This is a genomic window from Streptomyces sp. NPDC044704, from assembly GCF_056433525.1.
In genome coordinates this window covers 111,441-224,999 of the sequence record NZ_JBWKGY010000002.1, presented here as the reverse complement: position 1 = coordinate 224,999, position 113,559 = coordinate 111,441, and the positions used below count along the sequence as shown (strand labels likewise).

Sequence of the window (113,559 nt, the reverse complement as noted above, 5' to 3'; positions counted from 1 at the left end):
GCGGGCCGGGACGGCCGGGGGCGTCGGGGGCGAAGACGGTGAGGGTGGGCCTGACCCGGCCCCGGTTGGTCGCCTCGCGCAGGTGCTCGAAGCACTCCTCGGCTATCTCCTTGGAGTCCGTCAGCCCGCGCCGGTCGCGCACCCGCAGGGAGTTCCAGTAGAGCCTGCCTATGCACCGGTTGCTGTTGCGCCAGGCCACGCGGGCCCCGTGGACCAGCTCCTGCGGGGTGTGCCGGTAGGTGCCGGTCTCCGCGAGCTCGGCCCGTACGGCGGCGAGCCGGACCCGCGGATCACCGGCCTCGGGGTTCTCCCGGTGGAAGAGCCGGATGAACTCCTCGGCTTCCTCCCACACCTGAGCGGCGCTCGACTGCTGTTGCAGTATTTCCATTGCGGGCGGTTACCCCCTGTCCGACCAGATCCACCCTGTACGTGCCGGATGAATGTGCAATCAACAATCACCGTTTGTACATGCCGCAGGTCAGCACCGTGCCCCGGGAACACCCGGAACACTCCTCCGAGTGATCTTCGCGCATCGGCCTGCGGAGGTGGGTGCTACCGGCGTACCATCCGCCGCAGTCCGGGAGTTGAGGCCTCCCGGGGTGCGTCAGCCGCAGGGGCGGCTCATGAACAGCGCCCGCTCACCGGCGGCCGGAGTGCCGTCGTAGAGCGCCGTGTCCAGACCGCAGAGGCTGAACCCCATGCGCCGGTAGGCGTGCACGGCCGGAGCGTTGACGGAACTGACCTCCAGCCACAGGTGCGCGGCGCCGCGGGCGCGGGCGAAGGCGGCCGCGTGCTCCATCAGCGTCCGGCCGATGCCGCGGCCCCGGTGGCCGGGCGCGACCTCGATGTCCTCGACGGTGAGCCGCCGGTTCCACGCCGCGTACGTGACGGCGGCGAAACCGCACAGGACCCCGCCGTCCACGGCGACGAAGGTGCGGGCGTCCTCCGAGCCGCCCTCCGCCTCGCCGGGGCCGTCCTCGTCCGGCGGGAACACCTTGTGCAGCGGCGGGTCCACCGGGATCTCCGCGAGGGCGAACCCGGTCTCGGAGACGGTCACGTCGAAGACGGTGGCCGTGTGGAAGGAGCCGTCGAGGGCCTCGATGGCCGCCCGGTCGGCGGGCCGGGCGGTGCGGTACTCGACGGAAGGGGTGCCGGTGCTCGTCATGCCCCCGACCGTAACGCCGGGGTGGGGCCGCCGGAGGGCGGATGCCCGGTGTCCGGCCGGTTCCGGCCCGGTTTGAGGATCGGTTTCAGGCCCGGGTTCAGGCCCGGGTTCAGGCCCGGGTTCAGGCCGGAGCGCTGCCGTCGGCTGCCCGGGAGGCCTGGCGGTGCAGGGCCCGCGTGAGCGCGCCGCCGCCGACGATCAGGGCCACGCCCAGCCACCACAGGTCCCCGTCGAAGACCAGCACCGCGATGCCGGCCGGTACGAGCACTCCGGCGACCGGAGTCAGCAGGGCGGCCGGGGACAGCGGGCCGCCCTCGTGGCCCTGCGCCCGGGCGCGCACCACCTCCGGGTACCAGACCGTGAAGCGCACCGCCGCGACGATGGCGGCGATCTGGATGATCCAGCCCGTCCAGAGGTTGTTCGGATTGTGCAGCACCAGGTCGCCGTAGGCGCCGGCGAGGGCGGAGACCAGGAAGGCCAGCCCCCACACTCCGGTGATCACGTAGTTGGCGCGCAGGAACTCCGGGGAGTTCCAGTGCGCCCGGTCGACCTGTTCGCGTGCGTACTGGAGGGTGAACGGCGTCCGCAGCGCCATCGAGCCGAAGGCGATCACGACGAGCGCGATGTTGGACAGCTCTCCGGCGTACGTCTCCAGCCAGCGCAGGGTGCCGCTGTCCGCCAGCAGTCCCACCAGCGAGAGGGCCGCGAAGAAGATCAGGTCGGCGAGTTCCAGGAGTTTCCACGAGGTGCCGGGACGGGCGATCCGGCCGCCCACGACGAGCACGAGGGACACGCCGAGGGCGAGCGCCACCGCGACCTCGAACCGGCCGGGGCCCACCAGCAGGGAGAAGACGATCCACGGGGCCATGCCGACGACCGGGTTGTCCAGGAATCCGGCGAACGCGCCCCGCGCCGTGGACGCGCCCTGTCCCGCGGCCGCAGACCGGCCCTCTTCCTCGGCCACTGCCGGGCCCCCTTCCGCGTCGAGGCGTCCTCCTCCCAGCCTGACTCCGGCGCGCCGGGTCCGCGAGACGGGCGGGCCCGTCGGAGCGGGGCCCGCCGTGATCTTGGCGTGCGAGACTTCTGCGGTACCTGGGGAGGGAATGGCACGTGAGGGTGAGGGTGGCGGCGGTCGCCGCGGTGCTGGCGGTGACGCTGAGCGGGTGCGTGACCCTGGGCCGGCCGGAGGCGCCGTACGGGGGACCGCCGGTCCCCGTGGAGACGGTGGTGGGCGACATGACCTCCGCCTTCGCCGAGGCGGGCGTGGCGCTGACGCGGATGCCGCAGGAGTACCTCTCCATCGAGTGCCACGAGTACCTGTACGCCGAGCACGACGCGGCCACGGCCGACGCCGTGCTGAAGGACGCCTTCAAGAGGGCGGAGGGCCGCGGCTGGAAGGTCCTGCCCCCGTACGCGGAGGGCGGTCACAGCCTCCGCAAGGCGAACTGGACCGCGCACGCGCGGCCCCTCATCCGGACCGCCGGCGAACCCACGACGGCGGTCAGCTTCATCCTCCAGTGCGACGGGGGCATGTCGAAGAAGCAGCCGGGCTCCGCGTCGACCGCCCCGGCACCGTCCTCCCCCGCCCCCTGAGGGACGGCCTACGCGGTGACGACGAGCGGGGCCCGCGGGTCCGTGCGCAGCGGGGTGGCCAGGGCCGTCAGGGCCAGTTCCAGCCCGTGCAGGTGGGCCAGGGCCGGTTCGGCGGCTGCGGGCCGGGGCAGCTCGGCCGGGGCGGCGGGCCGGCCCGGGCCGGCCGGGGCGGTGAGCGCCTCCACGGCCGCCTCCACCCGCCAGCAGGCGGCGGCCAGCCGGGCGTCGTGCGAGGCCTGCGGGTCGGCGGCGACCGCCACGAGGCCGCGCACCTCGCGGGCGCAGTCGTCGAGCAGCGCGAGGACCTGGCGGGCGCGGGCCTTGCGGGCGCGCAGCGGGCTCAGCGGGTGGACGAGGGGCGCGAGGGCCATCCGGACGCGGGCGAGCAGCAGTTCCAGTTCGGCGGCGTGCGGGCCGGGGTCGGCGGCCGGGTCGCCGGCGAGTCGGTCCAGGGTGGCCGCGGTGGAGGCCCGTACGCAGTGCAGGGCGCGCTGGATCCAGGCGTCGTTGGCGGCGTGGGTGGTCACCGGCAGCACCAGGACGACGGCGAGGGCCGCGCCGAGGGCGCCGACGGCGGTCTCCTCGAAGCGCAGGAGCAGCAGACCGGGGTGCAGCACGCCGAGCAGGCCGTAGAGGAGTCCGGCCATGACGGTGACGAAGAACATCATCCAGGAGTACGAGGGGGCCGCCGTGTAGAAGATGCCGAAGACGCAGACGGCGACGAGGGCGGCGGTGGGCGTGGGCGCGCCGTGCAGCGGTACGGCGATCAGCAGTCCGGCGGCGATGCCGATGACGGTGCCGAGCACCCGGCGGAAGCCGCGGACCAGGGTCTCCCCGCGCGAGGCGGTGTTGACGAAGATCCACCAGGCGGTGCCGACGGCCCAGTACCAGCGGTCCTCGGACAGCAGCTGGCCGATGGCGAGGGCGAACCCGCAGGCGACGGTGGCCTGGAAGGCCTGCCGGGTGGTGGGCCTGGCCAGTCCGGTGCCCGGGAGGCCGGGCGGGGCGGCGGCGGGCGGGGTGCGGCGTTCGATGGGCCACAGCAGGAACCGCGCGGCGCCGGCGGAGAGCAGGGCGAGCGTGACGGCGGCGAACAGTTCGGGCAGTTGCGCGGGGACGGCGTGCAGGAACTGGGTGACGAAGAACATCATGAAGCCGAAGATGCCGAGGGCGTGGCCGCGCGGCCCCCAGCGGCGGGCGTAGACCCCGGCGAAGACGACGGCCAGGAAGGCGGCGTCGCGGGCGGGCGGCGTCCCGTGGAGGGTGGTGGCCAGCGCCAGGACGGGGAAGCCGGCCACGGGCAGCAGGGCGGTGGTGACGCGCTGGGCGGGCACGGTCGCGTCGAGGACGGTGAACAGGGCCAGCAGGGCCGCGAGCCCGCCGGTGATGGAGGCGGTCAGGGAGAGTCCCGCCAGTTCGGCGACGGCGACGGCGAGCCCCACGCCGATGACCGCGCGCAGCGAGTTCCTGAGTCTCATACGCCCCGGATCCGGAGCCACGAACATCCTCTTCACGGCGGTGTGCCGCCCCCCTTGCGATGGAGCACGCCGGGCCGCCCGCTGCCCGGGGGTGGTGGGCTGCGTGGAGGCACGGCGAAGGCGCCACGGTCCGGACCGGCCTCGTTGCCGTCCGGCGCTGCGTGGCGCCGTAAGTACTTGGATACGCCACAGATAACCACCTGGAGGTGCAATGGCTCAAGTGAGGCCTCGAACGGTGGGCCAACGGCCCAGTCAGAGCCGGTGATCTTCGGCCGGGTGAGGGCCAACGGACCTCTTCCCGCCCGGTCGCCCGTCCGGTGGCCGGACCGCCCCGGGCCGCGAATCATGGAAGCGTGAACGGCTACGCGACGGACGTCCTGATCGTGGGCGCGGGCCCGGTGGGGCTGACGGCCGCCGTCGAACTGCGCCGGCGCGGGGTGGCCTGCCGGATCGTGGACCGGTTGCCGGCCCGGCTGCCGTACGCGAAGGCGGTCGGGATCCAGCCGCGCACCCTGGAGGTCTGGGACCGGATGGGGCTGGTGCGGGCCGCGCTCGACGTGGCCGTCCCCCTGCGCGGGCAGCTGGTCTACGTCAACGGCGAGGAGCGGGGCCGGCTGGAGCTGTCGCTGCCGCCCGAGGTGCCCTACGGGTTCGCCTCGCTGCCGCAGTACGAGACCGAGCGGCTCCTGGAGGAGCACCTGGCGCGGTTCGGGACCCGGATCGAGCGCGGTACCGAGCTGGTGTCGTTCGACCGGGACGCCGACGGGGTCACGGGCCGGCTGACCGGCCCGGACGGCGAGGAGGAGCTGCGCACCCGGTTCCTGGTGGGCTGCGACGGGGCGCACAGCGCGGTCCGTAAGGGGCTCGGGCTCGCCTTCGAGGGCGGGGCCTTCCCGGAGGAGTACATGCTGGCCGACGTGCGGATCGGCTGGGACCTGCCGTACGGGTACGCGGTGCGGTCCATGCACCGGGACGCGGAGGGCCGGGTCGACGGCACCCTGGTGTGCATCCCGCTGCCCGGACCGGGCCGGTACCGCGTGTCGATGAACGTGCCGCCCGGACTGGCCGCGGCCGCGCCGCGGGACGGGGAGGGGGACGGGGACGGGGTGGCGCACGGGTTGCAGGCCGGGCGGGGCCCGGAGCTCACGCAGGTCCAGGGGGTCCTGGACCGGCTGTCCCCGCAGCCGGTGACCGCCACGGACATGCGCTGGTCGTCGGTCTTCCGGATCAGCCACCGGATCGTGGACCGGTACGGCGACGGGCGGGTCTTCGTCGCCGGGGACGCGGCGCACATCCACCCGCCGACCGGCGCGCAGGGCATGAACACCGGCATCCAGGACGCCTGGAACCTGGCGTGGAAGCTCGCCGTGGCCGTCGGGGGGCGGGCGCAGCCGGGGCTCGCCGCCAGCTACGACGCCGAGCGGCGGCCCGTCGGCGAGGAGGTCGTCGGGCGCACCGTGCGTCACGCCGCCGAGGGCGTCCAGGCCGACCCGGAGGATCCGGCGACGCTGATGATGCGGGAGGCGCAGCTGCTCGTCGGCTACCGCGACAGTCCGATCGTCAGGACGTCCCCGCCGGACGGCGCCGGGCCGCGGCCCGGTGACCGGGCCCCCGACTGCGGCGGGCTGCTCGGGGACGTCCCGTCCTATCCCCTGCGGCTGTACGACCTGCTGCGGGAGCGCGAGCACGTGCTCCTGCTGTACGCCGACGGCGCGCAGGACCCGTGCGTCCCCGCGCTCGCCGAGCTGATCGGCGGGCTGCCCGGGGGACGGCTTGCGGCGTACGCGGTCCTCACCGAGGGCGGGACCGCGCCCGCCGGGGCCGCCGCCCTGCCGGTGTACCGCGACGGGCGGGGCGAGTTCCGCCGGCTCTACGGGGCCGCGGCGCCGACGGCGTTCGTGGTGCGGCCCGACGGCCATGTCGGGGCGCGGATCAGCCCGCCGACGGCCGAGGGGGTGGCCGCGTACCTCGCGGGGATCTTCCGGGACTGAGGTACCGCCGGGGGCGGGCCCGCAGGCGTACTGCACAATCGGGCCAGCACACGATCACGGGGGGCGGCAGCGGCATGCGCGGAACTTGGAACGGCCGGAGAGTACGGAGCGTACGGACGGCGGCGGCCTGCGCGGCCGGGGCGGCGCTGCTGGCGGCGACGGCCGCGTGCGGGGGCGGCGGCCCGGCGGCAGCGGGGAAGGCCGCGTCCGGGGCGCCCTCGCCGACGGGGAGCACGAGCCCGAACCCGAGCGCCACCCCCGCCGGAACGCCCGCGGGAACGCCCGCCGGAACGCCCGCGGGAACGCCCGGGCCGGACGCCGGGCGGCTGAAGGCCCTCGTCCTCGCGGCCGGGGAGAAGGCGGGCCCGTACGAGGTGGGCGAGCCGGTGCTCGACGAGCCGTTCAGCGAGATGTACGAGGCCGACCCGGCGGTGTGCGGACCGCTGACCACCCTCGGCGGGGCGGGCCACACGGCCCAGGCCTTCGCGGTGGTGCGCGTACCCGGCAAACCCCTCGAAGTCGGCACCGAGGTCCTGCTGCGCTCCTACCGGGACGCCGCCGCGGCCGGATCGGCGATGAGGTCCCTCGCCGAGGCGGGCGAGCGGTGCGGGGGCGGCTACACGGAGGAACGCGCGGTGACCGACGCGAAGGTCCTGCGCGTGGAGCCGGTCGAGGCTCCCGCGCTCGGTGACGAGGCGCGGTCCTACCGGATCGTGACGCAGGACGTGAAGGAGAAGGACGTCTCCCTGTACCAGTACCTCACCCTGGTGCGCTCCGGTCCGGTGACGCTGTCCTTCTCCTCGGACATCATCGACACGAAGGACTTCGGCGGGGTGCCGCGGGAGATCGTCACAGCACAGTGGGAGAAGTTCTCCCGGGGCCCGCGCTAGGCGGCCCGGGCGGGCGCGGGTTGCGGCGCACGACGACGGCCATCGCGGCGGCGCCCAGCACCGCGAGGAGGGCGGCCGCGCGCAGGATCGATTCGATGGCGGGGCCGTCGGAGGCGGCGCGGGCGGCGGAGCCGCTGAGGGCCTCCAACACCGTGGAGGCCACGGCGACCGCGACGGCCCCGAGCAGGACCAGGGAGGTCAGGACGAGGCCGGACGCCGCCGCGAGCCGGCCGGCCTCGACGTAGGACTGGGTGGCCACGTTCGTCAGGGCCCAGCTGAGGCCCACACCGATGCCGACGACGGCGAAGACCGCGGTGTAGACGGCGAGCGAGGTGACCTGGGTCAGCGCGAACAGGCTGATCCCGCTGAGCAGCATTCCGGCGGCCATGAGGGTCTCGGCGCGCACCCGCAGGGCCAGGTGGCCCGACCAGTAGCTGGCGGCGCCGACGCCGACGGACAGGGCCAGGAAGATCAGCCCGGAGTCGAGCGGGGAGAGCCCGCGGGCCTGCTGGAGGTAGAGCGCGGAGAAGACGGCGACCAGGCAGTAGACGATGTTGGACAGGGATCCGGCGAGCGTGACGGCGACGAACGGCCCGTTGCGCAGCAGGGCCAGGTCCAGCAGGGGTTCGCGGGAGCGGCGTTCGACGGCGACGAAGGCGGCCAGCAGCGCGGCCCCGGCGGCGAGGCAGCCGAGGGTCTGGGGGGACGCCCAGCCCCAGTGCCCGCCCTGGTCGACGCCGATCATGAGCGCGCTGAGTCCGCCCGCGAGGGTCAGTACGCCCGGGACGTCCAACCCGTGGCGGGACCCCTCGTCCCGCGTCTCGGGGACGTGGCGCAGCAGGAGCAGGGCGGCGGCCAGGCAGAACGGCACGTTCAGCAGGAACACCGCGCGCCAGCTGACGTGTTCGGCGAAGGCCCCGCCGATGAAGGGGCCGAGGGCCGTGCCGACGGCGCTGAAGGCCAGGACGGTGCCGACGGCGCGGCCTTGGCGGTCGTCGCGGAAGTAGGCGGTGACCACCGCGACGGAGACGGGCAGGACGAGCGCGGCGGTGCAGCCCTGGACCGCTCGGCCGGCGGTGAGCCAGGCGGTGTTCTGGGCGGCGGCGCACACGACGGAGACGACGCCGAATCCGATGAGGCCCGCGACGAGGACGCGTCTGCGGCCCAGCAGGTCGGCGGCCCGCCCGCCGGTGATCATCAGGGCGCCCAGGGTGAGCATGTAGCCGCTGACCAGCCACTGGAGGTCGGTGGTCGGGGTGTGGAAGTCCCGGCCGATGGCGGGGAGCATGAGGTTCAGGGCGAACCAGTCCATCTGCACCAGGAGCATGGAGATGGCGGCCGCCGCGATCACCGCGCGGTCCCGGGGCGAGAAGAGGCCGCGCCCCGGACGGGCTGCGGCGCGGGTGCTCATCAGGGGCCGTTCCCCGTGGGGACGCACAGCACCGGGACCGGCGAGAGGTGCAGGAGCTTGTGCGGGGTGGAGCCGAGGAGGGCGCCGCGCATCGGGCTGTCGCCCCAGCTGCCGACGATGATGACCCGCGCCCGGTGGCGTTCGGCGGCGGCGAGCAGGGCCTGGGCCGGTCTGTCGTCGACGATCTCCACGGTCGAGGGGACGCCCGCCTCGTCCGCGGCCGTGACGGCCCGGGCCAGCGCGCTGCGGCCGGCCTGCCGCACGGCCTCCCGGTGGGCGCGGTACTCCTCTCCCGTGGCGCCGGGGGCGTTCGCGCCGTAGACGAGGACCAGGGGCTCGCCGAAGGCGGTGGCGACCTCCAGGGCCACTTCCAGGGCGCGCTCCGCACCGGGCGACTCGTCGTATCCGAGGACCACGGACATCGGGGGACCCTCCTGCTTCGGTGCGTGGCTACTTCCGGGCGTGGACGAGTTCGGGGTCGGCCACCCCGCGCCGTTCCTGCCAGAACGTGCCGTCGCGCAGCCGCCAGAAGCACATGACGAGGACGCCGACGACGGCGATGGCGATCCCGATGACCAGGGGTGGGCCGAGACCGAACCAGGACACGCCGCCGGCGGAGTTCTCCGGGTCCGACATGTCCCCGATGGACTCCACCAGCAGCCAGGTGAGCAGTCCGGCGCCGACGACGGGGCCCAGACCGATGAGCACGAAGTTGTGCAGGTTCTCCAGCAGGTGCCGGCGGTAGTAGATGGCGCAGGCCAGGCCGGTGAGCGCGTAGTAGAAGGCGATGAGCAGGGAGAGCGCGGTCAGGGAGTCGAGGAGCGCGTTCTCGCTGATCCGGTTGACGACGAGGTACCAGCCGATGGCGATGCCCGCCACCCACCAGGTGCTCACGTCCGGGGTGCGGAAGCGGTGGTGGATGTGCGAGAGGCGCGGCGGCAGGGCGTGCCGGCGGGCCATGGACAGCGCGGTGCGGGAGGCGGGGATGATCGTGGTCTGGGTCGAGGCGAGCGCGGAGGTGCAGACGGCGAGGAGCACCAGCCAGTCCCAGCCGCCCAGCACCTCGTGGGCGAGGACGGCGAAGACGGCCTCCTCCTCCGTCGCGTTCTCCGCGAGGAACCGCGTGCCCGCGTAGGCGACGACGGCGAAGCCGACGGACAGGTAGGTGACCAGGAGCACCACGGTCGACCAGATGCCGGCCTTGCCGGGGGCGGTCGCGGAGTCCTCGACCTCCTCCGTCAGGTTGACGGCGGATTCCCAGCCCCAGTAGATGAAGACGCCGAGCAGCAGTCCGCCGGTCAGGGCGGCGCCGCCGGCTCCGAAGGGGTTGAGCCAGGCGAGGGAGGGCCGCATGCCGTCGAGGCTGCTGGTCCCGGCGTAGACGCGGTAGAGGGCGACGACGGCGAAGACGAGGAGGAAGAAGACCTGGGCGAGGATCAGGACGTTCTGGAGCTTGGCGGACATCTCGGTGCCGATGACGCAGATGGCGGTCATCACCAGGATCACCAGGACGGCGAGGGACTGGCGGACGAGCTCGTTCGCCGCCCAGCCGTCGAGGCCGGCGGCGAGCAGGCCGAAGTGGACGGCCACGTCGGCGAGGGAGCCGATGACGAGGACGCCGGTCATGGCGATGGCCCAGCCGCCGAGCCAGCCGGCCCAGGGGCCCATGGCCCGGGTCACCCAGGAGAAGGTGGTCCCGCAGTCCTGGTCGACCTTGTTGAGGTAGTAGAAGGCGGCGGCGATCAGCAGCATCGGGACGAACGACGCCAGCATCACGCCGGGCGCGTAGATCCCGGCCAGCGCCACGATCGGGCCGATGACGGCGGCCAGCGAGTAGGCGGGCGAGGTGGAGTTCAGGCCGATGACGAGCGCGTCGAGGAACCCGATCGCATTGGCCTTGAGTGTGTCTTCCTCGGGTACGGCGTCCCGGATCGCCCCGCCGCCCGGCCCGCCGCCGTCACCGTCGCCCATACACGCATGGTCACGCACGCGGCCCCGCCGCGCGAGGCGGGGCGGGGCCGGGCGGGCTACTCGGTGCCGGGGGTCTTGCGGGTGGTGACGTTCATCCGGTTCCAGACGTTCACGGTGAAGATCAGCGCGATCAGCTGGGCCAGCCGCTCCTCGCCGAAGTGGCGGGCGGCCTCGTCGTAGACGGCGTCGGAGACGCCCCCGGGCAGCAGGGTGACCTCCTCGGTCAGGGCGAGGGCCGCGCGCTCGGCGACGGTGAACAGGCTCGACTCCCGCCAGGCGCTGAGCTGGTAGATCCGCTCCTCGGACTCGCCGCCCTTGCGGGCGTCGGTGGCGTGGTAGTCGATGCAGTAGGCGCAGCGGTTGATCTGGGAGGCGCGGATCTGGACGAGCTCCAGCAGGACCGGGTCCAGCCCGCGCCGGGCGGCGCCGTCGAGGGCCAGGACGGCCTTGAAGACCTTGGGGGCGACGGCGGAGAAGTTCATGCGCTCGGGAACCTGAAAAGTGGTCATGTGAAGAACCTAGAAGGGGAATCGGCCCGCAGGAGGGTTCATTTCCCTGCGGGGATCCCGGGTCAATTCCGTGGCGGAGCCGGGTTTCAGGGGCGGGTGTTCCAGCCCGCGATGACCGGCAGTCCGTGTTCCGTCGACAGGGTGCTGACCGTGCCGGTGCGCAGCAGGAAGAGGCGGCCCTCCGTGGGGGGCAGGCCGAGGTAGCGGGCGGTCAGGACGCGCAGGAAGTGTCCGTGGGCGACCAGGACGACGTCGCCCCGGTTCTCGTTCAGGGCCTTGGCGGCCCGGGCCAGGACCCGGTCCGCGCGGACGCCGACCTGGGCCGCGTCCTCGCCCGGATGGTGGACGTCGCCCGCCGGAACCCCGTCGGTCCACAGCGACCAGTCGGGCCGGGTCCGCCGGATCTCGGCGGTGGTGATGCCCTCGTAGCCGCCGTAGTCCCATTCGTGGAGGTCCGGCTCGGGGACGCCGTCGCTCAGCCCGGCGAGCTGCGCGGTGGCCACGGCCCGGCTCAGCGGGCTGGTCAGGACGAGGGCCGGCTGCCGGCCGAGGAAGAAGGGGGCCAGGGAGATGGCCTCCTCGACCCCGCGGGCCGTCAGCGGCACGTCCGTCAGTCCGGCGTGCCGTCCGTCGGCGCTCCAGGCCGTCTCCCCGTGTCTCACCAGCAGCAGATCACTCATGTGCCGGACCTTACGGCCGCATGTCGGTGCCGGTCGCCCCGGGGTCGGCGTGTCACGCTCGGACGTCATGAACATGGGTGCGCGACCGGTCCGGCCCGCGCCGCTGACCGTGATGCTGGTGGTCCTGACCTGGGTGACGGGGCTGGTCGAGGCGGTCAGTCTGCTGGCCCTGGGTCCGGTGTTCACGGCGATGCAGACCGGCAACGTGCTGTTCCTCGCCTTCGGGCTGGCGCACGAGGGGAACCTGCCCGCGCTGGCCCCGGCGCTCTCGCTGGTCTCCTTCGCCGCGGGCACGGTGGCCGGGGCCCGGCTGGAGGCGGCGATGGAGGTCCGGGGGCAGCACTGGTTCGTGACCGGGCTGGCCGTCGAGGGGACGCTGATCCTGGGCGCCGCGTGCATCGGATGGGGCCTGGAACCGCGGTACGGGGATCCCGCCGCCCGGCACCTGCTCGCGACCTGCGTCCTGGCGGTGGCGATGGGGCTGCGCACGGTCACGAGCATGCGGGTCAACGTGCCGGGCGTGCCGACGACCCTGGTCACCCGGTCGATGGCCGCCTTCCTCGGCGGCTCCGCCCTCGGCCACGACATGGCCCTCGGGTACGGCACGGGCTCGTGGGGGCGGCGGGCCTGGGCGGTGACGGCGATGTTCACCGGCGGGCTGACGGGTGCCCTGCTCCTGCGGGCGGGCTGGACGGTGAACTGGCTGCTCCTGCCGGCGGCCGCGGTGGTCTTCGCCGTGGCGCTGGTGTACCTGGCGCGGCCCTCGCTGCACACCGGCGGGCGCTGAGTCCCCCCGCCGGCCCTCCCTTGCGGGAGGCCCTCGGGAATTCGATGCGGAAACGCTGCAAGTTGGCCCGGGGGGCCGCGCCGGAGACGCTCGGGCCATGGACGACCACGACCCGAAGGAACCCGGGAGGCGGGACGCCCCCCGGACCGCCCCCCGGACCGCCCGCCGCGCCGGCGCGGTTGCCACCGCCGACGCGGGTGACACCGGCGCCCGCGGCCCCGGCGCCCCGGTCAGGCCGGCCGACGGGTCGCCGCCCGGTCTCGCGGCGGGGTTCGTGTCCGGGGACGAGCGCTGCGTGGAGGAGGTGTACCGGCGCTGGCGGCCCCTGGTGCACTCCCTGGCCCGGCGTTCGCTGGGGGACGACCGCGAGGCCGAGGACGTGACCCAGCAGGTGTTCCTCGCCGCCTGGCGCGGCCGGGCCGGCTACCGCCCCGGGCCCGGCGGACTCGGGGCCTGGCTCACCGGCATCACCCGCCACAAGATCGCCGACGCCCTGGAGGCGCGGACCCGGCGGGCCCGGGCGGTGGCGGCCGCCGCGGGCACCGTCCACGAGCTCGCCCCGTACCCCGGTGACCCGGGGCGGCCGGAGCCCGAACGGGCCCTGGACCGGGTCCTGGTCCTCGGGGAGCTGGCCCGGCTGCCGTCGGCGCAACGGCGCGTGCTGTGTCTCGCGTTCTACGCCGACCTGAGCCAGACCCAGATCGCCGCCCGCACGGGGCTTCCGCTGGGCACCGTCAAGAGCCACATGCGGCGGGCGCTGCACCTGCTGCGCCGGTCGCTGGAGCCGGGCCGGCTGCCAGCGCCGAGATGACCTCCAGTCCCGAACGCAGCCCGAACAGCCGTTCGGTGCGCGGGGCCTGGGTGCCGCCGCCCCAGCCGGGTCCGGCGAGGAGGAGCGCCGAACGGCCCCGGGCTCCGCGCAGTCCCCATTCGATGCCGGCCACCGAGCGGGCCAGGGCCCGGTCGGCGGTGGTCCGGGACTGCGACCAGAGCACGGCCGCGCGGGGGCCGGTGCGCCGCACCGCGTCGAACAGCGCCTCGGCGGGCAGTGCGGCGCCGAACATCCGTACCGGCAGACCCCGTTCGCCGAGGGCGGCGGCCAGTGCCTCGATCGGCAGGCTGTGCAGTTCGCCGGGGGTGCAGGCGAGCAGCACCGGGGCCGTTCCCGGCCGGGGAGGTGCCGGGCGGACGCGGTGCATGGCGGCGGAGACGTGCCAGGAGAGCAGGTGCTCGACCTCGATGTAACGCTCCCCCGCCGAGGCCCACTTGCGGCCGACCGCGTGCAGGGTCGGGGCGATGATCTCCTCCCAGGCGGTGACGAGGCCGTGCTCCGCCAGGGCAGCGTCGAGCAGTTCGGCCACGGCCGGCGCGTCCAGGCGTACGGCGGCCCGCGCGAGCCCCCGGCCCTCCGGCCGCGCCTCCCCGAGGGGGAGGGCACCGCGCCCGCCCGGCGTCGCCGCGGCCGGCCCCCTCGCGGCGGAGGTGCCGGGGGCTCCGCCGAGCGCGGCCCGGGCCGCCTCGGACGGGGGTACGCCCCGCGCGGTGAGCCGGCACATCAGGTCGAGGCGGGCGATGTCCTCGGGGGTCCAGCGGCGGTGCCGGCCGTCTTCGCGCCGGGCGGGGCCGATGGCGTAGCGGCGCTCCCATGAGCGGAGCGTGGTCGGGGAGACCCCGAGGCGGCGGGCGACGGCGCCGGTGCTCAGGGCGGCGTCGGGGAGGTCCTGCGGGGGTCCGGGGGGCGGCGGCTCGGGGTCCACCGGTTCACGGTACGCCGTGGGACCGGCGCGGGGCGTCACGTACCGTCCCGTCCCCGCCGGAAGCGGTCGAGGCCGTCGGCGAGGTCCACCACCGGGTCCGGGTAGTCGTAGCGTGCCCGTTCCGGGGCCGGGAGCCGCCACGGCTCGTGGACGCGGGGAGCGGGCAGGCCGGCGAGTTCGGGCACCCAGCGGTGGACGTAGCTGCCGTCGGGGTCGTACCGCAGGCCCTGGCGGACGGGGTTGAGGACCCGGTTGGGCCGGGTGTCGGTGCCGGTGCCCGCCACCCACTGCCAGTTGAGCTGGTTGTTGGCGAGGTCCCCGTCGACGAGCAGTTCCAGGAAGTGCCGGGCGCCGGTGCGCCAGTCCACGTACAGGGTCTTGGCGAGGAAGCTCGCGGCCAGCAGCCGGCCCCGGTTGTGCATCCAGCCCTCGTGGCGCAGCTGGCGCATGGCGGCGTCGACGACGGGGTAGCCGGTGCGGCCCTCCTTCCAGGCCCGGACCTCTTCCTCGGCGTCGGCTCCGGTGCGCCAGCGGTCCTGGCGGGGCCGGTAGTCCTCGGTGGCGGCGGCGGGGCGGGCGGCGAGGACCTGGTGGTGGAAGTCGCGCCAGCACAGCTGCCGGACGAAGGCCTCGGCACCGGGGCCGCCGGCCGCGCGGGCGCGGTGGACGGCCTCGGCGGGCGAGAGCGTGCCGAAGTGCAGGTGCGGGGAGAGGCGGGAGGTGGCGTCGCCCGCGAGGTCGTCGTGGACGTCCTCGTAGCGGGTGATGCCGTCGCGCAGCCAGTGCGTCAGGAGGCGGCGGGCCTCGCGTTCGCCGCCGCGGGCGAGGCCCGGGGAGGTGCCGGTGACGGCGCCGCGGGCGGGCAGGGGGTCGGAGCCGATGTCCGGGGGGACGGGGACGGTGCGCGGGGCGGGGGCGGGGGTCCGCGCGGGCAGTTCGGACCAGCGGCGCAGGTACGGGGTGAAGACGGCGAAGTGGTCGGAGCCTGCCGGGAGGACGGCGCCGGGCGCGACCGCGGTGACCACGGTGTCGTGGACGTAGAGGCGGCGGCCGCGGGCTTCGAGCGCGGCGCGCAGCCGTTCCTCGCGGGCGTGGGCGTAGGCGCTGACCCCGGCCGCCATGTGCACCTCGTCGGCGTCGGTCTCCTGGACGAGGGCGCAGACCTCGGCCACGGCGTCCCCGGAGCGGATCACGAGGCGGCCGCCGCGTTCGCGCAGGCCGGCGTCGAGGTCGGCGAGGCAGTCGGCGAGGAACGCCAGCCGGTTGGGGGCGGCGAAGCCCGCGGCTTCGATGGCGCGGTCGCGGACGAAGAGGGGGACGACGCGGTCGCAGGAGGAGAGGGCGGCGCGCAGCGGCGGGTGGTCGTGCAGGCGCAGGTCGGAGGTGTACAGGACCACCGCGATGTTCATGGCTGTCGGCTCCGCGTCAGGGCTGGGGACGGCTGTCGTGGGGTTCTTCGGCGGCGGGGGCCCGGACGGATGCGGGGGCCGGTGCCCCGTCGAGGCGTTCGGCGGCGCGGGCGATGTTGCGGGCCATGCCGCCGAAGACGACGGCGTGGAAGGGGGACACGCTCCACCAGTACAGGTGGCCGAGGAGGCCGTGCGGGTGGAACAGGGCCCGCTGGCGGTACAGCGTCCGCCGTCCCGGGCCGGTTCCGGCGTCCGTCTTCGGGTCGGTGTCCGCGTCGGGGGCCGGGTCGGCGTACATCTCCAGCCAGGCCAGGCCCGGCAGCCGCATCTCCGCGCGCAGGCGGAGCAGGCGGCCCGGCTCGATCTCCTCCACGCGCCAGAAGTCGAGGGAGTCACCGACCCGCAGCCGGGCGGCGTCGCGGCGGCCGCGCCGGATGCCGACGCCACCGACGAGCCGGTCCAGCCAGCCCCGTACGGCCCAGGCCAGGGGGAAGGAGTACCAGCCGTTGTCGCCGCCGATGCCCTCGACCACCCGCCACAGGGCTTCGGGGGAGGCGTCGACGGCCCGCTCGCGCCGGTCGGCGTAGAGGCTGCCGCCCGCCCAGTCGGGGTCGGTGGGCAGCGGGTCGCTGGGGGCGCCGGGCAGGGAGGCGGAGGACCAGCGGGTGGTCACGTCCGCTTCCCGGACCCTCTGGAGGGCCAGGTCGAGGGCCCGGTCGAAGCCGATGGGGGTGCCCGGCGGGTCGGGGACGTAGGAGGCGATGTCGTGCTCGTCGCAGACCACCTCGTGGCGCAGCGATTCGGCGAGCGGGCGGGCCAGCGCCCGCGGGACGGGGGTGACGAGGCCGATCCAGTGGCTGGACAGGCGCGGGGTCAGCATCGGGACGCGCAGGATGAGCCGTCGGGGCAGTTCCGCCACGACGGCGTAGCGGCGCATCATCTCCTCGTACGTCACCACGTCCGGGCCGCCGATGTCGAAGGCGCGGCTGACCGCGGGCGGCATGCCGGCGCTGCCGACGAGGTAGCGCAGGACGTCGCGGACGGCAATGGGCTGGATGCGGGTGCCGACCCAGCTGGGGGTCACCATGACGGGCAGCCGTTCGGTGAGGTAGCGCAGCATCTCGAAGGAGGCGGAGCCGGAGCCGATGATGACGGCGGCGCGCAGCACGGTGGTGGGCACTCCGGAGGCGAGCAGGATCTGTCCGACCTCGGCGCGGGAGCGCAGGTGCGGGGACAGGTCGTGGGGCGGGATGCCGGCCGGGGTGAGCCCGCCGAGGTAGACGATGCGGCGGACCCCGGCCGCGCGGGCCTGCTCGGCGAAGATCCGGGCGGCCGTGCGGTCCCGGTCCTCGAAGTCGTGGCCGGTGCCGAGGGCGTGGACGAGGTAGTAGGCGACGTCGACGCCGCGCAGGGCGGACGCGACGGATTCGGCGTCGGTGACGTCCCCGCGCACCACTTCGGCGCGGCCCGCCCAGGGGTGGTCGCGCAGCCGTTCGGGTGAGCGGGCCAGACAGCGGACGCGGTGTCCGGCGTCGAGGAGTTCGGGCACCAGTCGGCCGCCGATGTAGCCGGTGGCGCCGGTGACCAGGCAGAGCGGTCCGGTCGTGGGTGTCGTGCCGGTCGTGGCGGTGTCCCCGGTCATGGGTGTCTCCCTCGTCGTGGCCGGTTCATCGTCGCCGGTCCGGGAGCCGGGCGCCCGTCGTACCCGGCCGTCTGCCGCGGGCGGCCGGCGCTCGTGGCCCCCGTCGGCGGTCGTACCCCGGGCGGCCGGCCTGCCCGGCGCGGCGGCCGTCGTACGGGATTCGCCCGGACCGCGCCGACCGGATGCGCGGATCCGCCCCGGGACACATCCGGAACCCCCTCCGGCTCCGAAGCAACGGTGAAGGAGGGAGCGAGATGACCGAACGAGGACGACCGCGCACCGCCGTGATCGGCGGGGGCGTGTCCGGGCTGACGGCGGCGTACGTGCTGGCCCGCAGCCATGAGGTGACCCTCTACGAGGCCGACGACCGGCTGGGCGGGCACGCCCACACTCACGAGGTGAAGGGCCCCGACGGCCGGGTCCGGGCCGTCGACTCCGGCTTCATCGTGCACAACGACCGGACGTACCCTCACCTGCTGCGGCTCTTCCGCGAGCTGGGCGTGGCCAGCCGCCCGACGACGATGAGCCTGTCGGTGCACTGCGAGGGCTGCGGGCTGGAGTACGCGGGGGCGCGGGGCCCGCGGGGGCTGTTCGCCCGCCCGGGGGGTGCGCTGCGGCCGGCGTACCTGCGGATGCTGGCGCAGGTCCCGGTGTTCCACCGGCAGGCCCGGCGGCTGCTGACGCTGCCCGAGGGGGCCCGTGAGCCGACCCTGGGCGAGTTCCTGGAGCGGGGCGGCTTCGGCGCGTACTTCACGGGGCACTTCGCGATCCCGCTGGTGGCCTCGGTGTGGTCCTGTCCCCCGGGCACCGCGCTGCGCTACCCGGCCCGCTACCTGTTCCGCTTCCTCGCCCACCACGGGCTGCTGTCGGTGGGCGGCTCGCCGAGCTGGCGCACGGTCGAGGGCGGTTCGGCGCGCTACGTCGAGCGGGTCCGGGAGGAACTGGGCGCGGGCGCGGTACGGGTCGCCTCCGCGGTGCGGGAGCTGGCCCGCACCCCGGACGGGGTGCTGGTCACGACCGCCGACGGGTCCCGGGCCCGGTACGACGGGGTGGTCGTCGCCGTCCACGCCGACCAGGCGCTGCGGATGCTGGCCGATCCGACGGACGCCGAGCGCGCGGTGCTCGGCGCCTTCCGCTACTCCCGCAACCGGACCGTCCTGCACACCGACGCCTCGGTGCTGCCGCGCGCGGCCGGGGCCCGGGGCTGCTGGAACTACCGGCTGTCCGGGTGCCTGCCGGACGAGGAGGTTCCGGTGCAGGTCAGCTACGACATGAACCGGCTCCAGGGGCTGGACGCGCCGGAGCCGTACGTGGTCACGCTGGGCGCCGACGAGCGGGTGCGGCCGGACCTGGTGCTGGCGGAGATGGTCTACGAGCATCCGGTGTACACGCCGGAGTCGGTCGCGGCGCAGCGCCTGCTGCCCGGGCTGTCGGGGCCGGTGACGGCGTTCGCCGGGGCCTACCACGGGTGGGGGTTCCACGAGGACGGCTGCCGGTCGGGCGTGGCCGCGGCGGCCGCGCTGGGGGTGGGGTGGTGAGGGCCGCGCTGTACGAGGCGGACATCCGGCACGTGCGGGCCGGCGTCCCGGCGTACCGGCTGCGGCACCGGACGTACCTGTGGCTGGTGGACCTCGCCGAGCCGCCGCGGCTGCCGTGGCCGGTGCGCGTCCTCGCCCGCTTCGACGCCCGCGACCACTTCGGCGGCGGGGAGCCCGGCATCCGCGCTGGCCTGGACCGTTTCCTGGCGTCGCGCGGGGTCGTGCTGCCGGCGGGGGCGCGGGTGTCGATGCTGGCGCACGCCCGGGTGTTCGGCTTCGTCTTCAACCCGCTCTCGGTGTACTGGTGCCGCGCCCCGGACGGCGCCCTGCTGCACGTGGTCGCGGAAGTGCACAACACGTACGGCGGCCGGCACTGCTACCTGCTGGGCCCGGAGGCCGCCGGGGGAACGGCCACGGTTCCCAAGGAGTTCCACGTCTCCCCCCTCCTCGGGGCCGACGGCGCCTACGCGATGCGGATGCCGGAGCCGGGGGCGGAGCTCGCGCTGAGCGTGCGCCTGGCGGGCGGTGCGGACGGGGTCCGCCTCACGGCGACCGTGCGCGGCAGGCGCCGGCCCGCGGGCGTACGGGGAGTGCTGCGCGCGGCGCTGCGGCACCCCTGGTCGACCGCGGCCGTGGCGGTGGGCATCCGCTTCCACGGGGTCCGGCTGTGGCTGCGCGGGGCCCCCGTCCGCCCCCGACCGCCCCGGGTGCCCCCGGCGGGTGTGCCGGCGGCCGGCGCGACGAGGGGGACGCGGTGAACTGGGGCGGCTTCGGGGTCAACCTGGCGGTGGCCGCCGGTACCGCGCTCACCGTCATGCTCGCCGCCTTCGCGGTGGGGGTCCGCACGGGCCTGCACCGGGTGGTCGACGTGGCGTGGGGCGCGGCCTTCGCGGCCGTCGCGCTGGCCACGTACGGGGTCTCGGGCGGCATCTCGGGCGCGGGCGGCGGCCGGGCCCTGCTGCTGACGGTGCTCACGGTGGTGTGGGGGCTGCGCCTGGCGGGGCACATCGCGTGGCGGGGCCGGGGACACGGGGAGGACCCGCGGTACGAGCGGATGCTGGCCCGGGCCCCCGGGAGCCGGAACCTGTACGCCCTGCGCACGGTCTACCTGCTCCAGGCGGCGCTGGTCTGGCTGGTCTCGCTGCCGGTGCAGGCGGGCGCGTACGCGGACGGCGCCCCGGGCGGGCTCGCGGTCGCGGGGACGGCGCTGTGGCTGGGCGGTCTGCTCTTCGAGGCGGTCGGGGACCGGCAGCTGGCCCGGTTCCGGGCGGATGCCGCGAACCGGGGGAAGATCATGGACCGGGGCCTGTGGGCGTGGACCCGGCATCCGAACTACTTCGGTGACTTCTGCGTGTGGTGGGGGATCTTCCTGGTCGCCGCCGGGTCCGCGCAGGCGGCCGCGGTCTCCGTGGTGTCACCGCTGGTGATGTCGTACCTGCTGATCGGCGGCAGCGGGAAGCGGCTGCTGGAGCGGCACATGGCGGACCGTCCGGGATACGCGGAGTACCGGGCGCGGACCAGTGGATTCCTGCCGTGGCCGCCGGCCCGGGGCGGCCGGACCCGATCCGGATGAACCGGGCCATTGGTACAGTCGCGGCATGGCCGTGGACGAGCTCGACACCCGGATCCTGCGCCTGCTGATCGAGCAGCCGCGCACCAGCGTCCGCGAGTACGCCCGGATCCTCGGGGTGGCGCGGGGCACGCTCCAGGCCCGGCTGGACCGGCTGGAGCGGACCGGGGTGATCACCGGGACGGGTCCGGCGCTGTCCCCCGCCGCGCTCGGGCATCCCGTACTGGCCTTCGTGCACATCGAGGTGACCCAGGGGCACCTGGACGAGGTCGGCGACGCCCTCGCCGCGGTGCCCGAGATCATCGAGGCCTTCTCCATCACCGGCGGCGGGGACCTGCTGACGCGGGTCGCGGCCCGGGACAACGCGCACCTGGAGGACGTGATCCAGCAGCTGATCCGGCTGCCGGGAGTGGTCCGGACGCGGACCGAGGTGGCGCTGCGCGAGCGGGTCGCGCACCGGCTGCTGCCGCTGGTCGAGGCGGTGGGCAGGGCGGCGGGGACCAGGGCGGCGGGGGACAGGGCGGCGGGGGACAGGGCAGCCGCGGACAGGGCAGCGGGCAAACCCTGACAGGATGGTGGAGACAGGCACACGACCGGCAGGACGGGCACAGCGGATGATTTCCGTCATATTCGATCTCGACGGCACCCTCGTGGACAGCGAGCCGAACTACTACGAGTCGGGCCGCCTCACCCTGGAGCGGCACGGCGTCCCCGACTTCACGTGGGAGCAGCACTCCCGCTTCATCGGGATCGGCACCCTGGAAACGCTGGAGGTCCTCAAGGAGCGGTACGGCCTGCGGGCGCCGGTCGAGCAGCTCCTCGCGGAGCAGAACGCCGCCTACCTGGAGCTGGCCCGCACCCGGACCGAGGCCTTCCCCGAGATGCGCGCCTTCGTGGAGCGGCTGCACGCGCGGGGCGTGCCGATGGCGGTGGCCTCGGGCTCCTCGCGCGAGGCGATCGACGCCGTGCTCGTGGGCACCGGACTGGACGCCCTGCTGACGACGGTGGTCTCCGCCGAGGAGGTCGCCCACGGCAAGCCCGCGCCGGACGTGTTCCTGGAGGCGGCCCGCCGGCCCGCCGGCTCGGCGCCGCGCCGGCCGACTGCGTGGTGATCGAGGACGCGGCGCCCGGAGCCGAGGCCGCCCGGGCCGCCGGGATGGCCTGCGTGGCGGTCCCGTACGTGGCGGCCACCGCGGACGACCCGGCCTTCGCGGGCGCGGGCCTGCTCTTCCCGGGCGGTCAGGCGCAGTTCAGCGCGGACGCGGCCCACGACTGGCTGACCGCGCACGGGGCGGGCCGCGGCGCGGCCTGACCTTCACCGCGGAGTCTGCCGGGCCGCCGGGCGCAGGCGTCCCGCCGGTGCGGGTTCCGGCAGCCGCCGTCCGGACCCTGGCGCCCTTCCGCAGGCGCTGGCACCATGCCCCGGTGACCGCCCCACCGCTGTCCCGGGGAGCCGAGCGCGGACCGCGCCGGTGGCCCCTCGTCGGGAACCTGCCGGCCTTCGCCCGCGATCCGCTGGCCTTCTTCGAGTCCCTGCGCGACGAGTACGGCGACTGGGTGCCGTGGGCCCTCGGACCCCGCCGCAACGTGCTGGTCTCCCGGCCCGAGCACGCCGGCGAACTGCTCGGCGCCGTCGAGGACACCTTCCGGCCGACCGAACTGGGCTGGGCGTTCCGCAGCCTCCTCGGGAACGGGGTGGTCGTCGCCACCGGGGACGACTGGCGGCGCAAGCGGGCGCTGGTCCAGCCCGCGGTGCGGCCGCGGCAGGTGCGCGCGTACGCCGCCACGATGGTGGAGTGCGCGGACGCCCTCGCCTCCGGCTGGGCTCCGGGCGCCCGGATCGACGTCCACCGGGAGATGGCCGGACTCACCCAACGGATCGCGGTGCGCACCCTGTTCGGGGGCGACGCGGCCGGCCGGGAGGCTCCGATCAGCGCCGCCATGGCCACGGCGCAGCGGGAGCTGGGGGCGGAGTTCCGGGGGCTGACGCTGTTCCTGCCTCCGTGGGTGCGCACGCCGGGGCGGCGCCGGATGCGCGCGGCGGTAGCGGTCCTCGACCGGGAGATCGAGCACGTCGTACGGGAGCACGAGGCGGCCGCCGCGGCCGGTGAGGAACGCGACGACCTGCTGAGCCGGCTGCTCGCGGCCCGCGGCGCACACGGGGAGCCGCTGTCGCGCAGGGAACTGCGGGACGAGGCCGTGACCCTGTACATCGGCGGCCACGAGACCACCTCCACGACCCTGACGTGGGCCTGGCAGCTCCTGTCGGGGGCACCGGAGGCCAGGGCCCGGCTGTCGGAGGAGCTGGACCGGGTGCTCGGCGGGCGGCTGCCCGGGTACGAGGACTACGCCCGGCTGCCCTGGACGCGGCAGGTGGTCAAGGAGGCCCTGCGGATCTACCCGCCGATCTGGCTGATCTCGGCGGTGGCCGGCGAGGGCGCGCGGCTCGGCGGACGGCCGGTTCCGGCGGGGACCTCGGTGTGGACCAGCCCGTGGTCGGTGCACCGTGACGCCCGCTGGTTCCCCGAGCCGCTGGCCTTCCGGCCCGAGCGGTGGGACGCGGACGCCCCGCGGCCGGTGCCCGAGCACGCCTGGTTCCCCTTCGGCGGGGGACCCCGGGCTTGTCTGGGGGCCCGGTTCGCGCTGGTCGAGGCGGCTCTGGTGCTGGCGGTGCTGGGGCAGCGCTTCCACCTCGACACCGGGCCGGTGCCGGCGAAGGTGTTCCCCGGCCTGACCCTCCAGCCGGTGGGGCCGGTCCCGGCGACGCTGCGGCCGCGCTGACCTCACGTCCGGCCGCGCCGCGCTGAGCTGCGGCGGGGCCAACTGCCCCTGGAAACTGCCCCTTTGGGCCGAATTCCGCTCCTAGTCTCGGGCCTCGGCGGCGGCGGGAAGCACGCCGCCCCGGACCAGGAGAGGGCTCGATGGAGATGAAGAAGAACAAACTGGCGGCCGGCGGCGCCGCGGTCGTGATGGCCGCGGGGATCGCGATCACCGCGGTCGGCGCGGCGAACGCGGCCGACCGCACGTCGTCCGGCGCGCGGATCACGTCCGTGGAGCAGCTGCACGAGAACCTCGCGCAGGCGGTGGCGCACGAGCAGGCCCTCGGGCTCCAGGGCACCATAGGCGGCCCCGTGGGCCGTGAGGTGCTCGAGTCGTACGACGCGATCGAAGGCTGACGGGACGGTGAGCACCGTGGGAAGCGAGCAGAGCGCGGCCGCGGCGCCGACCTGGTGTCCGAGCGGCGAGGCCCGGGCTCCCGAGTCCGTCGTCCTCGGTGTCCGTTCGGCGGCCGACGGCCGGGTGGTGTACCTCGCCGATCCCGTCCCGGCGCCGGAGGTCCTGTCCACCCTGCCGGACGGGATCGAGCCGACGCGGGTCCTGCGCTTCGCCTCGCACTGCGTCTCGGCCTGCGTCAACCGGCGGGGCGACGACTGCGCGCTGGTGGAACGGGTCCTGGCCCTGCCCGCGGCCGACGCGGACACCCGCGCGGTCCCACGGTGCCACCTCCGCGCCCGGTGCCAGTGGTGGCAGCAGACGGGTGTGGACGCCTGCCACCGCTGCCCGGCCGTCACCACGGCCACCTTCCGGGAGGACGAACTCGCCACGCTGGTGGCGGACCCTTCGACCACCCCGGAGCAACTGGCGGCCTGGATCAGGGATTCGGCCTGACCGGTGCCCCCTCGACGGGCCGCCCGCCGCGGCGGCCGTCGGACGTTCACCCCCGCCGCGGGCGGGGCGGGCCGCGCGCCCGCCCCGCCCGCGGCTCGTCGCGTACGCGGCCGGCCGCCCGCGTGGCCGCACCCTGCGGACGAGGTCCGTTCCGCGGGTGTTCGCCCCGTTCAGACGGACCCGGCGTCCCGATATCGGAGACGCGGTGTCCAGTGGTCGAGACGGCATTGACCCCCCGGCGCCCGGGTGGCTACGTTCTGCCGCATGTTGCGTTCAGCCCTCCTCACCACGCGCGGTCACATCGACCTGCTGCGGGTGGCCTCCGCCGCGTGTCGCCGCGGCTGCTGACGCCCTTTTCCCGTTCGTGTCACGAGCGCTCCGCGCTCGGCTTCCGCACGCCCTGAACTCCCCGGCCGTACCGGTCCCGTAGCCCTGCGCTGCGGCGTACCGGTGCGGCGCCGGTGCGGGTGCGTGCGCCTCCTCGCCTCTCCCCTTCCGTGGAGCCTCCATGAGCATCGGCCACGCGCCGCCCGACATATCCCCCAAAACGGGATCCGGGGCGGCCGCTCAGCCCGCCGGTACCGCCACCGCCTCCGAACCCGACTCCGCTCCCGCCCTCGTACCCGTGGTGCCGTCCTCCGCGCGGCGCACACCGGTACCGCGCTGGGTGCGCCGGGCCACCGGACCGCTGCTCCTGCTCGCACTGTGGCAACTGGCCAGCACCTTCGGGGTGTTGCCCGTGGACACGCTCGCGCCGCCGTCGACGATCGCCGACGCGGCCATCGGCCTGATCGGGGACGGAACCCTGCCCGCGGCCATGGGCATCTCCCTCCAGCGCGTGGCGGTCGGCCTGGTCATCGGCGGCACCGCGGGCACCGTGCTCGCCCTGCTGTCGGGGCTGTCACGGCTCGGCGAGGACCTGATCGACGCCAGCGTGCAGATGCTGCGCACGGTGCCCTGGGTCGGTCTGATCCCGCTGTTCATCATCTGGATGGGCATCGGGGAGGCGCCGAAGGTGGCGCTGATCGCCCTCGGCACGGCCTTCCACCTCTACCTGAACGTGTACGCCGGCATCCGCGGCGTGGACGAGCAGCTCATCGAGGCCGGCGGCGCCCTCGGGCTCGGCCGGTGGGGTCTGGTACGGCACGTGGTGCTGCCCGGGGCGCTGCCCGGGTTCATGACCGGGCTGCGCTACTCGCTGGCGACGGCCTGGCTGGCCCTGGTGTTCGGGGAGTCCATCAACGCGGACGCCGGGATCGGGTTCCTGATGAACCAGGCGCGGGAGTTCTTCCGTACCGACGTGATCGTCGTCTGCCTGGTCGTCTACGCCTTCCTCGGCCTCTCCGCCGACCTCGTCGTCCGTACTCTCGAAAGGCTGCTGCTGCAATGGCGACCGACGTTCAAGGGGCAGTGATCCCCCGGGCCGCCGTACGGGTGGAGGGCCTCACCCGGGCCTTCGACGGGCGGGCCGTCATCGACGGACTCGATCTGGCGCTGCGCGCCGGGGAGTTCACCGTGCTCCTGGGACGCAGCGGCTGCGGGAAGTCCACCCTGCTGCGGATCCTGGCCGGTCTGGACCGCGAGATCGAGGGCCTGGTGCTCGTCCCCGAGCGGCGGGCGGTGGCCTTCCAGGCGCCCCGGCTGATGCCCTGGAAGCGGGTGTGGCGCAACGTCCTCCTCGGGCTGCCCGGGCGTCCCGAACGCGAGCGGGCCGAGCGGGCGTTGGCCGAGGTGGGCCTGGAACACCGCACCGACGCCTGGCCGAAGACGCTGTCCGGCGGCGAGGCGCAGCGGGCGTCGCTGGCCCGGGCGCTGGTGCGCGAACCCGATCTGCTGCTGCTGGACGAGCCGTTCGGGGCGCTCGACGCGCTGACCCGGATCAAGGCGCAGCAGCTGGTGGCCGAGCTGTGGCAGCGGCGCGGCTGCGCGGTGCTGCTCGTCACCCACGACGTGGACGAGGCCCTGCTGCTCGCCGACCGGGTGCTCGTGATGGACGAGGGCCGGATCGCCTACGACGCCCAGGTGCCACTGGAGCGGCCGCGCTCGGTCGGCGACCCGGGGTTCGCGGAACTGCGGACCCGGCTCCTCGGTGAACTCGGCGTCGGCTGAACCCGGCTCCCCCTCCCCCACCCCCGCTTTCCTTCCGCCCGTGCACGAGAGACCGAAGAGAACCGACATGAGACGCAACTCCCTGCCCCTGCTCGCCTCCCTGATCCCGTTGTCCCTGGTCCTGACGGCGTGCGCCGGAGCCTCCGCCGACAGCGGCTCGGCGCCCTCCTCCTCGGACGGGGCCAAGGGCGGGGCCAAGGTCACGCTCAGCGTCGGTGACCAGAAGGGCGGCTACGAGTCCCTGCTGCGCGCGGCCGGTGAGCTGGACGGCCTCGACTACACGATCAAGTGGTCCACGTTCACCTCCGGTCCGCCGCTGCTGGAAGCGGTCAACGCCAAGGCCGTGGACATCGGCGGCGTGGGCAACACCCCGCCCGTCTTCGCGGCGGCCGCCAAGTCGAAGATCGCCGTCGTGGGCGCCACGCACGGCTCCTCGGCGGGCGAGGCGATCCTCGTGCCCAAGGACTCCGCGCTGCGGTCGGCCGGCGATCTGCGCGGCAAGAAGGTCGCGGTGGCCCAGGGCAGTTCGGCGCACTTCCAGCTGATCGCGAGCCTCCAGCAGGCCGGCATGGCCCCGTCCGACGTGCAGATCACCCTGCTCCAGCCGGCGGACGCGCTGGCCGCGTTCAACAGCGGCAAGGTCGACGCCTGGGCGGTCTGGGATCCGTACACCTCCCAGGTGCTGCGCGGCGGCGCGCGCGTGCTCACCTCCGGCGAGGGGCTCGTCAACGGCCTCGGTTTCCAGGTCGCCGCGCCGTCCGCGCTGGAGGACGGCGCGAAGAGCAAGGCCATCGCCGACTACCTCCAGCGGGTCCAGCGCGCCCAGGACTGGGTGTTCAAGCACCCGGAGGAGTGGGCCAAGGTGTGGTCGAAGGAGACCGGACTGCCGTACGAGGTGGCCTTCGACGCGGTCAAGCGCAGCAACGGCACCCGCGTCACCGTCGCCGTGGACGACGCGGCCGTGGCCTCCGAGCAGAAGATCGCCGACACCTTCACCGAGCTGAAGCTGATCCCCGGCAAGGTCGTCTTCAAGGACTTCGTGGACACCCGCTTCAACCGTGACCTGCCGCCCTCCGACACCGCCCCCCGCTCGTACGGGAAGGACTCCTGATGACCGTCCGCCTGCACTGGTTCCTGCCGACCGGGGGTGACGGCCGCACCCTCGTCGACCGGCACGCCTACGCCGCCAACCGGGCGGCCGCCGGGGTGCGGGAGCCCGACATCGAGTACCTCGCCCAGATCGCCAAGGCGGCCGAACGGCTCGGTTTCGAGGCGGTGCTGACGCCGACCGGGACCTGGTGCGAGGACGCCTGGCTGACGACGGTGGCGCTGGCGCAGCACACCGAGCGGCTGAAGTTCCTCGTGGCCTTCCGGCCGGGGGTGATCTCGCCGACCCTGGCCGCGCAGATGGCGGCCACCTACCAGCGCATCACCCGCGGCAGGCTGCTGCTGAACGTGGTGACGGGCGGGGACTCGGCGGAGCAGCGGCGTTTCGGGGACCACCTCGACCACGACCGCCGGTACGAGCGGACCGCCGAGTTCCTCTCCGTCGTACGGGGCGTCTGGGGCGGGAAGCCGTACGACTTCCGGGGTGAGCACTACCGGATCGACGGCGGGCTGACGGCGCTGCCGCCCGACCCGCTGCCGGAGATCTTCTTCGGCGGGTCCTCGGCGGCGGCCGGTCCGGTCGCGGCCGAGCACGCCGACGTGTACCTGACGTGGGGGGAGCCTCCGCGGCAGGTGAAGGAGAAGATCGACTGGATCCGCTCGCTGGCCGAGGAGCGGGGACGGACGGTCCGCTTCGGCATCCGGCTGCACACCATCTCACGGGACTCGGCGAAGGAGGCGTGGGGCGCGGCGGACCGGCTGCTGGGGGACCTGTCCGACGCGGACATCGCCACCGCCCAGTCGTTGCTCGGGGTGAGCGAGTCGGTCGGGCAGCAGCGGATGCTGGCCCTGCACGGCGGCTCCCGGGACGAGCTGGAGATCTCCCCGAACCTGTGGGCGGGCGTCGGGCTGGTGCGGGGCGGGGCCGGGACGGCCCTGGTCGGCAGCCACGCCGACGTCGCGGACCGGATCGAGGAGTACCACGCGCTGGGCATCGAGCACTTCGTGCTGTCGGGCTACCCGCACCTGGAGGAGGCCTACTGGTTCGGCGAGGGCGTGACCCCGGAACTGGCGGCGCGCGGCCTCCTCGCCGGACGGGAAGACCGGGTGACCGTCCCGGGTTAGTAGAACCGTGAACGAAACGGCGCGGTACGCGGAAGCACCGGCAGAGGTGGACGTCGTGGTCGTCGGCGCCGGGCAGGCGGGCCTGTCCGGCGCCTACCACCTGGCCCGGGCCGGCATCGGCCACGTGGTGCTCGACCACGCGCCGCGCCCCGGCGGGGCCTGGCAGTTCCGCTGGCCGTCGCTGACCTACGGCAAGGTGCACGGCATGCACGCGCTGCCCGGCATGGAACTGACCGGAGCTGATCCGCTGCGGCCCTCCTCCGAGGTGATCGGGGAGTACTTCGCCGCGTACGAGGAGCGCTTCGGCCTGCGCGTACCCCGCCCCGTGGACGTCACGGCCGTGCGCGAGGGGGTCGCGGGCCGGCTCCTGGTGGAGTCCTCGGCCGGGACCTGGTCCGCGCGGGCCCTGATCAACGCCACCGGCACCTGGGACCGGCCGTTCTGGCCGCGCTACCCGGGCCAGGAGCTGTTCCGGGGGCGGCAGCTGCACACCGCCGGCTATCCGGGGCCGCAGGAGTTCGCCGGGGCCCGGGTCGTGGTCGTGGGCGGCGGCACCTCGGCGGTCCAGCACCTGCTGGAGATCTCCGAGGTGGCCGCGGAGACCACCTGGGTGACGCGGCGGCCGCCGGTGTTCCGCGACGGCCCCTTCGGCGAGGCCGAGGGCCGGGAGGCGGTGGCCCGGGTGGCGGAGCGGGTCCGCCGGGGGCTGCCGCCGCGGAGCGTGGTGAGCGTGACCGGCCTGGCGCTGACCGGGGCCGTCCGGGCCGGACTGGACTCGGGGGTGCTGGAGCGGCTCCCGGTGTTCGACCGGATCACCCCGTCCGGCGTCGAGTGGGCGGACGGCCGGCGCGTGGACGCCGACGTGATCCTGTGGGCCACCGGCTTCCGGGCCGCCGTCGACCACCTGGCGCCGCTGCGGCTGCGCGAGCCCGGTGGCGGCATCCGCGTCGAGGGCACCAGGGCGGTGCGCGACGAGCGGATCCACCTCAGCGGCTACGGACCCTCCGCCTCGACGGTCGGCGCCAACCGCGCGGGCGGCGCCGCGGTCCGCGAGATCCGCCGCCTGCTGGCGGACCGGACCCCGGCGCCCTCGCTCGCCCGGTAACGGCCCGGCCGGGTCTCAGGTCCCGCGGGCGGGGGACGGTTCCGCCGCGGCACGCAGCCGGTTGAACTCCGCGACGTGCTTCTTGTGCTCGTCGTAGGTGGCCGAGAAGCGGGTGTCCCCCGGCTTCACCGTGACGAAGAACAGCCAGTCCCCGGGGGTGGGCGCGACCGCCGCCGCCATGGCGCGCAGGCCGGGGCTGTCGATCGGCGTGGGGGGCAGGCCCTGGCGCTCGTAGGTGTTGAAGGGGTGGTCGATGCGGGTGTCGCTGAGCTTGGTGTCCACCGTGCTGCGGTTCAGCGCGTAGTTGACGGTGGAGTCCATCTGGAGCGGCATCGACTTCGCGAGCCGGTTGTGCACGACCCGGGCGACCTTCCCCATGTCCGCCGGGGTGTCGGCCTCCGCTTCGATGATGCTGGCGAGGGTGGCCGTCTGGTAGGGGGTCATGCCGTGCGCCTTGCCGCCGTCGGCGACGGCGGGGGTGGCGAGCTTCTGGTGGGCGGTCCGCACCATGTACGCGAGGAGCGCGCCCGGGGTGGTCTCGGAGGTCACCGGGTACGTCGCGGGGAAGAGGTAGCCCTCGGGGTTGCCCTTCGCCTCCGGGGGCAGGTCCAGCCCGGCCGTGGCGACGGCCGCCTTGGCGGAGCCCGCCGGGAGCTTCAGCTCGCGGTCGATCGCGGCGTACACCTGCTGCGCGCGCCATCCCTCGGGGATCGCGAGCTGGCGCGGCTTCTCGGGCGCCTGCGCGCGCTGGAACAGCGGTATCAGGACCGCGGCCCCGAGCGCGATCAGCGTGCCGAGGAAGAGCGCCAGACGGCCCCGGCGGGTGAGCCGGGGGCGGCGCTGCGGCTGCCGGTACTCATGACGCATACGGGCACGCTAACCGGCGAAGTGTGGCATTTCCGGCATGGCACCCTGCGCCGGTCAGATGATCACACGTTCACCGGAGTCGGTACGGGCTCTTCGGCGGAGCCCCGTCCGGCGTCCCCGGCCGCCGTGCGGACCGCTCCGGGCGTCAGCGCGGCGTCCCGGTCGCGCCGGACCAGCGCGGCGTAGCGGCCCCCGGCCCCGAGCAGTTCCTCGTGCGTCCCGCGCTCGGCGATGCGGCCCCCGTCCAGCACCACGATCTGGTCGGCGTCCCTGACGGTGGAGAGGCGGTGCGCGATGGTGATGGTGGTGCGGCCGCGGGACAGGTGGTCGATGGCCCGCTGCACCGCGTGCTCCGTACGGGTGTCGAGGGCGCTGGTGGCCTCGTCGAGGATGAGCACCGGCGGATCGCGCAGGATGGTGCGGGCTATGGCCAGGCGCTGCTTCTCGCCTCCGGAGAACCGGTAGCCGCGCTCGCCGACCAGGGTGTCGTAGCCGTCGGGCAGGGACTGGATGTGGTCGTGGATCTGGGCCGCGCGGGCGGCCTCGACGATCTCCTCCTCGGTGGCGTCCGGTTTGGCGAAGCGCAGGTTGTCGGCGACCGAGGCGTGGAAGAGGTACGTCTCCTGCGAGACCACGCCGATGGAACGGGCGAGGGAGTCGAAGTCGAGGTCGCGCACGTCCACCCCGTCGAGGGCGACCCGCCCTCCGGTCACGTCGTACAGCCTCGGCACCAGGTAGCTCAGGGTGCTCTTGCCGGACCCGGTCGGGCCGACCACGGCGAGGGAGCCGCCCGCCGGAACCGTGATGTCGATGCCCGTGAGCGTGGGGCCGTTCTTGGCCTCGTACGCGAAGTGCACGTCCTCCAGCCGGATCTCGCCCTTCGCCCGCTCCAGCCGGACCGGCTCGGCCTTCTCGGTGATGTCCACCGGCAGGTCGAGGTACTCGAAGATCCGGGCGAACAGGGCGAGGGAGGTCTGGATCTGCACACCGGTCGACAGCAGGCTCACGGCGGGCCGGAACAGGCCCTGCTGGAGGGTGACGAAGGCGACCAGGGTGCCGACGGAGAGCGAGGGGGCGCCCGTCTGGAGCGCGATGCCGGCCGCCCAGTAGATGAGCGCGGGCATCGCGGCCATGACGATGCCGATGGTGGACATCCGCCAGCGCCCGGCCATGCTGGAGCGCACTTCGAGCCCGACCAGCTTCTCGGACTCGTCGGAGAAGGCCGCGGTGAGGGACTCCGAGCGGCCCATGGTGCGGCCGAGCAGGATCCCGCTGACCGAGAGGGACTCGGTGACCGTGGCCGCCATCGCGGCCATCTGCTTCTGCCGCTGCGTGGTGATCCGCTTGCGCTCGTGGCCGACCCGGCGGCTGATCCACACGAAGACGGGCAACAGGAGCAGGGAAACCACGGTGAGCCGCCAGTCGAGGGCGAGCATCGCGACGACGGAGGCGATCACGGCGGTCAGGTTCGACACCAGGGAGGTGGCCGTCGAGGTGACGGTGGCCTGCATGCCGCCGATGTCGTTGGCGATGCGCGACTGCACCTCGCCGGTGCGGGTGCGGGTGAAGAAGGCCAGCGGCATCCGCTGGAGCTGGGCGTAGACGGCGGTGCGCAGGTCGTGCATCACGCGCTGGCCGACGGTGGTGGACATGTACGTCTGGATCACGCCGAACACGCTGGTGACCACGGCGGTGAGGATCATGCCCAGGGCGAGCAGGCTCAGCAGGCCGGTGCGGCCCTCGGGTATCGCGACGTCCAGGATCTCCTTGAGCAGGAACGGCGAGGCGACGCCGACCAGCGAGGAGGCGGCGACCAGCGCGCCCACGACGGCGAGCCGGCCGCGGTAGGGCCGGAAGAGCCCCACGATCCGGCGCAGCTCGCGCGGGCGCTCCGCGGGGCCGGGCAGGGAGGGGTCGAGGGCTTCGTTCGATGGTGTCCACTTCGGTTCTTCGGGGCGCATGGGCCTCCTTCTGGCGAGACTCCGATGAGCTTAGCTCATTGTTACCTATGCTCACAATGAATCGGGTCCTGGTACTGTTCCCAGTATGAGCACCGGGTCCGAGAGCGACACCACAGACGGCGTCCTCGCCGAGCAGCTGCTGCGTCTGACGCGGCGGCTCCACCGCATACAGAAGCGCCACATGGAGCCGCTCGGGATCACCCCGGCGCAGGGCCGGCTGCTGCGGCTCGTCGCGCACCACGGCGGCGACCGGCCGCCCCGGATGGCCGATCTCGCCGCGCGTCTGGAGGTCGTGCCGCGGGCCGTGACCACCCTGGTGGACGGCCTGGAGGCCGCCGACTGCGTCCGCCGGGCACCCGACCCGGCGAACCGGCGCGTCATCCGGATCGAGCTCACCGAAACCGGCCGCGCCACGCTGCGCCGTCTGCGCAGCGCGCGAACCGACGCGGCAGAGGAGATCCTGGCTCCGTTGACCGCCGGACAGCGCGAGGTGCTCGGCGGCCTGCTGAACACGCTGACGGACGTACCGGCGGCGGAGCGCCCCTGCTGATCCGCGCTCCGGCGCCGTCACCGGGAGCGGTGCCGGCCGGGCACCGCCGGGACGGATCGGGGATCGCCCATGCCGCTGCTGGAACCGGACCCCGGCGCGCTGCGCCCGCGCGGCCCCGGGGTCCCCGCCCCCGACCGGGTGCCGGACCGGCTGGCCGCCGGCACCCCCCACGCCCTGCGCACGGAGCTGACCGAACTGCTCGGCGCCGAGAAGGTGCTGTGGAAGGTCTCCGACCTGGTCCGCTATTCCACGGACGCCTCGCCGTACCGGTTCGTACCGCAGGTCGTGGTGGTCGCCCAGGACGTCGACGACGTCTCCGCCGTCCTGTCCTACGCCCACGGCAGGCAGCGCGACGTGGTCTTCCGCGCCGCGGGGACCTCCCTCAACGGGCAGGCCCAGGGCGAGGACATCCTGGTCGACGTACGCCGCCACTGGACGGGCGTCGAGGTCCTCGACGGCGGCCGCCGCGCCCGCGTCCGGCCGGGCACGACCGTGCTGCGGGCCAACGCCGCCCTCGCCCGGCACGGCCGGATCCTGGGGCCCGACCCGGCCAGTGCCATCGCCTGCACCGTCGGCGGAGTCGTGGCGAACAACGCCTCCGGCATGACGGCGGGGACCACGAGGAACTCGTACCGGACCGTCTCCTCCCTCACCCTCGTCCTGCCGACCGGCACCGTCGTGGACACCGCCGACCCGCTCGCGGACGAGGAGCTCGCCCGCGCCGAACCGGCCCTGTGCCGCGCCCTGATGGCGGTCAAGGCGGAGATCGAGGCCGATCCGGTGCTCACCGCCCGGATCCGCGCCAAGTACGAGATCAAGAACACCACCGGCTACCGGCTGGACGCCTACCTCGACGGCACCACGCCCGTGGAGATCCTGCGCGGCCTGATGGTCGGCTCCGAGGGCACGCTCGGCTTCATCTCCGAGGTCGTCTTCGACACCGTCCCGCTCGACCGCGAGCTCACGAGCGCCCTGCTCTTCTTCCCCTCGCTGCCCGCCGCGGCGGCCGCCGTCCCGCTGTTCAACGAGGCCGGCGCGCTCGCCGTCGAGCTGATGGACGGCAACACGCTGCGCGCCTCCGTCAGCGTCGCGGGCGTGCCCGCCGACTGGGCGGACCTCCCCAAGGACACGGCCGCCCTGCTCGTCGAGTTCCGGGCTCCGGACGCGGCGGGCCGCGCGGAGTGCGAACGCCGCGCGGCCGGGGTGCTGCCCGCCCTGGAGCTCGTCGCGCCCGTCGCCTCCGTGACCAACGCCTTCACCCGCGACCCGGGGACGATCTCCGGCTACTGGAAGGCCCGCAAGGCCTTCGTCACCGCCGTGGGCGGCGCCCGGCCGCCCGGAACCACCCTGATCACCGAGGACTTCGCCGTGCCCCCGGCGCGGCTGGCCGAAGCCTGCGAGGCACTCCTCGCGCTCCAGGAGGAGCACGGGTTCGACGCGGCCGTCGCCGGTCACGCGGCCCACGGCAACCTGCACTTCCTGCTCGCCTTCGACGCCGCGAAGCCCGAGGACGTCGCCCGGTACGCGGCGTTCATGGACGCCTTCTGCCGGCTGACCGTGGAGCGGTTCGACGGCTCCCTGAAGGCCGAGCACTCCACCGGCCGCAACATGGCCCCCTTCCTGGAGCTGGAGTGGGGCCCCAAGGCCACCGCGCTGATGTGGCGCACCAAGCGCATCGTCGACCCCGACGGGATCCTCGCCCCGCGCGTCCTCCTCGACCGGGATCCGCGGGCCCACCTGCGCGGCCTGAAGACGATCCCGCGGGTGGAGGCGGTCGCCGACCCCTGCATCGAGTGCGGGTTCTGCGAACCCACCTGCCCCAGCGAGGACCTGACGACCACCCCGCGCCAGCGGATCGCGCTGCGCCGCGAGATGACGCGGCAGCAGCCCGGTTCCCGCGTGCTCGACGAACTGCTCGGCTCCTACGGCTACGACGCCGTCGACACCTGCGCCGGTGACTCCACCTGCAAGCTCGCCTGCCCCGTCGGCATCGACACCGGGGCGCTGATGCGGGACTTCCGCCACCGCCGGCACGGCCCGCACGAGGAGCGGGCCGCAGCCCTGGCCGCCCGGCGGTTCCGCACCGTGGAGGCCGCCGCCCGGCTGGCCGTGGCCGCCGCCGGCGCGGTTCCCGACGCGATCGCGGACCGGCTGCTGGGGGCCGCGACGGCGCTCGCGCGCAAGGCCGTCCGTCCGGACCTGGTGCCCGCGTGGCTGCCGCAGATCCCGGGAGCCGCCGCCCGCCGGCTCCCGCCCACCCGGCGGGCCGGCGCCGCCGCCGTCTACTACCCCGCCTGCGTCAACCGGATCTTCGGCAACCCCGACGGGCATCCCGGGCCCTCCCTCCCGGAGGCGGTGGTGGCCGTGTCGGAGCGGGCCGGGAAGCCCGTGTGGATCCCGGAGGACGTCGCGGGCACCTGCTGCGCGACGATCTGGCACTCCAAGGGCTACGCGGACGGCAACCGGATCATGGCCAACCGGACCGTCGAGGCCGCCTGGGGCTGGACGGCCGGGGGCCGGCTCCCGCTGGTGGTCGACGCCTCCTCCTGCACCCTCGGCCTCGCCCACGAGGTCGTCCCGTACCTGACCGACGACAACCGCGCGCTCCACGCCGGGCTGCGGATCGTCGACTCGGTCGTCTGGGCGGCCGAGGAACTGCTGCCGCGTCTGGAGGTGCTGCGCACCGTGGGATCGGCCGTCCTGCACCCCACCTGCTCCATGCGGCACCTGGACGACGAGGCGCAGCTGCGGACGGTGGCCGAGGCCTGCGCCGAGGAGGTGGTCGTCCCGGACGACGCGGGCTGCTGCGCCTTCGCCGGCGACCGGGGCATGCTCCACCCGGAGCTGACGGCGTCGGCGACGGCCCCGGAGGCGCGGGAGGTGACGGCGCGGCGGTTCGACGCGCACCTGTCGGCGAACCGGATGTGCGAGGTGGGCATGGACCGGGCCACCGGGCGCGGCTACCACTCGGTGCTCCTCGCCCTGGAACGGGCCACCCGGCCCTGAGGTCCTCCGGATCCACACCCGTCCCGTACGCCGTCCACGCGCTCCGGAGCGCGCGCCCCGGCGCGGCAGGGACCCCGGCCGGACCCCGGCCCGGGCCGGAAAATCGATTGCCCGGGCCGGGTCCGGAAGGCGAACCTTGCGTGGTTTGGACTACTCGACCAGTCATGGGGCGTCATGCAGATCAGCGATCTTCCGTATCCGGACCCCGGGGTACCCGACGCCCGCTCCGGCCCCCGCTTCCTCCTGTGGCTGGGGAGGGGACAACTCGGCGGACAGGCCAAGAGCCTGGGCTGGGGACTGCTGCACCACTGCGGCATCGCCGGCCTGCCCTTCGCCGTCGGGTTCGGCGTCGAAGCCGTCGTCGACGGCGACGGCCGGCGGCTCCTGCTCGTCGGGGCGGCGATCGTGCTCCTCGGCATCGCCATCTCCGTCGGCGACGCGATGCTGCACCGCACGGCCGTCACCAACTGGATCACGGCCGCCGCCCGGGTACAGCAGCTGCTGGCCCGCAAGACGGCCGACCTCGGCGCGGCCCTGACCCGGCGGGTCGCCGCCGGTGAGGTCGTCGCCGTCTCCACGGGTGACGTGGAGAAGATCGGCTGGTTCGTGGAGGCCGTCTCCCGCTTCCTGGCGGCCGTCCTCGCCATCGTGATCGTCTGCGTGGGCCTGGTCTTCTACGCCCCGACCCTCGGCGTCGTCGTGGCCGTGGGCATGCCGGTGCTGGCGCTCGCCGCCCTGCCGCTCCTCCCCCGGGCCACCCGGCGCGCCGACTTCCAGCGCGAGAAGGCCGGCAAGGCCACCGAGCTCGCCTCCGACACCGTCGCGGGGCTGCGGGTGCTGCGGGGCATCGGCGGCGAGGAGCTGTTCCTCGGCCGGTACCGCGAGGCCTCCCAGCAGGTCCGGGCCGCCGCCGTGCGCAGTGCCCGGATGTGGGCGCTGATCTCGGCCATCCAGGTGTTCCTGCCGGGCCTGCTGCTCATCTCGGTCGTCTGGTACGGCTCCTCGCTCGTGCTGGACGGCCGGCTGGACGTCGGCGAACTCGTCGCCGTGTTCAGCGCCGTGTCCCTGATGCTCTACCCGCTCAGGAACGTGGAGGAGATCGCCATGGCCTACTCCTTCTCGCGTCCCTCCGCCCAGCGCGCCGCCCGGGTGCTGTCGCTGACCCGTACCGACGCCGACGCCGACGCCGCCACCGGCCCGGACGCCGCCGTGCCGGACGCGCCCGCGCCGGGCGGGGACCTGTACGACCCCGAGACCGGGCTGCTGGCTCCGGCCGGGCGGTTCACGGCCGTCGTGTGCGGGGATCCGGACGTGGCGGGCCGGCTCGCGGAGCGCCTCGGCGGGCAGCCCGTACCGGCCGGCGACACCGCGGCCGAGGGGCCCTCGGTGCTGCTCGGCGGGGTGGCGCTGGACGAGCTCGCGCTGGACACGGCGCGCACGCTGGTCCTCGTACAGGACAAGGATCCGGTGCTGCTGTCCGGGACGCTGCGCGAGCTCTTCGACGTACCTGCCTCCGGTGCGGTGGAGCCCGCGGCGGCACTGGCCGCGGCGCAGTGCGCTGACGTGCTGGACGCCCTGCTCCAGTCGGCGCCCGACGGGGTCACCGATCCGATGGACGCCCGGATCACCGAACGCGGCCGGTCCCTGTCCGGCGGGCAGCGCCAGCGCCTCGCGCTGGCCAGGTCGCTGGTCACCGACCCGGAGGTACTGGTGCTCGACGAACCGACCTCGGCCGTCGACTCGCACACCGAGGCACGCATCGCCGACGGGATCACGGCCCTGCGCAAGGGGCGGACCACGGTGGTGCTGGCGTCCTCGCCGCTGCTCCTGGACCGGGCCGACCGGGTCGTCCTCGTCCACGAGGGCCGGGCCCTCAAGGCCGGCACGCACCGCGAGCTGCTGCGCGACGATCCGCGCTACCGCGCGGTCGTCACCCGCGAACCCGACGGGCCCGACAGGACCGGCGGGACGGACGGGACCGGCGGGACCGACCGGACCGGCGCCGCACTGGTCCGGCTGGAAGAAGCACTCACAGAGATCGAGGGATCCGCATGATCGGCGTGGCGCCACCGGAATACGATCCGGCGGCCCCCGAGACGGCCGCGACGCTGCCCGTGGGCTCGTCGGAGACCGTACGGGGCTACGTGCGCGGCCTGTTCCTCCGCCATCGGCGGGCCTTCGTGGTCCTGGTGACGGTCAACGCGGTCGCCGTGGTCGCCTCCATGACCGGCCCGTACCTGCTGGGCCGGGTCGTGGACGACCTCGCGGAGGGGGCGCGCGAACTCCATCTGGGGCGCGTGGCACTGCTGTTCGCGCTGGCCCTGGTCGTCCAGACCTGCTTCGTGCGGCTGGTTCGGCTGCGCGGGGCGATGCTCGGCGAGGAGATGCTGGCCGACCTGCGCGAGGACTTCCTGGTGCGCTCGGTCGGCCTGCCGCCGGGCGTCCTGGAGCGGGCCGGCACCGGTGACCTGCTGTCCCGCATCACCACCGACATCGACCGGCTGGCCAACGCGATGCGTGAGGCCGTGCCCCAGCTCGCCATCGGCGTGGTGTGGGCCGGGCTGCTCTTCGGCGCGCTCGCGGTGACCGCGCCGCCGCTGGCCCTGGCCGCGCTGGTGGCGCTGCCGGTGCTGGTGATCGGCTGCCGCTGGTACTTCCGGCGGGCTCCGTCGGCGTACCGCTCGGAGGCGGCCGGGTACGCGGCGGTCGCGGCGGTGCTCACCGAGACGGTGGACGCGGGCCGCACCGTCGAGGCGCACCGCCTGGGGCGGCGCCGGATCGCCCTGTCGGAGCAGCGGATCAAGGAATGGACGGCCTGGGAGCGGTACACGCTGTACCTGCGGACGGTCCTCTTCCCCGTCATCAACGTCACCTACGTGACGATCCTGGGTTCGGTGCTGATGATCGGCGGCTACTGCGTCCTCCAGGGCTGGATGTCGGTGGGACAGCTGACCACGGGCGCCCTGCTGGCGCAGATGATGGTCGATCCGATCGGCCTGATCCTGCGCTGGTACGACGAACTGCAGATCGCCCAGGTGTCGCTGGCCCGGCTGGTCGGCGTCCACGAGATCGAACCGGCGGCCGGCGACGGCGCGCTCTCCCCGGAGGGACGCGAGGTGCGGGCCGACGAGGTCCGCTTCGGTTACCGGGAGGGCGTCGACGTCCTGCACGAGGTGTCGATGGCCGTGCCGCCGGGCACCCGGATGGCGCTGGTCGGCCCCTCGGGCGCGGGCAAGTCCACGCTGGGCCGGCTGCTGGCGGGCATCTACGCCCCGCGGACGGGCGAGGTGACCCTGGGTGGTGCGCGGCTGTCGGGGATGCCGGCGGAGCGGGTCCGCGAGCACGTGGCCCTGGTCAACCAGGAGCACCACGTGTTCGTGGGGTCCCTGCGGGACAACCTGCGCCTCGCCCGTACGGACGCCGGGGACGCCGAACTGTGGGCGGCGCTGGGCGCGGTGGACGCGGACGGCTGGGCGCGGGCCCTGGAGTCCGGGCTGGACACCGACGTCGGCTCGGGCGGCAGCGCACTGACCCCGGCGCAGGCACAGCAGGTGGCGCTGGCCCGGCTGGTGCTGGCCGACCCGCACACGCTGGTGCTGGACGAGGCGACCTCGCTGCTGGACCCGCGGGCCGCCCGGCACCTGGAGCGTTCGCTGGCCCGGGTGCTGGACGGCCGTACGGTCATCGCGATCGCCCACCGCCTGCACACCGCGCACGACGCGGACGTGATCGCGGTGGTCGAGGCGGGCCGGATCAGCGAGCTCGGCTCGCACGACGAGCTGGTGGCGGCCGACGGGGCGTACGCGGCCCTGTGGCGCTCCTGGCACGGCTGACCGGCCGCCGGCCCGGCGGGGTCTACGGGCTCTACGGGGCCTTCGCCGGGCCGGCGGGGCCTACGGGGCTGCCGCCGGGCCGGCGGGCCGGCGCGACGGGCTCGTACGCCTGACGGCCCGCGCAGGTCCACACGACAGGGTGCGCCACGTGCGCGGCGTCCAGCGCGACCCCGCCGACGCGGTCGTCGTCGCCGACGGCGTAGGCGGCGGAGTAGCCGGTGGGCGTGAGTCCGGGGAGGACGCGCATCGGGCCGCCGCCGGACCGGTACTGGGCCCGGACGACGGTGTCCTCGGGCGGGTCGTAGGTGGTGGCGGCGCCGACCGAGACCCCGGTGCGGGGGCTGATGTCCTCGAAGGTGCCGCTGGTGCTCCCGGCCGGCGGGGGCACGTAGGAGGGCTCCGTGTACGGGGCCGTCCACAGGAGCGGGGTCTCCTGCATGGCCCGGGTGTACCAGTGGTGGCCGACGATCCGGCCGCTCTCGTCGATGGCCTGCGGCCTGTAGTACTCGTAGTTGCCGCCGACCGGCTGGAGCAGGGTGGGGGCGGCCATGGTGTCGGCGGACCAGAGCAGGCCCGGGTTCATGTCGTAGGGCTCGTCGTCGTTGCCGGTGGGGCCCGAGCCGTGTCCGGTGATCTGCCCGGCGTTGTTGATCCCGGTGACCTCGTCGAGCCGGAAGCCGGGCGGGACGGGCAGTTCCCTGCGCAGGGCCGGGCCGGACCATTCGAGGCCGGTGCTCGCGCCGGTCGAGGCGTCGTGGCGGCGGCCGACGACGTGGCCCCGGTCGTTGACGGCGGTGGCGTACTGGCCGCCGGGCAGCAGCGTGACCGCCTTCGCGCCGGGCCGGTAGCTGAAGGCCTTGCGGCCGCCGGGTCCGGTGAGCGTGCCGACCATGAGTCCGAGCCGGTTGACGGCCTCCACGCTGCCCCCGGTGGCTCCCGCCGGCAGCGGCACGGCGTGCACGGCGGTGCCGAGCCAGTAGGCGGGCCTGTCGTGGGACACCCCGACGGACAGGCCGAGCGGGCCGATGCCGTTCACCTGGTCGGTGTGCAGCCACGGATTGCCGCCGTCGGGCCCCGGCAGCGACTTCAGTACGCGCAGCGCCGGTGCGCAGGCGGCCCCGGTGTCCGGCGCCGCGGCGGTGTCCCCGGAGTCCGCGCGTGCCGGTGCGGCGAGCGCGAGCGAGGCGAGGACCGCCCCCGCCACGCCCGCGCCGACGGCTCTGCTGGTGTTGCCCATGGGTCCCCCCGGACGTCATGCGGGCCGACGGCTCCGACGGCTCGTCGGCACACATGATGTCCGTCCGGGTCGGCTGTGAACAGACGGCCCGGGAACTCCCCGGAGCGCCCCGGGACGCGCAGGGCCCGGGGCGCTCAGAAGAAGCCGAGGGCGGAGGCGCCGCCCACTCCGCCGAGCAGCATGAACGCGGGCATGAGGACCTTCAGCTCCACCCAGCTGCCCGCGCGGAAGCGCATCATCTTGGGCGGGCCGATCGGGTACCAGCGCTTCCCGGCGATCGGAATGGGCCACAGGATCGGGCAGCCCGAGACGGTCAGGGCGTCGCCGATGTCGTGGACCAGGGCGCCGAGCAGGATGGGCAGGCCCAGCCACAGGTACTCCTGGCCCGGTGCGGTGAACAGCCAGCCCGCGCCGTTGCCCGGCTGGTCGAGGACCCCGGCCAGGATCCAGGCGCTGGTCGCCCCGAGCAGCCAGACCAGGACGTCGCTGGACATCCGGGCCGCCCGCCACAGCAGGCCTTCGACGGCGAGCACGAGGTGGACGAAGAGCAGCGCGAGGACGCCCCAGCGGTCGGCGGTGACCGCGACGGCGGAGGAGCCCCCGCCGATGAGGACGGCCCAGAGCCAGGTGTGGGTCAGGGTGCGGTGGCCGCCGGTGCGGCGGGCGTCGCGGGGTGAGCGGGTCGCCTTGTAGACGGCGTAGGAGATCTTGTCGACGACCTCGCACAGGCCCCGGGACAGCGGGCCGAAGGCGCGGGAGATCGTCGCCGACTTGTGGTCGAGGTCGGGGGCGAGGGCGGCGCCCGCGCAGATGAGCGCGCCGACGACGAGGACGGGCCACGGCATCGGGTGCCCGGCGGCCGCCGCGGCGGCGCCCACCCCCAGCCAGGCCGCTGCCCCCGACAGTGAGTGCGCCGGACCCATCATGCTCGTTCCCGCCCCAGTGCCGTGGTGGTGGGGCCCTGTTGAGGGAGTCGATCGGGCCGCCCGGACGGCTCAGCGTACCGTCGGTGATCTTCCTCCCGTCTGCCGGTTCCCTCATCCGGGGTGAAGCCAGGCAAGATGGGGGGTGTGACCCTCATTGATCAGCTCCCGCCGAACGCCGACCCCGACGCCCTCTTCGAGGCTTTCTCCTCGTGGGCGGAGGGCCAGGGCATCACCCTGTACCCGGCGCAGGAGGAGGCACTGATCGAGGTCGTCTCCGGGGCGAACGTGGTCCTTTCCACCCCGACCGGCTCCGGCAAGAGCCTCGTCGCGGCGGGCGCCCACTTCACGGCGCTGGCCCAGGACAAGGTCACCTTCTACACCGCTCCGATCAAGGCGCTGGTGTCGGAGAAGTTCTTCGACCTGTGCAAGCTGTTCGGCACCGAGAACGTCGGCATGCTGACCGGTGACGCCTCCGTGAACGCCGACGCCCCGGTGATCTGCTGCACCGCCGAGGTCCTCGCCTCCATCGCCCTGCGCGACGGCAAGTACGCCGACATCGGCCAGGTCGTCATGGACGAGTTCCACTTCTATGCGGAGCCGGACCGCGGCTGGGCCTGGCAGATCCCGCTGCTGGAGCTGCCGCAGGCGCAGTTCGTCCTGATGTCGGCCACGCTCGGCGACGTCAAGCGGTTCGAGGAGGACCTGACCCGGCGCACCGGCCGTCCCACCTCGGTGGTCCGCTCGGCGACCCGGCCCGTCCCGCTGTCGTACGAGTACGTGACGACGCCGATCACCGACACCATCACCGAGCTGCTGGAGACCCGACAGTCCCCGGTGTACATCGTGCACTTCACGCAGGCCCAGGCGGTCGAGCGGGCCCAGTCGCTCATGAGCATCAACATGTGCACCCGCGAGGAGAAGGACAAGATCGCGGAGCTGATCGGCAACTTCCGGTTCACCACGAAGTTCGGTCAGAACCTCTCCCGCTACGTCCGGCACGGCATCGGCGTCCACCACGCCGGCATGCTGCCCAAGTACCGGCGCCTGGTCGAGAAGCTGGCGCAGGCCGGCCTGCTGAAGGTCATCTGCGGTACCGACACCCTCGGCGTGGGCGTGAACGTCCCGATCCGCACGGTCCTGTTCACCGCGCTCACCAAGTACGACGGCAGCCGCGTCCGCACGCTGCGCGCCCGCGAGTTCCACCAGATCGCCGGCCGCGCCGGCCGGGCCGGCTTCGACACGGCCGGGTTCGTGGTCGCGCAGGCGCCCGAGCACGTCATCGAGAACGAGAAGGCCCTGGCGAAGGCGGGCGACGACCCGAAGAAGCGCCGCAAGGTGGTCCGCAAGAAGGCCCCCGAGGGCTTCGTGGCCTGGTCGGACACCACCTTCGAGAAGCTGATCGCCGCCGACCCGGAGCCGCTGACCTCGCGCTTCAAGGTCACCAACATCATGCTGCTGTCGGTCATCGCCCGGCCGGGCGACGCCTTCAAGGCCATGCGCCACCTGCTGGAGGACAACCACGAGCCGCGCAAGGCTCAGCTGCGGCACATCCGCCGGGCCATCGCGATCTACCGTTCGCTGCTCGACGGCGGCGTCGTGGAGAAGCTCGACACCCCGGACGCCGAGGGCCGCACCATCCGGCTCACGGTCGACCTCCAGCAGGACTTCGCGCTGAACCAGCCGCTGTCGACCTTCGCCCTGGCCTCCTTCGACCTGCTGGACCCGGAGTCCCCCTCCTACGCGCTGGACATGGTCTCGGTCGTGGAGTCGACCCTGGACGACCCGCGCCAGATCCTCGCCGCGCAGCAGAACAAGGAACGCGGCATGGCGGTCGGTGCGATGAAGGCCGACGGGATCGAGTACGAGGAGCGGATGGAGCGGCTCCAGGAGGTCACCTATCCCAAGCCCCTCGAAGAGCTGCTGCTCCACGCCTACGACGTGTACAGCAAGAGCCACCCGTGGGTCCGGGACCACCCCGTCTCCCCGAAGTCGATCATCCGCGACATGTACGAGCGGGCGATGACCTTCACCGAGTTCACGTCCTACTACGAGCTGGCCCGCACCGAGGGCATCGTGCTGCGCTACCTGGCCGGCGCGTACAAGGCGCTGGACCACACCATCCCGGACGACCTGAAGTCCGAGGACCTCCAGGACCTCATCGCCTGGCTGGGCGAGCTGGTCCGTCAGGTCGACTCCAGCTTGCTGGACGAGTGGGAGCAGTTGGCGAACCCGGAGGTGGAGACGGCGGAGCAGGCCCAGGAGAAGGCCGATCAGGTCAAGCCGGTCACGGCGAACTCCCGCGCCTTCCGCGTGCTGGTCCGCAACGCCATGTTCCGCAGGGTCGAACTGGCGGCCCTGGACCACGTCAACGTGCTGGGCGAGCTGGACGCCGAATCCGGCTGGGACGCCGACGCCTGGGGCGACGCCATGGACGGGTACTGGGACGAGTACGACGACCTGGGTACCGGCCCCGATGCGCGCGGCCCCAAGCTCCTGCAGATCGAGGAGGACCCGGCGCACGGTCTGTGGCGCGTCCGCCAGACCTTCGCCGACCCGAACGGGGACCATGGCTGGGGCATCAGCGCCGAGGTCGACCTCGCGGCGTCCGACGAGGAGGGCCGGGCCGTCATCCGGGTCACCTCGGTCGGTGAGCTCGGCCAGCTCTGACCCGGCCCGGCGCGACGTACCCGCAGCACCCGACGGACCCGACGGACCCGACAGTGGAGAACCCCTGATGACGAACCCCGCCGAGAGACTCGTCGATCTGCTCGACCTGGAGCAGATCGAGGTCAACATCTTCCGGGGCGCGAGCCCGCAGGAATCCCTCCAGCGCGTCTTCGGCGGGCAGGTGGCCGGGCAGGCGCTGGTGGCGGCCGGCCGCACCACCGAGAGCGACCGCCCGGTCCACTCGCTCCACGCGTACTTCCTGCGCCCGGGCATCCCCGGCGTGCCCATCGTGTACCAGGTGGAGCGGGTGCGCGACGGGCGTTCGTTCACCACGCGTCGCGTCACCGCGGTCCAGCAGGGCAAGACCATCTTCAATCTGACCGCTTCCTTCCATCATCCGGAGGAGGGCAGCATCGAGCACCAGCTGCCCCCTCGCCTCGACTTCCCGCACCCGGACACCCTCCCGAAGGTCGCGGACGAGATCCGCGAGCACCTGGGGGCGCTGCCCGAGGCGCTGGAGCGGATGGCCCGCCGGCAGCCCTTCGACATCCGGTACGTGGACCGGCTCCGCTGGACCCCGGAGGAGCTCAAGGACGCCGACCCGCGCAGCGCGGTGTGGATGCGGGCGGTCGGCCCGCTGGGCGACGACCCGCTCGTGCACACCTGCGCCCTCACCTACGCCAGTGACATGACCCTCCTCGACGCGGTGCGCATCCCCGTGGAACCCCTGTGGGGCATGCGCGGTTTCGACATGGCCTCCCTGGACCACGCCATGTGGTTCCACCGGCCCTTCCGGGCGGACGAGTGGTTCCTGTACGACCAGGAGTCGCCCATCGCCCACGGCGGCCGGGGTCTGGCCCGCGGCAGGATCTACGACGTGGAGGGCAGGCTGCTGGTCTCCGTCGTCCAGGAAGGCCTGTTCCGCCCGTACGCACCCGACGCCGGCAAGCCGGCCGTGTCACCGCAGTAGTTCCCGTCCGCCCTCCCGAACCGAAGAGCTGAGCACGCGCATGCCCACCCCGGCCCTCCCCTGTCCCTGCGGGCTGCCCGCCGCCTACCCGGCGTGCTGCGGCCGCTTCCACGCGGGTACCCAGCAGGCACCCACCGCCGAGCTGCTGATGCGCTCGCGCTTCAGCGCCTTCTCGGTCGGCGACACCGCCTACCTGCTGCGCTCCTGGCACTCCTCGACCCGTCCGGGCCGGCTCGACCTGGATCCCGGGCAGCGCTGGGAACGGCTGGAGATCCTCGCCACCGAGCGGGGCGGCATGTTCGAGACGGAGGGCTCCGTGGAGTTCCGCGCGCACTACCGCGAGGGCGGGCACACGGGCTCGCTGCACGAGCACAGCGCCTTCTCCCGCGAGGCCGGCGCCTGGGTCTACGTAGGCCCCCTCTCCCCCGTCGAGTTCGACTGACCGCGGGCTCCGGCCAGGGCGAGGTCCAGGCCGGCGCGGTACCGCTCCACCTCGTCCGGCGGCTGCGCCCGCAGGAGGGGCCGCGCCACCGCCGCGGCCGCCGGGGCCTGCGGGTGGCCGTAGGGCGGGGGCGGCGCGAGCGCGGCCAGCACGATCCGCTCGGCCGGGTCCGGTACCGCGGTCCGCACCTCCTCCTCGGGGAGCACGGAGGCCAGTACGGCCGCCCGCTCCCACGGGTCGGAAGTCCGTCTCAGCAGCAGGCCCACGTGCCGGCCGCGCCAGACGCTGGGCCTCAGGTCTCCCCCGGCCGCGATCAGTTCCCGGTCCCGCGCGGGCGCGGCCCCGCGCAGCAGCCCCGGCTCCGCGGCGGCGAACTCCCGTAGTTCCGCACCCAGGTAGAGCCATACGACGACTCGGTAGCGGTTGATCCGGTAGCCGACGGGGGTGAGGTGCCCGCAGCGCGCGAGGCGGGTGAACCGGCTCGGCCCGGTGCCCAGCACCCTCGCCCCGGCGTCGGCGCCGGCCACCGTTTCGACACGGGCGCGCAGCGCCTCCGGGAAACCCCCGCCCGCCTTGACCCGTTCCAGCTCGGACCGGGTGAAGCGGGCCGCTCCGCCCGGGGCCCGCGGACCCGCCCGGACCAGGCCCAGTTGCACGGCGCGGGCGAACTCGGCCCGGCCCAGACCCAGTTCCCCGGCGGCCCGGGGCGCGGCGAGCAGGTCATCCTGCCGCGGGTCCCCCGGTAGCGCCTGCACGGCCGTCGTCTCCGGTCGCGCGCACACCTTCACAGCCTTCTTCATCACGGTCCTCCCCCACGAGTGGCGATCACTCTGTGCAAAGACCGTAACTCAGCGCGACGAAACCGGCCGAGGCCTGTGGATAACTTCCGGACGGACCCGCGAAGTGCCCCGGAACGGATGGGGACCAGCCCCGCCCTCAGACCCGGGGGATCAGCCCCCGGTGATCCGCCGCTCGGCGACGCCCAGGTGCTCGCCCACCCGGTTGACCAGCAGCGTCATCTCGTAGGCGACCTGCACGATGTCGGCCTCGGCGGCGCTGAGCGCGCACAGGCAGCTGCCCGATCCCGCCGCCACCACGAAGAGGAAGCCCTCGTCGTACTCCACCATCGTCTGGCGCACCTCACCCGCCCGGAAGTGCCGCCCCGAGCCCTTCGCCAGGCTCTGCAACCCGGCCGCGACGGCCGCCAGGTGCTCCGCGTCCTCCCGAGCGAGTCCCGCGGTGGCCGCCGTCACCAGTCCGTCGTTCGACAGCACCACCGCGTGCCGGACCTGCTGGACCCTGCGCGTCAGATCGTCCAGCAACCAGTCCAGCTGCTTGTCCAGTGCCATTTCCAGCCCCTCCCCGTCGCCGCGGCCGACATGGCCGCGCCCCGCCCCGCGTAGTCGTTCCGCCAGCCTTCCCCACCAGGGGCTTTCCGGCAAGGAGGATGGGCCCATGGCACAGAAGATGACTCAAGAGGAATGGCGGGCGTTCGTCTCCCACGGCACCCGTACCGGGAAGCTGGCCACGGTCCGCGAGGACGGAAGCCCGCACATCGCTCCCATCTGGTTCGTACTCGACGGCGATTCCTTCGTGTTCAACACCGGCAAGGACACCGTCAAGGGGCGGAATCTGGCCCGTGACGGCCGGGTGTCCCTGTGCGTGGACGACGACCGTCCGCCCTTCTCCTACGTGGTCCTCCAGGGGCGCGCCACGCTCAGCGAGTACGCCGACGACGCGCAGGAAATGCTGCGCTGGGCCACCCGGATCGGCGGCCGCTACATGGGCGAGGAACGGGGCGAGGCCTTCGGCCGGCGCAACGCCGTGCCCGGCGAACTCCTCGTCCGCGTCCCCATCGAGAAGGTCATCGCGACGGCCGGTGTCGCGGACTGACGCTCACGCGGGGCCGGGCTGCGGCCCCACCGAGTCCAGCAGCCGGGCGGTGTGCATCCGCCCGGCGTACTCGACGAGCCGGATGAGCACCTCCTTCCCCGAGTCCTTGTCCCGCGCGTCGCACAGCACCACCGGCGTCCCCTGGTCCAGGTCCAGCGCCCGCGCCACCTCGTTCGACCCGTAACGCCGGGCGGTCGAGAAGCAGTTGACGGCGACGACGAAGGGGATCCGCCGGTGCTCGAAGTAGTCCACCGCCGGGAAGCAGTCCTCCAGGCGCCGGGTGTCGGCGAGGACGACCGCGCCCAGCGCGCCCTGCGACAGCTCGTCCCACAGGAACCAGAAGCGGTCCTGTCCCGGGGTCCCGAACAGGTACAGCGACAGTCCCGACCGGATGGTGATCCGGCCGAAGTCCATGGCCACGGTCGTCGTGGTCTTCTGGTCGACCCCGCCGGTGTCGTCGACGAGTTCGCCCGCCTCGCTCAGCAGTTCCTCGGTCCGCAGGGGCCTGATCTCGCTGACCGCGCCGACGAGCGTGGTCTTGCCGACGCCGAAGCCGCCGGCCACGAGGATCTTCAGCGCGAGCGCGGTCAGTTCCCCGTCCGTCCCCGAACCGTCGGCCCGCGCGGGCCCGTTGTCGTGCAGTCCCATCACAGCGCTCGCAATCCTTCGATGACTTCACGCAGAATCCGCTCGTCCGGCAGCTGGGCGGGGGGCACCGGCCGGCTCACCTTGACGTGTCCCGCCTCCAGGAGGTCCCCCAGCAGCACCCGCACCACACCCACCGGCAGGTCCGCGTCCGCGGCGAGTTCCGCCACCGACTGCGTTTCGGAGCGGCACAGTCCGAGCAGGGTGCGGTGCTCCGGCCCCAGCAGTGAATCGTCCGCGTCCCCGGAGGCGTCCGGGTCGACCACGACCAGCGCGATCAGGTCGAAGCGGACCCCGTGGGGTCCGGGTTTCGTACGTCCTCCGGTCATGGCGTACGGGCGGACGAGGGGCCCCGCCTCGGCGTCGTACCACTGGCCGTCCACGTTCCGGGCCCCCGCCCTCACCCGGCGGCCGGCGGGTGGGCCGCGAACCGGGCGGGCGTGTAGAGGTGTTCGCCGACCCGCTTGACCAGGCGGGCCATCTCGTAGGCGATCAGCCCGATGTCGGCGCCGGCCGCGCTGAGGACGGCCAGGCAGGAGCCCTCCCCGGCCGCCGCGACGAAGAGGAACCCCTCGTCCATCTCCACCATGGTCTGGCGCACCTCCCCGGCGTGGAAGTGCCGTCCCGCACCCTTGGCGAGGCTGTGGAACCCGGAGGCGACGGCGGCCAGGTGCTCGGCGTCCTCCCGGCCGAGCGCTCTGGAGGAGCCCACCGCCAGCCCGTCGTTGGACAGGACCACCGCGTGCCGGACCTCGCGGACCCGCGTCACCAGGTCGTCCAGCAGCCAGTCCAGTTCGCCGTTCCGGCGGACGCCGTCGAGGTCGGTTCCGTGGTGCTCGATCATCACGCTTCTCCTTCGCTGCCTGCGTGGGGGGAGTTGTCGCGGGTGCCGCGCGCCCAGCCGTCCCGGTAGGCGGCCATGCGGTCCCGGGCCTGCTCGGGGCTGCGGCCCGGCGGCTCCCCGGGGCCCCCCGCCCCTGCCGCAGCCTTCGGTGCGGGGGCCTCGCGCAGCTGCGGGACCAGGCTCGCCTGCCGTACCCGGCGGGGCAGTTCGGTCACCGAGGCACCGGGTACGGACACGGATCCGGAGGCGGAGGCGGGGGCGTGAGGGGCGCCGGGGGCCGGGTCGGCGGGGCCCGGCAGCGGCCCCGGGTCCGGTACGGACGCGGAGACGGGGGCGGGTGCCTGGTGGGTACGGGTGGCCGTGCCGCCGGAGCCGCGCGGCCGCAGCGAGGCCACCGGGGCGGGCCGGTGCCGCTGCGGGGCGGGGCCGGAAGCCGGAGCCGGAACCCGGTCACGGTCCGGGGCCGGAGCAGGACCCGGAGCCGGAGCCGTGGCCGGGAGGCCGCGCACGGACTCCCGTACGACGGTCATGGCCGGGGCGGGCGACGGCACGGGGCCGGCCCCGGGTACCGCCCCGTCCGGGGCTCCGGGTGCGGCCGCGGCGGCCGGCGGCCCGGCGATGGCGCCCTGGAGCAGGGAGTTCGGCAGCAGGACCACCGCGGTGGTGCCCCCGTAGGGCGAGGTGCGCAGGTGCACCTGGATCGCGTGGCGGGCGGAGAGCCGGCTGACGACGAAGAGCCCGAGGCGGTCGCTGTCGAAGAGGTCGAGGTCCTCGGAGTGTTCGATGCGCCGGTTGGCCTGCGCCAGTACGTCGCGGCCCATGCCGAGGCCGCGGTCCTCGACCTCCAGGACGTAGCCGGCGCCGACGGGCTCGCCGCTGACCCGGACCTTGGTGTGCGGGGGCGAGAACTGGGTGGCGTTCTCGATCAGTTCGGCGAGGAGGTGGGTGAGGTCCGCGACCGCCCCGCCGGCGACGGCCGCCTCGGCGAGCCGGCTGACCTCGACGCGCGGGTAGTCCTCGATCTCGGACACGGCCGCGCGGACCACGTTGGTCAGCGGGACCGGCGTCCGCCAGGCACGTCCGGGGGAGGCCCCGGAGAGGATGATCAGGCTCTCGGCGTGCCGGCGCATGCGGGTGGTGAGGTGGTCGAGCCGGAAGAGGTCGCCGAGCTCGCCCGGGTCGTCGGCGCGCCGCTCCATGGAGTCGAGGAGGGTGAGCTGTTTGTGGACCAGGACCTGGCTGCGGCGGGCGAGGTTGACGAACACCCCGCTCACTCCGCTGGCGAGTTCGGCGCGCTCGACCGCGGCGCTGAGGGCGGCCCGGTGGACGGTGGACAGCGCCTCCCCGACCTGGGTGATCTCGTCGTCGGCGGGCGGCCCGGGCGGGGTCTCGGCGTCCACGTCGACGGTCTGTCCGGCGCGCAGCCGGTCCATGGCGTGCGGGAGTTCGCGGTGGGCGATCTCCAGGGCGGTGTTGCGCAGCGAGACCAGCTCCACGACCAGGGCGCGGCCGATGCGGACCGAGATGACGAGCGAGGCGGCGACCGCGGCGAGGCCCAGCAGCACGGCGGCGCCGGCGGGGCTGAGCGCGCCTTCGGTGAAGGGGTCTGCGCGGTCGGCGGCTTCGGCGTGCGCGGTCCGGCGGATCTCCTTCATCGAGGCGCTGATCTCCGTGTACGCGGCCTCCCAGCCGGCGGGAGCGGCAGACGCCTCGCGCGCCGCGCCCGCGTTGCCGTTGCCGGTGCCGGTGCCGGGGGCGGCCGGGGTGGGCGTGCCCGGGGTGGCGGCCAGGGCCCGGTCCTCGGCTGCGGTGAGGTCGGCGTACGCGGCGCTCTTGGAGGTGGCCTCCCAGACGGCCCGCTGGGCGGCGGGCAGGTCCCGGGCGGCGGCGGAGGTCAGCGCGCGCCGGGTTTCGACGGTCCCGGCCAGGCGCCGAAGCGTTTCGGCACTGCGCTGGCCGGGCAGGGCGAGCAGGACGTCCTCCCGGGCCAGCAGTTCCCCGGCGCGGGCGAACTCCAGCAGCACGCGGGCGTCGGAGCCGAGTTCGGGGTCGCGGCCACCGGAGAGTGCCCCTTCGACGGCGAGGGCGGAGTCGGCCACGCGCGTGTAGGTCTCGTAGGCCGCGTCGGGGGCGGCGCGGCGGTCGGTGACGTCCTTGCGGGCGGAGCCGAGGGACTCCGCGGCGGTGACGAAGTCGCGGAGCCGGGTGACGACGTCGGCGCCGTGGTTCCCGGAGTCGGCGACGGTGTGGCGGTCGCCGAGGCGCAGGCTCCGTACGGCGTCGTCGGTGCGCCGGACCTGCTGTGCCAGGGCGGATCCCTGGTCGGCGGGATCGGCCAGGAAGCGGACGGCCGCCCGGCGTTCGGCCTGGAGCTCGGTCAGGGCGGCGGCGACGGGGGTGCGTATCTCGGCGTCGACCTGGCGGATCCGGCTGAGGCCGGCGATGTCCTGGGCGGTGCTGACGGTGGCGAAACCCCAGAGGGCCAGCAGCGAGATCACGGGGACCATCAGCAGCGAGACGATCTTCGCGCGGACGGTGGCGGGCCGCAGCCGGATCCGGGGCCGCACCCCGCCCGCAGCGGCTCGGGCCGGGGCCGCACCGGGGAGGGGGGCCCGGTCCTGCTCGGGTTCCTCGGCCGGGGGCCCCGCGTGCGCCCGGCGGCCGCGCGCAGGGGGCACGGGCGGCCGCTGTGCCGCTGCTTCCGGTCTGGTGCGGGGTCTGCGCATGGGCTCCTCGTTCCGGGTGGTGCGTACGAAGGTCGGGGGCGGACGTCGGGGCGGCGGGGGCCGGGTCAGCGGGCGGGCAGCGCGCTCTCGCCCAGGTTCCGGGCGGAGGCGGAGGCCGCCCGCTCGTCGGCGGTCGGGGAGAGCGCGACGAAGGCGGCGGTGATGAAGAGGTAGGAGCCCAGGCCGACCGCGAGCGGGAAGATGAACTGCATGGCCGTGGCTCCGGAGAGCGCCGTGTCCGAGGGGGTGACGCCGACGGCGACGGCGGCCATGCCCGTGTAGTGCATGCTGGTGACGGCGGCGCCCATGACCAGCGAGGCCACGGCGACGGCGACGGGCGCCTTGATGTTGAGGGCCGCCCAGAGGGCGGCGGTCGCGGCGAGCACGGCGATGGCGACGGAGAGCGCGACGACCAGCGGCCGGTAGGTGACCTCGCCGTGCAGGCGCAGGGCGGCCATGCCGAGGTAGTGCATGCTCGCGACGCCCAGGCCCGTGGTCAGGCCGCCGAGGACGAGGGCCCTGCCGCGGTTCCTGCCGTAGCCGACGGCGAAGACCCCGGCGCCCACGACGAGCACGGCGACGAGCAGGCTCAGGATGGTCAGCGGCACGTTGAAGCGGACCTCGGTACCGGTGACGTGGAACCCGAGCATGGCGACGAAGTGCATCGTCCAGATGCCGGTGCCGATGGCCGAGGCGGCGGTGAGGAGCCAGTTGCGGCGGGAGGTTCCCGTCGCGGCGAGCGCGCGGACGGTGCAGCGCAGCCCGAGGGCGGCGCCGATCGACGCCATCACGTATGACAGTACGGGTGTAAGCCAGCCATAGGCGGCGTGGTCCAGGTGTCCCATGGCCACGGGACGCTAGTCCGGGTGAGGGCACGAACAAGGGGAGCATTTCGAAAGCCGCTGGAACTGCTGGAATATGACAGAGCTACGTTCGTCTTCGATCACACCACGTACCACCTTGCGCACGCACCGCAGGCAGCCTCGGAGGGCGGTAGGTGGCCAGAACCCCGCGCGGCGCCGAGGGAACGCCGCCGTGCGGGATCATGGGCGCATGAGCGGAGACCACACGCATGTGCAGGAGTTCTTCGGGGCGCGCGCCGAAGCCTGGGACCGGAAGTTCCCGGAGGACGGGCCCGCCTTCGTCGCCGCCGTGGCCGAGTCCGGGCTGCGCCCCGGGGACCGGGTGCTCGACGCGGGCTGCGGCACCGGCCGGGCGCTGACCCCGTTGCGGGCCGCCGTCGGGCCCTCCGGAACCGTGCTGGGCGTCGACCTCACCGAGGAGATGCTGGCCGCCGCGCGGCGGGCCGGGCGCGGGGCGGACGGGACGCTGCTGCGGGCGGACGTGGCCCGGCTGCCCCTGCGGGACGGCGCCCTGGACGCGGTGTTCGCGGCCGGGCTGATCGCCCACCTGCCGGACCCGGCGGCCAACCTGCGCGAACTCGCCCGCGTGGTGCGCCCCGGGGGCCGGCTCGCGCTCTTCCACCCGATCGGGCGCGCCGCGCTCGCCGCGCGCCACGGCCGGCAGCTCACCCCCGACGACCTGCGGGCCGAGCACAACCTCGGCCCGCTGCTGGCCGGTTCGGGATGGGACATGACCCGCTACGCCGACGAGGACGCCCGCTTCCTGGTGCTCGCGGACCGTCGCGCCTGAGCCCGCACGCCCCGGCCGGCTGGTGCTACGCGGGCGGCTGGGCGTCCGCTCCGGCCGGACGGCGGGGGTGCGGCACGGGACAGCCGCCCGCGCCCGGCACCGGGAAGGTGCCGAGTTCGCCCACGTCGTAGCCGCCCCGGTACCCCTTGACCTCCGGGTTCTGGCGGGCGTGGTGGGGGCTTCGGCGCGGGGGCAGCAGGCGTACCGCGCGGCCCCGCAGCCGCAGGGCGCCCCGCACGAGCCGCCGGACGCCGGGGCGCGGGAACTCGTAGCGGAAGGCGCTCAGCAGCGGCTCGTCGAGGAGGGCGAGGCTCGCGCCCCGCACGGCGGGGGCGAGCGGCGCCGGATACCAGGAGGCCATCAGGCCGAGGGTGGAGTCGGCGACCGCGCGGCCCCCTTCGTCCCAGCCGAAGTGGGCCGCCTCGTAGGCCTCCAGGGTGCTCTCGAACTCCTCGAAGGAGCCCGGAATGTCCTTGATGCCCAAGTGCCGGCCCAGGGTCGCGTAGTAACGGGCGCAGGCCGTGCGCTCGTGCCGGGTCAGCGGGCGCCAGCCGTAGGCGTCGATCCAGCGTGCGGGGATCACCACGAACGTGCACAGGACGTAGCGCATGTCGTCGTCCGAGATGTCGTAGCTGCGGTGCATCTGGTTGACGCGGCGGATCGCGGTGCGCGCCGTGTCGCTGTCGAAGCCGTGCTCGACGACCGCGTCGAGGAGCAGCACGGTGTCGTCGTACCGCTTCTGCGTGCGCTCGGTGAACTCGGCGGTCTCGGCGAGGAGGCCGCCGATGGAAGGGACGGCGTAGGTCCGGAAGAGGGCGAGCTCCAGGGCGCGGGTGAAGTCCCAGGGGAACTCGTAGGTGGCGGTGAGCCGGTAGATGGCGAGGAAGTCCTTGTCGGGATCGAGCCGGAGGATTTCCCTCAGCCGGTCGTAACGCTGCACCGGTATCCCTTTCTGTGGCGGGTTCCCAACTGTACGTACAGGTGGCGGGCTTGGAAATCGGACTCCTCCTGCTCTCGACGTGCGTGTTACCCGCTGGTTAAGGTGCGCCGACGAGAGAGCGATCGGGAGGCCACGTGTCAGACGAGGAGGACGGGGGCTCGCTGTACGTGCTGACCGCCGTGCTGCTGACCCCCACGCAGTTCCCGGCCGTCCTGGGCGACGACTTCCCGGAGGCCTGTGCGCTGCTGGGCGTACGGCCGGTCACGGACGGGTACGGGCTGGTGCTCGGGCAGGACGAGGAGGGGGCTCGCTGGACGGTCGTCGTGGACGACGTCTCGCTGGTGGCCGCCGCCATCGCCTCCTGGGACTGCGGCATGGAGTACGACCTGTCGCCCGACGAGCGGACGATCGTGGTCTCCCTCGCGGGCTGGCCGCTGGAGCTGACGGTGTCCGCGCCGGGTGTTCCGGAGCCGCACGATCCGGAGCAGGGTGCGGACGGCACCGGCCGGGTGCCGCTGACTCCGCCCTCGGCGGAGGCCTGGGGGCCGGTGCAGCGCCGCATGGGTGCGGACCAGATCGCCCGGGAGTGGGCGGACTGGCGCGAGCGCGTGGCGACGGACGGTGGGGCGGCGGCTGCCGCGCACCCCGGTCTGGCGCGGGCGCTCAAGGAGGCGACGGGATACACCCGCGAGGCGCCGCCGGCGGGCCGGGTGCGGTCCTCCTTCGCCGCCGAGGGCGCCCGTACCGTACGGGCGGACGGGCCCGGCTGGTCGCTGGTGGCGCGGACCGACGACACGGCCTTCGTCCTGCTGGACGAGGAGCCGGGCGAGGTCCTTGCCGTCCCCCGCGAGGGGGAGGTCGACCTCCGGGAACTGTTGGCGGCGCTGGACCGCGTGGCCGCGCGGCCGGCGTGAACTCACGAGAACGAGAAGTGCGTACACGAGGGGGACGGCATGACGGAGCGAGCCGGCGCTGAGGATTCAGTGGAGTCGGAGAAGTCGGTGAAGCCGGTTGCGTGCGAGCCGGTGGGGGTGGTCCTGGGAGGCCGCGCGGAGGTGGCCGACGACGACTGGGGACGGGAGACGGCGGTCATCCGGCTGGACGCGCGGCGGTTCGGCCCGGAAGCCCTGTACGGGCTGGAGGACTTCTCGCACCTGGAGGTCGTCTACCACTTCGACCGGGTACCGGTGGAGAAGATCGAGACGGGCGCCCGGCATCCCCGGGGCAACACGGACTGGCCGCTGGTCGGCATCTTCGCGCAGCGCGGGAAGAACCGGCCGAACCGGATCGGCGTCTCACGCTGCCGGGTCCTGAAGGTGGACGGCCTGGACGTGCACGTGGCGGGCCTGGACGCGGTGGACGGCACTCCGGTGCTCGACCTCAAGCCGTACATGGAGGAGTTCGGGCCGCGCGGCGGGACCCGCCAGCCGCAGTGGGCCACGGCCCTGATGCGGGACTACTACTGACCCGCACCGGGGTCCGCCGGCCCAGCCGCGCCGGAACGGGTCCGGGGTGCTCCGCGTCGACGGGACGCCCCGGGTTCTGGTGCCGGTCCGCGCAGCCCCGTCCGCTCGGACCCGCCCGCGTCGGCCCGTCCCTTCAGACCCGTTGGATCAGACCCGTTCGAGAGGGACGTGCGGGCGTGCCGGAAGGGTGACCGTGATCGTGTCGCCGGGGCGGATCGTGCCGCCGCGGTGGACCACGGCCATGATTCCGGCCTTGCGGACCAGCCGTCCCTCCTCGTCCCGCCCGACGACCTGCTTGAGCAGCCCGCTCCGGAAGTTGTCGATCTGCAGGCACGGGTTGCGCAGACCGGTCACCTCCACGACCGCCTCCTCGCCGAGCGTCAGCAGCGTTCCGGTCGGGAGCGCGAGCAGGTCGATCCCCTGCGTGGTCACGTTCTCCCCGAGCTCGCCCGGCGCGACCTCGAAGCCCTGTCCCGCCACCTCGTCGAACAGCTCGCGGTGGATGAGGTGCACCTGCCGCAGGTTGGGCTGCGTCGGGTCCTGCGCCACGCGCGAACGGTGCTTGACCGTGACCCCCGCGTGCACGTCCCCCTCCACGCCGAGGCCGGCGAGCAGCGTGATGCTCTCCCGGTTCGGCTTCGTGAACGAGTACGCGCCGTTGCTGCTGACCGCCGCGACCTGTGCGGTGTTCATGAAAAACGTCCCCCTTGCCGCCTTCAGCGGCCGAGCTGCTTCCTGGATATGCCCCGCAGTCGACGGCGCTGGGAGGTGTCCAGCAGGAGGTACGCGACGGCCGGGACCGCGACGAGGGCCACCAGCCCCCACACGCCGAACACGTAGAACAGCACGATGGCTGCAGCGACCGCGGCAACCGCGACCTTTCCGCTCCTCGACATCTACGGACACCTCCTCCTGCGTCGGCTACTGACCTCTCAACGCTCCGCCCCGACCGCGCGTTCCCGCGTGACCCGGGTCACCGCGTCGCTGACACCGCCGGGGGCTGGGCATGAGGTACTCTCGGCCGCCCCGTACCCGGTAGTCAAGTTTGAGGAATGCGTGCGCTCCGAGATCTCCGGCCTCCTCCGCCACTCTGCGGTCTTCCTGCCCGCCGACCCGCCGCGGAACGGCCGCGTCGCCTTCTGGCAGACGGGATCTGGCGGCTCCCAGGGTTCCGGGGGCTCCCAGAGTTCCGGGGGCTCCCAGGGCTCCGACGGCTTCGAGCACCCCGACGGCGTCGTGGAGGAGCTGACCGTGGTCACGCCCGCGCTGCACCGGGTGCCCGTCCAGGCCCTGGTGCTGCCCGTCGCCGCCGCCCTGCCGCTGCTCACCCGGGCCCGTACCGCCCCCGGCGCGAGCGGCCCGGCCGCGTTCTGGGGAGCGGCCGCGCTGCTCGCCCTGCGGTTCGCCGCCCGGGGGCTCCTGCTGCCGGGACTGAGCCCCGCCGGGTACGACGCGTGGCGGGCCGGTCCGCTGGAGGCCGCCGACCTGGGGGCGGTCCGGGAGCTGGCGTCCGCCATGCCGCCCGAAGCCCACTGCGTCCCCCTGGAGGGGGACGGCCCGCTCCGGCTGCCCGCCCCCGAACCCCTGCTGCGGGCCTTCCTCGACGCGGTCGCCGACACCCTGCCCCGGTCCCCCGCCGCACCCGCCGCCGCGGGCGGCCCCGCCTTCGCGGCGCCCGCGGGCTCCCTGCCCGCCCGGCCGGGTCCCGCCCTGCGGGCGTGGGCCGACGAGGTCGCTGCGGGCCACGACGCGGGAGTACGCATCTCCCTGCGCATCGAACTCCGCGACACCGGCCCGCACCGGCCCGACGGCGACCGCTCCACCGCCGGCTCCGCCCCGAACTCACCGAACTCCCCGGTCTCCCCGGTCTCCCCGTTCTCCCCCGACGCCGCTACGACAGACACGGAAACGGAAACGAACGCCACGGACTCCCCCGGATCCGAGGCCCCGCCCGCCCTGCGCGCCGTGCTCCAGATGCACAGCCTCGCCGACGCCGGCCTCGTCGCCGACGCCTCCGACGTCTGGGCCGCCCCGACGGCGCCCCCGGGAGCCGCCCCGGCCCCCTTTCCGCCCCGCGCCCGCCTCGACGCCCTGCGCGCGCTGCGCCGCGCGGCCCGGATCTGGCCCGCGCTCGCCCCGCTGCTCGGGGCCGCCGTACCGGACGCGGTCGACCTCGCCGACGAGGACGTGACGGAGTTGCTCGGCGGCGCCGCCGCGGCCCTCGCCGCCGACGGTGTCCAGGTGCACTGGCCGCGCCGGCTCGCCCGTACCCTCACTTCCCGCGCCGTCATCGGCTCCCCTCCCGCGCACGCCTCCGGGACACCGCCGGTACCGGGCCTCCTCTCTCCCGACGCCGTGCTGTCCTTCGACTGGCGCCACTCCCTCGGCGGTCAGGCGGCCGACCTGACCCCGGCGGAACTCGACCGGCTGGCCGAGGCGAAGCGCCCCCTGGTCCGGCTGCGCGACGAGTGGGTGCTGGTCGACCCCGCCGAGGTCCGGCGCGCCCGCGCCCGCGTGGAACGCCCCGTCACGGTCGGCGCCGCCGACGCGCTGGCCGCCGTACTCACCGGTTCCACCGAGGTCGACGGCACGCGGGTCGACGTGACGGCCGCCGGAGCGCTCGCCGAGCTGAAGGCACGGCTCACCGCCGACCCCGCACACGCCGCCCTCCCCGAGGCGCCGAAGGGCCTCGCCGCCACCCTGCGGGACTACCAGCTGCGCGGGCTGGCCTGGCTCGACCTGATGACCTCACTCGGCCTCGGCGCCTGCCTGGCCGACGACATGGGCCTCGGCAAGACCGTCACCCTGATCGCCCTGCACCTGCACCGCGACCGCCCCGAGCCCACCCTCGTCGTCTGCCCGGCCTCCCTCCTGGGCAACTGGCAGCGGGAAATCGAGAGGTTCGCGCCCGGCACGCCGGTACGCCGCTTCCACGGCGCCGACCGCACCCTCGACGGACTCGAAGGCGGCTTCGTCCTCACCACGTACGCCACCATGCGGCTCGACGCCGCCGAACTCGCCGCCCGCCCCTGGGGGATGGTCGTCGCCGACGAGGCCCAGCACGTCAAGAACCCGCGCTCCGCCACCGCCAGGGCGCTGCGCACCATCCCCGCGCCGGCCCGCGTCGCCCTCACCGGCACCCCCGTGGAGAACGACCTCTCCGAACTGTGGGCCCTGCTCGACTGGACCACGCCCGGCCTCCTCGGCCGGCTCGGCACCTTCCGCGCGCGCTACGCCGAGCCCGTCGAGAGCGGCCGCGACCCGCGGGCCGCCGCCCGGCTGGCCGCGCTGGTGCGGCCGTTCCTGCTGCGGCGCAAGAAGTCCGACCCGGGCATCGCCCCCGAGCTGCCGCCGAAGACGGAGACCGACCACCCGGTGTCCCTCACCCGCGAACAGGCCGGGCTGTACGAGGCGGTCGTGCGCGAGACCCTCGCCGCGATCGCGGCCGCGGACGGGACGGAGCGACGCGGCCTGGTCGTCAGGCTGCTGACCTCCCTCAAGCAGATCTGCAACCACCCCGCCCAGTACCTGAAGGATCAGGACCCCACCGGGGCCGGCGGCCGGGAGGCGGCGCAGGACACCGCCCGTTCCGGAAAGCTGGAGCTCCTCGACGAACTCCTCGGCACGATCCTCGCCGAAGGCGGCTCCGTCCTGGTCTTCACCCAGTACGTGGCCATGGCCCGGATCCTGGAGCGGCACCTGGCGGCACGCGGGATCGCCTCGCAGTTCCTGCACGGCGGGACGCCGGTCCCGCGCCGCGAGGAACTCGTCGACCGCTTCCAGTCCGGGGAGGTCCCGGTGTTCCTGCTCTCCCTCAAGGCGGCCGGGACGGGCCTGAACCTGACCCGGGCCGGACACGTCGTCCACTTCGACCGCTGGTGGAACCCGGCCGTCGAGGAACAGGCCACCGACCGCGCCTACCGCATCGGCCAGACCCAGCCCGTCCAGGTCCACCGGATCATCGCCGAGGGCACCGTCGAGGACCGCATCGCCGAACTCCTGGAACGCAAGAGGGCCCTGGCCGACTCCGTCCTCGCGGGCGGCGAGGGCGCGCTGACCGAACTGACCGACGCCGAGCTGGCCGAGCTCGTGGCCCTGCGCCCGGCCCCGGGGAGCAACCGATGAGCAGCGCGCACGACCCGTACGAGAAGACGTTCCCCGCGCTGCCGCCGCACGCCGGCCGGGCCTTCGCCACCACCTGGTGGGGTCATGCCTGGCTGCGCGCCCTGGAGGACGGCGCCCTCGACGCGGAGCAGGTCAGGCAGGGCCGGCGGTACGCGCGCACCGGCGCGGTCGGCGCCGTCTCGGTGCGCGCGGGCGGGCTGACGGCGGTGGTGCGGGACCGGGACGGGACGGCTCACCGGACGGACGTGCTGGTCCAGGAGTTCACGGAAGCGGAATGGGACCGGCTGCTGGGGCTGGCGGCCGCGGAGTCGGGGCACATCGCCGCGCTGCTGGACCGTGAGGTGCCGCCGGAGCTGGCCGAGGACGCGGCGGCGGCCGGGGTGGACCTGCTGCCGGGCATCGGCGAGCTCGACCCGCGCTGCGACTGCGGCGAGTGGGACCACTGCCCGCACACGGCGGCGCTCTGCTACCAGATGGCGCGGCTGCTGGACGGGGACCCGTTCCTGCTGCTGCTGTTGCGCGGGCGTGCGGAGCGGGACCTCGTGATCCAGCTGGAGGACCGCAGCGTCGCCGGAGCGGAACCGGAACGGGAACCGGAACCGGGTGTCCGGCCTGCCGACACCGGCATCCCGGCGGCCGAGGTGTTCGCGGCCCGGGCCGGCCTGCCGCCGCTGCCCCCGCCGCCGGAGCTGCCGGACGCTCCGGGTCAGCCGCCGACGCTGGACACCGAGGCGCAGCCGGAGGGACTGGACGTGGACGCCGTGGAGTTCCTCGCGCAGGCGGCCGCGTCCGAAGCCCACCGGCTGCTCGCGGAGGCCCTGGCCGCGGGCGGCGCCGAGTACGCGCGGCGGGCCCCGCTGACCGCCACGGAAGACGCGGTACGGCTCACCGCCGGGGCCCGCCACTTCCGGCTCCGTTTCCGCCTGGCGGCGGCTTCCGGCCGCGACGGCCCGGCGATGGCCCTGGCCGTACGCGCCTGGGGCTTCGGCGGGGCGCCCGCCCTCGCGGTGCTGGAGGACGACTGGTCGCCGGACCGGGAGGCTCTGGCCCGGGCCCGCTCCGCACTGGCGGCGGCCTGGCCGGACGAGGATGCTCCGGAGCTGCGCCGGGTCCGCGCCCGCTGGACGGCACCGGGCGCCCGGCAGCAGCTCCGCCTCGGCCGGGACGGCCGCTGGTGGCCGCTGCGCCGCGAGGCGGGCCGGTGGACCCTGGCCGGCCCGGGCGCGCCGGACCCGGCCTCGGCCCTGGCCTCTCTGGAGGCCGGCCCCGGCGAAGGCGCCGACGGGCCGGCCTGATCGAGGGGGCGCCCCGGGAACACGTTTCGGCGGGGAGTGGCCGACGTGGTGCTTGCCGGGGCCGGGCACCCGCACGACGATGGGGGCGCTCCGCGTACCGCGGCACCACGGTCCCTCGGGAGGGTGACATGGGCGATCCGTCGTTGGCGCTGCCGGGCGGGGCCGATCCCGTCGAGCGCACGCGCGTCCTGCGCCGGGCGCACGCGGCCTTCACCGAGGACGGGCGGGTCGAGGCTCCGGTCCGGGCGGTGATCGCGAAGTCCTGGCGGCGGTGCGCCGGGGCCCGGCTCAGTCCCGAGTGCGAGCCCCGGCTGGAGCTGGCGGAGGCCGAGCTGCGGTCCTACCGCGCGCAGCATCCGCTGGCCCGGGTGATGCCGCTGTTCCGGGACCTCGTCGGGGCGTTCGCGGCGCACGGGGCGCACCTGCTGGCGGTGTGCGACGCGCGGGGCGGGCTGCTCTGGGTCGAGGGCGAGCCGGCCACGCTGCGCCGGGCCGAGCGGCTGGGTTTCGTCCCGGGCACGCGCTGGGCGGAGTCGGCGATGGGAACGAACGCGCCGGGTACGGCGGTTGCCGTCGGGCGGCCCGTCCAGGTCTTCGGGGCGGAGCACTTCAGCCGCCGGGTCCATCCCTGGACGTGCGCGGCGGCCCCGGTCCGTGACCCCGGGACGGGGCGGGTGCTCGGGGCGGTCGACATCACGGGCGGCGACGGTCTGGCCCACCCCCATTCGCTGGCCTTCGTCCAGGCGGTGGCCCGCGCGGCGGAGACCCAGCTGGCGCTGCTCGCGCCGGAACCCCCGGCCGTCGGCCGGGACAGCCTCACCGTGCTCGGCCGTGACGGCGCGCTGCTGGTCCTCGGGGGCCGGCGGATTCCGCTCGGGCGGCGGCACAGCGAGATCGTCACCCTGCTGGCGCACCATCCGGAGGGCCTGTCGGGGGAGGAGCTGGCCTACGCCCTGTACGAGGACGAGTCGGTCTCCGCGGTGACCCTGCGGGCGGAGATGTCCCGGCTGCGGGCCCTGCTGGGGGCGGAGCACCTGCTCTCGCGGCCCTACCGGACGGCCGCCCCGCTGGAGGCCGATTCCACCGCGGTGGTCCGGCATCTGGCGGCGGGCGCCGTCTCGGCCGCGCTCGCCCGGTACGCGGGGCCGCTGCTGCCCGCGTCGACGGCGCCCGGCATCGTGCGGCTGCGCCGCCGGATCGAGGACCAGGCACGGGCGGCGGTGATCGCCCGGGCGGACGCGGGACTGCTCACGGACTGGGTGTGCGCCCCGTGGGGTGCGGAGGATCCGGCGGTGTGGCGGGCGCTGGCCGACGCCCTGCCGCCGGAGGGCCGGCCGGCCGCGCTGGCCCGCGTGCGCGCCCTCGACGCGGAACTCGGCGCGCCGCCCGCCGCGAGCGGGAACGGAACCGGGTACGGGTACGCCGGGCCCGTCACCGCGGCGGGCCCCCGGCACGCAACGTACCCGCAACCTGCCCGCTCCTAGCCTCCTCCCCGAGCGCTGTCCGACGGCGGCCGGCGCCCGGCAAGGGGAGGACACCATGGCCCGTTACGCTGCGCCCGGTACCGAGGGCGCGCTGATGTCGTACGCGTCCCGCTACGACCACTTCATCGGCGGCGAGTACGTCGGGCCCGCCCGCGGCCGGTACTTCGACAACCCCTCCCCCATCACCGGTCTGCCGTTCACCGAGGTCGCGCGCGGCACCGCCGAGGACGTCGAGCGCGCCCTGGACGCGGCCCACGCGGCGGCGCCCGGCTGGGGCCGCACCTCGGCCGGCGAGCGGTCGACGGTCCTGCTGCGGATCGCGGACCGCATGGAGCAGCACCTGGAGGCCCTCGCGGTCGCGGAGACCTGGGAGAACGGCAAGCCGGTCCGGGAGACGCTCGCCGCGGACATGCCGCTGGCCATCGACCAGTTCCGCTACTTCGCGGGTGCGCTGCGCGCCCAGGAGGGTGCGCTCAGCCAGCTCGACGACGACACCGTGGCCTACCACTTCCACGAGCCGCTGGGCGTGATCGGCCAGATCATCCCGTGGAACTTCCCGATCCTGATGGCCGTGTGGAAGCTCGCTCCGGCGCTCGCGGCCGGGAACACGGTCGTCCTCAAGCCGGCCGAGCAGACACCGGTTTCGGTGCACTACTGGCTGAGCCTGGTGGCGGACCTGCTGCCGCCCGGCGTGGTGAACATCGTCAACGGCTTCGGCGAGGAGGCGGGCAAACCCCTGGCGTCCAGCCCGCGCGTCGCGAAGGTGGCCTTCACCGGGGAGACGTCCACGGGCCGGCTGATCATGCAGTACGCGGCCGAGCACCTCACGCCGGTCACCCTCGAACTCGGCGGGAAGAGCCCCAACCTCTTCTTCGACGACATCTGGACGACGGACGACGACCTGCGCGACAAGGCCCTGGAGGGCTTCACGATGTTCGCCCTCAACCAGGGCGAGGTGTGTACGAGCCCGTCGCGCGCGCTGATCGAGCGCGGCCGGTACGGGGACTTCCTGGAGGCGGCCGTCGCCCGCACCGAACTCATCGTGCCCGGGCACCCGTTGGACACGGACACGATGATCGGGGCGCAGGCCTCCGAGGAACAGCTGAAGAAGGTCCTGTCGTACGTGGAGATCGGCCAGCGGGAGGGCGCCAAGCTCCTCACGGGCGGGCGCAAGCAGGAGCTGGAGGGCGAGCTGGCGGGCGGTTTCTACGTCCAGCCGACCATCTTCGAAGGCGACAACCGCATGCGGATCTTCCAGGAGGAGATCTTCGGCCCGGTGGTGTCCGTGACCTCGTTCCAGGACTTCGACGACGCCGTCCGCATCGCCAACGACACCGCGTACGGCCTGGGCGCGGGCGTCTGGACCCGTGACGTCAACACGGCCTACCGCGCGGGCCGCGCGATCCAGGCCGGCCGCGTCTGGACGAACTGCTACCACGCCTACCCGGCCCACGCCGCCTTCGGCGGCTACAAGCAGTCCGGCATCGGCCGCGAAACCCACAAGATGATGCTGGAGCACTACCAGCAGACCAAGAACCTACTGGTGTCGTACTCGCCGAAGCGGCTCGGGTTCTTCTAGGGGTCGGCTGAGGAGGCCTCGAGGGCCCGTTCTTCGGTGCGGGTGCGTGAAGTCGCGAAGGCGGGGCAGGTGAAGTCCAGGCGGTGAGCAGCACATCCGCCGAGCACGACGTACGGAACAAGGAGGGTCGGCGGAGAGGCAGTTCGCCGCCGTCCTCCATTGACCGAGGAGTTGTTTTCGCGTGACTGAACATGTGTGGAGTTACAAGTCGACGTCGGGCCACCTGGCCGGTACCGATCTGACCGGCTACAAGGTCGAGGCGACCGACGGCGGCATCGGCAAGGTCGACAAGCACTCCGACGAGGTCGGTGACGCCTACCTGGTGGTCGACACCGGTGTCTGGATCTTCGGCAAGGAGGTCCTGCTGCCGGCGAGCACCGTCGTCAGGATCGACCCGGAGGACAAGAAGGTCTTCGTCGACCGCACCAAGGAACAGATCAAGGACTCCCCCGAGTTCCACCGGGACAAGCACCTCGGCGACGCCGGGTACCGGGAGGAGCTGGGCACGTACTACGGCACCGGCGCCCCCTTCGGCGGCCGCCCCGCCTGATCCCGTTCCCGCATGACGACGCCGGTCCCGGCACCCTTCCTGGGTGCCGGGACCGGCGTCGTGCGGGTCAGCCCCCCTCGAAGTCGAGGACTGCCGCCACCGCGGTTTCCTGTTCCTCGACGTCCCCGGGGCTCCTGGCGATCACCGCGTACCGCCAGGAACGGCCGTCGGGCGGTACGTCCGCGTAGAGGACCACGCCCTCGCCGTGATCCGGGTCGAACGCGAGGCGGGTGGCGCGCAGCCGGGCGAGGGCCTCGTCGAAGTCCATGGGAGTGCGCGTCCAGCCCTTCGCCACCGACCAGGCGGGCGCCGGGTGCGGCCCGGCCGGTCCTCCGGTCAACCGGGTGACCATGGCGTGCGGTGTGGTGGTGGCCGTACGGCGGATGTTGCTCTCGCTCGCGTACGCGACGCCGTCCGTGTCGACCAGCGCGTCGAGCCCGAAGGGCCCGGCGTAGCCGTGGTCGGCCAGGTGGCGGCCGAGGGCCGTCCCCCACTCCTCCAGTTCGCCGGCCACGTGCGCGCAGGACGGCGGCAGCGGAGAGGCGTATCCCGTGAAGGAACCCTGCACCGTTCGCATCGCTCCGCTGAAGAGCGCGCGTGGCCCGGAGGGGGTCGCCTCCATCTGGATGCTGACCGACTCGGCGACGTCGAGGCACTCCTCCACCACCCACAGGCCCTCGGGCCCACCGACCGCATCGAGGGGCAGGCTCGCCCCGCCCCTCAGGTCGTCGCGGGACACGAAGCGCATCCCGTGCCCTCCGGCCGAACGGTCGGGTTTCACCACGACGCGCTCGTGGTGCCTCAAGAGGTCACGCGCCACGCCTTCCGTCTGGGGGCGCCGGCACATCCGGCCCGTCGGCAGCCGCATGCCCAGTTTCCCGGCCGTCTCGCGGAAGCCGGTCTTCGTGTTGAGCAGCATGGCCATCCTCAGGGCGGCCTCGGCGGCCTCGACCGTGGGATACGGGTGGACCGCGATGCCGATGTCCCGGGCGAACGCGATCGCCGACGCGTCCAGCGCCGTCGGCAGCAGCGCCGCGCCACGGTCCCCGGCGAGATCCCTCACCTGCTCGACGAGGCCCGCCTCGCGCACCGCCCGCGCCAGCGGGACGGCTCCGGCGGGGGGCACCTCGATGACAGCCACCGATTCCGGGGGCACCCCGGTCAGGCCGTACGCGTAGCGCAGGAACTCCGGGCTCAGCGGCACGGGGGTGACGAACACGTCCCCCGGCCGGAGCAGCCACACCTTCCGCGGCGCCTGCTGGGCCCACTGCGTCAGGATCTGGCCCTCGTTGAGATCCACCGCCAAGTCCGAGAGGAAGTTCGCGAACACCACGATCGGGCCCATGTCAGTCACCGCTCTGCTCCTCCGGTCGCCTCACGGCCGTCGACGGTCAGCTGGGATCACCCGCTCAGCCCCTGTCCCGCCGAACGCACCGACCCGGCCGGAGTGTGACACGGCAGGTGGTGGCGGGCGGGGATCAGGGCGGCGCGCACGGGCAGTTTCACACCTGGCCCGGTACCAGGTCCGCCCGGGGAGGCCATCGGCCCGACTCGGTCCGGTGTTCAGAGCAGCGCCTCCAGCCTGATGGGCAGGTCCGTCAGGCGTTTGCCGGTGGCGTTGAACACCGCGATGCCGCTCACCATGCCTCCGACGGCCTGGCTGTGGGCCGGTTTGGGGCTGGCCACGCGGCCCGCGGCGTAGGCCGCGAACATCCCGCTCCAGCGCACGGACCCGGCTGCCGGCCCGTCGGCGCGGGTGGGGTGGCACGGGAAGCGGTACCCGCCGGGTCACGTCGAGAGCCGGCGGTGGTCCGGCCGTGCAGGGTGTCAGGTGGGTGTGTGGGCGGTTTTGTGTGTCGTGGCGCCGTCTTCGTCCTGGGGCTCCGGCGCAGGGGGCTGTTGCGGAGCGGGCGGGGTGCGGACCAGCAACGCGACCAGCACGGCCACGGCGCCGAGTGCGGCGCCGATGCCGAATCCCCACCGGATGCCCGTGGCGAGGGCGCCGGTGGCGTTGGCGCCCTCGGCTGCCGCCGTGGCGGCGCGTCCCGACATGACGGCGATGACCAGGGCGGTGCCGGCGGCGGCCGCGACCTGTTGGAGCGAGCCCAGGATGGCGGAGCCGTGGGGGTAGAGGTGCGGCGGCAGTACGGCCAGGCCCGAGGTGAAGACGGGGGTGAAGACGAACGCCATGCCCGCGCTCAGGGCCACGTGAAGGGCGAGCACCAGCCACGGCGAGGTCTGTTCGCCCGTGAGGGCGAACAGCGCGAGGCACAGCGCCGTGAGTACGGCTCCGGGTACGACCAGGCGGGGTGCGCCGAGCCGGTCGTACAGCTTGCCGACCTGTGGTCCGAGCAGGCCCATGGTCAGGCCGCCGGGGATGAGGAGCAGCCCGGTCTGCAGTGAGGTCAGGCCGCACACCTCTTGCAGGTAGATCGGCAGCAGGATGAACGCACCCATGAGGGCCATGAAGGACAGGCACATCAGACCGAGTGCCACGGAGAAGTGCCGGTACGTGAGGGCGCGCAGGTCCAGCAGCGGTGCGGACGAGCGTTGCAGTGCCAGCTGGCGCCATACGAACAGGCCTACGAGCACGGCGCCGACCAGGGTGGTGGCCTCCGGGGGTACGGGGGCCTGGGCCGCGTTCTCGGCACCGAGCCCGCTCAGGCCGTAGACCAGGGCGCCGAAGCCCGCTGCCGCCAGGGGGACGGACAGCCAGTCGATGGGGGCGGCCTGCGGCTCGCCGATGTTGACCAGGTTGCGCCGGCCGAACAGGGCCATGGCTCCGGCGATGGGGAGCACGGCCAGGAACAGCAGGCGCCATGACCCCAGCTGCAGCAGCACACCGGAGACGGCGGGGCCGAGGGCGGGTGCGACGGAGATGACGAGGGTGATGTTGCCCATGACACGGCCGCGGTCGTGCGGGGGCACGAGGGTCATCAGCGTCGTCATGAGCAGCGGCATCATGACGGCGGTGCCGCTGGCCTGGATGACGCGCGCGGCCAGCAGTACGGGGTAGGCGGGCGCGGCAGCGGCCAGAGCCGTGCCGGCGAGGAACAGTGCCATGGCGAGGCCGAAGGCGGTTCGGGTCGTCACGCGCTGGAGGAACCACCCCGTCACCGGGATGACGACGGCCATGGTGAGCATGAAGGCCGTGGACAGCCATCCTGCGGCGGCTGCGGTGACCTCGAACTGGCGCATGAGCCGCGGGATCGCGTTGACCATGATCGTCTCGTTGAGGAGGACGACGAACGTGGACAGCACGAGGATCCGCAGCACGGCGGTGACGCGGGCGGGCGAGGGCGTGGGCGTTGCGTGTGGTGCGGGCATGGTGCCTTCCGTCATGTGAGTGTCCTCCGCACGTGGGCGGGTCACACAGACAGACCGCGGCGCCGGGAAGAACTCATCGCTGTTCGCCGATCCTGTCGCTGCCGCCGCCCGGGCTCAAGCCATTTTGCCGACCGTTCCCAGCGGCGGAGGGGTCCACGAGGGCAATCCCGGCCGCCGCTCCGGCCTCCCTCGGCCGGCACCGGCCCGCCCCTCCAGCCGTCCTCCGCCGCACTTCCAGCCGGGGCACCCGGTTCCCCGCCGGGCGGGGAGCCGGGCTCATCCGTCGTTCAGTCGCAGCAGTCGCAGCAGCACTTGCACGGATTGCAGCAGCCACCGCCGCCCCCGCAGCCGTCACCCGAGCCACCGCCGGAACCACCGGAGCCGCCGGAGCCGTGACCGCCGCCCGAACCGCCGGAGGAGCCGCCCGAGCCGCCGCCGTGGCCGCCGAACCAGCCGTCACCACCGGAACCGTCCCTGCCGGAACCATCCCGGCTCGCACCGCCGTTGCGGTTGCCGTCGCCGAACTGCAAGGGCTCGCCGTCATCCTGGCCGGCGTCGTCGCCGCAGCGGCAGCACCGTGGGCACAACCTGCAGTCGCGGCACAACCGGCCCCATTCGCGACACCGCCGGCACTGTCCCTCCGGATGCCGGACCGACGCCGTCACCGCGCCCTCCGGGGCCGCGCCCGCAAGCTCCCCCACGCCACAGGCCGCGCCCGTACCGGTCCCCGCGGGCGTTTCCGTCTCCGCACGGCGTCCCAGCCAGGGCAGCATGCGCGGGCCCCGCACCTGGCGGCGGTGCTGGTGGTGACGATGCCGAGGGTCGAAGACCCGGTCGACGGCCCGTTCCAACTCGCCGCCCAGGAGCGCCTGCACCAGCCGGCCGTCGACGAACACGGCGTCGGACAGGGCGAGTCGGATGCCACGGACGGCGTCGTCGCAGAGCCGGCGCACCTCGGCCCGGTCCGCTCCGGTCACGGCGATCGGGTTCCACGCGCCGGACGCCTCGTCCGCGTCCAGGTCCTCCACCGCGTCCAGCAGATGCGCCAGCCGGCCGAAGAGACGGCCGGCTTCCGCCAGCGGTTCGGCGTTGCCCGGGCGGTCCGTGAGCACCGCGGTGTACGAGAAGGCGGCCGCGGTCGCCGTCTCCGCGGGTTCCGTGACGGTCAGCAGCGAGCCACCGGGGCCGGTCGACCGCTCGATGTCCGGCTGGCGCTCGACCGCCCCGAGCAGCAGCGCGGTGTCGAAGCCGAGTCGTTCGCCGCCCGCGAGGCCCGCCCGGTCCCAGTTGTCGGCTATCCGGCGTGCCGCCAGCGCCACCGGGCGGCGCCCCACCAAGCCGTCGCCGTCGGCGGCGTGGTCACGCATCTTCGCCGCGGCCAGCACCAGCGACACCGTCGCCGCCAGCCGCGCACCCTCACCCTGCGCCACGTCCGCCGACCGCATCCCGCGCAGCGGGCACGGACCGGCCCCCCGCCGCCAGTCCCCCGTGCGCTCCGACTGCGCTTCGGTCAGCACCGAGACGATCAGGCCGTCGTAGTTGGTGGCCACCCTCGCGAACTGCCCGTACTCGCTGCGCAAAGCCAGGCACAGCCCGCACAGGTGCGCCATCCACTCGGTACGCAGGCCCTCGCCCAGGCGATGACGGCATGGTCTGATGATTCCGAACACCGAAGTTCTCCCCCGTAGGAACAGCTGCCGGGCGCATCCGGTCGGACGGCTCACGGACGCGAGACCGCACACGAGGCACGCCCGGCGTGACGTCACCGCATGTGACGTCAACGCGCGGCCGACATCTTAAATGGTCGCGTCCGAGAGGCGTCCGCGGAGTCGGGTACGACGGCTTCCGAGGTCGTCGCCTGACGAACGACCCGGACGGACCGCCCGCGCAACGGCCTTGCGGACGCGATCGCCGGCCTTCTCGGTAGCGTGGTCCTCTGTTGTACGGGTGTCCACGGGTCCGGCCGGTCCGGGCCGGGGCTTTCGACGGAGAGTGATGAGGCTGCGATGAGTGAACCGACGAAGCCCGAGGTCGTGGTTCCGGAGGGTGACGCTCCTGCCGAGCTGACCACCCGGGACCTGGTCGTCGGGGACGGCGCCGAGGTGAAGCCGGGCATGGTGGTCAGGGTCCACTACGTCGGGGTGACCTTCGCGTCCGGGAAGGAGTTCGACGCCTCCTGGGACCGGGGCGAGCCGTTCAAGTTCGCTCTGGGCAGTGGCAGGGTCATCAAGGGCTGGGACCGGGGGGTGAAGGGGATGAAGGTGGGCGGCCGGCGCGAGATCATCGTTCCCCCGCGTCTCGGCTACGGCAACCAGTCCCCCTCACCGTTGATCCCGCCGGGCTCGACCCTGGTCTTCGTGGTGGACCTGCTCGACTCGTATTCCGCGACGACCGGGTGGAGCAACTCCTAGGCCGCCCCTGGCGGGCCGGGCCCGTTCAGTCGAGGACGGCGATGGCTTCGATCTCGACCAGGTGCTCGGGGACGTCCAGTGCCGCGACGCCCAGCATGCTGGCGGGCGGGACCGGCGTGACGCCCAGTACCGCGCCCGCCCGGGCGATCCCCTCCAACAGCAGGGGCATCTTGTCGGGGGTCCAGTCGACGACGTAGACGGTCAGTTTCGCCACGTCGGCGAAGGAGGCGCCGGCCCCGGCCAGGGCGGTGGCGATGTTGAGGTAGCACTGCTCGACCTGTGCGGCGAGGTCGCCTTCCCCGATCGGGGCACCGTCGGCGTCCCAGGCGACCTGCCCGGCGATGAAGACCAGCTTCGACCCGGTCGAGATGGACACCTGCCGGTAGACGTCTATTTCGGGCAGTCCGTTGGGGTTCACCAGGGTGACGGCCATGCTGCCAGCCTCCGTTCGCTGAGCGAGTCGCTCTCTTGTGGTTACTGGAGAACCGTAGGAGAGTGGCCGCTGACATGGAAGAACGCACTTTTCGGTGACGGGGGAACCTCAAGGTGACCAAGCAGTACAGCGGCTCGCCCGAGGACGCGGACCTCAGGCGCGCGGACTCCCTGGCGCGGGAGATCTTCTCGGACGTCGCCAACAAATGGGCGCTCCTGATCATCGAGGCGCTGGGCGAACGCACCCTGCGTTTCACCGAGGTGCGGGGCGAGGTCGAGGGCATCAGCCACAAGATGCTCACCCAGAACCTGCGCATGCTGGAGCGCTACGGCCTGATCGAGCGCACGGTGCACCCCGTCGTTCCGCCCCGCGTCGAGTACGCCCTCACCGAGCCGGGCCGGGCCCTGCGGGTGACGATCGACGGCATGTGCGACTGGACCCACCGGTACCTCGGCCACATCGAAGCCTCCCGCCACCGCTTCGACGCCTGACGGGCGCCGCGCTCGCGGTACGGGCGCCCGCCGCCAGTTTCGCTACACTCCCCGGCGCGTGTCACTCCGGATCCTTCCGGATGCCCCGCCCCGCGCTCCCGCCCCTACCTTGTCGACGGCGTCCGCCAGTACGACCAGTCCGGAGCCCGGGGAGCAGCGTTGCCGACGACCGCCACCACCGACCGGCCGACCGCCCCCGTCCCCGTGCTCGGGCCCCAGGAGCGCGAGGTGCTGTGCGCGGTCGGACGGGGCCTGCGGGACGACGAGATCGCCGCCGCCCTCGCCCTCCCCGAGGAGGCCGTGGCCGAACACCTCGCGCGGATCCTCGTGAGGCTCGGTCTGCGCGACCGGGCCGCCGCCATCGTCCACGCCTTCGACAGCGGCCTGGTCGTCCCCGGACGCGGCCCCCGGACGCGGCGGGTGAGCCGGGCACCGCGGATCGGCGCGGGCCGCGCGGCCGGGCCGCAGGTACAGATCTCCGTGCTCGGACCGGTGCAGGCATGGCAGGGCGGGCGGCCCTTGGACCTGGGGCCCTTCCGCCAGCAAGCCGTACTGGCGGCGCTGACCCTGTGCGCGGGGCGGACCCTCAGCCGGCAGAAGCTGCTCGACGGCGTATGGGGGACGGAGCAGCCGCTCGCGAACGTGGTGCCGGTGTACGTGTACCGGCTGCGCAAGGCCCTGCGTGCCGGGGACGGTCCCGACCCGGTCATCGAGCACGACCGGCGTGGTTACCGGCTGGTCTCCGGCACGGTCAACGTGGACGTGGCCCGCCTGGAGGACCTGGTCGCCGGCGTCGGGGCGGCGGAGCGGGCGGGCGACCCGGCAGAGGCGGTCCGCCTGTGTTCGCGGGCGCTGGACCTGTTCCGCGGGGAACTCCTGGCCGGCCTTCCGGGGCCCCTCGCCGAACTGGAACGGCTCCGGCTCACGGAGCGCCGGATCGCCCTCGCGCAGCGGAGGGCGGAGTGCCGGCTGCGCCTGGGCCAGTGCTCCGAAGCGACCGCCGAGCTGTTCGCGCTGTCCGCGGCCAACCCCCTGAACGAGCCGGTGGCCGCGATGCTGATGCGGGCGCTCTACCGTGGCGGCCGGCAGGCGGACGCGCTGGCCGTGTTCGGGCGCGTCCGTGGCCGGCTGGCGGACGCCCTGGGGGTTCCCCCGAGCGGGATGCTGCGGCGGACGCAACGGATGATCCTGCGCGGGGACGAAGCCGGTCTCGGTCTCGCCGGAGCCGCGCGGTAGCGGTGCGGCGCGGACGCGTCACCACCTGCCGCCGGCCGGTTCGCCCGGGCCGGCGGCAGGTGGTGGGCGGAGGTTCCGCGGGCAGAGACGGCCTAGGCGGGGTACCAGGCGCCGTTGTACCACTGCTCGTTGGCGCCGTCGTTGTGGTGGTCCATGTTGAAGTCTTCGGGGTAGTTCCTGACGTGGTTGTTCGGGTAGGTCCAGATGCCGGCGGACTCGTCGCAGACGTAGTCCCAGTGGCAGATCGTCTTGACCGGCACGTTGCCGAAGAACCTGTCGGCGCCGGCGAGCGGCGCACCGATGATCCCGCCGAACGGCACGGATCCGCCGTTGGCGCCGGGAGGGCCCTGGCGCTTGGGGTCGGCGATGAGGATGGCGTTGACGTTGTCGAACGTCTGCCAGTTCTCGGTGACCCAGGTGTGGACCACCGCGGCGCCCAGGGAGTAGCCGCCCATCTTGACGTGCTGGCCGGGGCAGGCGGCACGCTGGTCGCGGACCAGCCGGTTCAGCTCGTTGACGCCCGCCCGGGCGCTCGCGCCGTTGGGGATCTGGGTGGGGTAGCCGACGTGCTGCTGGATGTTGCCGTAGAAGCCGTCGTTGTTCCACGAGCTGCCGGTGCCGCCGACGACGATCGTGTAGGTGCCCTCGCACGGGGCCGCCGCTTGCGCTGCGGACTCCTGTGCCACTGACAGCCCGGCCGTCAGCAGAAGCCCGGACAACACGGCCGCGGTCCTTCTTGCTCGCATCGCGATCCTCCCCAGGTAGTCGGCCCGCGCGTCCGCTTCCCGTCGGGGGACGCGGTCGGCCGAGGTCACCCGACGACAGTGGCAGCGGGCGATGACATCCCGATGAAACGCCGACCGTCATCGCAGCTGACGGCGGACCAGGTCGTGGAAGAGGCCCGTGGTGTCGGCGAGCAGTTCGGCGGGCGGGCCCTGCTGGACGATGCGGCCGTCCGCCATGGCGATCACGCGGTCCGCGCCCATGACCGTGGAGAGCCGGTGGGCGATCACGACGCGGGTGGCGTTCAGGGCGCGGGTGGATTCGACGACCACGCGCTGGGTTTCGTTGTCCAGTGCGCTGGTGGCCTCGTCGAAGAACAGGATGCGCGGCTTGCGGATGAGGGCCTGGGCGATCATCAGGCGCTGGCGCTGGCCGCCCGAGACGGTACCTCCGCCGTCGGACAGCATGGTGTGCATTCCCATCGGCATGGCCTTGACGTCGTCCGCGAGGCCCGCCATCGCGGCGGCTTCCCACGCCTCTTCGAGCGAGTACGTCCCGGCGCCGCAGATGCAGTCGAGGATCGAGCCGGTGAAGGGCTGGGCGTTCTGCAGGACGACTCCGCACTGGCGGCGCACGGCCGCCTGGTCGAGCGCCGCCAGGTCCTGCCCGTCGTACAGCACGCTGCCGGAGACGGGCTTGTCGAAGCCGATGAGCATCCGCAGCAGGGTCGACTTGCCGCAGCCGCTGGCCCCGACGATCGCGACGAACTCCCCCTGGCCGACCCGGAGACTGACGTCGTCGAGGACGAGCGGGCCGTCGTCCGTGTAGCGGTACGACAGGTTCCTGGCCTCGACGGCCCCGGTCAGCTCGCCCGGCCGGGTACTGGAGCGGACCACCTCGGGCGTCTCCCGCAGGAGCGGTCTGATCTGTTCGAACATCGGCAGCACCGCGGCGGCCGATATGAGCGCGCCGGTCAGCTGCGTGACCGAGGACAGCAGCATCGTCAGCGCGGTGCTGAAGGTGAGGAACTCGCCGGCGGACATGGCGCCGCGGGCGGGTCCGGCCAGCAGGACGAACATCACCAGCGTGCACAGCGGAAGGTAGACGGCGCCCAGGACCGTGATGACGTTCTGTATCCGGCCGATGCGCTGTTGCAGGTCGCGGGTACGGGCGAACTCCCGCGCCCAGGCGGCGTACGCGAAGCTCTCGGCGGCGGCGACGCGGAGCTTGGGCAGGCCGCGCAGGGTCTGGAAGGCCTGGTTGTTGAGCCGGTGGCCGAGCGCGATCAGCCGGCGCTGGTGGCGCAGCTGCCACAGTCCGAGGGCGAGGAAGACGCCCGCGACGCCGACCAGCATGGCGAGCGCCGCCATGGCCAGCGGCACGCTGTAGACGAGCAGCAGTACGAGGTTGACCGCGCCGACCGCGCCCGCCTGTACGCAGACCGGGCCGATGCCGGACAGGATGCGGCGGATGGCGCTGATGCCCATCGCCGCGCCGGCCAGTTCGCCGGTGGAGCGGCCGGCGAAGAACTTCGTCGGCAGCCGCAGCAGCCGGTCCCAGACGGCCGGCTGCAAGGTGGCCTCGATGCGGCCCTCCATCCGCAGGAGGGAGGTGTTCTGGAGCAGCATGAACACGGCCGAGACGATGCCGGTCGCGATCAGTGCCAGCCCGGTCTGCACGATGAGGCCGGTCTCGGCCTGCGGGACGTACCGGCCGAGTACCCGGCCGGTCGCGATCGGCACCAGTGCGCCCAGGACCACGGCGACCAGCCCTCCCGTCAGGAGGCTGCGCAGTTCCGGGAGGGTGCCGCGCACGCTGAAGCGGAGCAGGGCCGGCAGGCCCACCGGCCCGTCGGGCAGCGGGCGGTACAGCATGACGGCACGCGGTTCGAAGGCGTCGCCGTTCGCCTTGCCGACGCGCTCGCGCGTGCCGGTGGCGGGGTCGACCGCCTCGTATCCGCCGCGCCGCCACAGCAGGGCGACCGGCGTACCGTCCTTCTCGCGCCGGCCCACGAGCGGGCCGGTGTTCTCCCGCCACCAGGGTCCGCGGAGCCTGACCGCGCGGGTGCGGATCCGCGAGGCGAGGGCGATGCGTTCGACGGGATCGGCCTGGTCGCCGGAGCCGTCGGCTCCGCCCGGTTCGGTCAGCGGGATGCGGGCCGCGTCGGCGACCAGGCGGCAGACGGCGAAGGTCGCGTCGGCGCTCGCGGTCCGGTGGGAGTCCCGGCCGGCGCGGACGATGGACGCCAGCAGGGTCCGGTCCGCCTGGGTGCGGGCGGCCCGGCCCGCCTCGATCCCGGCCGCCGTCCGGTCCTCGTGCGCACGCTCCAGCTGCTCGATCCAGCCGTCGAGGGCGTACAGCAGGCGGTGCTGCTGGTCGACCATGCCCTGCCACATCGCCGCGTCGACGAGGAGGGTGCCCACCGCCTCCGCCTCGTACACGGCGCCGTACTGCACGCTGCCCGGGGTGACCCGCATCCACAGGATGTCCTCGTCGGCCCCGTCGTGTCCGGCGGCGCCGGCGCCGCCGTCCAGCGGTGCCTGGCAGAGTACGCGCAGGCCGCGGCCCACGCCGCGCGCGAAGGCGTCCTCCAGTGGGCTCGGCCGTCCTGCGGCGGCCTCGTACTGCGCTTGGTCGGCGTACCACGGTCCGCCCTGGAACCGGTCGTCGGGGAACGGGCCGCCGTACTCGGGGCGGTGGAGCTCCCGCAGTTCGACGCGCCGCAGCCGGCACCCCTGGAGGGGGCGGCCGACGAGGGTGTGGTCGGGGCCCTCGGCCGGGCCCAGCAGCAGCGTGCCCGGTTCCAGCCGGCCCAGGAAGTGCCAGTGCCCGGCATGTGCGGCGTCGACGGCGAAGAGGTCCAGCTCGCCCTCCACGACGAGCCACAGGACGAGCGGGCCCTCCAGGGACAGGCTGCGCACGCCCGCGCAGTCGACGGGCGAGCCCAGTGCGCCCAGGGCCGCCACGACGGGGTCCGGGGCCGGGGCGCCGCCCCACTGGCCGGCGGTGGTGGCGTGGTGTGCGTACGTCACCTCAGTGCTCCTTGACCAGTTCGGCGTACGGGCCCCGTGCGGCGAGCAGGTGCTCGTGGCGCCCGCGTTCGACGACGGTGCCCCGGTCGAGCACCACGATCTCGTCGCTGTCGCGCACCGTGCTCAGCCGGTGGGCGATGACCACGCAGGCGCAGCCGCGCCGGCGCAGGTTGTCGATGATGACCTGCTCGGTCACCGCGTCCAGGGCGCTGGTGACCTCGTCGAGGACCATGACGCTGGGGCGGCGCACCAGCGCGCGGGCGATTTCCAGGCGCTGCCGCTGGCCGCCGGAGAAGTTGCGGCCGTCCTGTTCGACGCGGCTGTGGATGCCGCCGGGACGGCGGGCGACGACGTCGTGCACGGCGGCGTCCTCCAGGGCCGCGATGACGGCCTCGTCCGGGATGGAGGGGTCCCACAGCGTGACGTTGTCCCGGACGGTTCCCTCGAAGAGGAAGACGTCCTGGTCGACGAAGGAGACGGAGGCGGCCAGCGCGCCGCGCGGAATGTCCTCCAGCCGCATCCCGTCGATGCGGACGGCCCCCTCCCAGGGGGCGTGCAGGCCGGAGATCAGCCGGGAGACGGTGGACTTGCCGCTGCCGGAGCCGCCGACGAGCGCGACCTGCTGCCCGGGGCCGACCGAGAGCGAGAAGTCCGTGAGCAGCGGGGCGTCCAACGGGCTGTAGCCGAAGGTGACGTGGTCCAGCTCCACATGGCCCTTGAGGCGGCGGGTGCCGGCGGCGGGTTCGCGCCGGGAGTGGACCGGGTCGACGGGAAAGTTCTCGACGTCCTTGAGGCGGGCCACGTCGGCGGCGAAGTCCTGGATCCGTCCGACGACGCCGCCCAGGCGGGAGATCGGCGCGGTGAAGCTGGTCACCAGGGCCTGGAACGCGACGAGCAGACCCACGGTGAGGTGGCCCTCCACCGCCCGCAGCCCGCCGATCATCAGGATCAGCGCGCTGTTGAACGCCGCGAGCGTGGGGGCGGCGAGCGCGAGCCACGCGCTGGGCACGCCGAGCCGTTGCTGCACGTCGAGGGTGACGGCGTGCTGTCCGGCCCAGCGGCGGAAGAAGCCGTTCTCACCGCCCGTGGCCTTCATCGTCTCGATGAGCTGGAGACCGCTGTAGGAGGTGTTGGTCAGCCGCGCGCTCTCGGCGCGCAGCTTCTGGGTGCCGGTGGCCCTCAGCCGGATCACGATCCGCATGGCCACCACGTTGAGCAGTGCCACGGCCACGCCGACGAGGGTGAGCTGCGGGTCGTACGCCCACAGCAGCACCGCGTAGATCACGATCACGACGGCGTCGACGCCCGCGGCGGCCAGGTCCCGGGCGAGGGTCTCGGCGACCGCGTCGTTGGACTGGAGGCGCTGGACCAGGTCGGCCGGGTTGCGCTGGGAGTAGAAGGCGACGGGAAGCCTGAGCAGGTGCCGGAAGAAGCGGGCGCCGCCCAGGGTCGAGGAGATGATGCGCCCGCGCAGCAGGTTGGCCTGTTGGAGTGCGGTGAGCGTCGCAGTGAGTACGAGGGCGACGGCCATCGAGGCGAACAGGACGCCCAGCAGGGACGTCTGCTCCCCGATGAGGAACATGTCGATGTAGGTGCGGCTCAGGGCCGGCACCGTCGCGCCCACGGCCACCAGGAGGAGGCTGGAGAGCACGGCGGCGGCCATGGTCCCCGAAGTGCCCCGCAGGCGGGCCGGCATGGCGCCGAGGACGCCCGGCTTGCGGCCGCCGCGGCGGAAGCCGTCGCCGGGTTCGAAGGTGAGTACGACGCCGGTGAAGCTGGTGTCGAACTCGTCCATGGGGACGAACCGGCGTCCCTTGCCGGGGTCGTTGACGTAGACGCCCCTGCGGCCGAGCCGGCGGCCCGTGCCGTCGTAGACGACGTAGTGGTTGAACTCCCAGAAGAGGATGGCGGGGGCGCTCTCCTCGGCGAGCGCGGCCAGGTCCATCTGCATGCCCTTGGCCTTCAGCCCGTATCCGCGGGCGGCCTTGAGGAGGTTGCTGGCGCGGGAGCCGTCGCGGGAGACGCCGCAGGCGATGCGCAGTTCTTCGAGGGGGACGAAGCGGCCGTGGTGGCCGAGCACCATGGCGAGGGCGGCGGCGCCGCACTCCACGGCTTCCATCTGCAGCACGGTGGGGGTGCGTACGGGGCGGGGCGTCCTACCCCTGGGGGCGGGCGCGGGCCTGCGGCGGGTTCCGCCCTTGGGGTCGGGGCGGTGGCGTCGGCGGCCAGCCGGCGGGAGCTGTGGCGCGGTCACGGCAGCAGCCAGTCGACGGGGCGCTGCTCGACGAGGTGGACGGATCCGGTGACCGGCGTCCTGGATTCGACGTCGTACGGGGGCCCGTCCCCGGAGGACCACCGGTAGCCGGACGGGGTGGAGGAGGGTTCGAGCCGTACGACCACCGCGATGACCTGGTCGCCCTGGCGGGAGAACTGTTCGGCGAGGGCGTCGTCGCCCAGGAAGCCGCCGATCTGCGCCCGTGTCTGGGGCGCGCGGCCGACCGTCTCGACGCGGCCGCGCAGCATGCCGAACCGCTGGTGCGGGACGGACTGGACGCTCAGGTCGACCTCGGCGCCGACGGGGATCGCCGGTCCGCCGGCGCCCGGCACGTACAGCACGGCGACGAGCGGGTCCCGCGGATCCTTCACGCGTTCCACGGTGGCCACGTCCGCGCCGGTGGCGACGACGGAACCCACCTTGGCGACCAGTGCCGTCAGCCGGCCGGCGGTCACCACGCGCACGGGGCGGTCCCCCTGTTCGGTACGGACGGTGAGCAGGGGTGCGCCGGCGTCCAGCAGCCGGCCCTCCTCGGCGAGGACCGCGGTCACCTGTCCCGCGACGGGGGTCTGCAGTACGTAGCTGCCCTCGGCGCGGGTGAGGATGCCGGGTGCGCTCAGCTTGGAGGACACGGTGCCGGTGAAGGCCCAGAAACTCGCGGCGGCCATGACGATGACCGTGACGGCCAGGACGAGCCGCCCCTGCGGGCGTGCGAAGCGGACGGGCAGGTCGAGTTCTTCGGGCGATTGCAGCTTGGAAAGAGCCTTTTGTCGAAACTGCACGGACTATTCCTTCGACTGCATTCGTATCGGCCGGGCGCGGGCAGCCAGGAACCCCGGAGCCGTGGGGGACGCTCCGGGGTTCATGGGGAAATGACGATCAGAGACCGACGCGACCGGTGTTCACCGAAACACCGGTGATGCCCGTGACGAGACCGGGGACGTTGGAGACGAGGCCCTGCGCGGCCTGGACGGTGTGGAGGGAGCCCACGACACCCACGACGTCGCTGACATCGCTGGTCACGGCGCCGCCGAGGCCGCCGGAGATGCCGATGATGCCGCCGGAGACGGCGTCCAGCTCGGTGTCGGCGATCTCACGGGTCTCAAGGTCGTTACGCATGATGCGCACCTTTCATTGGGGGGATGAATTCATTACCGCGGCAGCCCGGCGGCCCGACGGCCCGAAACTCGGCCGCCATTCCGGACTGCCGCAATGCGCAGATGTAAGCACGCGAACGCGCTGCCCACCCAATCCCGTTGACGCCCCATCACGGGTGGATGGTCACCTCTGAAGAGAGAGGTGGAGTTTGATTCACCGAATGGTGACGGCTTCTTCACAAGATCGAGTAACACATACGGGCCGTCCGTTGCTTACACGGAACGGAAACGATCAAACCGGCATCAAGCGGATGGGGCATATCCGACATACCGCTGGCCCGATCAGGCGGGCCGTCGCGATCGCGCACACGATGTGCAGGTTTTCGGAAGGCGCACGACGTGACGACCCCCTCACACCGGGTGTACGCGCCCCCGCGGCGGGGGTCCGCGCCCGCGGCGCACGCTGCGTGGCGGCGGGGTACCGCACGGGCAGTGCGCGTGTCACGCATTGCCTCGATGTCACTGTGTGTTCGCTCAGCAGATCCTCAGATCCGGATAACGATCCCGTGACCACGCAAGGGTCTTTCGGCCTGATCACGGGCCAATGGGGGATTTGCCGGTGATGTACACCACGGTTTTCGGCCGAATGGCGTGGTACATCTTCACGACCGTTTGCCGGACCACCCACGTCCGAGCAGAGGCGCTGGAGCCGGCCGACCGCCGGCAGCAACTCCATCAGCATCCGGGGGATCGGAACCCGATCCGCGGCCGAGGACGGCGCGGGTCTACATGGAGCGGAAAGGCGCACCACAGCATGACCTCGACGCAGGTTGAACAGCACCGCGGAGACGACGGCGACGCGACCACGGGCGGCACGCCCGAGGAGGGCTACGAACGCGGCCTCAACAGCCGCCAGGTCCAGATGATCGCCATCGGCGGCGCCATCGGCGTCGGCCTCTTCCTGGGTGCCGGCGCGAACATCGCGAAGGCCGGGCCCAGTCTCATCCTCATGTACGCCCTCGCCGGCGTCATCGTCTTCTTCATCATGAGGGCGCTCGGCGAACTGCTCCTGTACCGGCCCGTCTCGGGTTCGTTCGCGGAGTACGCCCGTGAGTTCCTCGGTCCGTTCTTCGGTTTCGTGACCGGCTGGACGTACTGGCTCATGTGGGTGGTCACCGGCATGGCCGAGCTGACCGCGGCCGCGATCTACGTGCACTTCTGGTTCCCGGACTTCCCGCAATGGGTGACCGCCCTGGTCTTCCTGGTGGTCCTGTTCGTCGCCAACCTCATCTCGGTGAAGATCTTCGGCGAGATCGAGTTCTGGTTCTCGATGGTCAAGGTCACCGCCCTGATCGGCATGATCGTGATCGGCATCGGCGTCGTGACCTTCGGGTTCAGCCAGGCCGGTGACACCGCCGCCGTCTCCAACCTCTGGGCCTTCGACGGGATCTTCCCCAAGGGCGTCGGCTCCAGCCTGATGACCCTCCAGGGCGTCATGTTCGCCTACCTCGCCGTCGAGCTCGTCGGCGTCACCGCGGGTGAGTCCGAGAACCCGGAGAAGACGCTCCCCAAGGCGATCAACACCCTGCCGTGGCGCATCATCGTCTTCTATGTCGGCGCCCTCAGCGTGATCCTGATGGTCGTCAAGTGGACCGAGTTCGAGCCGGGCGTCAGCCCCTTCGTGGCGGCCTTCGCGAAGATCGGCATTCCGGCCGGCGCGGCGATCGTCAACTTCGTGGTCCTGACCGCGGCCCTGTCGTCCTGCAACTCCGGCATGTACTCCACCGGCCGCATGCTGCGCGACCTGGCCGCCAACTCCGAGGCCCCCAAGATCCTCGGAAAGCTGAGCTCCACCAAGACCCCGGCGCTCGGCATCACCCTCTCCGCCGCCCTCATGGGCATCGGCGTGGTCCTGAACTACGTGGTCCCGGAGAAGGCGTTCGGCTACGTGACCTCGGTCGCGACCGCGGCCGGCATCTGGACCTGGATGATGATCCTCGTCAGCCACATCCGCTACCGCCGCGCGGTGGTCGCCGGCCGGCTGCCGGCCTCGTCCTTCCCCGCACCCGGCGGCACGGTGTGCAGCTGGATAGCCCTGGCCTTCCTGCTGATGGTCACCGTGCTGATCGCCATCGACCCCGACAGCCGCGTCTCCCTGTACGTGGGCGCCGGCTGGGCGCTGTGCCTGGCGGTCGGCTGGACGGTCCTCAAGTCCCGCAACCCGCGGATCGCCGAGCGGTCGGCCGACCGCGAGCCGGAGCCCTCGGCCCGCGCCTGACACCCGCGCCCCGCGCACGCCACGGCCCCCGTCCCCTCCGGCGACACCGGAGGGGACGGGGGCCGTCGTGGTGCGGCTACTGCCAGTCGTCCCAGGGCGGGTCGATCTCGTCCGGGTCGAAGGGCGGTTCGTCGGCGTGCGGCGGCTCCTCCTCGGCGGCCGCCGAGAGGAACGCGGCGGTGGCCGGAGCGGCCGCAGCGCCTCCGGCCGGAACCGCCGCAGCCGTCGCGGGGACGGTCGCGGAGGTGGTCGCGGCCGACTCCGCGAGGGTGTCGAGGACTCCTTGCGCGTACTTGGCCAGCTTGGCCTCGCCGACGCCGCCGATGGTGCCGAGTTCCTCGACCGTGCCCGGGAGCCGCGTCGCGATCTCCCGCAGCGTCGCGTCGTGGAAGACGACGTACGCCGGTACGCCCTGCTCGCGCGCGGTCGCGGCCCGCCAGGCCCGGAGGGCGAGGAACACCGGCTCGGCAGCGGCCGGCAGGTCGACCGGCACGCGGGCGCCCTTCCCCGGGCGCGACCCGGACTGCTTCCGGGACGAGCCGGCCGGCGCCTTCTCCTTGCGCATCTGGACGCTGCGGCGCCCTCCGAGGACCTCACCGCTGTCGTCCGTCAGGACGAGCGTCCCGTAATCGCCCTCCACCGCCAGCAGCCGCTGCGCGAGCAGCTGGCGGACGACGCCCCGCCACTCCGCGGTGCTCAGGTCGGACCCGACGCCGAACACGGACAGTCCGTCGTGGTCGAACTGGATGACCTTGGCCGTCTTCTTGCCCTGGAGGATGTCGATGATCTGGCCGGCGCCGAACTTCTGGCGCCGTTCCTTCGCCAGCCTCCACACCGTGGACAGCAGTTTCTGCGCCGCGACCGTCCCGTCCCAGGACTCGGCGGGCGTCAGACACGTGTCGCAGTTGCCGCACGGCTCACCCGACTGCCCGAAGTACGCGAGCAGCCGCGTCCGGCGGCAGTCGACCGTCTCGCACAGCGCGAGCATGGCGTCCAGGTGCATGCCCAGGGACCGGCGGCGTGCGTCGTCGCCCTCGGAACCCTCGATGAGCTTGCGCTGCTGGACCACGTCCTGAAGGCCGTACGCCAGCCACGCCGTCGCCGGCTCTCCGTCGCGGCCCGCGCGGCCGGTCTCCTGGTAGTAGCCCTCGACCGACTTCGGCAGGTCGAGGTGTGCCACGAAGCGCACGTCCGGCTTGTCGATGCCCATGCCGAAGGCGATCGTGGCCACGACGACGACCCCGTCCTCCCGCAGGAAGCGCGCCTGGTTCGCCGCGCGCGCCCGGGAGTCCATGCCGGCGTGGTACGCCACGGCGTCGATGCCCTGTTCCACCAGGAACGCCGCGGTCTTCTCGACGGAGGACCGCGAGAGGCAGTAGACGACTCCGGCGTCCCCGTCGTGCTCGGTCCGGATCAGCTCCAGCAGCTGCTTGAGCGGGTTGTCCTTGGCGGCGATGCGGTACTGGATGTTCGGCCGGTCGAAGCTGGCGACGAAGTGCCGGGCCTCCTCCAGGCCGAGCCGCGCCACGATCTCGGCGTGGGTGGCCTCGGTGGCCGTCGCGGTCAGCGCGATCCTCGGCACCTTCGGCCAGCGCTCGTGCAGCATGGACAGCGCCAGGTAGTCGGGCCGGAAGTCGTGGCCCCACTGGGCGACGCAGTGCGCCTCGTCGATCGCGAAGAGCGAGACCTTGCCCCGGTCGAGCAGCCGCTGCGTGCCCTCCGAGCGCAGCCGCTCGGGGGCGAGGTAGAGCAGGTCCAGTTCGTCGGCGAGGAAGGCCTGCTCGACGGCCTGCCGTTCGTACGGGTCCTGCGTCGAGTTGAGGAAGCCGGCCCGCACGCCGAGGGCGGTGAGCGCGTTCACCTGGTCCTGCATCAGCGCGATGAGCGGCGAGATCACGACGCCCGTGCCTTCTCTGACGAGCGCCGGGATCTGGTAGCAGAGCGACTTGCCGCCGCCGGTCGGCATCAGCACGAGGGCGTCTCCGCCGCCGACGACCTGCTCGATGATCTCCTGCTGCTCGCCGCGGAAGGAGCTGTATCCGAAGACGCGGTGCAGTACCTGCAGCGCGTCCGGGATCTCGGGGGAAGGGTCCGAAGGGGCCATCCGAGAAGCCTAACGGCACCTGCCGACACCCCGGCTCCGTACTCCCGTACCTGTGGACAACCCGGCGGTTCGGCGGCGGACGCGGGCTGTGCGAGGGTGTCCGTTCGAAAGGAGATCATGATGCAACGACCGAGCGTGCCCGAGGACCTCGATCCCGCCGGAACCCTGTGGGCGAGGGCGGTGACGTTCGCGGCGCTGGCGGCCGCGCGCGGCGACCACGACGAGTACTGGCTGGACGAGGACGGCGTCTGGGGCGAGAACGGCAGCGGATCGTACTGGTGGCGCATGCGGATGTGCGGGACCGACCGGGCCGTGTTCTGCGGGCAGGACGCCGACGGCAGCTACACCCACGTCGGGCCGGAGCCGCTCGACTTCCTCGCCGGCGGGCCCGACTGGCTGCCGTGGGACCAGCTGCGCGAGGACGCCGCGGGCAACATGTTCGGCTTCGTCTACTGGTGGGAGAACGGTGCCTGGCACCGCGTCGACTACCGCGCGGACGAGATGGGCGACGGGCTGGACGGAGCCGCCCCCTGGGCGGACTCGGAGGAGGAGTTCCTCGACGAGGCCGAGTGCGTGCTCGGCGAAGCCTCCCCCGGCGGGCCGGCGGTGCGGGAGGCGCTGTCCGCGTTCGCGGGGCACGCCGAGCGGCGCACGGTGGACTCCGGCGCCGTCGCCGCGCTGCTGGCGGCGGCCGGCGGCGCGCTGGACGCGGACGCCGCCCTGGAAGTGGCCCGGCGGGCGGGCGTCACCGTCTGAGGCCCGCGGGAGCGCGAGAAGGCGCCTGCCCCGGCTCGAAGCCGGGGCAGGCGCCTTCTCACATCAGCGGAGCCGCGCTCGTCGGTGACCTGCGGGTCAGACCAGCGGGACCGGGAAGGTCGGGTACTCGACGCCGGACACGTGCTGGACCACGCGGATGACCTGGCAGGAGTAGCCGAACTCGTTGTCGTACCAGAGGTAGAGGATCGCGTCGTCGCCCTCGACCTTGGTGGCGCCCGCGTCGACGATCGAGGCGTGGCGCGAGCCGATGAAGTCGCTCGACACCGCGTCGGGAGCCGTCGTGAAGTCGATCTGCCGCTTGAGCGGCGAGGTCAGCGACACGTTGCGGAGGTAGTCGAGGACCTCCTCGCGGGTGGTCTCGCGCTTCAGCCGCAGGCTGAGGATGGCGATCGAGACGTCCGGCACCGGGACGCGGATCGAGCTGCCGGTGATCCGCGCGTTGAGGTCGGGCAGCGCCTTGGCGACGGCCGAGGCGGCACCCGTCTCGGTCATGACCATGTTGAGCGGCGCGGAGCGGCCGCGACGGTCGGAGCTGTGGTAGTTGTCCAGCAGGTTCTGGTCGTTCGTGAACGAGTGGACGGTCTCCACGTGACCGCGCAGGACGCCGTACTCGTCCGCCATGGCCTTCAGCGGCGGGACGATCGCGTTGGTGGTGCAGGAGGCGCAGGACAGGATCTGCTCGTCCGGCTTGATCGTGTCGTGGTTGACGCCGTGCACGATGTTCGGGACGTCGCCCTTGCCCGGCGCGGTCAGCACGACCTTGTCGATGCCGGGGCGCAGGTGCTTCGACAGACCGGCGCGGTCGCGCCACTTGCCGGTGTTGTCGATGAGGATGGCGTCGTTGATGCCGTACGCCGTGTAGTCGACCTCGGACGGGTCGTTGGCGTAGATCACCTTGATCTCGTTGCCGTTGGCGATGATCGTGCTCTTCGCCTCGTCAACGGTGATCGTGCCCTGGAACTGCCCGTGGATGGAGTCGCGGCGCAGCAGCGAGGCGCGCTTGACGAGGTCCTGCTCGCCGCCCCCGCGGACGACGATGGCGCGCAGGCGCAGGCCGTTGCCGGACCCGGCCTTCTCGATGAGCAGGCGGGCGACGAGGCGGCCGATGCGGCCGAAGCCGTAGAGGACGACGTCGCGGCCCTCGCGGCGCTCGATCTTGTTGGCACCCGTGGCGCCGGCGACGGCACCGGCGGTGAACTCCTCGACCGTCAGGCCGCGGCCGTCGGTCTTGTACGTCGCGGCGAGCATGCCGATGTCGATCTGCGAGGGTCCGAGATCGAGCGCGGCGAGCGCCTGGAGGAACGGCAGGGTCTCGGTGACCGAGAGTTCCTCACCGGCGATCTGCCGGGCGAAGCGGTGCGTCTTGAGGATGCTGACCACCGACTTGTTCACCAAGGAGCGGCTGTGGAGCAGGATCGTTACGTCCCTCTCCCGGTGCAGCTTCCCGATGATCGGGATCATCGACTCCGCGATCTCCTCGCGGTTCTTCCAGTTGGTGAACGAGTCATCATTGACAGTCACAGGTTTATCTTTCGAGCTAGGCGGCGCTCATATGCTAACCCCTTGTTCGTTTGATCATTCAAGGGGGTGGCCCCCGGACCCGGTCCGGGCGGCGGACGGCTCGGCTCCGGCCGGTACCTCGTAGATCCTTCCGTCGATGCCCGCGCGGTAGAGCCGGCCCGCCGCGAACCCGGTGTCGCCGCGTCCGTAGGTGAGCTGGGTGGAGAGGCGCATCCCCGACGTCACGGCGCACAGGGCGCCGTCCTCGGCCCGCCAGATCTGCCCCGACGCGTGCGTGGAGACCAGCGGCCGCCCGGCGCCGTCGAGGGTGAGGCCGTCGGGGAGGGCGAGGGCGTCGGCGGGGGCGGTGGAGATCCAGCGCTGCGGGTGGCCCGGGTCGTCCACGGGGATCCGGTACAGCCCGGGGGCGACGGTGGTCTGGACGACGTAGACCTGGGTGCCGTCCGGGGAGACGGCGATGCCGTTGGGCTGCGACACCCGCGCCCAGGCGGGGTCCACCCGCCCGTCCGGGGTGACGCGGCCGATGTTCCGGCCGCCCAGGGTCGTGGTGTACACGGTGCCGTCGGGGGCGAGGGCCACGCCGTCGATGCCGCCGAGGCCCGAGGCGTACGTGCTGACCGCGCCGGATTCCGGGTCGACCAGCAGGAGCTCCGAGCTGGGGAAGAGGTCGCCGGTGAGCGAGTGCGCGAGGTCGTTGCCGGTTCCGACGAGGAGCCTGCCGTCCTCCCGGACGACGATCCCGCCGTTGGCGCCGATGTTCCCGGTGAGGGCGACCGGGGCGCTGCCGGGCGCGTCGATACGGTAGACGCGGCCGGTGTAGTAGGCGGTGGCGAACATCCGGCCCCGGGCGTCGACGGCGATCGACTCGACCCAGTCGGGCAGCTGCGCCGCCTGGACCGGCGGAGCGGGCTCGCCGGTGGCGGGGCACGCCGGTGCCGCGTGGGCCGCTCCCGGCGCGAGGACGGCCGCGGCCAGGACGGCCGCCGGCACGAGGGCGGACGGCGCGCGGCGGCGCAGCCGGCGTAAGGCGGTACGGAACGTGCGGGTGCGGGTCGGCCTCATCGGGTCCCCTCCGTCGTCGGGCTGTCTGCCCGGCGCAGTATCGGCCCCGCGTCCCTCCCGCACCACCCCGCCCCGCCCCGGGCGCGGATGGGCGCGAACGGCGGCGGGGCGGGCCGGCCGGCTCGCATCATGGGGCGGTACGGACCGAGCACTTCCCGCCCGCGCGGCTTTCCGCGTACGTCGACGGCGAAGGAACCGACATGGCGACCCTGTTGGGCGCGGGACCCGTTCCCGCGATCGGCCACCACCAGATGCTCCTCCTCCTGCTCCAGATCGGCCTGTTCCTGGCCGCCGCGGTACTGCTGGGCCGGCTCGCGGAGCGGCTGCGGATGCCCGCCGTGGCCGGCGAGCTCAGCGCGGGCGTGCTGCTCGGTCCGTCCGTGCTGCAGAACCTGGCGCCGGGACCGTCGGACTGGCTGCTCCCCCGGGACCCGGGCCAGACGCACCTGCTGGGCGCCGTCGCCCAGCTCGGCGTGCTGCTGCTGGTCGCGGTCACCGGCGCGCACGTGGACCTCGGGCTGCTGCGGCGCAGCGGCCGGGCCATCGGCTTCGTCAGCGCCGGGAGCGTGCTGCTGCCGCTCGCCCTCGGCATCGGCCTCGGCTACCTGGCGCCCGCCTCGCTGATGGCCCCGGGGGCGGACCGGACGGCCTTCGCCCTGTTCATGGGGGTCGCGATCGCCGTCAGCGCCCTCCCGGTGATCGCGAAGACGCTGCTCGACATGCGGTTGCTGCACCGCGACGTCGGCCAGCTCATCGTCGGTGCGGCCGCGGTCAGCGACGTCGTCGGCTGGATGCTGCTGTCGATCGTCTCCGCCATGGTGGTCACCGGGGTTCAGGCCGGGCTCGTCGCGCAGGCGGCCGGTCACCTGGTCGCCGTGCTGGTCTTCGCCGCCGTGGTGGCGCGGCCGGTCGCCCGGCACGTCCTGCGGCGCGCGAACCGTACCGGGCACCCCGAGCGGGGCGCCGCCGCGGTCGTCGTCCTGGTGGTGCTGTCGGCCGCGGGAACTCTGGCGCTGGGCATGGAGCCGATCCTGGGCACCTTCCTGTGCGGCATCGTGATCGGCACCCTCGGCCCGGAGGCCAGGCAGTCCCTCGGCGCCCTGCGGCCCTTCGTGATGGCGGTGCTCGCCCCGCTGTTCTTCGCCACCGCGGGCCTCCAGGCCGACCTGTCCGCGCTGGCCCGGCCGCAGGTGGCGGCCGCCGCGGTGGTCACCCTGGCGGTGGCCACCGCGGCGAAGTTCGCGGGTGGTTACCTCGGTGCCCGGACGGGCGGGCTCGGCCACGGCGAGGCCCTGGCCATCGGCGCCGGCCTCAACGCCCGGGGTGTCGTGGAGATCGTGATCGCGACGGTCGGCCTGCGGCTCGGTGTGCTGACCGGCGCGACCTACACCGTCGTCATCCTGGTCGCGGTGGTGACCTCCGTGATGGCGCCGCCCTTCCTGCGCCGCGCCACCCGGCGGATTCCCGGGACCACCGCGGAAGCGGACCGGGAGCGGGAGTTCGGAGCCGCGTGGGCCCCCTCCCCCGGTCCGGGCAGGTGAGTTCCGGTTCCGCCCGTGGACGCGCTCAGAGGGCGGAGCCGATCTCGTCGGCCGCCCGTCGCGCCCCGGGCACCGCCGCCGCGCCCCGTCCCCGTCCCCGTCCCCGTCCGACGATCGAGTCGAGGATCTCCCCGACCCGCACGGCCGTGTTCGAGAGCAGCGCCGAGGTGATGCCGTGGGTGTGCTCGGTGCCGCCCTGGAGGTAGATCCCGCAGCGCAGCGCGGGATCGGTCGTCACCCGGTAGTCCCGCTCCACGCGGACGCGGCCCTGGTCGTCGCGCCGGCAGTAGGCCTCGGCCGCACCGAGGAGGCCGAGGCCGTCGGCGGACCGGTATCCGGTCGCGTAGACCAGTACGTCGGCGTCCAGCGGCGTCTTCTCGCCCGTGACCAGTGATTCGACCGTGGTGCGGACCTTGTCGGGGGTCTCGACGACGTCGGCCAGCCGGGACACCTTGAGGAAGCGCAGCCGCTCGGTGCCGAGCACCTTCTCCTGGTACTCCTGGCGGTAGAGCTCGTCGATCAGGTCGACGTCCACCACGGAGTAGTTGGTGTTCCCGTGGTACTCGATCAGCTTCCGCTTGATGGCCTCGGGGGCGGTGAAGTACTCGTCCACCGCGGCCGGGTCGAAGATCCGGTTGGCGAAGCTGCTGTCGTCGGCGGGACTGTAGCCGTAGCGGGAGAAGACGGCGCAGACCTCGGCCCGGGGGAACGTGCGGTGCAGGAAGGCCACGTTCTCCGCGGCGCTCTGGCCGGCGCCGACCACGACGAACCGGGTCGGGTCGGCGTCCCGCAGGCCCTCGACGCGGGTCAGCAGGTCCGAGTTGTGCCAGATCCGTTCCGTGCGTTCGACGCCCTCCGGCAGGTGGGGCCGCAGGCCGGTGCCGATCACGAGGTTGCGGGCGCGGTGGACCACGAGTTCGGTGCCGGAGCGGGCGGTGACGTCGACGTACTCGATCACGCCGTCGCGTTCCACGGGCCGGACGTCGACGACCTCGCAGCCGTAGGACACCATGTCGTCGACCTTGGCGGCGGCCCACTCGAAGTAGTCGTGGAACTCCACCCGCAGCGGGAAGAGGTTCTTGTGGTTGACGAAGTCGATCAGGCGTCCCTTGCTCTTGAGGTAGCAGAGGAAGCTGTATTCGCTCGTCGGATTGCGCAGGGTCACCAGGTCCTTGAGGAAGGACACCTGCATGGTGGCGTCGTCGATCAGCATGCCCCGGTGCCAGCCGAAGTGCGGCTGGCGCTCGAAGAAGTGGGCCGTGACCGCCTCGTGTCGTCCGACGCCTGCGTTGTGCTCGCCGAGCGCTATCGCCATGGCCACGTTGGACGGTCCGAAGCCGATGCCGATGAGGTCGTGGATCAATGGCGCGTCGTCAGGATGAGCCTCTGACATGTCACTCCCAATCGTGCGGGCAGTCGCTTGCCGGGCATGGGGGGGAACCGAGAGCAGGGCACGCCGGAGGAACGGCGCTGAGCGGAACTTAGGGAAGGCTAACCTCATCTTTGAGTGATTGTCGATGGGTGCACCGGATCGGCTCCCCGGGCGCGAGCGACGAACACCCTTCAGGGCATGGGCTGTTGCGTAACTTAGGCAAGCCTTGCTCTACTTGCGCTGGCTTGTGCCCCTGCTCCGCGCCCGACACCCCACCTCGATGGGCGGCCGCTCCACCGGCCGCCCTTGACCCCAAGGGAACATCACCCATGCGCACAGCACGGCCTCGGCACTACCTCATGTGCCGGCCCACGTACTTCGACGTGGTCTACTCCATCAACCCCTGGATGGACCCGAAGAAGCCCGTCGACACCCGCCTGGCCATCGCCCAGTGGGAGCAGTTGCGCGAGGTCTACCTGAGCCTCGGCCACACCGTCGACACGATCGACCCCCTGCCCGGCCTCCCCGACATGGTGTTCGCCGCCAACGGCGCCACCGTCATCGACGGCCGCGCCCTCGTGGCACGGTTCCGCGACGCGGAACGCATCGCGGAAGGACCCGCGTACCACGACTGGCTGCGCGACCACGGCTTCCCCGGCCTGCGCACGGCCGACGTCGTCAACGAGGGCGAGGGCGACTACCTCCTCGCCGGAGAGTGGCTGCTCGCGGGCACCGGCTTCCGCAGCGACCCCCGTTCCCACGACGAGGCCCAGGAGTTCTTCGGCCGCCCCGTGATCGGGCTGACCCTCGTCGACCCGGACTACTACCACCTGGACACCGCGCTCACCGTCCTCGACGAGCACACCATCGCCTACTACCCGGCCGCCTTCTCCCCCGGCAGCCTGGCCGTCCTGCGGCGCCTGTTCCCCGACGCCGTCACAGCCGGCCCCGAGGACGCCGCGGTCTTCGGCCTGAACGCGACCTCGGACGGATACAACGTCGTCCTGCCGCAGAACGCCTCCGGCCTCGCCGAGCAGCTGCGCGCCCGCGGCTTCCACCCGGTCGGCGTCGACCTGTCCGAGCTCCTCAAGGCCGGCGGCAGCGTCAAGTGCTGCACGCTGGAACTCCGCCCGGCGCCCTAGGCGTACCGACCCGCAGTCCTGCCGGCCCCGCCCATGGCCCCGGGGCCGGCCGGGTGCGGCGCCCTCGCGCGGACCGGACGTCCGCGCGACGGCGCCGCACATCCCGCGTCACCGCGTCACCGCGTCAGTCGGTGTCGTCGGCCGGCATGAAGGCCCGCAGGCCCGCGTGGGTGATCTGGCGCTCCTCCCACAGGGCGCGGGCCGACGGGGACCCGTACCAGCGGTGCGTCCAGCGGATCCGGGTCGCGCGCAGCCGCCCGTCCTCGGGGTCGGTGACCGCGAAGCGCTCCAGGTCCGGCCACGGCAGCCGGGACGCGAGCCGGGCGAGGCGTACGGCGGTGTCCTCCACGGTCCGCGGGCCCACCCCGTGGTTCCCCCGCTCGCAGGCCAACAGCCGGTTCCCGTCGATGAACCACGGGTGGTCGGTGTCGGACAGGGCGTCGGACCTCACGGCCGGAAGGGTCAGCAGGAAGTCGGCGAGTTCCCGGTTCTCGGTGCGCCGGTCGAGGCGGTCCTCCCCCTCCAGGAGGGCTTCCACGGGGTCGCGCCTGCCGTCCCAGGCGTACGCGCAGGACACGTAGGGCAGCGCGAAGGGCAGCTCCACGGACCAGACGGTGACGTAGTCCTTGGAGACCTCCAGGGCGAGCGCCGGCTTCATCGAGCGGACCAGACCTTCGAGGTCGTGGTGGTGGACCAGTTCCAGGTCGAAGACGGTGACGGCCATGCCCTCCCGGCGCATCCGTACGACGCCCTCCGCGACCAGGTCGTTGGCGTGGCGGGCGAGCCCCACCAGCTTGTCCAGGTGCGGAGCCTCCTTCACCCGCTCCCCCATGGTCGCGCCGCCCTCCCACTGGGCCCGGTCCTGCGGCACGTGCTGCTCGATCCGGCCGAAGCCGATGGCGGACTCCGCGCAGGTGTCCTGGTAGGCGAAACCGCGGTCGCGGGCGTACTGCTCGCGCCGCTCCAGCAGTTCCGCGTGCGTCAGGACCGCCTCGGCGCGCTCGGCCTCCAGGGCCCGCAGCGACTCCTTGCGCCAGCGGAAGCCCCACACCCCGATGCCGAACAGGATGACGGCGAGGGCGATCCCGCCCGCGAGGAAGCCGACGAAGAGCAGGACGCCGAGGACGGGGACGGTGACGAGGGCGGTCACCACGTTCAGCAGGAGCCGGTTGGTCTTGAGCGGATGCTCGGGCAGGGGGAACCGGTGCACGGGCGGAGGCCTTTCAGTCGCGGGTGCGGGGCGGACGGCGGTGCTCGGGGCGGAGCGGGCGGACGCTGAGGAGCAGGACGAGGAGCGCGGCCATGGCGAGGGTGCCGGTCCCGCCGGGGAGTCCGTTCAGCACGCTCCAGCCCAGGCCCCGTACCGGGACCGGCCGGTAGGCGCCGGGGGTCGTACCGCCCAGCCAGACGCCGGAACCGTCGCCGACGTCGGCGGTGGCCTGCGCGAGGGCCGTCCCGACGGTGGCGGCCCGCTCCGCGTGGCGGTCCCGGAAGGCAGCGGCGCCGAGCCGCCGCAAGGGGACCCGGGAGAAGTCGACGCCGCCGAAGACGTAGTGGCGCACCTCGTACCGCCCGCCGGGGGCCGGGCGGCTGCGGGTGACGTCGAACTCGCCCCGGGTGTAGGACTCCACGTACCGGCGGAAGACCTCCTTCGGGTCCCAGGGCCGCCCGGCGAGGCGGGTGAAGTCCTCGCGGTCGACGAGGTCGGCGAAGGGGGCCGGGCCGCGGTCCGCGCGCCGGCGGTACCACTCGGCGGCTACCCGGCTGTGGTAGATCCGGCGCAGCGCCGCGTACTCGGGCGCGGTGCGCACCTGCCGTTCCAGCTCGGGCAGCACCATCCGGCGGAAGGCGTCCGCGTTGTGCGCCTCCACTTGGGGAGCCTGCTCCCGGCAGGAGGAGGTCACGCCGGGCGTGCCCCGCTCTTCGAGGTACTCGGTCTCCATGCGCACGGACAGCGGGGCGTCGAGGATGTGCAGCGCGTCGCCGTCGTCGCGGACGGTCGCCGGTGCGGGGACGATCCACTGGCGGAAGGAGACGCACGAGCCGCGCAGGCTTCCCCAGAACGCGGGGCCGAGCCGGGAGTCGGGGTGGATGAGCCGGCCGACGGTCTTCTTCAGCTGGAGGTCGGCCTCCAGCAGGATCCGTCCGGCGTCCGTACGGGCCAGTCCGGGGTCGATGATCCGGTCGGGTTCGGCCGGGCTGAGGTTCACCGTCTGCTTGTGCGGGGGTAGCCGCAGCCAGACGAAGAACGCGTCGGAGGCTTCCTTCGCCGCGCGCCGCCCCGCTTCGGGGTCTTCGGGCGGCGCCGGGGCGTCCTCCGGCAGGGCGTCGGCCCGGAAGGCGTAGGCGAGTGCGCGCCGGCCGGCGGAGCCCCGGTCGGAGACGTAGCGCAGTTCCAGGGTCGAGAAGTCGATGCCGCCCTGCTCGGCGCGGGACTTGGCGAGCTCGTCGTGGAGTCCGCCGGAGGGATGCTGCGGATCGCAGCGCCGGGCGACGAGGAACTGGCCGGCCGGGGCAGCCGGACGGCACGGGGCGGAGGCGGCCGGATCGGCGAGCAGCCGGGGCGCGGGGGCCGCCTGCGGGGCGGCCGCGGGGCCGTCCGCGCCCGCGGACCCGTTCCCTTCCTCGTCACCGTCCTTCGCCTCGCCGCGTGCCCCGCGCATCGAGTCGAGGGCACGGGTCATGTCCTGGCCCGCGGTCGGCTCGCCCTTCTTCCGGGGCACCCCGCCGTGCGGGGTGACGTAGAAGACGGGGGTGCAGGGTGGGATCCGGGGCTCGCAGGTGGGGCACGGGGAGCGGTCCGAGTAGAGGGCCAGCATCCTGTCGTGCGGGACCCGGTTCTTCGTCAGGAAGTCGAGGATCCGCACCTCGGAGTGGTCGGGCTTCTTCTCCCAGCGCCGCTGCGCCTCGGGTTTCCTCGTGTCGGCGGGGTCGTTCGACTTGGTGACGATCAGGATGCGTTCGACCCCCGGTCCCGGGGCGAGGGCCCGGAAGAGGTCCGGGTCGTCGGCCGCGAGCTCCCCGACCTCGCGTACGGCCGTGCCCTTGCCGCGGGGCCGGATGCCGTCGATGCCGGTGACGTCGACGAAGGCGACGGCGACGTTGCGGCCGTTGTGCGCGGCGGTGTGCGTGTACGTCTTCTTGCGGAACTCGTGCGCGACCCGGCTGAAGGGGTGGTCCCGGTAGGTCACCTTCACGGGCTCCGGGCACGGCACGGCGGGGGCCGCCGCGGCGCCGGTGATCAGGGCGAGGACCGCGGCGAGGACGAGGGCGCACGCGGTCGTACGCCGCCCCGGCAGTAGGCGCATGCGGGCAGGCTAGGAGCCGACCGGTACCTCACCCGCCTTTCCGGCCATGCTCCGATCATCATCCGATCGGATCGCGGGCGGGGCGGTCCGCGGCCGCCTCAGGTCGGGGAGCAGGGTGAGGAGGCCGAGGACGGCCAGGACCGCACCGAGCACGAGGGGCGCGCGCAGGCCGTACGCGCCGATGCCGATGCCGCCGAGCCAGGAGCCGATGACGATGCCGAGGGTGATGAAGGAGGAGTGCACGGTGTTCACCAACGGGCGGGCGTTCGCGGTGCGGTGGACCCGGGTGATCATGCAGGGGTTCAGGGTGACCCCGACGAGGCCGATGCCCGTCATGAGGATCAGCGTGGGCACGGCGGCTTCGGCGAAGACGGCGAATCCGGTGAGGAAGAGCGCGTTGAGGCCGAGTCCGACGAACTGGGTGGCGAGGGTGTGGCGGTCGGCGAACCGGCTCACGACGGCGTTGCCGACGACGGTCGCGGCTCCGTAGGCCACCAGGAGCCAGGGCACCGTGCCCTCGGCGAAGCCGGTGAGGCCGGTGAGGATCGGCGTGAAGTAGCTGAAGGCGGAGAAGGTCGCACCGATGATCAGCGTGGAGGTGGAGAACACCAGCCACAGGCGCGGGTTGCGGAAGGCCCGTACCTCCTCGCGGAGCGTGGTGGCGCCCTCGGTTCCGGGAGCGGGGCGCGGTACGCGCGGCACGGCGAGGGCGGTGGCCACGGCGGCCGCGGCGGTCAGGGCGGAGATCGCCCAGAAGGCGGCCCGCCAGCCGAACTGGCCGCCCACGAAGGTGGACAGGGGCAGGCCGAGGAGGGTGCCGAGCATCAGGCCGTTCATGGCGGCGCCGATGGCCTTGCCGCGTGCTTCGGGCGGGGTGAGTTCGGCGACGAGGGAGAGCGCGACGCCGAAGAAGGCGGCGGAGGCCGTGCCGGTGACGACGCGGGCGGCGGCCATCGTCGGGTAGTCGGCGGCCAGGGCGGCCGTGACGTTGCCGGCGAGGAAGACGGCGAAGAGGATCATCAGCGCGGTCTTGTGCGGGAGCCTGAGCAGCACGGTGGCCAGGAAGGGCCCGCCGAGGGCCATCGCGGCGGCGAACGCGGTGATGAGGTAGCCGATCTGGGGGATGGACGCGTCCAGCCCCTCGGCCATGAGCGGCATCAGTCCGGCCACCACGAACTCTCCGGTGACCATGGCGAAGATGCCGAGAGCGAGGACGTACACGGCCTTGGGCACAGCCGGTCACCCACCTTTCCACGAGTTACTGACCGATCGTTCCAAAATGAGGGCAGGGCTGGCCCCCGCCAGGCGGCCCGGAGGGCTCAGACGGCCGCGCGGACCCCGCGCAGGACCTGGTCGACGACCTGGGTCAGGTAAGCGCGGTCCGCGGTCCGCTCCATGACCCGCAGCCCCTGGGTGAGGGTGACGAGGAGCCGCGCGACGGAGCGTACGTCCGTGCCCGGGGCCAGCTCGCCGTCCGCCCGGGCCCGCAGGAGCAGGTACGCGAAGGCCTCCTCCAGGGAGCCCAGCGCGCCCGCGAGGCGCTCGGCGGCCCCGGCGTCGCCCGGGAGCCGTTCCAGGACCCCGTGGGTGACCATGCACCCGGCGCGCGCCGGGTCCGCCAGGGCCGCGTCCACGTAGGACAGCAGGAACGCGCGCAGCACGCCGAGCGCGGGCGCGGAGCCGCAGGCGTCGAGGCTCGCGCGGGCCCGGTCGGCCTCGACGGCGCAGTAGAGGTCCAGCGCCTTGAGGTAGAGGTCGTGCTTGGAGCCGTACGCGGTGTACATGCTGGAGCGGTTGATCCCGAGGGCGTCCACCAGGTCCTGGACCGAGGTGGCTTCGTATCCCTGGCGCCGGAACAGCTCCATCGCGGCCACGAGGGCGGTCTGCGGGTCGAACTCCTTGGGGCGGGCCATGATCATGACCCTACCCCATTCCGAACCGCTCGTTCCAGAACTCTGTTTCCGACGGTCCGTCAGGTCATCCGTCCCGGACCCTTGACTCCGATCGCGCCAGTCGGGATTCTCGTCGCACCGTTTGTGCAGGGCATGACAATTCATGGCCTGGATTCGACCGCGCCCTCCGCCGACCGAAGACATGAGTGATGACCTTGACCCGACAGCCACACCACAGGCGCAGCCCCCTCACGGTCCTGTCGTTGCTCCTCGCCGTCATGGCCATGGCGCTCGGGCCCGTGCCCAGCTCCGCGGCCGACGCCGGCTGGTGGAACCCGACCGCCCGGCCCGCGCCCGACTCCGAGATCAACGTCACCGGCGAGCCCTTCAAGGGCACCGACGCCCAGGGGCGGGTACGGGGCTTCGTCGACGCGCACGACCACCTGATGTCCAACGAGGGCTTCGGCGGCCGGCTCATCTGCGGCAAGCCGTTCTCCGACCTGGGCGTGGCCGACGCGCTCAAGGACTGCCCCGAGCACTACCCCGACGGCTCCCTCGCGATCTTCGACTACATCACCAACGGCGGGGACGGCAAGCACGACCCCGACGGCTGGCCCACCTTCAAGGACTGGCCGGCCCACGACTCCCTGACCCACCAGCAGAACTACTACGCCTGGGTCGAGCGGGCCTGGCGCGGCGGCCAGCGCGTGCTGGTCAACGACCTCGTCACCAACGGCGTGATCTGCTCGGTCTACTTCTTCAAGGACCGCGGCTGCGACGAGATGGCGGCCATCCGCCTGGAGGCGCGCAAGACCTACGACATGCAGGCCTTCGTCGACAAGATGTACGGCGGCCCGGGCAAGGGCTGGTTCCGGATCGTCACCGACTCCGCGCAGGCCCGGGAGGTCGTCAAGCAGGGCAAGCTGGCCGTGGTCCTGGGCGTGGAGACCTCCGAACCGTTCGGCTGCAAGCAGGTCCTGGACATCGCGCAGTGCAGCAAGGAGGACATCGACCGCGGCCTGGACGAGCTGTACGGCCTGGGCGTGCGCAGCATGTTCCTGTGCCACAAGTTCGACAACGCCCTGTGCGGGGTCCGGTTCGACCAGGGCGCCCTCGGCACGGCCATCAACGTCGGACAGTTCCTGTCGACGGGCACCTTCTGGCAGACCGAGAAGTGCGCCGGCCCGCAGCACGACAACCCCATCGGGCTGGCGGCGGCGCCCGCGGCGCAGAAGGAACTCCCGGCGGGGGTGACGGTCCCCTCGTACGCCGCCGACGCGCAGTGCAACACCCGCGGGCTCACGGATCTCGGGGAGTACGCGCTGCGCGGCATGATGAAACGCAAGATGATGCTGGAGATCGACCACATGAGCGTCAAGGGCGCCGGCCGGGCCTTCGACATCCTGGAGTCCGAGTCGTACTCCGGAGTGATCTCCTCGCACAGCTGGATGGACCTCGACTGGACCGAACGCGTCTACCGGCTGGGCGGGTTCGTCGCCCAGTACATGAGCGGCTCCGAGGCGTTCAGCGCCGAGGCCAAGCGGACGGACGCGCTGCGCGACAAGTACGGCGTGGGCTACGGGTACGGCACCGACATGAACGGCGTCGGCGGCTGGCCGGGCCCGCGGGGCGCGGACGCCCCCAACCCGGTGCGCTACCCCTTCCGCAGCACCGACGGCGGCTCCGTCATCGACAAGCAGACCACCGGACAGCGGACCTGGGACCTGAACACGGACGGCGCCTCGCACTACGGCCTGGTCCCGGACTGGATCGAGGACATCCGCCTCGTCGGCGGCCAGGACGTGGTCGACGACCTGTTCAAGGGCGCCGAGTCCTACCTGACCACCTGGGGCGACTCCGAGAAGCACAAGTCCGGGGTGAACCTCGCCAGGGGCTCCTCCGCCTCGGCCTCCTCGGCCCAGTGGTGGAACCCGTTCGTGGACTACTCCCCGGGCCGCGCCGTGGACGGCGACTCCGGCTCCCGCTGGGCGAGCGAGTGGAACGACTCCCAGTGGCTGCGCGTCGACCTCGGCTCCGCCCACCGGGTGGGACGCGTCACCCTCGACTGGGAGCAGGCGTACGGGAAGGCGTACCGCATCGAGGTCTCGACGGACGGCACGAACTGGCAGCAGGTCTGGTCGACGGAGGCCAGTGACGGCGGCCTCGACACGGCCCGCTTCTCCGGGGTGTCGGCCCGCTACGTCCGCGTCCAGGGGCTCCACCGCGCGACCCAGTGGGGCTACTCCCTCCACGAGGTCGGCGTCTACGGCAGCTGACGCGGCGGCGAACCACCAGGGCCGGGGCCGGCCGGATCAGTACCCGATCCGGCCGGCCCCGGCGTCCTGCGCACGACAGGGAACGAGAGCCGACGAGAGGAACCGCCCATGGCCCGGATGCCGTCGGCCGACCGGCGCCGCCAGCTCACCGAGGCGGCGATCCGCGCGATGACCCGGGACGGCGTCGCCCGGACCACGACCCGGTCCATCGCCGCCGAGGCGGGCGTGTCGCTGAGCGTCTTCCACTACTGCTTCGAGTCCAAGCAGGCGCTGCTGGAATCGGTCATCGAGGCGATCACCGCGCACTACGTCACCGTGGTGAAGCAGGCGATCCGGCCGCGGCCGACGCTGCGCGAGACGGTACGGGCGGGTTTCCAGGCGTACTGGGACCACGTGTCCGCGCAGCCCGGCGAGCACATGCTCACCTACGAGCTCACCCAGTACGCGCTGCGCCAGCCCGGGTTCGAGCACCTGGCCCGTCGGCAGTACGAGCTGTACTGCGACACGTACGAGGAGCTCATCGGGCAGCTGCGGGCGGACATGGACCTCGAACTGCGCGTGCCCGTCCCGGTGCTGGCCCGCTATCTGGCCGCCATGACCGACGGGCTGACGCTCAGCGTGCTGGTGCTCGGCGACGAGACGGCCACGAAGGAGATCCTCGACGTGATCACGGACCACGTCGCCGGCCTCGTGGGCCCCCGGCCCCCCGACGGGACCTGAGGGGCGCGCGGCCGTCAGTTCCCGTCGGAGTGGTGGAAGCGCGCCCACATCGGCAGGGCGAACCAGCACAGCAGGAACCAGGCGACCACCCCGGCCACCAGCCAGGGCACGAAGGCGTCGTGGGTGGCCACGCGCAGTATCAGGAAGAGCGCGCCCACCAGGGTCGCGAGCAGCAGCACGAGCCCGACGAAGGTGAGGCGGGAGGCCCAGGCGACCGCCTGCGGCTTCATGTGGCGGCCCGTGACGATGCGGTGGAAGACGACGGGGGCGATCAGCGCGCCGGTCGCGAGGGAGCCGAGGACGACGGTGACGATGTAGAGCGTCTTGTCGGTCTGCGGCAGGCCCTGGAAGTGCGGGGTGAAGACCACCGTCAGCAGGAAGCCGAACAGGATCTGCACGCCGGTCTGGGCGACCCGGATCTCCTGGACCAGCTCTTCCCACTGCCGGTCCGCGCGTTCCTCGGGGCTCTCACTGCGGCCGTCGTCGGTGGCGGCTCTGCTCATGACTCCTCCATGGGGCTCCACGTACGGGCCGCCTACCCTCGGGGGCCCGGGTCATTCGGGGACGTCCGCGGCGGGATCCTCGCAGGGTTCCTGCGCCGGGCCCCCGACCGGGACGTGGATGTCCAGGACGCAGATGTCGTCGCGGCGCCCCGGACGCAGCGCGGCCAGGCTGCGCGCGAGGGTTTCGGCCCGGCCCTCGGCGACGAGGCGGCGGGCCGTGGCGGCGAGCCGGGCCAGTCCGGCTTCGATGTCCTCCCCCGGGTCCTCGACGAGCCCGTCGGTGTAGAGCAGGAGGTGGTCGTCGGGCCGCAGGTCGAGGGAGGCCTGCTCGTAGGAGGAGCCGAAATCGGCGCCGAGGAGGGCGCCGGTGGGCTGGGGCAGGAAGCAGGCCTCGCCGTCGCGGATCAGCAAGGGGGGCAGGTGCCCGGCCCGGACCCAGGTCAGCCGGCGGTCCCAGGGCCGGTAACGGCCCATGATCATGGTGGCGGTGGCTCCGTGGGTGTCGGAGGCGGTGTGCAGGAGGAGGCTGTTCAGCCGGCTCAGGGCGTCGGGCAGCTCCGACCCGGTGACGATCATGCCCTTGGCGGTGAAGCGCAGCTGGGCCATGGTGCCGACGGCGTCCAGGCCGTGGCCGGCGACGTCCCCGAGGACGAAGAGGGCGCTCTCGTCCGGGAGTCCGATGGCGCTGTACCAGTCGCCGCCGACGTTCACGCCGCTGTCGGAGGGCAGGTAGGCCACGTCGACGCACAGGCCGGCCAGCTCCAGGGACTGCTCGGGAAGGGGCAGCAGCGCGTGCTGGAGGCGGGCGGCGAGGATCCGCTCGGCCTGGAGCATGCCGCGCTGGACGAGGACGGCCCGTTCGCTCTCGCGCAGGGCGAGTTCGGCGTCCCGCTGGGCGGTGAGGTCCTGGAAGAAGCCGTGCACCTCGACCGGGGTGCCGGACGCGTCGGTGCCGGCCTCCGCGACGATCCGCAGGTGCCGTACCCCGCCGCTGGTGGTGATGCGGAAGTGCTGGTCGACGGCCTGGCCCTCGCCGAGCAGCCGTCGGACGGCCCCGCCGAGGCGCGGCAGGTCGTCCGGTACCAGGTGCAGCGGTAGTTCCTCCAGCGGCATCGGCCCCTCCGCGGGGTCGCGGCCGAAGATGACGTAGACCTGCTCGGACCAGTTGACGGTGTTCGTGACCAGGTCCCAGTCCGCCCAGCCGAGGTTGCCCAGCCGCTGCGTGTCGGCCAGCCTGCGGGCCTCGCGGTCGCTGGTGTCGTGGCTGGTCCAGGACACGACCAGGCGGTCTCCGAGCCGGGTGGCCCGGACCGCGTACGAGGATTCGCGCGGGACTCCGGCGCTCACCTCCTGGTAGGTGAAGGACGGCCCGTCGTAGTCGGTCCCCGTGGTCAGGGTGTCCAGGTACCCGTCCCACAGGTCGGTGCCGGCGACCGTGGGGTAGGTCTCCAGGAGGCTGCGGCCGACGAGCTCCTTGCCGCGGCGCCCGGCCACGTCCACCGACGCGGGGGCCGCCGCGTCGATCCGGTAGTCCTCGACGTCCCCGGTGTCCGAGCGGATCGGGGTGAGGAGTATCGCCGCTCCGGCGAGTGCGTCGAGGATCCGCTGCACGGCGGCCACGTCCGCCTCCCCGGCCGGGTCGGCGGCGCCGGGGCGGCTCAGGTCGCGCAGCGGGCCCGCGCACATCCGGGCCGCCCGCCGCAGCAGGAGCCGGCTGTCGGCGGTGAAGGGGCCCCGGCCCGTCCGGAAGAAGCCGACCGCCGTCGTGGCGGGTCCCTCCGCGAACACCGGGATCCAGGCGCGCGACGGCCAGCGTTCGGGCGGGTCGCCGATGAGCTGGTAGCGCTGGGCGTCGCGCTCCGGGTCCTCCAGCCAGACCGGCTCGCGGCCCGCGAGGGCGACCATGGCGGCGACCCCGCTGAGCGGCGGAACGTGCCGCCACTGCTCGGCCAGGGCCGGTCCGATCCCGGCGTGTCCGGCCAGCTCCAGGCCCCCGGACGGGGCGAGGGTGTAGATCATCACGGCGGCCACGTCCTCGGGGCCGCCGAGGACGGTCCGCAGCAGCCCGGCGACCTCGTCGGCGCCGCGCACCCCCGCGAGGCCGTCGGCGAGCCGGGCGAGCAGGGAGCGCCGTTCCCCGGCGGCGCGGGCCGGCGGGGCGAGGTAGCGCCGGGAGCTGAACTCCGACGGGCCCGGTTCCGCCGGGGCCCGTTCCGGTTGCCCGGCGCCGGGCCGCGGCGGGGTCGCGGCGCCCGGGCGCGGGCGCAGTCCGCCGAGGGTGATCCAGCACTCCTCCATCAGCGTCCGCCGGCGCCGGGCCGCACGGCGCAGCAGCATGTCGTACGCGGCGTCGGCCGTGACGCCGGCCTGGGCCATCAGCACGCCCTTGGCCCGTTCCAGCACGGCCGTCGTCGAGGCGATCCCTTCCATGCCCTCGACCTCGGCCCGCAGCTTCGCCACGACCCTGGCCAGGGCCAGGACCTCGGGGGCGGCGCCGTCGCCGGGAAGCGCGGGATCGCTCTTCATGCTTCGAGCATGGCACGGGGTCGGCCGCTGCGGACTGCTCAGCAGGGCAGCGGTACGTCCGCCGGAGACACGGCGAGGCCGTCGACGACGGCGGCGAGGCTGCCCGTGCGGGCGAGGACGGCCCGCTGGCGGCTCGCGCCGGTGCCCCGGCGCCGCAGCCTCTCCCACAGGGTCCGCGCCGTACCGAGGTCCCCGGCGGCCGCCAGCCCGGGCGCGGCCCGGTCCAGGAGCCGCTCCACGAGCAGCTGCGCGGGCAGCTCCCGGCCGCTGCATGCGTCGGCGCCGGGGCCGTCGATGCCGTACCGCGCCGCGAGGGCGTGTGCGGCCCACAGCCGGTGCGGGGGCGCGGACGGGGGCGGCGCCCCGGCGTCCACGTCCTGTAGGAGGACGGCCGCCAGGCCCCGTACGAGGGCGGCGGTCAGGATCACGGTGTCGAGGTCGGCGTTGACGTCGGAGACGCGGATCTCCAGCGTCGGCACGTGCTCGGAGGGGCGGGCGTACCAGTAGAGCATCCGGCGGTCGAGCAGCACCCCGGCGGCGATCAGGCCGTCGACGTGGGCCAGGTAGTGGCGTTCGTCGACGACGGGCGGCGGCCCCACCGTGGGCCAGCAGGCGAAGGCGACCGACCGCCAGCTGTCGTGCCCGGTGTCCCGGCCGGCCATGAACGGCGAGTTGCCGGTCAGGGACTGGAGCACCGGCAGCCAGGGCCGCATGTGGGCCGCCAGGGCGAGGGCCCGGGCGCGGTCCAGGGTGCCGACGTGGATGTGGCAGCCGCAGACGGCGGTGAACCCGTCGAGGAGGTGCTCCGAGCGGCGGGCCATGCGCCGGTACCGTTCGTCGTCCGTCACCCTCAGGGCCTCGCGCGGTGCGATCACCGGTACGCCCGAGGCGACCAGCAGGCAGTCCTCGGCGCGGGCGGCGCGCGCGGCCGTCTCCCGGAGCAGCGACAGCTGCCCGCGCAGGTCCGCGGTCTCGGTGGCCGGCCGCGTACAGACCTCCACCTGGGCCTGGTAGAACTCGCTCTGCACCAGCTCGCCGAGCTCACGGGCCGCCGCGGCGATCACCCGCGGTGCCCGGTTCACGGGCGACCTGCTGCCCCGGTCGACGAGGAGGTACTCCTCCTCGACCCCCACGGTCGGAACGTCCACGGGATCTCCTCGCCTGTGCCGAAGGACCGGACTCGGGCGGCGCCTACCCGCGCGCCGCCCCCGCACTCGCCGTGCCCGCGGGTCAGTGCCCGTCGGGCTCCGCCGCCCGCCAGACGGTGGTGATGTTGCAGAACTCGCGGATGCCGTGGCCGGACAGTTCACGCCCGTACCCGGACCGCTTGACGCCGCCGAAGGGCAGGGCGGGGTGGGAGGCGGTCATGCCGTTGACGAAGATCCCGCCGGCCTCCAGGTCGCGCACGAAGCGTTCCAGGTCGGCGTCGTCGCGGGTCCAGACGTTCGAGCTGAGCCCGAAGGGGGTGTGGTTGGCGCGCTCGACGGCCTCGTCGAGGCTGCCCACCCGGTAGAGGGTGGCGACGGGCCCGAACGTCTCCTCCAGGTCGATCCGCATCTCCGGGGTGACGCCGGCCAGGACGGTCGGCTCGTAGAACCAGCCGTCCTCGTGCCCGGGCGGGCGGCGGCCGCCGCACAGGACGTCCGCGCCGCGGCGCACGGCGTCGTCGACGAGTTCCTCCACGTCCCGGCGGCCGCTCTCGGTGGCCAGCGGCCCGACGTCGGTGCCGTCCAGCATCGGGTCGCCGACGGTCAGGGCGCGCATGCCCTCCGTGAACTGCCGGGCGAACGCGTCGTAGACGTCGGCGTGGACGATGAACCGTTTGGCGGCGATGCAGGACTGGCCGTTGTTCTGCACGCGGGCGGTCACGGCGGTACGGGCGGCCCGGGCGACGTCCGCCGACGGCATGACGACGTACGGGTCGCTGCCGCCGAGTTCCAGGACGGTCTTCTTGACCTCGTCACCGGCCGCGGCGGCGACCGCGCGCCCGGCGGGCTCGCTGCCGGTCAGGGTGGCCGCGGCCACCCGCGGGTCGCGCAGCACGGCCTCCACGGCCCCCGAGCCGATGAGCAGGGTCTGGAAGCAGCCGCGGGGGAAGCCCGCCCGGTGGAAGAGGTCGCCGAGGTAGAGGGCGGTCTGGGGCACGTTCGAGGCGTGTTTGAGCAGGCCCACGTTGCCCGCCATCAGGGCGGGCGCGGCGAACCGTACGACCTGCCAGAGGGGGAAGTTCCAGGGCATGACGGCCAGGACCACTCCGATGGGCCGGTACAGGACCCGGACGGCCGAGGCGCCGGCGTCGCGCACGTCGGCCTCGGCGGGCCGCTCGTCGGCGAGGAGGCCCTCGGCGTGCCCGGCGTACCAGCGCATCGCCTTGACGCACTTGGCGGCCTCGGCCCGGGCCGCCGCCAGCGGTTTGCCCATCTCGGTGGTCATGGTGCGGGCGACGGCCTCGGCGTCCTCCTCCAGCAGGTCCGCCGCGCGGGACAGCAGCGCGGACCGTTCGGCGAAGGTGGTGCGCCGGTAGGAGGCGGCCGTGCGGGCCGCTTCGGCGAGGCGGCTTTCGATGCCTTCGGCGTCCAGCGGGTCGAAGGTCCGCAGCGTCTTGCCGGTCGTGGGGTTCACGGTGGCGATGCTCATGGTCCGCCCTTCCTCGGGAGGGAACCGCCCCATAGACCCTGCCCGCCGGGTGGCCTCCGCGCAACGCGGGGGCCGGTACCCGGGTGCTCCTGCGGGCCCCGCGCCGCCACGGATTGCGGGGGGTGCGGGCCGGACGCATGGTGGGCATGCAACGTCCCCCCAGGAAGGAACGACCCCGTCATGGGCAAGGCAAAGGCGAAGGCCAAGCAGGTCAAGGGCAAGATCAAGGAATCCGCGGGCAGCGCGATGGACGACCACCGCATGGAGGCCGAGGGCAGTGCCGAGCGGATGAGCGGCAAGGCCGAGGAGATGGTCGCGAAGGCGACGGACGCGATGAAGAAGTCCAAGGGCCGCCACTGACGGAACCGCCGATGGCCGGCGCCCCGTACGGGGTGCCGGCCATCGGCGTGCGTGCGTACCTGCGGTCTACGGCTTGCGGCGCGGCTTGCCGCGCTTGGCGGCGGCCTTGGGGGCGGCGGAACCGCCCCGCGGGTTCTTGCCGGCCTGCTTGCCGCCCGACTTCCCGGCGGCCTTGCCCGCGGCGCCCTTGCGCTGGCCGCCGCTCGCGTCGGGGCGCTTGCGCTGCTTGGGCTGCGGCGGCGTCGGCGGGCGGCCCCGCGTGCTGTTCACCGTCCGGCCGCGGACGATGCCGATGAACTCCTCGACCAGGTCGGTGGTCTTCTCCTCCGGCCAGGACAGGGCGATCCGCGACTCCGGGGCGTCCGACACCGTCCGGTAGGTGAGGTCCTTGCGGTGGTGCAGGCGGGCCAGGGACTGGGGGACGACGAGGACTCCGATGCCGGCGGCGACCAGCTCGATGGCGTCCGCCGTGGTCTCGGGGCGCTCGAAGGCGGGCTTCCCGGGCAGGGTCTCCCAGCCGAGGACGTCGTCGAGGGGGTGGAGCACGATCTCGTCGGCGAGGTCCCCGGTCGACACCTCTTCCGCCGAGGCCACCAGGTGGTCCTTGGGGATCACGACCACGGTCGTCTCGGTGTACAGCGGGATCGCGCTGAGGTCGGTCCGGTCGACGGGCAGCCGCACGAAGCCCGCGTCGGCTCCGCTGCCGCGCAGCAGGTCGAACGCTTCGGCGGCGGGCACTCCGACGAGGGTCAGGGGGACGTCGGGCAGCCGCTCGTTCCAGATCCGCACCCACTTGGTGGGCGTCACTCCCGGGACATAGGCGAGCCGGAACGAAGGGGATGTTTCCGAGCCTGTCACCCCGCCAGGTTACCGGTCGTGGTCGGAGGTAGCGCACACGCTCGATACCCTTGACCCCATGACGTCGCACCAGAGCACCCAGACGATGAAGCCCGCGACCGCGGCGAAGAAGCTGGGTGTGTACCTCGAAGCCACCCCCGCCGAGTTCCAGGAGGGTGTGGTCTCGCGCACCGAGCTGAACACCCTCCAGGCCGATCCGCCCGCGTGGCTGGTCGAGCTGCGGCGCAACGGTCCGCACCCCCGCCCCGTGGTCGCGGCGAAGCTCGGCGTCTCCATCGCCGGTCTCGCGCGCGGCGGAGTCACCGAGGCCCTGACCACGGAGCAGATCGAGGCCGTGAAGCAGGAGAACCCCGAGTGGCTGCAGAAGGAGCGCGCCACCCAGGCCGAGGTCCGCAAGGAGACCGTCCGCATCAAGGAGAAGAAGGCGGAGAAGGCGGAGAAGGCCCAGCGCGACCAGCGTTCCTGACCTCCCTCCCGCCCCTCCCTCCCCGCTCCTTCCCGCGCCGCGGCGGCCCGCCGCCGGCCGGCTTCCGGTCGGGGCGGGTCTGACGCCGAGGCCCGGGCGACCCGAGGGCCGTACGGTGCCGGCCCATGATCGGCGGCGCGCAGCAGGCGCCCGCCGAGGTCCACCCAGCGGGCCGGGGACGCCGTGGTCATCGGGGCCTCCGTAGCGGCGGATGACTCCGGGGCCGCCGGCGAGCCAGAAGAAGGGGTACGGCTCGGCCGGACCCCGTCGTGCGGCGTCGACGAGCTGACCGGGCGCGTGCGGGCCGGAGCCCACGGCCCCGATCCCCGAAGGGGACGCGTCGCGCTCGCCTTCACCACCGCCCAGGCGGTACGCCACGAGGGCCGCGCCGGCGGTTGCCGCAACGAGGTCCTCGGCCTGCGCCTCGACGCGGACGTCGGCTCCTGCGCCGTCGAACCGGGCGCCCCCTGCCCGCCGGCGGACCCCTGTACCGCTCCCGGGCCGGGGCCCGAGCGGTCGCCGCCCTGCCGCCCCACCCCGGGACCCGCCGGATGCTGGTCGTCGGCGTCGTCAGCTCCCTCCTTCCGTTTAGTGGCGCGAACCGTGCTCCGAGTGGCCGATTCCTGAACTTGCCATACAAGTTAGGCCTACCTAACCTATGGCTCGCCGCGGCCCTGGTCGCAGGCACGCGCCTCGGACCCCGTCCCCACCGAAGGAGCCCCCCATGCCGGACCGCCTCAACACCGCCCAGCCCTACGCCGTCTCGCTCTTCCGGATCGTCACCGGGCTGCTCTTCGCCTGTCACGGCGCGGCCTCCCTCTTCGGCGTCCTGGGCGGCGCCCACGGCGGCGGAACGGTCGCCGCCGGCACCTGGCCCGGCTGGTACGCCGCCGTGATCCAGCTCGTCGCCGGCACCCTCGTCCTGCTGGGCCTCGGCACCCGTTCGGCCGCGTTCGCGGCGGCCGGCTCGATGGCCTACGCGTACTTCGTCGTGCACCAGTCGAAGGCGCTGTGGCCCCTGGAGAACGGCGGCGAGGCCTCCGCCATGTTCTGCTGGGCGTTCCTCCTGCTGGTGTTCACGGGGCCGGGCGCCCTCGCCCTCGACGGCCTGATCGCGGCCCGCGCCGACAGAGGCCGGACGGAACCCCGCCCGGAGGCCGTGGCCGTCTGAGGAATCGATACGCCACGCGGTGGAACACCGCGGCGGTGCCCGGTCCGCGCCACGGACCGGGCACCGCGCGCTTCCGGGTGGCGTACCGTCTGAAACCCGTTCGTCCGTACGGCGTTAGACGGTTCGGACCGGCGTGCGCGCCCGCGCACCGAGCCGGTCCGGTCTGCTGCCGATGGAAGTACGAGGAGCGAAATGACGGACGCGATGCCGGCCGGACGCGGTCGCAGGAAACTGGCCGCCCGTTGCCGGCGGATCACCGAGGACCCGACGTTCGGGATGACCGTCTTCGTCGTGATCCTGCTGAACGCGGCGCTCATGGGGGCCGAGACCTACAGCGGGCTCGCCCGGACGCACCGACAGGCACTGGGCATCGCGGAGGAGTGCTGCCTCGCCCTGTTCACCCTGGAGATGCTCCTGCGCATCGGTTCGTTCACCGACCGGCCGAAAGCATTCTTCCGCGACCCCTGGAACGTCTTCGACCTGCTGGTGGTCGCCTCGGCGTTCGTGCCGCTGCTGCGCGAGAACACCACCGTGCTGCGGCTGTTGCGCCTCGCCCGGGTGCTCCGCACCGCCCGCTTCCTGCCCCACCTGCGCATCCTGCTGATCGCGGTCGGCAGGAGCCTGCCGGGTACCGCCAGTTTCCTGTTCGTCGGCGCGCTGGTGCTGTACGTGTACGCCATGGTCGGCTGGGTCTGCTTCGCGGAGTCGGACCCGCAGCACTACGGCTCGATCGGGCGGGCCTCCCTCACCCTCTTCCTCCTCACCACCCTCGACGGCCTGACCGACGCCGTCCGGGCCGGGCTCCAGATCTCCCGGTTCAGCATCATCTACTACGCCTCCTACGCGCTGCTCGCCTCGTTCGTCCTGGTCAACGTCCTCATCGGGGTGGTGCTCAACTCCCTCGACGAAGCCCGCGAGATGGAGGCGGAGGACAAGCGGGCGCGGGAGCGCGCGGACGGCACGGGCGACCCGGCCGGGGAGGTGCGGGAGCGGATCGTGGCGGCCCGGATCGCACTGGACGAACTGGAGGCCAGTCTCGCCGACGCTCCCCCCTCCCCCGCCCCCGACCGCGGTAAGGAGCGGGAGGAGAACCGGGAACGGGAACTGGAGTCGGCGGTGTAGCGCCGCCGGCCGGGCCGGGGCCTGCGCGGGGTCGGAACCCCGGCCGCGGATGTGACGGAAGTCTGACGAGCGGCCCGGCCCCCTGGCGCCGGAGGCCGCGGCGGTGGTCGAATCCCCGCATGAGCACGAGCACGGACAGCGACACGGACAGGGACACCGGACAGCCGGAGGACCCCGACGGGCACGGCACCCCGGTCGGGCGCCGGCTGGTCCTCGCCATGGCCGGGCTCGGCGCCCTGGGGCTGGCGGCCTCCCCCTGGCTGCGCCGAGCGGCCGAGGCCGGGCTCGGCGCCGCCGCGGGCCGGGATCCGACGGGGCTGACCGGGCTGCTGCCGAACGGGGGCGGGTTCCGGTACTACTCGGTGGCGTCCTCCGTCCCCGAACGCGGCCCGGCCGACTACCGGCTCACCGTCGACGGTCTGGTCGAGCGGCCGGCCTCGTACGGCCTCGACGAACTGCGCGGGATGCCGCAGGCGCGGGTGGTCCGCGACGTCCAGTGCGTCACCGGCTGGCGGGTGCCCGCCACCCCCTTCGAGGGCGTGCCGGTGTGGCGGCTCCTCGACGCCGCCGGGGTGCTGCCCGGGGCGCGGGCCATCCGTTTCGGCTGCTTCGACGGGACGTACACGGAAAGCCTCACCCTCTCCCAGGCCCGGCGCGAGGACGTGATGGTGGCCCTGCGGATGCAGGACCGGCCGCTGAGCCACCGCCACGGCGGCCCGGTCCGGCTGTACGTGGCGCCGATGTACTTCTACAAGTCCGCGAAGTGGCTCTCCTCGATCACCGTGACCCGTGACGTGGAGCCCGGCTACTGGGAGGAGCTCGGCTACGACGTCGACGCCTGGGTCGGCAAGTCGAACGGACGCGACGATGCCCCCACCGTCTGAAACCGCCGTCCTGCCGCCCCGCGTACGCCGCTTCGGCCGCGCCCAGCGCTGGACCCATCGGGCCACGGCCGCTCTCATGGGGGTGTGCCTGGTCTCCGCCGGCTGCCTGTACCTGCCGCCGCTCGCGGAGCTCGTCGGGCGCCGGCACCTGGTCGTCACCGTCCACGAATGGTCGGGGCTGCTCCTGCCCGTCCCGTTCCTGGCGGCGCTGGCCTCCCGGGCCTTCCGCACCGACCTGCGCTTCCTGAACCGGTTCGGTCCGCACGACCGGGTCTGGCTGCGGTCCGCGCTGCGCCGCCGGGGGCCGCGGCCCGCCGGGAAGTTCAACGCCGGGCAGAAGCTGTACGCGGCCTGGCTGGCCGGGGCCGTCCTGGTGATGCTGGGCACCGGACTGCTGATGTGGTTCACCGGGCTCGCGCCGCTCGCCGTGCGCACGGGCGCCACCTTCGTCCACGACTGGCTGGCGTTGGCGGTCGGGATCGTGGTGGCCGGGCACATCGGCCGGGCGCTCGGCGATCCGGAGGCCCGGCGCGGCCTGCGCACCGGCTCCGTCGGCCGGTGGTGGGCCGAACGGGAGCATCCGCTGTGGCGGCCCGGGGACGGACCGCGCTGAGCCCCCGCCGGTCGGGCGGGGGCCTGGCGTACGGTCAGCCGCCGTCGCGGACGGCGACGATGCCGTTGAACACGCCGACGTAGGCGGTGCCGTCGGGGCCGAGGGTGATCGGCGCCCAGTTGTTGTCGTACAGCGGGCCGGTACCGGTCAGCTGCCGCCAGCGGCGCTCACCGGTGCGGAAGTCCACCGCGGTGAGGTACCAGGCGTCGATGCCCCAGGAGTTGGGCTCCTTCTCGTAGAAGTAGAGCAGCCCGTTCGCGGTGGAGAGCTTGGGGACCACGGAGGGAGCGCGGACGGCGCTCTCCCAGACCGTGTCGCAGCCGCTTCCGTCGGGGCGGACGTCGATGCGGCTGACGCCGCCGACGACCGACTTGCCGAGGAGCAGCGAGGTGGGGTTCTCGTAGCCGTAGTTGTTCTCGACGACGATGCTGTTGCCCCAGGTGATCAGGGAGTTGTCGGTGGTCGAGGCGCCGGAGCCGAAGACGGGCACCTTGCAGACCAGGCGCTGGTCCGCGGGGACGTCGACGCCCCGCCGGTAGACCAGGACGTTCATCCGGTCGTCGGAGTTGTCGGTGATGGCGACGTACCCGTTGCCGAACAGGTCCGGGGTGGTGCCCGAACCCTGGTTCACGGAGCCGGGCTTGGTCCCGGTCCCGCGGTCGTACGTCTGGCGCCACTGCGCCACGGGGGTGCCGTCGGCGCCGGCGCGGAAGCTGTACAGGGCGTGGTCGGTGACGATGGAGACCCCGTCCTCGGCGACCGAGAAGGAGTTCTGGATCTCCTCGCCGGTGAGCCGGACGGAGCGGATCACCGAGGTCGCCGGGTCCACGGTGCCGACGCGGCCCTGGCGGGTGACCCACCAGATGCGGCCGTTCCAGTCGGGCATCACGGAGGTGACGGGGTCGCAGGTGCCGCTGGGCCACAGGTTGGTCCAGGTCACGCAGTCGTGCGGAACCTGGCCGGTGAGGTCCCAGTCGTTGTCGACCGTGAACTTCCAGGTCCCGTCCGGGTTCTGGGAGTGGGAGAGGCGCAGGATGTGCTGGCGGGAGTCGGCCAGCACGGCCCGGTCCTGGTTGTCCAGGTAGAAGTAGGCGCCGCCCGAGGTGTCCTTGAAGATCTTCGCGAAGTCGAGCGAGGTGATCGCCTCGACCGTCGAAGAACGCTGCGGGAGCTGGTACTCCGCGAGCGTGGCGAGCGTACGGGGCTCCAGGAGCTTGACCTTGAAGCCGGAGAAGGTGCCGCAGACGGTGACCAGGCGGCCGCCCGCGTCGAAGGTGGCGGTGGCGCACTCGCCGCCGAGGGCGGCGATCTTCTCGCTGGTGACCTGCGGGTTCCTGCCGAGCGGTCCGGCCCACGGGGAGGTGGCGCTGCCCGCGGCGTCGGAGTGCATGCCGCTGCGGCCGTTGGGCGCGAGGAAGGGGTGCTGCGGCGGGGCTTCGCCGGGCAGCGGGACGGCGGTGGCGGGGCTGCCGTCGTACTGGCTGACCAGGCGGTGGCCGGGCGCCTTGGGGATCTCTTCGGCCTGGGCCGGGGAGATCCCGTACATCACCGTCAGTGCGGCGAGGGCGGGGACCACAGCGCAGTTCAGCGCTCTTCGGAACATCCGGACATCCTCCTTCGTCTTCGGTCTTGTTGACATTGCGTCTGACATCGCGCCGCCGCCAGACGCTAGATCGCGCCGCCCGAGGAGTCCATGGATGCGCCGGATGATTCACGAAGGCGCAACAAGTCGATCAATGTCCGGTGATGTCGCTCCAGTTGGCCGTGCGGTCGCACCAGCGGCCGAGCAGCACCGGATCGTGGCCGACGGCGAGGAGCCCGGCGCCGGATTCGGCCCGGTACTCCTCGACGACGGCGACGAGGGCGGCCGTGGTGGAGGCGTCCAGCATCGCGGTCATCTCGTCGCACACGAGCCAGCGCGGGCGCAGCACCAACGCCCTCGCCACGCAGGCGCGTTGCAGCTGGCCGTCGCTGACCTCGTGGGGGCGCCGGGCGAGGAGGTCCGCGCCCAGGCCGACCCGGTCGGCGAGCTCGGCGACCCGCGCGTCCGCCTCCGTACGACGGCCCGTCGCGCGGAGCGGTTCGGCGACGAGGTCGCGCAGCCGCAGGCGGGGGTCGGCCGACAGGCGGGGCTGCTGGAAGACGACGCCGACTTCGGTGCGCAGGGAGCGCGGGGCCCGGTGCCGGAAGCCCGTCACGGTGCGGCCGCCGAGGGTGACGGTCCCCCGGTCGGGCC

General features: G+C 73.5%; 100 protein-coding genes and 1 pseudogene (2 of these 101 running past the window's edge). 50 read left to right on the top strand and 51 right to left on the bottom strand.

Features of this window, described 5'->3' with window-relative positions; genetic code table 11:
• From AC07B0_RS05370 to AC07B0_RS05360, 3 genes are all read right to left on the bottom strand, one after another.
• Positions 1-388 carry the start of a nitric oxide synthase oxygenase gene (locus AC07B0_RS05370; protein ID WP_356870359.1) on the bottom strand. It extends 752 nt beyond the left edge of the window, so the window shows 388 of its 1,140 coding nt (coding positions 1-388); its start codon is at positions 386-388; its stop codon lies off the left edge, out of view.
• Between the two features lie 216 nt (positions 389-604).
• The gene (locus tag AC07B0_RS05365) at positions 605-1,165 is read right to left on the bottom strand and encodes a GNAT family N-acetyltransferase (RefSeq protein ID WP_469377560.1); all 561 of its coding nucleotides are present in this window, start codon (positions 1,163-1,165) and stop codon (positions 605-607) included.
• A gap of 121 nt (positions 1,166-1,286) precedes the next feature.
• Complete coding sequence (locus tag AC07B0_RS05360; RefSeq protein ID WP_478896857.1) at positions 1,287-2,129, bottom strand: DUF3159 domain-containing protein; 843 nt, start codon at positions 2,127-2,129, stop codon at positions 1,287-1,289.
• Positions 2,130-2,275: 146 nt separating this feature from the next.
• On the opposite strand from AC07B0_RS05360, the gene AC07B0_RS05355 reads away from it, so the two are divergent.
• Complete coding sequence (locus AC07B0_RS05355; RefSeq protein ID WP_478896855.1) at positions 2,276-2,758, top strand: hypothetical protein; 483 nt, start codon at positions 2,276-2,278, stop codon at positions 2,756-2,758.
• A gap of 8 nt (positions 2,759-2,766) precedes the next feature.
• Here AC07B0_RS05355 and AC07B0_RS05350 read toward each other — a convergent pair whose 3' ends face one another.
• Entirely contained in the window at positions 2,767-4,263 is a 1,497-nt protein-coding gene (locus AC07B0_RS05350; protein ID WP_478897235.1) for an FUSC family protein, read from the bottom strand.
• Between the two features lie 326 nt (positions 4,264-4,589).
• Between AC07B0_RS05350 and AC07B0_RS05345 the strand changes: the two genes are divergently transcribed.
• Both AC07B0_RS05345 and AC07B0_RS05340 read left to right on the top strand, forming a co-directional pair.
• Positions 4,590-6,227, top strand: a complete 1,638-nt coding sequence (locus AC07B0_RS05345; protein ID WP_478896853.1) for an FAD-dependent monooxygenase — start codon at positions 4,590-4,592, stop codon at positions 6,225-6,227.
• Positions 6,228-6,301: 74 nt separating this feature from the next.
• Positions 6,302-7,117 (top strand): hypothetical protein, encoded by an 816-nt coding sequence (locus tag AC07B0_RS05340; protein WP_469377568.1) that lies wholly within the window; start codon positions 6,302-6,304, stop codon positions 7,115-7,117.
• On the opposite strand, the gene AC07B0_RS05335 is transcribed toward AC07B0_RS05340, so the two are convergent.
• From AC07B0_RS05335 to AC07B0_RS05315, 5 genes are all read right to left on the bottom strand, one after another.
• Complete coding sequence (locus tag AC07B0_RS05335; RefSeq protein WP_469377570.1) at positions 7,077-8,528, bottom strand: MFS transporter; 1,452 nt, start codon at positions 8,526-8,528, stop codon at positions 7,077-7,079. The genes AC07B0_RS05340 and AC07B0_RS05335 overlap by 41 nt on opposite strands.
• Positions 8,528-8,950, bottom strand: coding sequence for a universal stress protein (locus tag AC07B0_RS05330; RefSeq protein ID WP_356870345.1), 423 nt, complete (start codon positions 8,948-8,950; stop codon positions 8,528-8,530). The genes AC07B0_RS05335 and AC07B0_RS05330 overlap by 1 nt, the downstream gene beginning before the upstream one ends.
• Before the next feature lie 28 nt (positions 8,951-8,978).
• Complete coding sequence (locus AC07B0_RS05325; RefSeq protein ID WP_356870343.1) at positions 8,979-10,499, bottom strand: APC family permease; 1,521 nt, start codon at positions 10,497-10,499, stop codon at positions 8,979-8,981.
• A gap of 56 nt (positions 10,500-10,555) precedes the next feature.
• Positions 10,556-11,008, bottom strand: coding sequence for a carboxymuconolactone decarboxylase family protein (locus tag AC07B0_RS05320; protein ID WP_356870341.1), 453 nt, complete (start codon positions 11,006-11,008; stop codon positions 10,556-10,558).
• Positions 11,009-11,094: 86 nt separating this feature from the next.
• Positions 11,095-11,688, bottom strand: coding sequence for a histidine phosphatase family protein (locus tag AC07B0_RS05315; RefSeq protein WP_478896850.1), 594 nt, complete (start codon positions 11,686-11,688; stop codon positions 11,095-11,097).
• Positions 11,689-11,755: 67 nt separating this feature from the next.
• Here AC07B0_RS05315 and AC07B0_RS05310 point away from each other — a divergent pair, with 67 nt between their 5' ends.
• Together AC07B0_RS05310 and AC07B0_RS05305 are read left to right on the top strand one after the other, a co-directional pair.
• A complete protein-coding gene (locus AC07B0_RS05310) occupies positions 11,756-12,475 on the top strand; it encodes a YoaK family protein (RefSeq protein ID WP_478896848.1) in 720 nt (239 codons plus the stop codon).
• Between the two features lie 97 nt (positions 12,476-12,572).
• The gene (locus AC07B0_RS05305; protein WP_356870335.1) at positions 12,573-13,286 is read left to right on the top strand and encodes an RNA polymerase sigma factor; all 714 of its coding nucleotides are present in this window, start codon (positions 12,573-12,575) and stop codon (positions 13,284-13,286) included.
• On the opposite strand, the gene AC07B0_RS05300 is transcribed toward AC07B0_RS05305, so the two are convergent.
• Genes AC07B0_RS05300 through AC07B0_RS05290 form a run of 3 tightly spaced genes read right to left on the bottom strand, consistent with a single transcriptional unit; the run spans position 13,210 to position 17,283 of the window.
• The gene (locus AC07B0_RS05300) at positions 13,210-14,232 is read right to left on the bottom strand and encodes a MerR family transcriptional regulator (protein ID WP_478896846.1); all 1,023 of its coding nucleotides are present in this window, start codon (positions 14,230-14,232) and stop codon (positions 13,210-13,212) included. The two genes, AC07B0_RS05305 and AC07B0_RS05300, sit on opposite strands and share 77 nt — an antisense overlap.
• Before the next feature lie 35 nt (positions 14,233-14,267).
• A complete protein-coding gene (locus tag AC07B0_RS05295) occupies positions 14,268-15,641 on the bottom strand; it encodes a cryptochrome/photolyase family protein (RefSeq protein WP_478896844.1) in 1,374 nt (457 codons plus the stop codon).
• Positions 15,642-15,657: 16 nt separating this feature from the next.
• A complete protein-coding gene (locus tag AC07B0_RS05290) occupies positions 15,658-17,283 on the bottom strand; it encodes an SDR family oxidoreductase (RefSeq protein WP_478896842.1) in 1,626 nt (541 codons plus the stop codon).
• 254 nt (positions 17,284-17,537) lie between these two features.
• Here AC07B0_RS05290 and AC07B0_RS05285 point away from each other — a divergent pair, with 254 nt between their 5' ends.
• From AC07B0_RS05285 to AC07B0_RS05220, 14 genes and pseudogenes are all read left to right on the top strand, one after another.
• Positions 17,538-18,821 carry an NAD(P)/FAD-dependent oxidoreductase gene (locus tag AC07B0_RS05285; protein WP_356870327.1) on the top strand — a complete coding sequence of 428 codons (1,284 nt, stop codon included), beginning with the start codon at positions 17,538-17,540 and terminating at the stop codon, positions 18,819-18,821.
• Positions 18,818-19,579: a DUF1365 domain-containing protein gene (locus AC07B0_RS05280; RefSeq protein ID WP_478896840.1), complete on the top strand. Its 762-nt coding sequence runs from the start codon at positions 18,818-18,820 to the stop codon at positions 19,577-19,579. Before AC07B0_RS05285 ends, AC07B0_RS05280 begins: the two co-directional genes overlap by 4 nt.
• A 56-nt stretch (positions 19,580-19,635) precedes the next feature.
• A complete protein-coding gene (locus AC07B0_RS05275; RefSeq protein ID WP_469377767.1) occupies positions 19,636-20,394 on the top strand; it encodes a DUF1295 domain-containing protein in 759 nt (252 codons plus the stop codon).
• Positions 20,395-20,419: 25 nt separating this feature from the next.
• Positions 20,420-20,959: an Lrp/AsnC family transcriptional regulator gene (locus AC07B0_RS05270; RefSeq protein ID WP_478896838.1), complete on the top strand. Its 540-nt coding sequence runs from the start codon at positions 20,420-20,422 to the stop codon at positions 20,957-20,959.
• A gap of 46 nt (positions 20,960-21,005) precedes the next feature.
• Positions 21,006-21,703 (top strand): annotated as a pseudogene (locus tag AC07B0_RS05265) (HAD family hydrolase).
• Positions 21,704-21,816: 113 nt separating this feature from the next.
• On the top strand, positions 21,817-23,172 hold the full coding sequence (locus AC07B0_RS05260; RefSeq protein ID WP_356870319.1) for a cytochrome P450: 1,356 nt from the start codon (positions 21,817-21,819) through the stop codon (positions 23,170-23,172).
• Between the two features lie 140 nt (positions 23,173-23,312).
• The gene (locus AC07B0_RS05255; protein WP_356870317.1) at positions 23,313-23,567 is read left to right on the top strand and encodes a hypothetical protein; all 255 of its coding nucleotides are present in this window, start codon (positions 23,313-23,315) and stop codon (positions 23,565-23,567) included.
• 7 nt (positions 23,568-23,574) lie between these two features.
• Complete coding sequence (locus tag AC07B0_RS05250) at positions 23,575-24,060, top strand: hypothetical protein (protein WP_356870315.1); 486 nt, start codon at positions 23,575-23,577, stop codon at positions 24,058-24,060.
• 264 nt (positions 24,061-24,324) lie between these two features.
• Complete coding sequence (locus tag AC07B0_RS05245) at positions 24,325-24,408, top strand: putative leader peptide (protein WP_349817350.1); 84 nt, start codon at positions 24,325-24,327, stop codon at positions 24,406-24,408.
• A 160-nt stretch (positions 24,409-24,568) separates the two neighbouring features.
• Positions 24,569-25,474, top strand: a complete 906-nt coding sequence (locus tag AC07B0_RS05240; protein WP_356870313.1) for an ABC transporter permease — start codon at positions 24,569-24,571, stop codon at positions 25,472-25,474.
• Positions 25,447-26,169 (top strand): ABC transporter ATP-binding protein, encoded by a 723-nt coding sequence (locus tag AC07B0_RS05235; protein ID WP_478866863.1) that lies wholly within the window; start codon positions 25,447-25,449, stop codon positions 26,167-26,169. The genes AC07B0_RS05240 and AC07B0_RS05235 overlap by 28 nt, the downstream gene beginning before the upstream one ends.
• A gap of 67 nt (positions 26,170-26,236) precedes the next feature.
• Positions 26,237-27,280 carry an ABC transporter substrate-binding protein gene (locus AC07B0_RS05230; protein ID WP_478896835.1) on the top strand — a complete coding sequence of 348 codons (1,044 nt, stop codon included), beginning with the start codon at positions 26,237-26,239 and terminating at the stop codon, positions 27,278-27,280.
• A complete protein-coding gene (locus AC07B0_RS05225; protein WP_356870307.1) occupies positions 27,280-28,401 on the top strand; it encodes an LLM class flavin-dependent oxidoreductase in 1,122 nt (373 codons plus the stop codon). Before AC07B0_RS05230 ends, AC07B0_RS05225 begins: the two co-directional genes overlap by 1 nt.
• A 7-nt stretch (positions 28,402-28,408) precedes the next feature.
• Positions 28,409-29,506 (top strand): NAD(P)-binding domain-containing protein, encoded by a 1,098-nt coding sequence (locus AC07B0_RS05220; RefSeq protein ID WP_478896833.1) that lies wholly within the window; start codon positions 28,409-28,411, stop codon positions 29,504-29,506.
• 15 nt (positions 29,507-29,521) lie between these two features.
• Here AC07B0_RS05220 and mltG read toward each other — a convergent pair whose 3' ends face one another.
• Positions 29,522-30,373, bottom strand: coding sequence for an endolytic transglycosylase MltG (gene mltG / locus AC07B0_RS05215; protein WP_356870303.1), 852 nt, complete (start codon positions 30,371-30,373; stop codon positions 29,522-29,524).
• A 62-nt stretch (positions 30,374-30,435) separates the two neighbouring features.
• Positions 30,436-32,334 (bottom strand): ABC transporter ATP-binding protein, encoded by a 1,899-nt coding sequence (locus AC07B0_RS05210; RefSeq protein WP_478896831.1) that lies wholly within the window; start codon positions 32,332-32,334, stop codon positions 30,436-30,438.
• Between the two features lie 85 nt (positions 32,335-32,419).
• Here AC07B0_RS05210 and AC07B0_RS05205 point away from each other — a divergent pair, with 85 nt between their 5' ends.
• From AC07B0_RS05205 to AC07B0_RS05190, 4 genes are all read left to right on the top strand, one after another.
• Entirely contained in the window at positions 32,420-32,884 is a 465-nt protein-coding gene (locus tag AC07B0_RS05205; RefSeq protein WP_469377596.1) for a MarR family winged helix-turn-helix transcriptional regulator, read from the top strand.
• Between the two features lie 69 nt (positions 32,885-32,953).
• Complete coding sequence (locus AC07B0_RS05200; protein WP_478896829.1) at positions 32,954-35,890, top strand: FAD-binding and (Fe-S)-binding domain-containing protein; 2,937 nt, start codon at positions 32,954-32,956, stop codon at positions 35,888-35,890.
• Between the two features lie 174 nt (positions 35,891-36,064).
• Positions 36,065-37,945, top strand: coding sequence for an ABC transporter transmembrane domain-containing protein (locus tag AC07B0_RS05195; protein ID WP_478896827.1), 1,881 nt, complete (start codon positions 36,065-36,067; stop codon positions 37,943-37,945).
• Complete coding sequence (locus tag AC07B0_RS05190) at positions 37,942-39,723, top strand: ABC transporter ATP-binding protein (protein ID WP_467293738.1); 1,782 nt, start codon at positions 37,942-37,944, stop codon at positions 39,721-39,723. The genes AC07B0_RS05195 and AC07B0_RS05190 overlap by 4 nt, the downstream gene beginning before the upstream one ends.
• 31 nt (positions 39,724-39,754) lie before the next feature.
• On the opposite strand, the gene AC07B0_RS05185 is transcribed toward AC07B0_RS05190, so the two are convergent.
• Both AC07B0_RS05185 and AC07B0_RS05180 read right to left on the bottom strand, forming a co-directional pair.
• On the bottom strand, positions 39,755-40,960 hold the full coding sequence (locus AC07B0_RS05185; protein ID WP_478896824.1) for a hypothetical protein: 1,206 nt from the start codon (positions 40,958-40,960) through the stop codon (positions 39,755-39,757).
• A gap of 134 nt (positions 40,961-41,094) precedes the next feature.
• Positions 41,095-41,886 carry a metal-dependent hydrolase gene (locus tag AC07B0_RS05180; protein WP_469377605.1) on the bottom strand — a complete coding sequence of 264 codons (792 nt, stop codon included), beginning with the start codon at positions 41,884-41,886 and terminating at the stop codon, positions 41,095-41,097.
• A gap of 144 nt (positions 41,887-42,030) precedes the next feature.
• Between AC07B0_RS05180 and AC07B0_RS05175 the strand changes: the two genes are divergently transcribed.
• The 3 genes from AC07B0_RS05175 to AC07B0_RS05165 all read left to right on the top strand — a co-directional run bounded on the left by AC07B0_RS05175 (position 42,031) and on the right by AC07B0_RS05165 (position 45,965).
• Positions 42,031-44,553, top strand: a complete 2,523-nt coding sequence (locus AC07B0_RS05175; protein WP_356870287.1) for a DEAD/DEAH box helicase — start codon at positions 42,031-42,033, stop codon at positions 44,551-44,553.
• 67 nt (positions 44,554-44,620) lie between these two features.
• Complete coding sequence (locus AC07B0_RS05170; protein WP_356870285.1) at positions 44,621-45,523, top strand: acyl-CoA thioesterase; 903 nt, start codon at positions 44,621-44,623, stop codon at positions 45,521-45,523.
• Between the two features lie 40 nt (positions 45,524-45,563).
• On the top strand, positions 45,564-45,965 hold the full coding sequence (locus AC07B0_RS05165) for a YchJ family protein (protein WP_467293734.1): 402 nt from the start codon (positions 45,564-45,566) through the stop codon (positions 45,963-45,965).
• Here the strand turns inward: AC07B0_RS05165 and AC07B0_RS05160 are convergent.
• Both AC07B0_RS05160 and AC07B0_RS05155 read right to left on the bottom strand, forming a co-directional pair.
• Positions 45,929-46,765: a DUF6397 family protein gene (locus AC07B0_RS05160; RefSeq protein ID WP_478896822.1), complete on the bottom strand. Its 837-nt coding sequence runs from the start codon at positions 46,763-46,765 to the stop codon at positions 45,929-45,931. The two genes, AC07B0_RS05165 and AC07B0_RS05160, sit on opposite strands and share 37 nt — an antisense overlap.
• A gap of 150 nt (positions 46,766-46,915) precedes the next feature.
• Positions 46,916-47,314 (bottom strand): roadblock/LC7 domain-containing protein, encoded by a 399-nt coding sequence (locus AC07B0_RS05155; RefSeq protein ID WP_281209658.1) that lies wholly within the window; start codon positions 47,312-47,314, stop codon positions 46,916-46,918.
• Between the two features lie 106 nt (positions 47,315-47,420).
• Here AC07B0_RS05155 and AC07B0_RS05150 point away from each other — a divergent pair, with 106 nt between their 5' ends.
• Positions 47,421-47,858, top strand: coding sequence for a PPOX class F420-dependent oxidoreductase (locus AC07B0_RS05150; protein WP_356870279.1), 438 nt, complete (start codon positions 47,421-47,423; stop codon positions 47,856-47,858).
• A gap of 3 nt (positions 47,859-47,861) precedes the next feature.
• On the opposite strand, the gene AC07B0_RS05145 is transcribed toward AC07B0_RS05150, so the two are convergent.
• From AC07B0_RS05145 to AC07B0_RS05125, 5 genes are all read right to left on the bottom strand, one after another.
• Positions 47,862-48,506: a GTP-binding protein gene (locus AC07B0_RS05145; protein WP_356870277.1), complete on the bottom strand. Its 645-nt coding sequence runs from the start codon at positions 48,504-48,506 to the stop codon at positions 47,862-47,864.
• Complete coding sequence (locus AC07B0_RS05140) at positions 48,506-48,886, bottom strand: DUF742 domain-containing protein (RefSeq protein WP_467293726.1); 381 nt, start codon at positions 48,884-48,886, stop codon at positions 48,506-48,508. Before AC07B0_RS05140 ends, AC07B0_RS05145 begins: the two co-directional genes overlap by 1 nt.
• Before the next feature lie 17 nt (positions 48,887-48,903).
• Entirely contained in the window at positions 48,904-49,347 is a 444-nt protein-coding gene (locus AC07B0_RS05135; protein WP_356870273.1) for a roadblock/LC7 domain-containing protein, read from the bottom strand.
• Positions 49,347-52,073, bottom strand: a complete 2,727-nt coding sequence (locus AC07B0_RS05130; RefSeq protein ID WP_478896820.1) for a sensor histidine kinase — start codon at positions 52,071-52,073, stop codon at positions 49,347-49,349. Before AC07B0_RS05130 ends, AC07B0_RS05135 begins: the two co-directional genes overlap by 1 nt.
• Positions 52,074-52,138: 65 nt before the next feature.
• Positions 52,139-52,918: an MHYT domain-containing protein gene (locus AC07B0_RS05125; RefSeq protein ID WP_469377614.1), complete on the bottom strand. Its 780-nt coding sequence runs from the start codon at positions 52,916-52,918 to the stop codon at positions 52,139-52,141.
• 208 nt (positions 52,919-53,126) lie between these two features.
• On the opposite strand from AC07B0_RS05125, the gene AC07B0_RS05120 reads away from it, so the two are divergent.
• Entirely contained in the window at positions 53,127-53,726 is a 600-nt protein-coding gene (locus tag AC07B0_RS05120; protein WP_478896818.1) for a class I SAM-dependent methyltransferase, read from the top strand.
• Positions 53,727-53,751: 25 nt separating this feature from the next.
• Here the strand turns inward: AC07B0_RS05120 and AC07B0_RS05115 are convergent, their stop codons facing one another.
• Positions 53,752-54,666 (bottom strand): oxygenase MpaB family protein, encoded by a 915-nt coding sequence (locus tag AC07B0_RS05115; protein ID WP_478896817.1) that lies wholly within the window; start codon positions 54,664-54,666, stop codon positions 53,752-53,754.
• A 134-nt stretch (positions 54,667-54,800) separates the two neighbouring features.
• On the opposite strand from AC07B0_RS05115, the gene AC07B0_RS05110 reads away from it, so the two are divergent.
• Both AC07B0_RS05110 and AC07B0_RS05105 read left to right on the top strand, forming a co-directional pair.
• Positions 54,801-55,580, top strand: coding sequence for a hypothetical protein (locus AC07B0_RS05110; RefSeq protein WP_356870263.1), 780 nt, complete (start codon positions 54,801-54,803; stop codon positions 55,578-55,580).
• A 39-nt stretch (positions 55,581-55,619) separates the two neighbouring features.
• Positions 55,620-56,132, top strand: a complete 513-nt coding sequence (locus AC07B0_RS05105; protein WP_469377620.1) for an SAM-dependent methyltransferase — start codon at positions 55,620-55,622, stop codon at positions 56,130-56,132.
• A gap of 147 nt (positions 56,133-56,279) precedes the next feature.
• Here AC07B0_RS05105 and AC07B0_RS05100 read toward each other — a convergent pair whose 3' ends face one another.
• The gene (locus tag AC07B0_RS05100) at positions 56,280-56,825 is read right to left on the bottom strand and encodes an MOSC domain-containing protein (protein WP_356870259.1); all 546 of its coding nucleotides are present in this window, start codon (positions 56,823-56,825) and stop codon (positions 56,280-56,282) included.
• Positions 56,826-56,848: 23 nt separating this feature from the next.
• Positions 56,849-57,028, bottom strand: coding sequence for a hypothetical protein (locus AC07B0_RS05095; RefSeq protein WP_356870257.1), 180 nt, complete (start codon positions 57,026-57,028; stop codon positions 56,849-56,851).
• A 160-nt stretch (positions 57,029-57,188) separates the two neighbouring features.
• Here AC07B0_RS05095 and AC07B0_RS05090 point away from each other — a divergent pair, with 160 nt between their 5' ends.
• From AC07B0_RS05090 to AC07B0_RS05070, 5 genes are all read left to right on the top strand, one after another.
• Complete coding sequence (locus AC07B0_RS05090; protein WP_478896814.1) at positions 57,189-60,257, top strand: DEAD/DEAH box helicase; 3,069 nt, start codon at positions 57,189-57,191, stop codon at positions 60,255-60,257.
• Positions 60,254-61,552, top strand: a complete 1,299-nt coding sequence (locus AC07B0_RS05085; protein ID WP_469377624.1) for an SWIM zinc finger family protein — start codon at positions 60,254-60,256, stop codon at positions 61,550-61,552. Before AC07B0_RS05090 ends, AC07B0_RS05085 begins: the two co-directional genes overlap by 4 nt.
• A gap of 128 nt (positions 61,553-61,680) precedes the next feature.
• Positions 61,681-63,036 (top strand): GAF domain-containing protein, encoded by a 1,356-nt coding sequence (locus tag AC07B0_RS05080; protein WP_478866143.1) that lies wholly within the window; start codon positions 61,681-61,683, stop codon positions 63,034-63,036.
• Positions 63,037-63,091: 55 nt separating this feature from the next.
• A complete protein-coding gene (exaC, locus tag AC07B0_RS05075) occupies positions 63,092-64,615 on the top strand; it encodes an acetaldehyde dehydrogenase ExaC (RefSeq protein ID WP_478866142.1) in 1,524 nt (507 codons plus the stop codon).
• 181 nt (positions 64,616-64,796) lie between these two features.
• Positions 64,797-65,165 carry a PRC-barrel domain-containing protein gene (locus AC07B0_RS05070; RefSeq protein ID WP_356870245.1) on the top strand — a complete coding sequence of 123 codons (369 nt, stop codon included), beginning with the start codon at positions 64,797-64,799 and terminating at the stop codon, positions 65,163-65,165.
• Positions 65,166-65,232: 67 nt separating this feature from the next.
• On the opposite strand, the gene AC07B0_RS05065 is transcribed toward AC07B0_RS05070, so the two are convergent.
• From AC07B0_RS05065 to AC07B0_RS05050, 4 genes are all read right to left on the bottom strand, one after another.
• Entirely contained in the window at positions 65,233-66,510 is a 1,278-nt protein-coding gene (locus AC07B0_RS05065; protein WP_478897233.1) for a preATP grasp domain-containing protein, read from the bottom strand.
• A gap of 218 nt (positions 66,511-66,728) precedes the next feature.
• Positions 66,729-66,878: a hypothetical protein gene (locus tag AC07B0_RS05060; protein ID WP_478896812.1), complete on the bottom strand. Its 150-nt coding sequence runs from the start codon at positions 66,876-66,878 to the stop codon at positions 66,729-66,731.
• A 114-nt stretch (positions 66,879-66,992) separates the two neighbouring features.
• Complete coding sequence (locus tag AC07B0_RS05055; protein ID WP_478896810.1) at positions 66,993-68,507, bottom strand: DHA2 family efflux MFS transporter permease subunit; 1,515 nt, start codon at positions 68,505-68,507, stop codon at positions 66,993-66,995.
• A gap of 272 nt (positions 68,508-68,779) precedes the next feature.
• A complete protein-coding gene (locus tag AC07B0_RS05050) occupies positions 68,780-70,162 on the bottom strand; it encodes a DUF5685 family protein (RefSeq protein ID WP_478896808.1) in 1,383 nt (460 codons plus the stop codon).
• Between the two features lie 336 nt (positions 70,163-70,498).
• On the opposite strand from AC07B0_RS05050, the gene AC07B0_RS05045 reads away from it, so the two are divergent.
• Positions 70,499-70,903 carry an FKBP-type peptidyl-prolyl cis-trans isomerase gene (locus AC07B0_RS05045; RefSeq protein ID WP_356870237.1) on the top strand — a complete coding sequence of 135 codons (405 nt, stop codon included), beginning with the start codon at positions 70,499-70,501 and terminating at the stop codon, positions 70,901-70,903.
• Positions 70,904-70,928: 25 nt separating this feature from the next.
• Here AC07B0_RS05045 and AC07B0_RS05040 read toward each other — a convergent pair whose 3' ends face one another.
• Positions 70,929-71,336, bottom strand: a complete 408-nt coding sequence (locus AC07B0_RS05040) for a RidA family protein (protein WP_478896806.1) — start codon at positions 71,334-71,336, stop codon at positions 70,929-70,931.
• Positions 71,337-71,449: 113 nt separating this feature from the next.
• On the opposite strand from AC07B0_RS05040, the gene AC07B0_RS05035 reads away from it, so the two are divergent.
• Both AC07B0_RS05035 and AC07B0_RS05030 read left to right on the top strand, forming a co-directional pair.
• Positions 71,450-71,827: a winged helix-turn-helix transcriptional regulator gene (locus AC07B0_RS05035; protein WP_356870233.1), complete on the top strand. Its 378-nt coding sequence runs from the start codon at positions 71,450-71,452 to the stop codon at positions 71,825-71,827.
• Positions 71,828-71,986: 159 nt separating this feature from the next.
• Complete coding sequence (locus AC07B0_RS05030; protein ID WP_478896804.1) at positions 71,987-73,063, top strand: BTAD domain-containing putative transcriptional regulator; 1,077 nt, start codon at positions 71,987-71,989, stop codon at positions 73,061-73,063.
• A gap of 92 nt (positions 73,064-73,155) precedes the next feature.
• Here the strand turns inward: AC07B0_RS05030 and AC07B0_RS05025 are convergent, their stop codons facing one another.
• From AC07B0_RS05025 to AC07B0_RS05005, 5 genes are all read right to left on the bottom strand, one after another.
• On the bottom strand, positions 73,156-73,809 hold the full coding sequence (locus AC07B0_RS05025; RefSeq protein WP_356870229.1) for a cutinase family protein: 654 nt from the start codon (positions 73,807-73,809) through the stop codon (positions 73,156-73,158).
• Positions 73,810-73,926: 117 nt separating this feature from the next.
• A complete protein-coding gene (locus AC07B0_RS05020) occupies positions 73,927-76,818 on the bottom strand; it encodes an NHLP bacteriocin export ABC transporter permease/ATPase subunit (protein ID WP_478896802.1) in 2,892 nt (963 codons plus the stop codon).
• 1 nt (position 76,819) lies between these two features.
• Positions 76,820-79,072, bottom strand: coding sequence for an NHLP family bacteriocin export ABC transporter peptidase/permease/ATPase subunit (locus tag AC07B0_RS05015; RefSeq protein WP_356870225.1), 2,253 nt, complete (start codon positions 79,070-79,072; stop codon positions 76,820-76,822).
• Positions 79,069-79,875 carry a hypothetical protein gene (locus AC07B0_RS05010; protein ID WP_469377642.1) on the bottom strand — a complete coding sequence of 269 codons (807 nt, stop codon included), beginning with the start codon at positions 79,873-79,875 and terminating at the stop codon, positions 79,069-79,071. Before AC07B0_RS05010 ends, AC07B0_RS05015 begins: the two co-directional genes overlap by 4 nt.
• Before the next feature lie 97 nt (positions 79,876-79,972).
• Complete coding sequence (locus AC07B0_RS05005; RefSeq protein WP_356870221.1) at positions 79,973-80,212, bottom strand: hypothetical protein; 240 nt, start codon at positions 80,210-80,212, stop codon at positions 79,973-79,975.
• Positions 80,213-81,004: 792 nt separating this feature from the next.
• Here AC07B0_RS05005 and AC07B0_RS05000 point away from each other — a divergent pair.
• Positions 81,005-82,468, top strand: coding sequence for an amino acid permease (locus AC07B0_RS05000; RefSeq protein WP_467293650.1), 1,464 nt, complete (start codon positions 81,005-81,007; stop codon positions 82,466-82,468).
• A gap of 76 nt (positions 82,469-82,544) precedes the next feature.
• On the opposite strand, the gene recQ is transcribed toward AC07B0_RS05000, so the two are convergent.
• The gene (gene recQ / locus AC07B0_RS04995; protein ID WP_478896800.1) at positions 82,545-84,572 is read right to left on the bottom strand and encodes a DNA helicase RecQ; all 2,028 of its coding nucleotides are present in this window, start codon (positions 84,570-84,572) and stop codon (positions 82,545-82,547) included.
• A 117-nt stretch (positions 84,573-84,689) separates the two neighbouring features.
• Here recQ and AC07B0_RS04990 point away from each other — a divergent pair, with 117 nt between their 5' ends.
• Positions 84,690-85,328: a hypothetical protein gene (locus AC07B0_RS04990; protein ID WP_356870215.1), complete on the top strand. Its 639-nt coding sequence runs from the start codon at positions 84,690-84,692 to the stop codon at positions 85,326-85,328.
• A 96-nt stretch (positions 85,329-85,424) separates the two neighbouring features.
• On the opposite strand, the gene AC07B0_RS04985 is transcribed toward AC07B0_RS04990, so the two are convergent.
• On the bottom strand, positions 85,425-86,870 hold the full coding sequence (locus AC07B0_RS04985) for a glyceraldehyde-3-phosphate dehydrogenase (protein ID WP_356884206.1): 1,446 nt from the start codon (positions 86,868-86,870) through the stop codon (positions 85,425-85,427).
• Between the two features lie 54 nt (positions 86,871-86,924).
• Positions 86,925-87,932 (bottom strand): SMP-30/gluconolactonase/LRE family protein, encoded by a 1,008-nt coding sequence (locus AC07B0_RS04980; protein WP_478896798.1) that lies wholly within the window; start codon positions 87,930-87,932, stop codon positions 86,925-86,927.
• Between the two features lie 200 nt (positions 87,933-88,132).
• Here AC07B0_RS04980 and AC07B0_RS04975 point away from each other — a divergent pair, with 200 nt between their 5' ends.
• Positions 88,133-89,473: a cation:proton antiporter gene (locus AC07B0_RS04975; protein WP_478896796.1), complete on the top strand. Its 1,341-nt coding sequence runs from the start codon at positions 88,133-88,135 to the stop codon at positions 89,471-89,473.
• 25 nt (positions 89,474-89,498) lie between these two features.
• On the opposite strand, the gene AC07B0_RS04970 is transcribed toward AC07B0_RS04975, so the two are convergent.
• Positions 89,499-90,866, bottom strand: a complete 1,368-nt coding sequence (locus AC07B0_RS04970; RefSeq protein WP_478896794.1) for a lysine N(6)-hydroxylase/L-ornithine N(5)-oxygenase family protein — start codon at positions 90,864-90,866, stop codon at positions 89,499-89,501.
• Positions 90,867-91,174: 308 nt separating this feature from the next.
• On the opposite strand from AC07B0_RS04970, the gene ddaH reads away from it, so the two are divergent.
• The gene (gene ddaH, locus AC07B0_RS04965; protein ID WP_478896792.1) at positions 91,175-91,987 is read left to right on the top strand and encodes a dimethylargininase; all 813 of its coding nucleotides are present in this window, start codon (positions 91,175-91,177) and stop codon (positions 91,985-91,987) included.
• 124 nt (positions 91,988-92,111) lie between these two features.
• Here ddaH and AC07B0_RS04960 read toward each other — a convergent pair whose 3' ends face one another.
• The 4 genes from AC07B0_RS04960 to AC07B0_RS04945 all read right to left on the bottom strand — a co-directional run bounded on the left by AC07B0_RS04960 (position 92,112) and on the right by AC07B0_RS04945 (position 97,208).
• Positions 92,112-93,197, bottom strand: coding sequence for a hypothetical protein (locus AC07B0_RS04960; RefSeq protein WP_356877834.1), 1,086 nt, complete (start codon positions 93,195-93,197; stop codon positions 92,112-92,114).
• Positions 93,198-93,210: 13 nt separating this feature from the next.
• On the bottom strand, positions 93,211-95,295 hold the full coding sequence (locus AC07B0_RS04955; RefSeq protein WP_478896790.1) for a hypothetical protein: 2,085 nt from the start codon (positions 95,293-95,295) through the stop codon (positions 93,211-93,213).
• 9 nt (positions 95,296-95,304) lie between these two features.
• Positions 95,305-96,528 carry an MFS transporter gene (locus AC07B0_RS04950; RefSeq protein WP_478896788.1) on the bottom strand — a complete coding sequence of 408 codons (1,224 nt, stop codon included), beginning with the start codon at positions 96,526-96,528 and terminating at the stop codon, positions 95,305-95,307.
• Between the two features lie 86 nt (positions 96,529-96,614).
• Positions 96,615-97,208 (bottom strand): TetR/AcrR family transcriptional regulator, encoded by a 594-nt coding sequence (locus tag AC07B0_RS04945; RefSeq protein WP_478896786.1) that lies wholly within the window; start codon positions 97,206-97,208, stop codon positions 96,615-96,617.
• Between the two features lie 257 nt (positions 97,209-97,465).
• On the opposite strand from AC07B0_RS04945, the gene AC07B0_RS04940 reads away from it, so the two are divergent.
• Both AC07B0_RS04940 and AC07B0_RS04935 read left to right on the top strand, forming a co-directional pair.
• Positions 97,466-99,463 carry a galactose-binding domain-containing protein gene (locus AC07B0_RS04940; protein WP_478897231.1) on the top strand — a complete coding sequence of 666 codons (1,998 nt, stop codon included), beginning with the start codon at positions 97,466-97,468 and terminating at the stop codon, positions 99,461-99,463.
• A 108-nt stretch (positions 99,464-99,571) separates the two neighbouring features.
• Positions 99,572-100,183 carry a TetR/AcrR family transcriptional regulator gene (locus tag AC07B0_RS04935; protein ID WP_467293630.1) on the top strand — a complete coding sequence of 204 codons (612 nt, stop codon included), beginning with the start codon at positions 99,572-99,574 and terminating at the stop codon, positions 100,181-100,183.
• Between the two features lie 14 nt (positions 100,184-100,197).
• Here the strand turns inward: AC07B0_RS04935 and AC07B0_RS04930 are convergent, their stop codons facing one another.
• From AC07B0_RS04930 to AC07B0_RS04915, 4 genes are all read right to left on the bottom strand, one after another.
• Positions 100,198-100,686: a DUF6328 family protein gene (locus tag AC07B0_RS04930; RefSeq protein WP_356877828.1), complete on the bottom strand. Its 489-nt coding sequence runs from the start codon at positions 100,684-100,686 to the stop codon at positions 100,198-100,200.
• A gap of 51 nt (positions 100,687-100,737) precedes the next feature.
• On the bottom strand, positions 100,738-103,212 hold the full coding sequence (locus AC07B0_RS04925) for a SpoIIE family protein phosphatase (RefSeq protein ID WP_469377659.1): 2,475 nt from the start codon (positions 103,210-103,212) through the stop codon (positions 100,738-100,740).
• 38 nt (positions 103,213-103,250) lie between these two features.
• Positions 103,251-104,360, bottom strand: coding sequence for a carboxylate-amine ligase (locus AC07B0_RS04920; protein ID WP_478896784.1), 1,110 nt, complete (start codon positions 104,358-104,360; stop codon positions 103,251-103,253).
• 82 nt (positions 104,361-104,442) lie between these two features.
• Entirely contained in the window at positions 104,443-105,849 is a 1,407-nt protein-coding gene (locus tag AC07B0_RS04915) for an NADP-dependent succinic semialdehyde dehydrogenase (RefSeq protein ID WP_478866129.1), read from the bottom strand.
• Positions 105,850-106,029: 180 nt separating this feature from the next.
• Between AC07B0_RS04915 and AC07B0_RS04910 the strand changes: the two genes are divergently transcribed.
• Entirely contained in the window at positions 106,030-106,209 is a 180-nt protein-coding gene (locus AC07B0_RS04910) for a CsbD family protein (protein ID WP_356877824.1), read from the top strand.
• 66 nt (positions 106,210-106,275) lie between these two features.
• Here AC07B0_RS04910 and AC07B0_RS04905 read toward each other — a convergent pair whose 3' ends face one another.
• Entirely contained in the window at positions 106,276-107,067 is a 792-nt protein-coding gene (locus AC07B0_RS04905; RefSeq protein WP_356877823.1) for a LysR family substrate-binding domain-containing protein, read from the bottom strand.
• Between the two features lie 58 nt (positions 107,068-107,125).
• On the opposite strand from AC07B0_RS04905, the gene AC07B0_RS04900 reads away from it, so the two are divergent.
• The 5 genes from AC07B0_RS04900 to AC07B0_RS04880 all read left to right on the top strand — a co-directional run bounded on the left by AC07B0_RS04900 (position 107,126) and on the right by AC07B0_RS04880 (position 111,323).
• A complete protein-coding gene (locus AC07B0_RS04900; RefSeq protein WP_356877822.1) occupies positions 107,126-107,533 on the top strand; it encodes a DUF5997 family protein in 408 nt (135 codons plus the stop codon).
• A 724-nt stretch (positions 107,534-108,257) separates the two neighbouring features.
• Entirely contained in the window at positions 108,258-108,704 is a 447-nt protein-coding gene (locus AC07B0_RS04895; RefSeq protein ID WP_356877821.1) for a DoxX family protein, read from the top strand.
• A 192-nt stretch (positions 108,705-108,896) separates the two neighbouring features.
• The gene (locus tag AC07B0_RS04890) at positions 108,897-109,826 is read left to right on the top strand and encodes an ion transporter (protein ID WP_478866127.1); all 930 of its coding nucleotides are present in this window, start codon (positions 108,897-108,899) and stop codon (positions 109,824-109,826) included.
• A gap of 119 nt (positions 109,827-109,945) precedes the next feature.
• Positions 109,946-110,710 (top strand): molybdopterin-dependent oxidoreductase, encoded by a 765-nt coding sequence (locus AC07B0_RS04885; RefSeq protein ID WP_469377672.1) that lies wholly within the window; start codon positions 109,946-109,948, stop codon positions 110,708-110,710.
• Positions 110,694-111,323, top strand: a complete 630-nt coding sequence (locus tag AC07B0_RS04880) for a cytochrome b/b6 domain-containing protein (protein ID WP_478896781.1) — start codon at positions 110,694-110,696, stop codon at positions 111,321-111,323. The genes AC07B0_RS04885 and AC07B0_RS04880 overlap by 17 nt, the downstream gene beginning before the upstream one ends.
• Positions 111,324-111,357: 34 nt before the next feature.
• Here the strand turns inward: AC07B0_RS04880 and AC07B0_RS04875 are convergent, their stop codons facing one another.
• Together AC07B0_RS04875 and AC07B0_RS04870 are read right to left on the bottom strand one after the other, a co-directional pair.
• Positions 111,358-112,926 carry a hypothetical protein gene (locus AC07B0_RS04875; protein WP_356877817.1) on the bottom strand — a complete coding sequence of 523 codons (1,569 nt, stop codon included), beginning with the start codon at positions 112,924-112,926 and terminating at the stop codon, positions 111,358-111,360.
• Between the two features lie 130 nt (positions 112,927-113,056).
• A protein-coding gene (locus tag AC07B0_RS04870; protein ID WP_356877816.1) for an ABC transporter ATP-binding protein crosses the window boundary here: on the bottom strand, positions 113,057-113,559 show its 3' portion. The gene runs 157 nt beyond the window's last position; the window shows 503 of its 660 coding nt (coding positions 158-660); the start codon falls outside the window, past its right edge; its stop codon occupies positions 113,057-113,059.

Bases quoted from the DNA above. Each gene is read 5' to 3' on its own strand.
- AC07B0_RS05365 (WP_469377560.1), bottom strand. From the start codon at position 1,165: ATGACGAGCACCGGCACCCCTTCCGTCGAGTACCGCACCGCCCGGCCC.
- AC07B0_RS05350 (WP_478897235.1), bottom strand. From the start codon at position 4,263: ATGTTCGTGGCTCCGGATCCGGGGCGTATGAGACTCAGGAACTCGCTG.
- AC07B0_RS05340 (WP_469377568.1), top strand. From the start codon at position 6,302: ATGCGCGGAACTTGGAACGGCCGGAGAGTACGGAGCGTACGGACGGCG.
- AC07B0_RS05335 (WP_469377570.1), bottom strand. From the start codon at position 8,528: ATGAGCACCCGCGCCGCAGCCCGTCCGGGGCGCGGCCTCTTCTCGCCC.
- AC07B0_RS05330 (WP_356870345.1), bottom strand. From the start codon at position 8,950: ATGTCCGTGGTCCTCGGATACGACGAGTCGCCCGGTGCGGAGCGCGCC.
- AC07B0_RS05325 (WP_356870343.1), bottom strand. From the start codon at position 10,499: ATGGGCGACGGTGACGGCGGCGGGCCGGGCGGCGGGGCGATCCGGGAC.
- AC07B0_RS05320 (WP_356870341.1), bottom strand. From the start codon at position 11,008: ATGACCACTTTTCAGGTTCCCGAGCGCATGAACTTCTCCGCCGTCGCC.
- AC07B0_RS05315 (WP_478896850.1), bottom strand. From the start codon at position 11,688: ATGAGTGATCTGCTGCTGGTGAGACACGGGGAGACGGCCTGGAGCGCC.
- AC07B0_RS05310 (WP_478896848.1), top strand. From the start codon at position 11,756: ATGAACATGGGTGCGCGACCGGTCCGGCCCGCGCCGCTGACCGTGATG.
- AC07B0_RS05305 (WP_356870335.1), top strand. From the start codon at position 12,573: ATGGACGACCACGACCCGAAGGAACCCGGGAGGCGGGACGCCCCCCGG.
- AC07B0_RS05295 (WP_478896844.1), bottom strand. From the start codon at position 15,641: ATGAACATCGCGGTGGTCCTGTACACCTCCGACCTGCGCCTGCACGAC.
- AC07B0_RS05290 (WP_478896842.1), bottom strand. From the start codon at position 17,283: ATGACCGGGGACACCGCCACGACCGGCACGACACCCACGACCGGACCG.
- AC07B0_RS05285 (WP_356870327.1), top strand. From the start codon at position 17,538: ATGACCGAACGAGGACGACCGCGCACCGCCGTGATCGGCGGGGGCGTG.
- AC07B0_RS05275 (WP_469377767.1), top strand. From the start codon at position 19,636: ATGCTCGCCGCCTTCGCGGTGGGGGTCCGCACGGGCCTGCACCGGGTG.
- AC07B0_RS05270 (WP_478896838.1), top strand. From the start codon at position 20,420: ATGGCCGTGGACGAGCTCGACACCCGGATCCTGCGCCTGCTGATCGAG.
- AC07B0_RS05255 (WP_356870317.1), top strand. From the start codon at position 23,313: ATGGAGATGAAGAAGAACAAACTGGCGGCCGGCGGCGCCGCGGTCGTG.
- AC07B0_RS05245 (WP_349817350.1), top strand. From the start codon at position 24,325: ATGTTGCGTTCAGCCCTCCTCACCACGCGCGGTCACATCGACCTGCTG.
- AC07B0_RS05240 (WP_356870313.1), top strand. From the start codon at position 24,569: ATGAGCATCGGCCACGCGCCGCCCGACATATCCCCCAAAACGGGATCC.
- AC07B0_RS05235 (WP_478866863.1), top strand. From the start codon at position 25,447: ATGGCGACCGACGTTCAAGGGGCAGTGATCCCCCGGGCCGCCGTACGG.
- AC07B0_RS05230 (WP_478896835.1), top strand. From the start codon at position 26,237: ATGAGACGCAACTCCCTGCCCCTGCTCGCCTCCCTGATCCCGTTGTCC.
- AC07B0_RS05225 (WP_356870307.1), top strand. From the start codon at position 27,280: ATGACCGTCCGCCTGCACTGGTTCCTGCCGACCGGGGGTGACGGCCGC.
- mltG (WP_356870303.1), bottom strand. From the start codon at position 30,373: ATGCGTCATGAGTACCGGCAGCCGCAGCGCCGCCCCCGGCTCACCCGC.
- AC07B0_RS05210 (WP_478896831.1), bottom strand. From the start codon at position 32,334: ATGCGCCCCGAAGAACCGAAGTGGACACCATCGAACGAAGCCCTCGAC.
- AC07B0_RS05205 (WP_469377596.1), top strand. From the start codon at position 32,420: ATGAGCACCGGGTCCGAGAGCGACACCACAGACGGCGTCCTCGCCGAG.
- AC07B0_RS05200 (WP_478896829.1), top strand. From the start codon at position 32,954: ATGCCGCTGCTGGAACCGGACCCCGGCGCGCTGCGCCCGCGCGGCCCC.
- AC07B0_RS05195 (WP_478896827.1), top strand. From the start codon at position 36,065: ATGCAGATCAGCGATCTTCCGTATCCGGACCCCGGGGTACCCGACGCC.
- AC07B0_RS05190 (WP_467293738.1), top strand. From the start codon at position 37,942: ATGATCGGCGTGGCGCCACCGGAATACGATCCGGCGGCCCCCGAGACG.
- AC07B0_RS05185 (WP_478896824.1), bottom strand. From the start codon at position 40,960: ATGGGCAACACCAGCAGAGCCGTCGGCGCGGGCGTGGCGGGGGCGGTC.
- AC07B0_RS05180 (WP_469377605.1), bottom strand. From the start codon at position 41,886: ATGATGGGTCCGGCGCACTCACTGTCGGGGGCAGCGGCCTGGCTGGGG.
- AC07B0_RS05170 (WP_356870285.1), top strand. From the start codon at position 44,621: ATGACGAACCCCGCCGAGAGACTCGTCGATCTGCTCGACCTGGAGCAG.
- AC07B0_RS05165 (WP_467293734.1), top strand. From the start codon at position 45,564: ATGCCCACCCCGGCCCTCCCCTGTCCCTGCGGGCTGCCCGCCGCCTAC.
- AC07B0_RS05160 (WP_478896822.1), bottom strand. From the start codon at position 46,765: ATGAAGAAGGCTGTGAAGGTGTGCGCGCGACCGGAGACGACGGCCGTG.
- AC07B0_RS05155 (WP_281209658.1), bottom strand. From the start codon at position 47,314: ATGGCACTGGACAAGCAGCTGGACTGGTTGCTGGACGATCTGACGCGC.
- AC07B0_RS05150 (WP_356870279.1), top strand. From the start codon at position 47,421: ATGGCACAGAAGATGACTCAAGAGGAATGGCGGGCGTTCGTCTCCCAC.
- AC07B0_RS05145 (WP_356870277.1), bottom strand. From the start codon at position 48,506: ATGGGACTGCACGACAACGGGCCCGCGCGGGCCGACGGTTCGGGGACG.
- AC07B0_RS05135 (WP_356870273.1), bottom strand. From the start codon at position 49,347: ATGATCGAGCACCACGGAACCGACCTCGACGGCGTCCGCCGGAACGGC.
- AC07B0_RS05130 (WP_478896820.1), bottom strand. From the start codon at position 52,073: ATGCGCAGACCCCGCACCAGACCGGAAGCAGCGGCACAGCGGCCGCCC.
- AC07B0_RS05125 (WP_469377614.1), bottom strand. From the start codon at position 52,918: ATGGGACACCTGGACCACGCCGCCTATGGCTGGCTTACACCCGTACTG.
- AC07B0_RS05120 (WP_478896818.1), top strand. From the start codon at position 53,127: ATGAGCGGAGACCACACGCATGTGCAGGAGTTCTTCGGGGCGCGCGCC.
- AC07B0_RS05105 (WP_469377620.1), top strand. From the start codon at position 55,620: ATGACGGAGCGAGCCGGCGCTGAGGATTCAGTGGAGTCGGAGAAGTCG.
- AC07B0_RS05100 (WP_356870259.1), bottom strand. From the start codon at position 56,825: ATGAACACCGCACAGGTCGCGGCGGTCAGCAGCAACGGCGCGTACTCG.
- AC07B0_RS05095 (WP_356870257.1), bottom strand. From the start codon at position 57,028: ATGTCGAGGAGCGGAAAGGTCGCGGTTGCCGCGGTCGCTGCAGCCATC.
- AC07B0_RS05085 (WP_469377624.1), top strand. From the start codon at position 60,254: ATGAGCAGCGCGCACGACCCGTACGAGAAGACGTTCCCCGCGCTGCCG.
- AC07B0_RS05080 (WP_478866143.1), top strand. From the start codon at position 61,681: ATGGGCGATCCGTCGTTGGCGCTGCCGGGCGGGGCCGATCCCGTCGAG.
- exaC (WP_478866142.1), top strand. From the start codon at position 63,092: ATGGCCCGTTACGCTGCGCCCGGTACCGAGGGCGCGCTGATGTCGTAC.
- AC07B0_RS05065 (WP_478897233.1), bottom strand. From the start codon at position 66,510: ATGGGCCCGATCGTGGTGTTCGCGAACTTCCTCTCGGACTTGGCGGTG.
- AC07B0_RS05060 (WP_478896812.1), bottom strand. From the start codon at position 66,878: ATGTTCGCGGCCTACGCCGCGGGCCGCGTGGCCAGCCCCAAACCGGCC.
- AC07B0_RS05055 (WP_478896810.1), bottom strand. From the start codon at position 68,507: ATGACGGAAGGCACCATGCCCGCACCACACGCAACGCCCACGCCCTCG.
- AC07B0_RS05045 (WP_356870237.1), top strand. From the start codon at position 70,499: ATGAGTGAACCGACGAAGCCCGAGGTCGTGGTTCCGGAGGGTGACGCT.
- AC07B0_RS05040 (WP_478896806.1), bottom strand. From the start codon at position 71,336: ATGGCCGTCACCCTGGTGAACCCCAACGGACTGCCCGAAATAGACGTC.
- AC07B0_RS05025 (WP_356870229.1), bottom strand. From the start codon at position 73,809: ATGCGAGCAAGAAGGACCGCGGCCGTGTTGTCCGGGCTTCTGCTGACG.
- AC07B0_RS05005 (WP_356870221.1), bottom strand. From the start codon at position 80,212: ATGCGTAACGACCTTGAGACCCGTGAGATCGCCGACACCGAGCTGGAC.
- AC07B0_RS05000 (WP_467293650.1), top strand. From the start codon at position 81,005: ATGACCTCGACGCAGGTTGAACAGCACCGCGGAGACGACGGCGACGCG.
- recQ (WP_478896800.1), bottom strand. From the start codon at position 84,572: ATGGCCCCTTCGGACCCTTCCCCCGAGATCCCGGACGCGCTGCAGGTA.
- AC07B0_RS04990 (WP_356870215.1), top strand. From the start codon at position 84,690: ATGATGCAACGACCGAGCGTGCCCGAGGACCTCGATCCCGCCGGAACC.
- AC07B0_RS04980 (WP_478896798.1), bottom strand. From the start codon at position 87,932: ATGAGGCCGACCCGCACCCGCACGTTCCGTACCGCCTTACGCCGGCTG.
- AC07B0_RS04975 (WP_478896796.1), top strand. From the start codon at position 88,133: ATGGCGACCCTGTTGGGCGCGGGACCCGTTCCCGCGATCGGCCACCAC.
- AC07B0_RS04970 (WP_478896794.1), bottom strand. From the start codon at position 90,866: ATGTCAGAGGCTCATCCTGACGACGCGCCATTGATCCACGACCTCATC.
- ddaH (WP_478896792.1), top strand. From the start codon at position 91,175: ATGCGCACAGCACGGCCTCGGCACTACCTCATGTGCCGGCCCACGTAC.
- AC07B0_RS04955 (WP_478896790.1), bottom strand. From the start codon at position 95,295: ATGCGCCTACTGCCGGGGCGGCGTACGACCGCGTGCGCCCTCGTCCTC.
- AC07B0_RS04945 (WP_478896786.1), bottom strand. From the start codon at position 97,208: ATGGCCCGCCCCAAGGAGTTCGACCCGCAGACCGCCCTCGTGGCCGCG.
- AC07B0_RS04940 (WP_478897231.1), top strand. From the start codon at position 97,466: ATGGCCATGGCGCTCGGGCCCGTGCCCAGCTCCGCGGCCGACGCCGGC.
- AC07B0_RS04935 (WP_467293630.1), top strand. From the start codon at position 99,572: ATGGCCCGGATGCCGTCGGCCGACCGGCGCCGCCAGCTCACCGAGGCG.
- AC07B0_RS04930 (WP_356877828.1), bottom strand. From the start codon at position 100,686: ATGAGCAGAGCCGCCACCGACGACGGCCGCAGTGAGAGCCCCGAGGAA.
- AC07B0_RS04925 (WP_469377659.1), bottom strand. From the start codon at position 103,212: ATGAAGAGCGATCCCGCGCTTCCCGGCGACGGCGCCGCCCCCGAGGTC.
- AC07B0_RS04915 (WP_478866129.1), bottom strand. From the start codon at position 105,849: ATGAGCATCGCCACCGTGAACCCCACGACCGGCAAGACGCTGCGGACC.
- AC07B0_RS04910 (WP_356877824.1), top strand. From the start codon at position 106,030: ATGGGCAAGGCAAAGGCGAAGGCCAAGCAGGTCAAGGGCAAGATCAAG.
- AC07B0_RS04900 (WP_356877822.1), top strand. From the start codon at position 107,126: ATGACGTCGCACCAGAGCACCCAGACGATGAAGCCCGCGACCGCGGCG.
- AC07B0_RS04895 (WP_356877821.1), top strand. From the start codon at position 108,258: ATGCCGGACCGCCTCAACACCGCCCAGCCCTACGCCGTCTCGCTCTTC.
- AC07B0_RS04890 (WP_478866127.1), top strand. From the start codon at position 108,897: ATGACGGACGCGATGCCGGCCGGACGCGGTCGCAGGAAACTGGCCGCC.
- AC07B0_RS04885 (WP_469377672.1), top strand. From the start codon at position 109,946: ATGAGCACGAGCACGGACAGCGACACGGACAGGGACACCGGACAGCCG.
- AC07B0_RS04880 (WP_478896781.1), top strand. From the start codon at position 110,694: ATGCCCCCACCGTCTGAAACCGCCGTCCTGCCGCCCCGCGTACGCCGC.
- AC07B0_RS04875 (WP_356877817.1), bottom strand. From the start codon at position 112,926: ATGTTCCGAAGAGCGCTGAACTGCGCTGTGGTCCCCGCCCTCGCCGCA.